This is a genomic window from Streptomyces sp. JN8 (assembly GCF_055808075.1).
The window spans coordinates 2,453,791-2,569,133 of the sequence record NZ_CM147852.1 but is presented as its reverse complement, the minus strand read 5'-3'; the positions used below and the strand labels follow the sequence as shown (position 1 = coordinate 2,569,133).

The following is a 115,343-nucleotide window of genomic DNA, read 5'->3' as shown; positions in this document are numbered from 1 at the left end:
ATCGTCTCGTCGGAGACGAGGAGCACGTCGTACTGGTCGCAGATCTCGCGGACGCGCTGGAAGTAGCCGGGCGGCGGCGGGAAGCAGCCGCCGGCGTTCTGCACCGGCTCCAGGAAGACGGCCGCGACGGTCTCGGGGCCCTCGAAGAGGATCTGCTGCTCGATCTGGTCGGCGGCCCAGCGGCCGAAGGCCTCGGGGTCGTCGCCGTGGATCGGGGCGCGGTAGATGTTGGTGTTCGGCACCTTGTGCGCGCCGGGGACCAGCGGCTCGAAGGGGGCCTTCAGGGCCGGCAGACCCGTGATGGACAGGGCGCCCTGCGGGGTGCCGTGGTAGGCGACCGCACGCGAGATGACCTTGTACTTGGTGTGCTTGCCCTGCAGCTTGAAGTACTGCTTGGCGAGCTTCCAGGCGGTCTCGACGGCCTCGCCGCCACCCGTGGTGAAGAAGACCTTGTTCAGGTCGCCCGGTGCGTAGTCCGCGAGGCGCTCGGCGAGCTCGACGGCCTTGGGGTGCGCGTACGACCACACGGGGAAGAACGCGAGCTCCTGGGCCTGCTTGTACGCGACCTCGGCCAGTTCCTTGCGGCCGTGTCCGGCGTTGACCACGAAGAGACCCGCGAGACCGTCGAGGTAGCGCTTGCCCTTGTCGTCGAAGATGTAGGTGCCCTCACCCCGCACGATGGTGGGAACGGGCGCGTTCTCGTACGACGACATGCGGGTGAAGTGCATCCACAGGTGGTCGTAGGCGGACTTTGACATGTCACTTCGGGACTGGGTCACGATTATCGAGTTCCCCACATATAGGTCTGCTTCTTGAGCTTGAGGTAGACGAAGCTCTCGGTGGAGCGCACGCCGGGGAGGGTGCGGATGCGCTTGTTGATCACATCCAGCAGGTGGTCGTCGTCCTCGCAGACGATCTCCACCATGAGGTCGAACGAGCCGGCGGTCATCACCACGTACTCGCATTCGGCCATGGCCGTCAGGGCTTCCGCAACCGGATCAAGGTCACCCTCGACGTTGATGCCGACCATCGCCTGCCGCCGGAATCCCACGGTGAGCGGGTCGGTGACGGCGACGATCTGCATGACGCCCTGGTCGAGCAGCTTCTGGACGCGCTGCCGCACGGCGGCCTCGGAGAGGCCCACGGCCTTGCCGATCGCCGCGTAGGGGCGGCGGCCGTCCTCCTGGAGCTGTTCGATGATCGCCAGGGAGACGGCGTCGATCGTCGGGGACGAACCGGTTCCGGTTCTGGGTTCTGTGCTTCGACTGGCCACGGCTTCACTGTGCACCGAGAATGTCGGTCTCGCAACCCCAGATCGATGAAATTCGTTGTTGAGGTCCTCGAATCACGCGGAATCCGAAGTTGGAGGAGGGTGGGCCTGTTGAAAGCGTCAGCCGAGCGATTAGGCTGAGGTGTCTCGCCCATCGGGACACCGCACAAGGACGTGCGACGACAGAACGTGACAGGAGGGGTGGCAAGTGACCACCGAGCTGCGCCGGCTGCGTAACTACATCAACGGGGAGTTCCGCGACGCGGCCGACGGCCGCACCATCGAGGTGGTCAACCCGGCCACCGGCGAGGTGTACGCCACCTCCCCGCTCTCGGGCCAGGCCGACGTCGACGCCGCGATGGAGGCCGCCGCGGCCGCCTTCCCCGCCTGGCGTGACAGCACGCCGTCCGAGCGCCAGAAGGCACTCCTCAAGATCGCCGACGCCTTCGAGGAGCGCGCCGAGGACCTGATCGCCGCCGAGGTCCAGAACACCGGAAAGCCCGTCGCCCTCACGGCGAGCGAAGAGATCCCGCCGATGGTGGACCAGATCCGCTTCTTCGCCGGTGCCGCCCGGATGCTCGAGGGCCGCTCGGCCGGCGAGTACATGGAGGGCATGACCTCCATCGTCCGCCGTGAGCCGGTCGGCGTCTGCGCCCAGGTCGCGCCGTGGAACTACCCGATGATGATGGCCGTGTGGAAGTTCGCCCCGGCGCTCGCCGCGGGCAACACCGTCGTCCTCAAGCCCTCGGACACGACCCCCGCGTCGACCGTCCTGATGGCGGAGATCATCGGCCAGATCCTCCCCAAGGGCGTCTTCAACGTCGTCTGCGGCGACCGTGAGACGGGCAAGGCGATGGTCGAGCACCCGACCCCCGCCATGGCCTCCATCACCGGCTCCGTACGCGCCGGCATGCAGGTCGCCGAGTCGGCCGCCAAGGACGTCAAGCGCGTCCACCTGGAGCTGGGCGGCAAGGCCCCGGTCGTGGTCTTCGAGGACACCGACATCGACAAGGCCGTCGAGGACATCTCCGTCGCCGGCTTCTTCAACGCCGGCCAGGACTGTACGGCCGCCACGCGCGTGCTCGTGCACGAGTCCATCCACGACGAGTTCGTCGCCGCGCTCGCCAAGGCCGCCTCCGAGACCAAGACCGGCCAGCCGGACGACGAGGACGTGCTCTTCGGCCCCCTCAACAACGCCAACCAGCTGAAGCAGGTCACCGGCTTCATCGACCGCCTCCCGGCGCACGCCAAGGTCCAGGCCGGCGGCCACCGGGTCGGCGACAAGGGCTACTTCTACGCCCCGACCGTCGTCTCCGGCCTCAAGCAGGACGACGAGATCATCCAGAACGAGGTCTTCGGCCCCGTCATCACCGTCCAGTCCTTCACGGACGAGGCCCAGGCCCTGGAGTACGCGAACGGCGTCGAGTACGCCCTCGCCTCCTCCGTCTGGACCAAGGACCACCAGCGCGCGATGCGCATGTCCAAGGCCCTCGACTTCGGCTGCGTGTGGATCAACACCCACATCCCGCTGGTCGCCGAGATGCCCCACGGCGGCTTCAAGAAGTCCGGCTACGGCAAGGACCTCTCCGGCTACGGCTTCGAGGACTACACGCGCATCAAGCACGTCATGACCTCCCTGGGCTGAACCCCCGCCTGAACGCCACGCGGCCCCGGCACCCCGGTCGACAGGGTGTCGGGGCCGCGCCGCGTCGCTCGACGGAGCGTCCATTGCCCCGGCCCGGGGCCTCCCGGGATGCTGCACGGGTGAGAGCGACAGCCAGGAACAACATCTCCCGCCGGTCCCTGCTGCGCGGCATCGGGGGTGCCGGGGCCGCGAGCCTGCTCGCCGCCGGATGCGGGGTCCCCGCCGCCTACGTCGACGAGGCCGACCGGGCCGGCCGCGACCTCTCCGCCCGGGACAGGACGCTCGACTTCGCCAACTGGCCGCTCTACATCGACACCGACGACGAGGACGCCCGGAAGCGGCCGACCCTCGACGCGTTCCGCGCGCGCACCGGGATCTCCGTCCGCTACACCGAGGAGATCAACGACAACGACGAGTTCTTCGGCAAGATCAGCCCGTCGCTGATGAACCACCAGCAGACCGGCCGCGACCTGATCGTCGTCAGCGACTGGATGGCCGCCCGCTTCGTCCGCCTCGGCTGGGCCCAGGAGATGGACCGCGCCCGCCAGCCGAACGTCGCCGAGCACCTCGACCCGCAGCTCCGCTCGCCCGCCTTCGACCCGGGCCGGCTGCACACCGTCCCCTGGCAGTCCGGGATCACCGGCATCGCGTACAACCGCCGCAAGCTCGGCCGCGAACTCCGCTCCACCAAGGAGCTGTGGGCGGACGACCTGCGCGGCAAGGTCACCCTGCTGTCCGGGCTCGACGAGTCCTTCGCGCTGCTCATGATGGGCCGCGGCGTCGACGTCACCCGGTGGACCGGCGACGACTTCCACGCCCTGTGCGAGCAGGTCGAGGGCCTCGTGAAGTCCCGGCACATCCGCCGCTTCACCGGCAACGACTACATCAAGGACCTGTCGACCGGCGACGTCCTCGCGTGCCAGGCCTACTCGGGCGACGTCATCCAACTCCAGGCCGACAACCCGGACATCGAGTTCGTCGTCCCCGAGGAGGGCGCCGAACTGTGGGCCGAGTCCCTGCTGGTCCCCAACCTCGCGCAGCACAAGGCCAACGCCGAGAAGCTCGTCGACTACTACTACGAACCCGAGGTCGCCGCCGAACTCGCCGCCTGGGTCAACTACGTCTGCCCGGTGCCGGCCGCCCAGCAGGTCCTCGCCGACTCCGGCGACGAGGAGCTCGTGGCCCTCGCGGAGGACCCGCTGATCTTCCCGGACGCGGACATGCGGGGGCGTCTCGCGATCGCCCGGGACATCACCGCCCGGGAGCGGCAGGACTTCACGAAGCGGTGGAACGCGATCGTCGGTCTGTGAGCCGCGCGGGGGCCGCCGCGGGAGTCCCACCCGCGGCGGCCGCCCCCCCATTTCTGAACACGTTCAAGAAGGGCGTACGCTGCCCTCATGAGCGACTCGAACGGGCCGAGAGCCCTTCTCACGCGCATCCGCGTCTGGCTGATCGTCTTCGTCGTCTGCCTGGTCCTGAGCGGGATCACCGCGTTCCCGCTCGTCACCGAACTCCGGCTGCTGGACTCCTCGCTCGACGGCTGGGCGGCCCCCGTGGCCGACCTCCTCCCCGGACTCGCCGAGTGGATCGACCGGGTGCGTGGCGGCCTGGAGACCGCCGACGCGCAGGCCCCGTACCTGCTCTACGGCACCGACTGGCTCGCCTTCGCGCACCTCGTCATCGCGGTCGCCTTCTACGGGGTCCACCGCGACCCCGTCCGCAACGTCTGGGTCGTCGAGTTCGGCATGATCGCCTGCGTCGGCATCATCCCGCTGGCCCTGATCTGCGGACCGATCCGGGGCATCCCCTTCTGGTGGTCGGTGATCGACATGTCCTTCGGCGTCGTCGGGATCCTGCCCCTGCTCCACGTACGCCGGCTGATCAAGCGGCTCGAAGCCGCCACGGCACCGGAGCCCGTGCCGGCCGGCGCCCGCTAGTCCGGCAGGCCGTACGCCGCGACCATGAGGTTCAGGGCGGTCGGGTTCATGTCCTGGCCCTTCGCGTCGGTGGAGTTGACGCTGTAGACGAGGGTGCGCGCGCCGTCGCGGGTGGAGGCGACGGCCGCGTTGTACCCCCAGCGGCCGCCGGTCTTCCCCCAGACCTCGCGGCCGCCGAGCCTCTTCATCGACAGGCCCGCGGAGTACGCCGCCGGATCGCCGGACCTCAGGTCCGCGACCCTCGGCAGCGTGAACATCTCCTCCAGGAGCGGCCCGCGCACCACCCGGCCCGCGAACAGCGCCCGGATGAACCGCTCCAGATCGGCCGTGGTCGAGACGAGGTCGCCGGCCGCCCATGCGTCCGTCACCCCCCACACCGAGACGTCCCGCAGCCCGGTCGTCCCGTCGTCGAGCCGCATCGTCTGGTAGCCGTGGTTGTACGGCCCCGCGAGCTCGGCCGCCTCGCCCGGCAGACAGGTGTCCCGGAGGCCCAGCGGGCGCAGGATCCGCCGTTCCACCTGGTGCTCGTACGTGTCGCCCGTGACCCGCTCCACGATCAGACCGGCGATCGTGTACCCGATGTTGAGGTAGTGCTGCTTCGTGCCGGGCCGGAACTCGCGCGGCTTCGCCGTCGCCGAGCGCACCATGTCCTCCGGGTCGTGGACGTCGAAGCGATGCGCGTACCACTCCTCCACCGTGTCGCCGACGCCCAGGTCGGGGGCCGGGATGCCGTGCGTGTGGTTCAGGAGCTGGCGCACCGTCACCGTGGCGTACCGGCCGGGGATCAGCTCCGGCAGGTACGACCGGGCCGTGCGGTCCAGGTCGATCCGGCCCTCGGAGGCCAGCTGGAGGACGGTCGCCGCCGTGAAGACCTTCGTCACCGAGCCGGCCCGGAAGCGGGCCCCCGGGTCTGCCGGGGCGCCGCTCACCAGGTCGTGGACTCCGGCACTGCCCCGCCAGGCCCCCTCGGAGCCGCCGACCCGGACGAGCGCGGCCGTGGCGTCGGCCCGCGGGAGCCCGGCGATCACCGCGCTCAGGTCCGGGCTCGCCGGGCGGGCCGCCGGGGCCGGAGCCGTCACCGGAGCGGTCGGAGCCGCGAAGGCCGGTGCGAGGGCCGGCCCCGCGGCCACCCCCAGGACGAGGGCGGCGGCGAGCAGCGAGCGGGTGGACGTCCTCATGGTCAACTCCGTGGGTGTGAGCCGTTGTTCCCGACGACTCCATCCTGTTGACCCGCGACGATCACCGGATCGCCCGCACCGGCGGTCTTCCCGCGGTCAACTCCTCGCCGACCAGGGGGAGGAGAGTGGACCGCCGCCTCCCCCGGGCGGGGGAGAGCCCGCCGCGACCAGGCCCGTCTCGTACGCGCAGATCACCGCCTGGATCCGGTCCCGCAGACCGAGCTTGGCGAGCACGTTCCCCACGTGCGTCTTCACCGTGTGGTCGCTCACCACCAGCTCCGCCGCGATCTCCGCGTTGGACAGGCCGCGCGCCAGGAGCAGCAGGGTCTCCCGCTCCCGGCCGGTCAGCACGTCGAGCCGGGGGTCCGGGGCGGTCCTGCGCGGACCGCCCGCCGTGTACTGCTCCACCAGCCGACGGGCCACGGACGGTGCCAGCAGCGAGTCGCCGGCCGCCACCACCCGTACCGCGTGCACCAGATCGTCCCGCCGGACGTCCTTGAGGAGGAAGCCGCTCGCACCCGCGTGCAGCGCCTCGTAGACGTACGCGTCGGTGTCGAAGGTCGTCAGGATCACCGTCCGGCAGCCGCCGCCCGCGCTGATCTCCCGACAGGCCTCGATGCCGTCGGTGCCGGGCATCCGGATGTCGAGCAGCGCCACGTCCGGGGCGTGGCGGCGCACCGCCTCGACCGCCTCGGCGCCGTCCCCGGCCTCCGCCACCACCTCGATGTCCGGCTGCGCTTCCAGGATCATCGCGAAACCGCTGCGGACCAGTTCCTGGTCGTCCGCGACCACCACCCGGATCGTCGTCATCTCCCCGCCTCCGCCGTGGACGGTACGGGCAGCAGGACCCGCACCTCGAAGCCCCGGCCGTCCGGACCGGGGCCGGTCGTCGCCGTCCCGCCGTGCGCGGCGGCCCGCTCCCGGATGCCGGTGAGGCCGTGGCCGCCGGACCCCCGCGTCCCCGCCGCCGGCGCGGGGCCGCGGCCGTCGTCCGTGACGGTGACGTGCAGGACGCCGTCGGCGTGCGCGAGCAGGACCTCGGCCCGGCGCGCGTCCGCGTGTCTGACGACGTTCGTCAGGGCCTCCTGCACGATCCGGTAGGCGCTCGCGCCGGTCGCCGCCGGCAGCGCCCGGACCCCGCCCCGCGTCGTGTACACGACCGGCAGGCCGCCGGACCGCACCCGCTCCACCAGCGCGGGGATCCCGGAGACGTCCGGCTGCGGCTCCCGGGGCGGCGCCCCCTCGGACCCCTCCCGCAGCAGCCCCAGCATCTGCCGCAGCTGGGTCATCGCCTCCCGGCCCGTCTCGGAGATCGCCTCGAACGCGGCCTCCGCGCGCTCCGGCGCCGCCCGGACCGCCACCGGGCCCGCCTCCGCCTGGACGACCATGAGGCTCACCGCGTGCGACAGGATGTCGTGCATCTCCCGTGCGATCCGGGCCCGTTCGCGCGCCGCGGCCCGCTCGGCCTCGACCAGGTGCGCGCGCTGCCGCGCGTCCTGGAGCCGGCCGAACACATAGGCCGCGCCGAACACGAAGAGCGAGAAGGTCAGTTCGCGGGCCGACCGGGTGTTGAGCCAGACGGAGACGGGCACCGCGACCAGCATGAGCCCCGCCGTCGCCAGCCGCTTGCGCGCCGGGGAGTGCAGCGCCACGGTGTAGACGATGACGAGTCCGGTGTACGGCAGCGGCTGCCCCGGTCCGTCCACCGCCAGGATGTACAGCGTGCTCGCCGCCAGGATCGCGAGGAGCACGGCGACCGGTGCCCGCCGCCGCCAGACGAGCGGGACCACCGTGAGCGTCGTCAGCCCGTACGCGGTCCAGGTCGCCGGTTCGAGTCCGGGCGGGCGCGGCACCACGAACGGCATCGTCATCGCCGCCTGGACGAGCAGCGCGATCCCGGCGTCCACCGCCCAGGGATTGGCCCCGCCCCAGGTCCGCGTCCGCTCCCACCGGGCGCGGACGTCCCCGCGTCCTCCCATTACGGTTTGCGGCCCACCGCGCCGAACTGCGCGACCACGGGGGTGCCTTCGGCGGTGGCGCGCCAGCGCGAGCAGGACAGGACGCCCGGCTCCAGGATGTCGAGCCCGTCGAGGAAGGAGACGAACTCGGTGCGGCTGCGGGCGGTGATCGGCGGGGTCGCGTTCTCGTTCCAGAAGGCCATCGCGGCTTTGTTGCCCTCCCCGCCGAGCTCCGGCTCCAGCGTCGGGTGGGTGAGGACCAGGTGGCTGCCGGAGGGGACGGCGTCCATCAGGGTGCGGACGATCGACCGGGCCTTCGCGGTGTCCAGGACGAAGTTGAGGATGCCGAGCATCATCACGGCGACCGGCCGGGAGAGGTCCAGGGTCGCGCCGGCGGCCGCCAGGATCTTCTCCGGCTCGTGCGCGTCGGCGTCCACGTAGTCCGTGACGCCCTCGGGGGCGCTGGTCAGCAGCGCGCGGGCGTGGGTGAGGACGATCGGGTCGTTGTCGACGTAGACGATCCGGGAGTCCGGCGCGACCCGCTGGGCGACCTCGTGCGTGTTGTCGGCGGTCGGCAGACCGGTGCCGATGTCGAGGAACTGGCGGACCCCGGCGTCCGCGGCGAGGAAGGTGACGGCGCGGCCGAGGAACGCCCGGTCCGCGCGGGCGACTTCGCCGATGCTCGGGTAGAAGCCGGTGACCTGGTCGCCCACCGCGCGGTCGACCGGGTAGTTGTCCTTGCCGCCCAGCCAGTAGTTCCACACCCGCGCGTTGTGGGCGACGTCGGTCCGGATCCGGTCGTTCATGCCTGGGCCTTTCGCAGGACGGCGGCGAGGGCGTCGACCCGGTTGGTGGTGATCGAGTCGACCCCGTTCGTGATCAGCTTACGCATGCTCCGCGAGGTGTCGGCCGTCCAGGCCGAGACGAGCAGGCCGTCCCGGTGCACCTGGTCGGTGAGGGCCCGACTCACCAGGCCGAAGCGGTAGTTGAGCCAGCGGGGCCGCACCACGTCGAGCAGGACCGGGCGGGGCGGGGCGAGCGAGGTCCAGGTGAGGGCGATCTCGGCGGCCGGGTCGGCCGCGCGCACCTGGAGCATGGCGACGGCCCCGGCGCAGTAGTAGGCCCGCTCCCCGGCGCCGCACTCGCGGACCGTGCGGACGATCGTCCGGACCGAGTCCTCGTCGCCGCCGGGCAGGTCCAGCATCAGCCGCCTGTCGCCGGCCGCGAGCAGGGCCTCGCGCAGGGTGGGGACGCCGTCGTACGTCAGCTCGCGGAGCTGCTCGTGGGAGAGGACGCGGAGCGGCCGGTCGTGGCCCCACAGCCGCTTGAGGGTCTCGTCGTGGAGGAGGACGGGCACGCCGTCCCTGGTCAGCCGGACGTCGACCTCGACCGCGTCCGCCCCCCGCTCGATCGCCGAGGCGATCGAGCCGAGGGTGTTCTCGCGGACGCGGTACGGGTCGCCGCGATGGCCCACGACGGTCACGGAGGCCGGGGCCCCGGCGGGTGTCACGACGGCGGTCGGGTCCATGGGGGTGTCGGAGTCCATGGGCCCATTCTCGCCGTCGCGGGCGGGCGGGCCAGTCGTCAGCGCGCGAGCCAGGTGTCGGTGTACGCGTCGATCTCCGCGGCGATCCGGTCCTTGCCGGGCCGGTCGAGGAACGAGGCCTCCACCGCGTTCTTCGCGAGGGCGGCGACACCGCGCTCGTCGAGGCCGAGGAGGCGGGCCGCGACCGCGTACTCGTTGTTGAGGTCGGTGCCGAACATCGGCGGGTCGTCGCTGTTGATCGTGACGAGGACGCCCGCGTCGACCATCTGCCGGATCGGGTGCTCGTCCAGGGTGGCGACGGCCCGGGTGGCGATGTTCGAGGTCGGGCAGACCTCCAGGGCGATGCGGTGCTCCGCCAGGTGGGCGAGGAGCGCCGGGTCCCGGACGGAGCTGGTGCCGTGGCCGATGCGCTCGGCGCCCAGGTCGTTGATCGCGTCCCACACGGTCTGCGGACCGGTCGTCTCGCCCGCGTGCGGCACGGAGTGCAGGCCGGCCGCCCGTGCCCGGTCGAAGTACGGCTTGAACTGGGGGCGCGGCACGCCGATCTCCGGGCCGCCGAGGCCGAAGGAGACCAGGCCCTCGGGGCGCAGCCCGTCCGTGGTGGCGAGGCGGGCCGTCTCCTCGGCGGAGGCCAGGCCGGCCTCGCCGGGGATGTCGAAGCACCAGCGCAGGACGGTGCCGAACTCGGCCTCGGCCGCCTTGCGGGCGTCCTCGATGGCGGCCATGAAGGCGCGCTCGTCGATGCCCCGGCGGGTGGACGAGTAGGGGGTGATGGTCAGCTCGGCGTACCGGATGTTCTGCCGGGCCATGTCACGGGCGACCTCGAAGGTCAGCAGCCGGACGTCCTCGGGGGTGCGGACCAGGTCGACGACCGAGAGGTAGACGTCGATGAAGTGGGCGAAGTCGGTGAAGGTGAAGTAGTCGGTCAGCGCCTCCGGGTCGGTGGGGACCTTGGAGTCGGGGTGCCGGGCGGCGAGCTCGGCGACGATCCGGGGCGAGGCGGAGCCGACGTGGTGGACGTGCAGCTCGGCCTTGGGCAGGCCCGCGATGAAGGGATGGAGATCGGTCATCCGTTCATCGTAGGCCGGACGGTTCCCCCTCACGGGTGAGGCCGTAGCATGGCGGGACCATGATGGGGGAGGCCCATGTCTGACAACCAAGACCAGTCGCGGGGCGGGTACGACCCGACGGACCCGTGGGCTCCGCCGAACCGTGACGGGGTGGAGCTGAGCAAGGGGGCGACCCCGTCGCCGCCGCCGGTGCACGACCAGCAGACCGTCACGTCGTTTCCGCTCGCTTCGCCCGGCCCCGCCGAGGTGCCGCCGCCGCCGGTCGCCCCCGGCGGCCCGGCGGCCACGCCCGGGGCGTACGGCTACCCGGCGGCGGACACGTCCGGCGGGTACGGCTACCCGGCGGCGACCCCGCCGGCTCCGACGGGCTCCGGGTACGGCTACCCGGGTTACCCGTCGCCCGGCGGCTACCCCGGCCAGACGGGCTGGCAGCAGTCCCCGTCCAATGGCATGGGGATCGCCTCGATGGTGCTGGGCATCATCGCGGTGGCCGGATTCTGCCTGTGGGGCCTGGGCGCCATCCTCGGCATCCTGGCGCTGATCTTCGGCATCATCGGGGTCAAGAAGTGCGGCCGGGGCGAGGCGACCAACCGGGGCATGGCCGTCACCGGCATCGTGCTCGGCGCGATCGGCACCGTGGTGAGCGCCGTCTTCCTGGGGTTCATCATCTGGGCGGCCAGCCAGGACTCCGGCTCGTTCGACTCCGGCTACGACGACGACCCGTTCGCGTCGAGCCTGGTGGTCGAGAGCGACCGCTGAGCCGCTCCGGACGCTGAGCGGCTCCGGCCGTCGCCGGACGCGGAAGGGCCCCGCACCCCCTGGGTGCGGGGCCCTTCCGCGTACCGGTCGCGCGATCCCGCCGGTGCCGTGCCGCTCAGGCTCCCTGGCGCAGCCGCTCGCGCGCCTCCATCAGGGCGAAGCCCAGCAGGTTCTCGCCGCGCCAGCGGGCCGGGTCGTGGGCGGCGGGGTCGTCGGCCGCCAGCCCGATGCCCCAGATCCGGTCCACCGGGCTGGCCTCCACGAGGACCCGGGTGCCGGTGCCGAGGAGGTAGGAGCGCAGGGCCTCGTCCGAGGCGAACTTGTGCACGCTGCCCTCGACGACGATCCCGAAGCGCTCCCGCGCCCACACCGCCTCGTCGAAGCCCCGGACGAGCCGGCCCGCCTTCTTGGCCTCCGCCGGGGTACGGGCGGACAGCGCGGCCCGCTCCGCGTCGGCGTCCTCGAAGAGACGGGCCTTGGCGGCCATCATCCAGTGCTCGGCCGTCGCGTACGACACGCCCGAGACCACGAAGGGTGCCGGCCACCACTGGCTGAGACAGCTCGCCGTGAGCCGCCCGTCCGGGTGCGGACGGTGGCCCCAGAAGTGCAGCCACTTCACCCGTTCACCCCGGTTGACCTGCTGTGTCAGTGCCTCGATCGCGCTCATGCATGGGAGTGTGGCATCCGCCACGGACACTCCGTACGGAGATTTTCCGGCCGCCTCGACACATGGTCGACCGATTCCGTCGCGTAACCAAAAGGCAACAACGGAATCACTTGTTGGGCCATCATCCCTCTGTCAGGATCGGCACTCAATTCGAGCTGGGACAACGGAGAGCGTCATGGGCAACCGCTTCCAGGTGACGGACCGCTTCGCGGACGGCGCACAGTACATCGGCGGGCGGCTCCGGGCCGGGACCTCCGGCCGGGAACACAGCGTGATCGACCCGGCGACCGGGGAGAGCGTGTACACCTACACGCTCGCCTCCACCGCCGACGTCGACGAGGCGGTCGCCGCCGCCAAGGCCGCCTTCCCCGGCTGGGCCGGCGCGACCCCCGGGGAGCGCTCCGACGCGCTCCACCGCTTCGCCGCCGTCCTCGCCGAGTGGGCCGAGGACTTCGCCCGCGTCGAGTCCCTCCAGTGCGGCAAGCCGCTGAAGCTCACCACCGAGTTCGACGTGCCCGGCACCGTCGACAACGCCGCGTTCTTCGCGGGGGCGGCCCGCCACCTCCAGGGCCAGTCGGCCGCCGAGTACAGCGGCGACCACACCTCGTACATCCGCCGCGAGCCCATCGGCGTCGTCGGCTCCATCGCCCCCTGGAACTACCCGCTCCAGATGGCCGCCTGGAAGATCCTCCCGGCCGTCGCCGCCGGCAACACGATCGTCCTCAAGCCGGCCGAGCTGACCCCGCTGACCTCCCTGATGTTCGCGCAGGCGGCGAAGGAGGCCGGCATCCCCGACGGCGTGGTCAACATCGTCAACGGCGCCGGGAAGACCGTCGGCGAGCACCTCGTCGGCCACCCCGACGTCGTCATGACCTCCTTCACCGGCTCCACTCCCGTCGGCAAGCGCGTCGCCGAGATCGCCACCGCCACCGTCAAGCGCCTCCACCTCGAACTCGGCGGCAAGGCCCCCTTCGTGGTCTTCGACGACGCCGACCTGGAGGCCGCCGCCCACGGCGCCGTCGCCGCCTCCCTGATCAACAGCGGCCAGGACTGCACCGCCGCCACGCGCGCGTACGTCCAGCGCCCGCTCTTCGACGCCTTCGTCGCCCGCGTCGCCGAACTGATGGAGACCGTCCGGCTCGGCGACCCCTTCGACCCGGCCACCGACCTCGGCCCGCTCGTCAGCCACCGCCACCGCGACGCCGTCGCCGGCTTCGTGGAGCGGGCCCGCGGCTACGCCACCGTGGTCACCGGCGGGGAAGCCCCCGGCGGCGACCTCAAGGACGGTGCGTACTATCGTCCGACCCTGATCACCGGCGCCGCGCAGGACAGCGAGGTCGTGCAGTCCGAGATCTTCGGGCCGGTCCTGGTCGCCCTCCCCTTCGACGGCGACGACGAGGGCATCCGGCTCGCCAACGACACCCCCTACGGCCTGGCCGCCTCCGCCTGGAGCCGGGACGTCTACCGCGCCAACCGGGCCACCCGCGAGATCAAGGCCGGCTGCGTGTGGGTCAACGACCACATCCCCATCATCAGCGAGATGCCCCACGGCGGTACCAAGGCGTCCGGCTACGGAAAGGACATGTCGGCGTACTCCTTCGAGGAGTACACGCAGGTCAAGCACGTGATGTTCGACAACACCGCGGTGGCGGCCAAGGACTGGCACCGCACGATCTTCGGGGACCGATAGCAGCCTGCCGCCAGACCAGCGGCCACACCATCCCGAAAGGGCACAGCGCATGGAGCAGTACGAGCCCGACAGCCTCTCCGCCGCGCAGGTGGCGGCGATACGTCGCAGCCTGACGAGCGGCCGGGGCGCCCTCACCCGCCGTTCGATGCTGCGCGCGGGCGGTGTGGGCGCGCTCACCGTGGGAGGCCTCGCCTCCCTGAGCGCCTGCGGCATCCCGCCGGCCAAGCGGGAGGGCCAGGGGTCCGCGTCCATCGACGACTCGGCCAAGGAGAAGACCCTCGCCTTCTCCAACTGGACCGAGTACATGGACGTCAGCGAGGACGAGAAGTCCCGGCCGACCCTGGAGGCGTTCGCGAAACGCACCGGGATCAAGGTCAAGTACACCGAGGACATCAACGACAACGTCGAGTTCTTCGGCAAGATCAAGCCGCAGCTCGCGGCCGGCCAGGACACCGGCCGCGACCTGATATGCGTCACCGACTGGCTGGCCTCCCGGATGATCCGCCTCGGCTGGGCCCAGAAGCTCGACGCCTCGAACCTCCCCCACGCGTACGCGAACCTCTCCGCCCAGTTCCGCACCCCCGACTGGGACCCCGGCCGCGCCTACTCGTACCCCTGGACCGGCATCTCCACGGTCATCGCGTACAACGTCAAGGCCACCGGCGGGAAGAAGGTCGACTCGGTCACCCAGCTCCTCGACGACCCCTCGCTCAAGGGCCGGGTCGGCTTCCTCACCGAGATGCGCGACTCCGTCGGCATGACGCTGCTCGACCTCGGCAAGGACCCGGGGAACTTCACGGACGCCGACTACGACGCGGCGATCGGACGCCTCCAGAAGGGCGTCGACAAGAAGCAGATCCGCCGCTTCACCGGCAACGACTACACCTCCGACCTGGACAAGGGCGACATCGCCGCCTGCCTCGCCTGGGCCGGCGACGTCATCCAGCTCCAGGCGGACAACCCGGACATCAGGTTCTCCATCCCGTCCGCCGGCTACATCACCTCCAGCGACAACCTGCTCGTCCCCGCGCAGTCCCGGCACAAGACGAACGCCGAGAAGCTCATCGACTACTACTACGAGCTCCCCGTCGCCGCCCAGCTCGCCGCGTACATCAACTACGTGTGCCCCGTCGACGGGGTGAAGGACGAGCTCTCCAAGATCGACCCCGAGCTCGCGAACAACACGCTGATCCTCCCGGACAAGGCCATGGCCAAGAAGTCCCACGCCTTCCGCTCGCTCACCAGCGCGGAGGAGACGGCGTACGAGGAGAAGTTCGCCAAGCTCATCGGAGCCTGAGGCCCCCGCCGTCCACCTCTCTCTCACTCCCCGGGACCACAACCCATGACTGACAAGACTCCTCACACCGGAAAGACCACGGGCGGCGGCGACGTCCGTCTCACCGGGATCAGCAAGTCCTACGGCTCCTTCACCGCCGTCCACCCGCTGGACCTGACCGTCCCGCAGGGCTCCTTCTTCGCCCTTCTCGGCGCCTCCGGCTGCGGCAAGACCACCACCCTGCGGATGATCGCCGGCCTGGAGGACCCCAGCACCGGCACCGTCTTCCTCGGCGACAAGGACGTCACCGACCTCCCGCCGTACAAGCGGCCGGTCAACACCGTCTTCCAGTCCTACGCCCTCTTCCCGCACATGGACATCACCGAGAACATCGCCTTCGGCCTGCGCCGCCGCGGCATCAAGTCGGTGAAGAAGCAGGTCGACGACATGCTGGAGCTCGTCCAGCTCGGCGACAAGGCCCGCCACAAGCCGCACCAGCTCTCCGGCGGCCAGCAGCAGCGCGTCGCCGTCGCCCGCGCCCTCATCAACCACCCGCAGGTGCTCCTCCTCGACGAGCCGCTCGGCGCCCTCGACCTCAAGCTGCGCCGCCAGATGCAGCTGGAGCTCAAGCGCATCCAGACCGAGGTCGGCATCACCTTCGTGCACGTCACCCACGACCAGGAGGAGGCCATGACGATGGCCGACCAGGTCGCGGTGATGAACGGCGGCCGCGTCGAGCAGCTCGGCGCCCCCGCCGACCTGTACGAGAACCCGAAGACCACCTTCGTCGCCAACTTCCTCGGCACCTCCAACCTCATCGAGGCCGAGGTCCTGGAGACGGGCTCCGCCACCGCGGACGTCCTCGTCACGGCCGGCGGCGGCAAGCTCCGCGTCCCCGCCGACCGCTGTACCTCCGCCGTCCGCCAGGGCGGCAAGGTGCTCGTGGGCGTCCGCCCCGAGAAGATCTCGCTGACGCACAAGGACGACGCCGGCTCGATACCCGACGGCCGCAACCGCGTGACCGGCCGGATCGCCGACTCCTCCTTCATCGGCGTCTCCACCCAGTACGTGGTGAACAGCCCGGCGGGCGCCGAGCTCCAGGTCTACGAGCAGAACGTCGAGAGGGACACCCGGCTCGTCCCCGGCGCCGAGGTCGTCCTGCACTGGAACCCGGCGCACACCTTCGGGCTCGACGCCGACCAGGACATCGACGCCGGTGTGGAGACGGTGGAGGACGCCGGATGACCGCGACCCTCGTGAAGGACGCGCCGCCCACCGAGGAACCGGTTCTGCGCAAGCCTTCGACCCGCAAGCGGCTCGTCCCGTACCTGCTGCTGCTCCCCGGCATCATCTGGCTGCTCGTCTTCTTCGCGCTGCCGATGGTCTACCAGGCCTCCACCTCCGTCCAGGAGGGCAGCCTGGAAGCGGGATTCCAGGTCACCTGGCACTTCCAGACCTACTGGAACGCCTTCCAGGAGTACTGGCCGCAGTTCGTCCGCTCCCTGCTCTACGCCGGGACCGCGACCATCCTCTGCCTGCTGCTCGGCTACCCGCTCGCGTACCTCATCGCGTTCAAGGCGGGCCGCTGGCGCAACCTGCTCCTGGTCCTCGTCATCGCCCCCTTCTTCACCAGCTTCCTCATCCGGACGCTGGCCTGGAAGACGATCCTCGCCGACGACAGCCTCGTCGTCGACGCGCTGAACGCGCTGCACGTCCTCGACGTGACGAGCTGGCTCGGCTGGACCGAGGGCGACCGCGTCCTGGCCACCCCGATGGCGGTCGTCTGCGGTCTCACGTACAACTTCCTGCCCTTCATGATCCTGCCCCTCTACACCTCCCTGGAGCGGATCGACGGCCGGCTGCACGAGGCCGCGCAGGACCTCTACGCCTCCCCGGCCACCACCTTCCGCAAGGTGACCTTCCCGCTGTCGATGCCCGGCGTCGTCTCCGGCACCCTGCTCACCTTCATCCCGGCGAGCGGCGACTACGTCAACGCCGAACTGCTCGGCTCGACCGACACCAAGATGGTCGGCAACGTCATCCAGTCGCAGTTCCTCCGCGTCCTCGACTACCCGACGGCGGCCGCGCTCTCCTTCATCCTCATGGCGATCGTGCTGGTCATGGTCACCGTCTACATCCGCCGAGCGGGAACGGAGGACTTGGTCTGATGCGTTGGATCCGCCGGAACCTCGTCGTCATCGCGGGCCTGCTCACGCTCGCGTACATGATCCTGCCCAACCTCGTCGTGATGGCGTTCTCCTTCAACAGGCCGAAGGGACGCTTCAACTACTCCTGGCAGGAGTTCTCGCTCGACGCCTGGAAGGACCCCTGCGGCGTCGCCGACATGTGCGAGTCGCTCTCCCTCTCGCTCCAGCTGGCCGCCTGGGCGACGGTCGGCGCGGTCGTCCTCGGCACGATGATCGCCTTCGCGCTGGTCCGCTACCGCTTCCGGGCGCGCGGCGCGATCAACTCGCTGATCTTCCTGCCGATGGCGATGCCCGAGGTCGTCATGGCCGCCTCGCTGCTCACCCTGTTCCTCAACATGGGCATCGAGCTCGGCTTCTGGACGGTCCTGATCGCCCACATCATGTTCTGCCTGTCGTTCGTCGTCACGGCCGTCAAGGCGCGGGTCATGTCCATGGACCCCCGCCTGGAGGAGGCCGCACGCGACCTCTACGCCGGGCCGGTGCAGACCTTCCTGCGCGTCACCCTGCCGATCGCCGCCCCCGGCATCGCCGCCGGCGCGCTGCTCGCCTTCGCGCTCTCGTTCGACGACTTCATCATCACCAACTTCAACGCGGGCTCCACCGTCACCTTCCCCATGTTCGTCTGGGGCTCGGCGCAGCGCGGAACCCCCGTTCAGATCAACGTCATCGGCACCGCGATGTTCGTCCTCGCGGTACTGGTGGTCGTGGCCGGGCAAATCATTACGAACCGGCGCAAGAAAACAGCAACAGCCTGACCGAGCCCCGGTCGGGCACCGAAGGAGTTGGAAACCATGGCCCCAGTCGCCATGCGTCTCGCTGCACAATCTCTCTCCGACGCCCAGCCCGTCCCCTTCTGGCTGGAAGACCCCGGCAAGCCCGGCGCCCTGCCCGCCCTCACCGGCACCGAGACGTGCGACCTGCTCGTCGTCGGCGGCGGCTACAGCGGACTGTGGACCGCGCTCCTCGCCAAGGAGCGCGACCCCGCCCGGGACGTCGTGCTGATCGAGGGCCGTGAGGTGGGCTGGGCCGCCTCGGGCCGCAACGGAGGATTCTGCGCCGCCTCCCTCACCCACGGCTTCGGCAACGGGCTCGCCCGCTGGCCGGGCGAGCTGCCGAAGCTGGAGGAGCTCGGAGAGCGCAACCTCGACGGCATCGAGGAGGCGGTCGCCCGCTACGGGCTGGACTGCGACTTCGAGCGCACCGGCGAGATCGACGTCGCCACCGAGCCGTACCAGGTCGACGAGCTCCACGAGGTGTACGAGGAGATCGAGCGGCTCGGACTCGCGGACGGCATCGAACTCCTCGACCGGGACGCCGTCCGGGCCGAGGTCGACTCGCCGACCTTCCTCGGCGGCCTCTGGGACCGCCGCGGGGTCGCCATGCTGAACCCCGCCAAGCTGGCCTGGGGCCTGAAGCGGGCCTGCCTGGACCTGGGCGTCCGCGTCTTCGAGAACACCCCGGGCCTGGAACTCGTCCAGGCCGGCGCCGGCATGGGCGTGCGGACCCCGTACGGCAAGGTCCTCGCCCGCCGGGTCGCCCTCGGCACCAACGTCTTCCCGTCGCTGGTCAAGCGCGTCCGTGCGTACACCGTCCCGGTCTACGACTACGCCCTGATGACCGAGCCGCTCAGCGCCGAGCAGCTCGCCTCCGTCGGCTGGAAGAACCGGCAGGGACTCGGAGACTCCGCCAACCAGTTCCACTACTTCCGGATCACCGCCGACCACCGCATCCTCTGGGGCGGCTACGACGCGATCTACCCCTTCGGCGGCAAGGTCAGCGCCGAGATGGACCACCGCCCGGAGACGTACCTCAAGCTCGCCGAGCACTTCTTCCGCTGCTTCCCGCAGCTGGAGGGGCTCCGCTTCAGCCACGCGTGGGGCGGGGCGATCGACACCTGCTCCCGCTTCTCGGCCTTCTTCGGCACGGCGTACCAGGGCAGGGTGGCGTACGCGGCCGGGTTCACCGGACTCGGCGTCGGCGCCACCCGCTTCGGCGGCGACGTGATGCTCGACCTGCTCGCGGGGGAGCGCACCGAGCGCACCGAGCTGGAGATGGTCCGCCGCAAGCCGCTGCCCTTCCCGCCCGAACCGATCGCCTGGGCCGGTATCGGCATCACCAAGTGGGCGATGGCGAAGGCCGACGAGAACGGCGGCCGCCGCAACCTCTGGCTCAAGGCGATGGACCGGGTGGGGCTGGGCTTCGACAGCTGAGGCAGCACGGCCTTCCGGCCGGCCCCTGTGACCCACATCACAACCGATGGGTAGCTGAAACCGCGTAAGAGCAGCCGCCCGAATCGCTCTCTCCGTACGGACACCGTGTCCACACGGAAGGAGACCGTTGCGATGACTGGTACGGGGGCCTCGGGCGCCAAGAGCGCGGTGGAGTGGCTGGCCTCGGTCGCACCCGATCCCGAGGCCTGCCGGTGGGAGTGGGAGCGCAACCCGCACGGGGTCGCGCTGCTGCCCGCCGGCAGGCGCTGGGACGTCCTGATCCTCCCCGCCGAGCTGGGCTATCCCACGCTCGACGTGCTGACCCGCCTGGTGGGCCGGCCGGGCCCGGTCCTCGCCGACTTCGGCGACGCCCGGATGGGCTTCTTCGTGCCGCCCGGCACCGTGACCCGCTGGCTCGGCACCGGGGTGCGCGGTGCGGGCGCCGGGACCTGGATCGTCGTCCCGTACCCCGGCCGGTCGACCGGGGCGGTCCGCTGGCTGGTGGCGCCGGACGGCGCGGGCACCCTCACCGACGCCGCGCTCCTGGAGCTCGCCATGCACGAGGCGGCGGGTCGTCTCGGGCGGTCGCGGGAGGCGCCCTAGGGGGCGTCCCGCCGGGCGGATCGGAGGGACGCGTTCCGTCCGGAGGGCGGATCGCTCCGTCCGCCGTGCGGACGTCGGGGCCAGAGGTCTTGACCACTCGATTGGTCTGGACCATGCTGTGGCGCGCTCCCACCTCGATTCCCCCATCCCCGGAGGCAGTTGTGGACCGCGCCAGACCCCTCACCCTGCTCCTCGCAGGCGTCCTCGCCGCCGGAGGACTCGCCGCCCTCGGCCCCGCCGCCCAGGCCGCCGACGCCGAACTCGCCCGCAACGGCGGCTTCGAGGCCGGCCTCGACGGCTGGACCTGCACCGCCGGCAGCGGCGCCGCCGTCTCCACCCCCACCCGCAGCGGCACGAAGGCCCTCCAGGCCACCCCGGCCGGCAGCGACAACGCCCGCTGCTCCCAGACCGTCACCGTCAAGCCCAACTCCTCGTACACCCTCAGCGGCTGGGTGCGCGGCAGCTACGTCTACCTCGGCGCCTCCGGCACGGGCACCACCGACGTCTCCACCTGGACGGGCTCCGCGCCCGACTGGCAGCGGCTCGCGACCACCTTCACGACGGGCGCCTCGACGACCTCGGTCACCATCTACACCCACGGCTGGTACGGCACCCCCGCCTACCAGGCCGACGACCTCTCCCTCTACGGCCCCGGCGGCGACCCCGTCCAGCTCCCGGCCGTGCCCGGCGGCCTCGCCGCCGGCTCCCCGACCTCCACCAGTGTGCCCCTGACCTGGTCCGCGGTCTCCGGGGCCACCTCGTACAACGTCTACCGCGGGACCACCAAGGTCCAGACGGTCAGCGGCACCTCGGCCACCGTCACCGGGCTCACCGCCTCCACCGCGTACACCTTCCAGGTCAGCGCCGTGAACGGCGCGGGCGAGTCGGCCAAGTCGGCCGCCGTGAGCGCGACCACGACCAGCGGAGGCGGAGGCGGCAACCCCGGCCTGCCCGCGCACGCCCTCGTCGGCTACCTGCACGCCAGCTTCGCCAACGGCTCCGGATACACCCGGATGGCCGACGTCCCCGACTCCTGGGACGTCATCAACCTCGCCTTCGGCGAGCCGACCTCGGTGACCTCGGGCGACATCCGCTTCAGCCTGTGCCCGGCGACCGAGTGCCCGAACGTCGAGTCGGTCGCCGACTTCAAGGCCGCCATCAAGGCCAAGCAGGCCGCGGGCAAGAAGGTCCTCATCTCGATCGGCGGCCAGAACGGCCAGGTGCAGCTCTCCACCACCGCCGCCCGCGACACCTTCGTCTCCTCCGTCTCGAAGATCATCGACGAGTACGGCCTCGACGGCCTCGACATCGACTTCGAGGGCCACTCGCTGTCCCTGCAGACCGGTGACACCGACTTCCGGAACCCGACCAGCCCGGTCATCGTCAACCTGATCCAGGCGGTCAAGACCCTCAAGGCGAAGTACGGCCAGAACTTCGTCCTGACCATGGCCCCGGAGACCTTCTTCGTCCAGCTCGGCTACCAGTACTACGGCTCCGGCCCCTGGGGCGGCCAGGACCCGCGCGCCGGCGCCTACCTGCCGGTCATCCACGCCCTCCGCGACGACCTCACCCTGCTGCACGTCCAGGACTACAACTCGGGCTCCATCATGGGCCTGGACAACCAGTACCACTCGATGGGCGGCGCCGACTTCCACATCGCGATGACCGACATGCTGCTCACCGGCTTCCCGGTCGCGGGCAACACGGACCGCTTCTTCCCCGCGCTCCGCGCCGACCAGGTCGCGATCGGCCTCCCGGCCTCCACCCAGGCGGGCAACGGCCACACGAGCCCGGCCGAGGTCAACAAGGCCCTGGACTGCCTCACCAGGAAGACCAACTGCGGCACCTACCAGACCCACGGCACCTGGCCCGCCCTGCGCGGCCTGATGACCTGGTCGATCAACTGGGACCGCTTCAACCAGTGGCAGTTCTCGCAGAACTTCGACGCGTACAACTGGAGCTGACCGCCCACCACCGGTCGTCTAGGCCATGACCTCGGCGAACAGCCGGGCCGTAACCCCCCGGGGAGCCGGCCCGGCCAGTCCGTCGAGGACCGCGCGCAGATCCACCGGCACGGCCCGGACCACCGCCGACACCGCACCGCCCGCACGCCGGACCGACACCACGGCCCCGGAGCTGCCGGCGTCTCCCGGATGCACCAGGGAGCAGCGCCCGGGGCCGTCGCCGGACAGCGCGTGGGCGTACAGGAACGCCTGGTAGAGATCCTGCGTGGAGAGCTTCCGCTGGTCGTAGAGCTTGTACTTCACGTCGACGGGGCGCCGGACGGGTGCGCCGTCCAAGGTGCCGGAGACCAGCAGGTCCGGACGCACCTCGGAGTACGGTCCCCCCGTGGCCTCGTCGAAGAGCACCCGCCGCTGCCGCGACTGGGCCTCCGCGTGCAGACCCGCAGCGGCTGCGCCCTCCCGCAGCAGCCGGGTCATGAACGCCTCGAACAGCTGGTTCATGTCGACGAGGAACGCTCGGGAGGCCAGCGGGCCGCCCGTGAACAGGTCCCGGATTCCCCCGCCCGTAAGCAGCAGACGCGACCAGAGATGGGCGGGCCGGTAGTGCTCGTTGTGCCGGTGGTACTCCGGCAGCGCCACCGCGGCACGGAGATCTCCCAGCTCACCGGGGGCGTAGGCGGCGAACCGCGCCGCCGCGCGTCGGGCCCGGCCGCGCACCTCGGGGGAGCGCGCCGAGCGGGCCGCGAGGGCGACCGCCCCGGCGCAGATCCGGTTGTCGAGGATGTCGGCGTCGTGCTCGTCGAACCGGCAGGCCAGCCGGTCCAGCCGGCCGTGGTGGCGGACGAGCTGCCGGTCCGCCAGCAGGCGGCCGCGCACCACGGGGAGGTCGTCCTCCCGGGTGAGGTAGTCGCTGCGGAGCCCGTGGCGCAGCAGCCGCTCGGCGTGCTCGGTCACCATGAGGGCGACCAGGTCCCGCAGCTGGGGCGGGCCTTCGCCGAAGTCCTGCCCGAGCGGCAGGAGCGCTCCCGACCCGCCCCAGGCGTAGTCGAGCATCCGCAGCACGTCGAGCTCGCCGCCCAGGTACTTGGGGAGGACGCGCAGCTCGCAGGAGTCGAGCCGGACGACGCCGACGTACGGCCCGGCGGTCGCCTCCAGCCGGTCGCCCCGCAGCTCCCGCAGGCGGAGTCGCCCGTCGAGCGCTCCGCTCTCCACCAGCCGCCGGTCGGCCTCCGTCAGCCGGACGCCGGGGAGGATCTCCCGGCCGTACTCGCGCAGGGCGAGCCGCGGGTGCTCAGACGGGTTCGGCATCGGTGTCGGCCCTGAGCTCGGAGTGCAGCGCGTACACGAACGATTCGTCGTCCAGCTCGCGCAGGCAGTGGTTCACCGGGTCGACGACGGCCTCGCCGAGGAAGGCGGTCAGCAGCCCGTAGTCGTCGTACGCGTACTCCTGGAGGAGCGGCACGATCTCGTCCCGGACGATCGCGGCGAACTCCGCCGCCGTGGACACGGGTTCGCCGCCGGGCATCAGGAAGGCGTGGCCGAGCTGCTTCTCCCGGTCGAGCAGCCTCCTGATCCGGGCGTTGAGAGCCTCCAGGAACACCCCGAGGTCGAGCAGGTCGACGTTGAAGCCGTGCAGCGGCTTCGGGTCCGGCAGCAGTTCCACGAAGGCGAAACGACGGCGTACGGCGGAGTCGAGCATCCGGATGGACCGGTCGGCGGTGTTCATCGTGCCGAGCAGCAGGACGTTGCGCGGCACGGCGAACGGCCGCTCGCTCAGCGGGAGCGTGACGGACAGTCCACGCTTGTCCTTCTCCAGGACGGTGATGAGTTCGCCGAGCACCTTGGGCACATTGCCGCGGTTGAACTCGTCGACGACCACGAGATAGGTGTGGTCGGGGTCCTCGGCGGCCCGGTCGCAGACCTGTCGGAACACGCCGGGGCGGACGTCGAGGGCGAGTCCCGCCTGCCCCTTCACCGGCCGCAGCCCCTCGACGAAGTCCTCGTAGCCGTAGCTCGGGTGGAAGGTGACGAGCGTCAGGCGGCCCGCGTCCTGGAGCGCCTTGAGGGTCGCGCGGTACTCGGCGCTCTCCGGCTCGGCCCACGGCGAGAGGCCCGTCAGGTCGTCGGACAGGGCTCCGATCCGCTGTACCGCGTAGCGCAGGGCCTGGTACGTCTTGCCGGTGCCCGGGGGCCCGTAGAGGATCGCCTGGCCGCGCCGGGTCAGCGCGTCATCGAGCCGCTGGAGTTCGGGGTCGAGCGGCTGGGGGTCGGGGTCGATCGGCTGGTCGACGGGGGCGTTCGCGGTGCCCCCGTCGCCGAAGGCCGCTTCGGCGCCCGCGTCCCCCGCCGTCGGGGACCACGGGTCTTCGGCACGCAGCTGCTTGAGCTTCGTCCAGGCCGCGGGCTTGACCTCGGCGATCCGGTCGGGACCCCAGCCGGGGACCGGGTGGTCGAGCGCCACCGTGAAGGAGGAGTCCCACTCCACCGTGACGGTGTGCCTGCGCTCCCGCCGTGCGGGCCGCCAGGCGTAGCCGTCTCCGGTGACCCGGCCGACCGCGACGATCCGGTCCGCGGACAGGTGTCCGACGATCCGGTCACCCGGTCGCATCTCCAGGAGGCGCCAGAGGTCCTGCGCGTTCGCGGGGTTCCCCGTGGTGAGCCGGCTCCGGAGGGCCCGGGTGAACTCCTCCTTGTCGGCGAAGTCGTGCAGATCGCCGAGCTCGTCGAACCCGACGGCGGCGTAGCCCTCGGTGAGGCAGTCCAGTTCCAGGTCCCCGTTCGCGTGGAGGCGCATGGCGAACACCCGGGGCGCCACCCGCGGCGGGGCCCACCACGCGAGGAAGCGGTAGACGAGGTGGGGCGGCCAGTCCCTCAGCCGGGGGTGCTGCCCGACCAGCCAACGCAGGTACTCCTTGCGGGCGAAGGGGCGCATCCGCACCGGCGCGTCCGTCGTGAGCATGGACACGTAGTGCCGGGTGTAGCTGTCGGCGTAGACCGGGACGATCGCGTCCGGCGCGTAGATCCGCAGGGTCTTGGCGATCAGGGTGTTCGCCGCCCGGACGGCGACGATGTCGTCGATGTCCCGCACCCTGCCCTCGCGGGCCGCCGTCACCGCCTCGACGATGCCCGAGCGCACCGCGCTCCACGCCGCCGCGGGGTCGGGGTAGCCGGAATCGTGCCACCACCGACCGCCGTCCCGGCAGTAGATGAGGTGCTTCTTGGCCGAGCCCCCGGTGATGCTGCCCAGCTCGCCGCTGCCGTACTCGAGCGCGTGGCAGTACGGCTGAGGGAGGTCCGGGCGGGTCTTGTGGACACCGAGCGCGTAGCGCTCCAGCGGGAGCGTCGGCCACGACTCCAGGGGGAAGGCCCGGCGGATCTCCTCGGCGCGGCGGTCCGCGGCTTCCAGGGCATCCTGGTGCCGTTCGACGTCGAACGCTTCGAGGGCCTGGTCGAGGGGCCAGTACGGCAGGGCGTCGGCGTGGTCCGCGGCGACGGGCCGCAACGCGCAGGAGCAGACGCCCGTGAGGGGCCTGCCGCGGCGGTTCCGCAGCCCGGCGGAGTCCGCCCAGGAGGCCGGGTCGTCGGCGTCGAGGAGCCGCCGCCAGGTCAGACCGTCCCGGTCGGGGTGCCGGTCGAGGGTCTCCGGGTCCGTGAGGTGGGTGCAGCCGGGATCGTGATGGATCTTGGAACCCTGGGTGGGCAGGATGATCTGTCCGCCCGAGGGATGCAGCTGGTGCGCCCGTCCGTCGAACGTGACCGAGAAACGTGTGCCCGCCATCCGTGTCCCCCCGCGCGTCTCACTCCCGCGCGTCCCCGGCGCGGTCCGGACGACCGTACCGCGCGGCGAGCACGGGCCACCGCAGCAGGGGAAGACACAGGCAGAGACTGGCCAGGACGTCCAGCGGCCAGTGGTAGCCCCGCAGCACCAGCCCGGTCCCCGTCACCGCCGTCAGTACGGCGGCGGCGGGGATCAGGCGGTTCGAGACCAGGAAGGCCGCGCCGAAGTAGGCGACCATCGCCGTGGCCGTGTGGCCCGAGGGGTAGTAGCCGTGGGCCCAGGGCTCCAGCGGGCCGGGGCGGGCCGTCCACTCCTTGAGCGGGATCACGAGGAGGGGGACCGCGGCCATGGCGAGACCCGCGTACAGGGCGGCGAGCCGGCGGCCGCGCCACACCGCGTACGCCGTCGCGCAGGCGAGGACGGGGAGGGCGACGGTCATGTTGCCGAGGTCGGCGGCGAGTTCGGAGAGGGGCCGGGGGACCGTGTCCACCAGGGCCCGGGACACCCGCTCGTCGAGCCTGGCCAGGGGGCCGTGGACGAGCACCTGCCAGGTCACGACGACGAGGGCGACGAGCGCCGAGAAGAGAGCCGGCCGCCCTGGAACAGGGGGGGTGGTTCCAGGGCGGCCGAGAGGATCGGATCGCCGCACGCCCCGGGGGGTGTGGGGCGGGCGGCCGTCCGATCGGTGAGGAGTTCCGGAGCGCGAGGCTCCAGGGGTGTGCGCGGCGGCACGGTGTGGACGGTGCTGGGGAGGCTCCGCCCGGGGTGTTTCTCTCATCTGCAGAAACCGTACGTCAGAGAAGAGGGGACCGACAGCGGGAAACGCGTCCCGCCATCGGCCCCCCACACAGTCTTCACACGGAGTGTCAGATCCGAGGTCCCGCCCCGCGCCAGATCCGGCACCGGATCCGTCACCGGACCGGCCCGGGAGCCGGGCCCCGGCCTGCCGCCGGGCCCGCGCCGGACCGGTCGCCCGGTCCGGCACGGTCGCCCGGTCCGGCACGGTCGCCGGATCAGATCTGGGCGAACGCGTTCTCGATCACGTCGAGGCCCTCGTTGAGCAGGTCCTCGCCGATCACCAGCGGCGGCAGGAAGCGCAGCACGTTGCCGTAGGTGCCACAGGTCAGGACCAGCACGCCCTCGGCGTGGCAGGCCTTGGCCAGCGCGGCGGCGGCCTCCGCGTACGGCTCCTTCGTGTCGCGGTCCTTGACCAGCTCGATGGCGATCATGGCGCCGCGGCCGCGGATGTCGCCGATGGCCGGGAACTTCTCCTGCATGGCGGTGAGGCGGGTCTTCATGACCTCCTCGATGCGCCGGGCCTTGGCGTTGAGGTCGAGCTCCTTCATCGTCTCGATGGAGCCCAGGGCGCCGGCGCAGGCCACCGGGTTGCCGCCGTAGGTGCCGCCCAGGCCGCCGCCGTGGACGGAGTCCATGATCTCGGCGCGGCCGGTGACGGCGGCGAGCGGCAGGCCGCCCGCGATGCCCTTCGCGGTGGTGATGAGGTCGGGGACGATGCCCTCGTCCTCGCACGCGAACCACTGGCCGGTCCGGCAGAAGCCGGACTGGATCTCGTCGGCGACGAAGACGATGCCGTTGTCGTTGGCGAACTTCACGATGGCCGGCAGGAAGCCCTTGGCCGGCTCGATGAAGCCGCCCTCGCCGAGGACCGGCTCGATGATGATCGCGGCGACGTTGTCGGCGCCGATCTGCTTGGTGATGTTGTCGATCGCCTGGGCGGCGGCCTCGGGGCCGCAGTTCTCCGGGCCGGTGGGCCAGCGGTAGCCGTAGGCCACCGGCACGCGGTAGACCTCGGGGGCGAACGGGCCGAAGCCCTGCTTGTACGGCATGTTCTTCGAGGTCAGCGCCATCGTGAGGTTCGTACGGCCGTGGTAGCCGTGGTCGAAGACGACGACGGCCTGGCGCTTGGTGTACGAACGGGCGATCTTGACCGCGTTCTCGACGGCCTCGGCGCCGGAGTTGAACAGCGCGGACTTCTTGGCGTGGTCGCCCGGGGTCAGCTCGGCGAGCGCCTCGCAGACCTCCACGTAGCCCTCGTACGGCGTCACCATGAAACAGGTGTGGGTGAAGTCCTGCAGCTGCGCGGAGGCGCGGCGCACGACGGCCTCGGCGGAGGCGCCGACCGAGGTCACGGCGATGCCGGAACCGAAGTCGATCAGGCGGTTGCCGTCGACGTCCTCGATGATGCCGCCGCCGGCCCGCTGGGTGAAGACGGGGAGCGTGGAGCCCACGCCACCGGCGACCGTGTCGAGACGGCGGGCCTGAAGCTCCTGCGACTTCGGACCGGGGATGGCGGTGACGATGCGCCGCTCCTGCGGGACAGCGTTCATGCGGGGCTCCTGGGGGTGTTCTGGACGCACTTGCGGGTTTCCTCCGCAGGCTAGGCGCGGGGGAGGGGCGGGGGCATGCGCCGATCGGGAGTGGTGGGGGGTGTGTCGTTGTCCGGGATGGACAGGGCGGGGGTGGAGGAGGCGGTGGCGCTGATCGTGGTCGGGACGCGACTGCTCGGGCATGCGTGGGCTGTGCGGGTGGTCGAATCCCCTCCCGTGCGCCTCCCGCGCACTAGATTGACGGTGGCACAGAGGCGGCGACCTGGCTGTTCAGGGGGCAGGGGTTCATGGAGACCGACGGCACGTACGAGTCAGGCGACACCAAGGGGGGCGCGGTGCCGCGACCGGCGGGGCCTCCCCGGGGGGCGGCCGCCCCCGAGGTGCCACCGGCTCGAAGGGTCGGGCCAGGGCTGCCGAGCGTCCCGCCGCTGCCGCCCAGGGCTCCCGCCCAGGCCACCGCGCACCCTTCGTCGCCCGTCGCCGAGTGGCTCGATGCTCCGCGTCCGGAGGCCCCTCTCGGCATCTGGCGGTTCCGGTACCTCCCGCCGCCCGCCGAGGTCACGCGCATCAGGCCCATCACCTTGCTCGGGATGCTGGTCCCCCTGCTGGTCGGACTGTTCATCTGGTTGGCCTATCGCAATGACAACCTGCCGTACGCGGCCACCGTGATGCGTACCTTCACGCCGAACGACTGGTGGACCGGCTTCGGAGCGACGGCGAAGGACTGGCAGGGCGTCGCGGTCCACACGATCTTCGACGGCCTCGTCTTCTTCGGCCTCGTATGGGTGGTCGGTGCCCTGGGCTCCTGGGGCAGGATCATCGGCTACTACCTCGCGCGACGCCGTCCCCCGGTCCGCGCCGCGCTCACCGGACTGGCGGCGCTGGTCGGACTTGCGGCCGTCCTGCCCGAGGCACTTCACCTGGGCTGGTCGGCCGTACCGGTCGTGAACCCGATCCTCTACCTCATCGCCCTGGTGACCGGTGGGTGGCACATCGCCGGGTCGCCGATCGTCGTCTACGCGGTGTACGTCCTGGCCGCGGCGCTGGTCGTCTGGCCGTGCGCGAAGATCGGCGGCTGGGAGAGCCTCTACCGGCAGTGGCGTTCCGGGAAGGCCCCGAACGTCCCGGACCCCGCCACTCCGAGCAGCCCGGGAATCCCCCGCTCGCAATGGCCCGAGCTGCGGGCCGCGGGCGCGCACCGGGCGGCGGACGTACTCACCGGCGAACTCGCCGCAGGGCGCATGAACGATGCCGACTGCGCCCGGCTGCACCGCGTCTGGCAGGCGAGCGAGCGGGATGCCGGACGCCGTGCCGCCTTCGTCGACGCCCTCGTCCGCCAGGGTGCCGCCGCCGACGCGCACCCGTCCGGCGACCGCGACCTGCCGGCCCGCTCGGCCTCCCACGACCTCCTCGAGGGCCAGGTCCGAGTCGGCCGGTGGGTGGCTGCCGAGCGCGGTTCACGCAGCTACCACGACGCGGGACTGGCGCTCGACCCGGAGCTCCTCGGCACCTCCCTTCTGGCCGTGGGCCCCTCCGGATCGGGCAAGACCCGGTCCCTCGTCGCGCCCGTGGTCGAGTCGCTGTGCCTCCAGGCGCTCACCGGCGCCTGCGCCGTCGTCGCGGTCGGCTCGGCCGGCTCGCAGCTCGGTCCCGACGCGGCGTACGACGTCGTGATCCGACTCGGCGACCCCGCCTCCCGGTACGACCTGGACCTGTACGCCGGAGCCACGGACCCGGACGAGGCCGCCGCGTGCCTCGCCGAAGGACTGGTCGGCGACATGGAGGGCATGGAGACGCGCCGAGCCGCCACGGTCCTCGCTCAGCTCCTCGGCCCCTACCGGGTCGCGTACGGACGGTTTCCCACCGTGCCGGTCCTGCGGGAACTGCTCGAAGCCCGCCCCGAGACCCTGCGGGCACTGCTCGACCTCCTCCCGGCCGACGGCGCGCAGGCGATGCGCCGCGAGCTGGAGTCCCGGCTACGGCAGGTCGGCACCACGAACGACCTGGGCCCCGTCCTCGCCGACCGGCTCGCCGCCCTCGACCGGCCGCTCTTCGCCGAGTTCTTCGGCGGGGCGGAGGAGTCGAGGTCCTTCTCCCTGCGGTCCGCCGCCCAGCACCCGATGCGGGTGCGGATCAGCCTGCCCGAGGGCGGCCACGAGGAGGCGGCACGTCTGCTCAATCGGCTGTTGCTCGCCCAGTTCCAGCACATCACGCGCGGCGGTGCGGGGCGGGGGAACTCGGCGTTCCTGGTGCTCGACGACGCGGCGGGCGCCGTGACCCCGGGTGCCCTGCGGGCTCTTCAGCGGCTGCGGACGCAGAACTCGGGTGTCGTGCTGGCCCTCCGCACCCTCGCGGAGGTGCCGGAGACCCTGCACGGACCACTCCTCGCGACCGTCGGCTGCCGGATGGCCTTCTCGGGCCTCCCCACCTGGGACGGTCGTGCCTTCGCCGAAGCGTGGGGCACCGAACGGGTGGAGATGACCGAGGTGGCCCATCACACCGTCTTCGCCGATCAGCCGATGACCAGGGCCATCCACGCCCTGCGCAAGCTGGTGACGGGCAAGGCGGTGACCACCGAGGCGGTCACCGTGCGCGAGGTGGAGCGGCAGCGCTGGTCCGCCTCGGACCTCGCTCACGCCGTCCCCCCGGGCCACGCCGTCCTCTCGCTGAGCCACGTGCGGGGCGAGCAGGTGCCGCCCATGCTCGTCGACCTGCGCGGCTGAGCGGCCACCCCGCCGCCCTGGCACAATCGGGGGCGCCGCTCGGCTGAGCGGCGCCCCCTCGCTCAAAGGTCCGACGGTCCCCAATGCCGCCCACCCTCGCCTCGCTCGTCCAGCACTCCTCCCTGAAGCTCGTCGTCCGGGCGGGGGAGGACCGCCTGGACACCCCCGTCCGCTGGGCGCACGTCAGCGAGCTCGCCGACCCCGTCCCGTACATGGAGGGCGGCGAGCTCCTCCTCACCACCGCGCTCACCCTCGACGCGGAGGACCTGGAGGCGATGCGCCGCTACGTGCGGCGGCTGCTCGGCGCGGGGGTCGTCGGGCTCGGCTTCGCCGTCGGCGTCAACTACGACGAGATCCCGGCCGCCCTGCTCGACGCGGCCCGCGACGAGCACCTGCCCCTCCTCGAAGTGCCCCGCCGGACCCCCTTCCTCGCCATCAGCAAGGCCGTGTCCGCCGCCATCTCCGCCGACCAGTACAGAGCCGTCACCGCCGGCTTCGACGCCCAGCGCGAGCTGACCCGCGCGGCGCTCGCCGAGGGCCCCGAGGCCGTCGTCGCCCGCCTCGCCGCCCACGTCGACGGCTGGGCCGCCCTCTACGACACCTCCGGCACCGTCGTCGCGGTCTCCCCCGAGTGGGCGGCGCGCCGGGCCGCCCGGCTCACCACCGACGTCGAGCGCCTCCGCGACCGGCCCGCGCCCGCCAGCGCCGTCGTCGGCGGCGCGGACGACCGCGTCGAGCTCCAGTCGCTGGGCACCGGCCGGCGCGTCAGGGGCGCCCTCGCCGTCGGCACCGGCGCGCCCCTCGGGACGGCCGAGCGGTACGCCGTGCACTCGGCGATCGCCCTGCTCACCCTCACGACGGAACGCTCCCGTTCGCTCCAGGCGGCCGAGCAGCGGCTCGGCGCGGCGGTCCTCCAGATGATGCTCGCCGGTCAGTCCGACCACGCGCGCGTGGTGGCCGGGGACGTGTACGGCGGGCTCCTCGACGCCCCCTTCCGGCTGCTCGTCGCCGAGACCGCCGGCGCCGAGCCCGCCGGCGAACCGGCGCTCCAGGTCCTCGCCGAAGCCCTGGAGTCCGCGGCCGCGCGGGCGGGGGAGGCGGTGCTGACCGTGCCCGAGAGCGAGCAGCGGCTCGTCGTCCTCGCCGGCGACGCCGGGGCGGTCGTCGCCGCCTGCGAGGGCTACGCGGAACGGGACGCCGAGGACGCCGGCCTCACCATCGGGCTCTCCGCCCCCGCCGGACCGGTCACCGCCGCCGCCGCGTACAAGCAGGCGGAACAGGCCCTCTCGGTCGCGCGGCGGCGCGGCAAGGCCCTCGTCGAGCACGAGGACCTCGCGACCGGCTCGGTCCTGCCGCTCCTCGCCGACGACGCGGTCCGCGCCTTCGCCGACGGCATGCTGCGCGCCCTCCGCGACCACGACGCCACGGGCCGCGGCGACCTCGTCGCCTCCCTGCGCGCCTGGCTGTCCCGGCACGGCCAGTGGGACGCGGCCGCCGCCGACCTGGGCGTGCACCGGCACACGCTGCGCTACCGGATGCGGCGGGTGGAGGAGATCCTCGGCCGCTCGCTCGACGACCCGGACGTGCGGATGGAACTCTGGCTGGCCCTGAAGGCCACCGGGGAGGGCGGGGCGGAGTAGCGGCGGCAGCCGCCAGGGGCGCCCGGGACGCGGCGGGCGGCAGCGCCCCGAACCCGCCGCAGCGGGACCCCCGTGTCGCACTCCCGCCTGCCCCGCCCCCAGGGCGGCGACGGGAGGCCGACGACCGGACCTAAGCCGTCTCTTCCGGATCTTGCCTGACCCGCGCCGCCCGGCACCGCACCTCGCCGCGTTGTCGAGGCACCCGGGTACGTCCAGTACGCGGGTACCTCTCCGCCTTGCGAGGCACGGCACCGGACGACGCGGGCTTAACCGACAAGATCCGAAAGAGACGACCTAGCTGTCCCCGCCCCCGTCGTCCCCGCCGCTCCTCACGCCCGGCCGGCGGTTGCCGCTGCGCACCGCGCTCCCGAGGGCCAGGGTCACGGCGGCGACCCCGCGCACCCAGCGCGGGCCGCCCCGCGCGGCCCACACCACGCACACGCAGCCTCCGACGACCAGTACCAGGACGCCGGTCAACGCGACCATGATCATGCGAGTCCCCCTGTCCTCCGTGTCCCCGCACCGCCTCCGCGGTGGGGTCCCGACATCCTGCCACCTCCCGCCCGCACCCTCCCGGCGCGCCGAGACCCGGCCCCGCCTGCCCGATCGCGGGCAGTTCTCCTGGTCATCCGGCCGGTGACTCCTTACTCTCCTGCTCATGACAAGCCCCGCCGCCGATCCGGCCCCCGAGGCACCGGCACCCCAGGCCGCCGCCGCACCCGGGCCCCGCACGCCCGCGCCCGCCACCCCGCCCGCCGCGCCGGTCCGCCGGATCACCGGGGCCGTCTGGGCCGCGCTCGGCATCGTCTACGTCGTCTGGGGCTCCACGTACCTCGGGATCCGGATCGCCGTCGAGACGATGCCGCCGTTCCTCTCCGCAGGCGTCCGCTTCGTCACCGCCGGCCTGCTCCTCGCCGGGATCATCGCCTGGCGCCAGGGCCCCGCCGCCCTCCGGGTCGACCGGCGGCAGCTCGGCTCCGCCGTCCTCGTCGGCCTGCTCCTGATCCTCGGCGGCAACGCCCTCGTCGTCCTCGCCGAGACCTCCATACCCTCCGGCCTGGCCGCCCTGCTGATCTCCGTCGTCCCGGCCTGGGTCGTCATCCTGAAGGCCGCCACCGGCCTGCGGCCGAGCGCCGGGGGACTCGCCGGAGTGCTCCTGGGGCTCGTGGGCCTCGCCGTCCTCACCCTGCCGGGGATCAGCGGCGAGGTGAAGGTCGGCGGCGTCGTCCTCGTCGTGGTCGCCACCCTGCTGTGGTCCATGGGCTCGTTCTCCTCCGCCCGCCTCCCGATGCCCCCGAACCCCTTCACCGCCAGCGCGTACGAGATGGTCGCGGGCGGTCTCGCCGGCATCGCGCTCGGCCTCTTCCGCGGCGAGCAGCACGGCCTCGACCTCGCGGAGGTCTCCACCCGCTCCTGGGCCGCCCTCGCCTACCTGATCGTCTTCGGCTCGCTGATCGCCTTCACCGCGTACGCCTGGCTCCTCCAGGCCGCGCCGCTGTCGCTCGTCGCCACCTACGCCTACGTCAACCCGGTCGTCGCGGTCGCCCTCGGCGCCCTCGTCCTGAACGAGGCCCTGTCGTGGCCCATCGTCCTGGGCGGCGCGATCGTCGTCGGCGGCGTCTGCCTCATCGTCTCCACGGAGCGGCGCGGCTGACCGCCCGGGGCCCCGCCTCGGTCCGCCCCGGCCCCTCCGGCCCGCGGCCGCCCGCCGCGCCCCGCGCTTCGGCCAATTCGGACAGCCCTTCCGGCCCATCACTCCACACCGGACAAGCCCACGGACGCCGCCCCGGCCCTAACGTGTCACGAGAGCAATCGCTCGCACCCCGATACGGAAAGGGCCGGGACGCAATGACGACCACCCACGCCTTCTGGCTCGCCGGCCGCGAGGCCACCGGCGAGGCCACCTTCGACGTCACGAACTCCTTCGACGGACGTCTGGTCGGCAAGGTCAGCGTGCCCACCGAGGCCCAGGTCGAGGAGGCCGTCGCCGCCGCGCACGCCGTCGTCGACGAGTTCGCCGCGACCCCGGCGCACGTCCGCGCCGCCGCCCTCGACCACGTGTCGAAGCGGCTCGCCGAGCGCACCGAGGAGATCGCCCTGGTGATCTCCGCCGAGAACGGCAAGCCCATCAAGTGGGCCCGCGGTGAGGTCGGCCGCGCCGTCTCCGTCTTCCGTTTCGCCGCCGAGGAGGCCCGCCGCTGGAACGCCGGCGAGGCCCAGCGCCTGGACACCGAGGCCGGCGGCGCGGGCCGCCTCGCGCTGACCCGCCGCATCCCCAAGGGTGTCGTCCTCGGCATCGCGCCGTTCAACTTCCCGCTGAACCTCAGCGCCCACAAGGTCGCCCCGGCCATCGCCGTCGGCGCCCCGATCATCCTCAAGCCGGCCCCGTCGACCCCGATCTCGTCGCTGATCCTGGGCGAGATCCTGGCCGAGACCGACCTGCCGGCCGGCTCCTGGTCGATCCTGACCGTGCCGAACGACCGCATGCCCGCCCTCGTCAAGGACGAGCGCCTCCCGGTCATTTCCTTCACCGGCTCGGACACGGTCGGCTACGCCATCCAGCAGTCGGTGCCCCACAAGCACTGCACCCTGGAGCTCGGCGGCAACGCCGCGGCGGTCGTCCTCCCCGACTGGTCCTCCGAGGAGGACCTGGACTGGGCGGCGAGCCGCATCGCCACCTTCTCCAACTACCAGGGCGGCCAGTCCTGCATCTCCGTCCAGCGCGTGGTCGTCGACTCCTCCGTCCACGACCGCCTGCTGCCGAAGATCGTCGCCGCCGTCGAGGCGCAGGTCACCGGTGACCCGTCCGACGCCGCCACCGACGTCGGCCCGCTGGTCGACGAGGCCGCCGCGAAGCGCGTCGAGTCCTGGGTCGACGAGGCCGTCGCCGCCGGCGCGAAGCTCCTCGCGGGCGGCAAGCGCGAGGGCGCGACCTACGCCCCGACCGTGCTCACCGAGCTCCCGGCGGACGTCACCCTGGCCCGCGCCGAGGTCTTCGGCCCGGTCCTGACCATCACCGAGGTGGACGGCGAGGCCGAGGCCTTCGCCGCGGTCAACGACTCCGACTTCGGCCTCCAGGCCGGCGTCTTCACCCACGACCTCCAGGCCGCCTTCCGCGCCCACCGCGCCCTCGAGGTCGGCGGCGTGATCGTCGGCGACGTCCCCTCGTACCGCGCCGACCAGATGCCGTACGGCGGCGCCAAGCGCTCCGGCGTCGGCCGCGAGGGCGTCAAGTACGCCATGGACGACTACACCTACGAGCGCGTCCTCGTCCTGACGGGCCTCGCGCTCTAGGAGCACGGCGCGGGGCGCGCGGGGTACGGCACGACCGGTACCCCGTACGGCCCAAGACCACGAGACCAGGCGGTCCGAACCCACTGTGCGGGGGTTCGGGCCGCCTTTCGTCGTACGGCCGGGCCTCCGTCCGCCCCCACCGGCGCGTCCGGACGCCGGAGAGACCGTTCTCCCGCCTGTCCGGACCCCGGGAAATCGGGTACGACGGACAGTGAGACCGAGGAGGTGTCCATGTCCGCCCCCACCCAGCGGCCCAGGGTCACCGCGCACGAGGCCCGGCAGACCGCCGAGGCCGCACGTGAGCGGGACTGGCACAAGCCCAGCTTCGCCAAGGAGCTCTTCCTCGGTCGGTTCCGGCTCGACCTCGTCCACCCCCACCCGCTCCCCGCCGACGAGGACGCCCGGCGGGGCGAGGCCTTCCTCGCCGCCCTCCGCACGTTCTGCGAGACCCGGATCGACGGCGGCCGCATCGAGCGCGAGGCCCGCATCCCGGACGAGACGATCGCCGGACTCAAGGAGCTCGGCGCGCTCGGCATGAAGATCGACCGGAAGTACGGCGGCCTCGGCCTCACCCAGCTGTACTACAACCGGGCCCTCGCGCTCGTCGGCTCCGCGAGCCCCGCCGTCGGCGCCCTGCTCTCGGCGCACCAGTCGATCGGCGTACCGCAGCCGCTGAAGCTGTTCGGCACCCCGGAGCAGAAGGACGCCTTCCTGCCCCGGCTGGCCCGTACGGACATCTCCGCGTTCCTGCTGACCGAGCCGGACGTCGGCTCCGACCCGGCGCGGCTGGCCACCACCGCCGTGCCCGACGGGGACGCGTACGTCCTCGACGGCGTGAAGCTGTGGACCACCAACGGCGTCATCGCCGACCTGCTCGTCGTCATGGCCCGGGTCCCCGCCTCGGACGGCGGCCCCGGCGGCATCACGGCCTTCGTCGTCGAGGCCGACTCGCCCGGCATCACCGTCGAGCACCGCAACGCCTTCATGGGCCTGCGCGGCCTGGAGAACGGCGTCACCCGCTTCCACGGCGTACGGGTCCCCGCGGGGAACCGCATCGGGCCCGAGGGGGCCGGCCTCAAGATCGCCCTCACCACCCTCAACACCGGCCGGCTGTCGCTGCCCGCCGCCTGCGCCGGCGCCGGGAAGTGGTGCCTGAAGGTCGCCCGCGAGTGGGCGGGCGTGCGCGAGCAGTGGGGCGGACCGGTCGGCCGGCACGAGGCCGTCGGCACCAAGATCTCCTTCATCGCGGCCACCACCTTCGCGCTGGAGGCGGTCGTCGACCTCGCCTCCCAGATGGCCGACGAGGACCGCAACGACATCCGCATCGAGGCCGCCCTCGCCAAGCTGTACGGCTCGGAGATGGCCTGGCTCATCGCGGACGAACTCGTCCAGATCCGCGGCGGCCGCGGCTACGAGACCGCCGACTCGCTGGCCGCCCGCGGCGAGCGCGCCGTCCCCGCCGAGCAGGTCCTGCGCGACCTGCGGATCAACCGGATCTTCGAGGGGTCGACCGAGATCATGCACCTGCTGATCGCCCGCGAGGCGGTCGACGCCCACCTCTCCGTCGCCGGGGACCTCATCGACCCCGGGAAGTCGCTCACCGACAAGGCGAGGGCCGGCGCGCGGGCGGGCGGCTTCTACGCCCGCTGGCTGCCGGGACTCGTCACCGGACCGGGACAGCTGCCCGGCGCGTACGGGGAGTTCGGCGAACTGGCGCGGCACCTGCGGTACGTCGAGCGGACCTCCCGCAAGCTCGCCCGCTCCACGTTCTACGCGATGTCCCGCTGGCAGGGCCGGATGGAGCTCAAGCAGGCCTTCCTCGGCCGGATCGTCGACATCGGCGCGGAGCTCTTCGCGATGAGCGCGGCCTGTGTACGGGCCGAACTCCTGCGCACCACGGGCGACCACGGGCGGGAGGCCCACCAGCTCGCGGACGCCTTCTGCGACCAGGCCCGGCTGCGGATCGAGGAGCTGTTCGGACGGCTCTGGTCCAACACCGACGACGTCGACCGGCGGGTCGCCGACGGCGTCCTGGCCGGCCGGTACACCTGGCTGGAGGAGGGCATCGTGGACCCGGGCGACGAGGGTCCGTGGATCGCGGACGCGAGCCCGGGGCCGTCGACGGAAGCGGACGTCCACCGCCGCATCCCCTGACGCCCCCGCGGGGACGGCACGGGGTCCGGCCCGCAGGCGGGTCCCGTCCGGCCCCGAAGCGGTCTCGTACGGCCGGTGGCGGGTCTCGTCCGGCCCCGTGGCGGGTCCTGCCCGGTCCCGGGGTGGTCTCGTCCCGCCCCCCCCGTCCACGCTCCGGACCGCGGCGCGGGCGGGGGACGGGGCACGGCAGGATGGGGCGGGTGACCGTCATCGACATCCCCGGCTCCAAGTCCGTCACCGCCCGCGCGCTCTTCCTCGCCGCCGCGGCCGAGGGCACCACCACCCTCCTGCGGCCCCTCGTCTCCGACGACACCGAGGGCTTCGCCGAGGGCCTGACCGCCCTCGGCTACGCCGTCCGCCGCGAGGCCGACGCCTGGCACGTCGAGGGCCGTCCCGCCGGCCCCGGCGCGGACTCCGCCGACGTGTACTGCCGCGACGGCGCCACCACCGCCCGCTTCCTGCCCACCCTCGCCGCCGCCGGCCACGGCACGTACCGCTTCGACGCCTCCGCCCAGATGCGGCGACGGCCCCTGGGCCCGCTCAGCACCGCCCTGCGCGACCTCGGCGTCGACCTCCGGCACGGCGGCGCGGAGGGCCATCACCCCCTCGACGTCCACGCCCGCGGGGTGAAGGGCGGCGCGCTCACCCTCGACGCCGGCCAGTCCTCCCAGTACCTGACGGCGCTCCTGATGCTCGGCCCGCTCACCGCCGAGGGTCTCGACATCACCGTCACCGACCTGGTCTCGGAGCCGTACGTCGAGATCACCCTCGCGATGATGCGCGACTTCGGCGCCGAGATCACCGAGGAGCGGGGCCGGGACGGCGGCCGCACCTACCGCGTGGCGCCCACCGGCTACCGCGCCCGGACCTACGGCGTCGAGCCCGACGCCTCCACCGCCAGCTACTTCTTCGCGGCGGCCGCCCTGGAGCCCGGCCGCTCCGTGACCGTCCCCGGGCTGGGCACCGGCGCCCTCCAGGGCGACCTCGGCTTCGTCGAGGTGCTGCGCCGCATGGGCGCCGACGTCGACATCTCCGCCACCGGCACCACCGTCCGCTCCACCGGCAGGCTGCACGGCCTCACCGTCACCATGCGCGACATCTCCGACACCATGCCGACCCTCGCCGCCCTCGCGCCCTTCGCCGACGGCCCGGTCCGCATCGAGGACGTCGCCAACACCCGCGTCAAGGAGTGCGACCGCCTCGACGCCTGCGCCGAGAACCTGCGCCGGCTCGGCATCACGGTCCGCACCGGCCCCGACTGGATCGAGATCCAGCCGGGCACGCCCTCCGGCCCCGTCGAGATCGCCACCCACGGCGACCACCGGATCGTCATGTCGTTCGCGGTCACCGCCCTGCGCACGCCCGGCATCACCTTCGACGACCCCGGCTGCGTGAAGAAGACCTTCCCGGACTTCCACCGGGTCTTCGGGGGCTTCGCCGGCACCCCGTGAGGGGCGCCGCCGCGTGACGGCCGGCGGTCCGGCGGGGCGGCCATCCCCGTGAAGACCGCCACCCCGTGAAGACCGCACGGCGTTTGCGGCAAGAATGGGGGCATGAGCGACCGCCCCTCTCCTCTCGCCGACCCGCACATCGCCTTCGACGTCTCCGAAGGACGCCGGGACATCGTCGTCCTCGGCTCGACCGGGTCCATCGGCACGCAGGCCATCGACCTGGTGCTGCGCAACCCCGACCGCTTCCGGGTCACCGCCCTGGCCGCCTCGGGCGGCCGGGTCGCCCTGCTCGCCGAGCAGGCGCACCGGCTGAAGGTCGCCGCGGTCGCCGTGGCCCGCGAGGACGTCGTGGAGGAGCTCCGTACGGCCCTGAAGGCGCTGTACGGCTCCGAGCCGCTGCCCGAGCTCCTCGCCGGCCCCGACGCGGCCACCCGGCTCGCCGCCTCGCCGTGCCACACCGTCCTCAACGGCATCACCGGCTCCATCGGCCTGGCGCCGACCCTCGCCGCCCTGGAGGCGGGCCGCACCCTCGCCCTCGCCAACAAGGAGTCGCTGATCGTCGGCGGCCCGCTGGTGAAGGCGCTGGCGAAGCCCGGCCAGATCATCCCGGTCGACTCCGAGCACGCCGCCCTCTTCCAGGCCCTCGCCGCGGGCACCCGCGCCGACGTCCGCAAGCTGGTGGTCACCGCGTCCGGCGGCCCGTTCCGCGGGCGCACGCGCGCGCAGCTCGCCGACGTCACCCGCGAGGACGCGCTGGCCCACCCGACCTGGGCCATGGGCCCGGTGATCACGGTGAACAGCGCCACCCTGGTCAACAAGGGCCTGGAGGTCATCGAGGCGCACCTCCTCTACGACATCCCCTTCGACCGCATCGAGGTCGTCGTCCACCCGCAGTCCTACGTGCACTCGATGGTCGAGTTCACGGACGGCTCCACGCTCGCCCAGGCCACCCCGCCCGACATGCGCGGCCCGATCGCCATCGGCATCGGCTGGCCCGAGCGGGTCCCCGACGCGGCCCCCGCCTTCGACTGGAGCAAGGCCTCCACCTGGGAGTTCTTCCCGCTCGACACCGAGGCGTTCCCGTCGGTCGCGCTGGCCCGGCACGTCGGCGAGCTGGGCGGCACCGCCCCCGCCGTCTTCAACGCCGCCAACGAGGAGTGCGTGGAGGCGTTTCTCGCGGGACGGCTGCCGTTCAACGGAATCATGGATACGGTCACAGCGGTCGTCGCGGAGCACGGCGTTCCCGCCTCGGGAACCTCCCTCACCGTGCCGGACGTCCTCGAAGCGGAGACCTGGGCGCGCGCCCGGGCCCGAGAGCTCGCAGCGAAGGCAACAGCGGAGGCCCGCGCATGACCGAAATGCTCCTGTACATCCTGGGCCTCGTGCTGTTCGCCTTCGGCCTGCTCGTCTCCATCGCCTGGCACGAGCTGGGCCACCTCTCCACGGCCAAGCTCTTCGGCATCCGCGTGCCGCAGTACATGGTCGGCTTCGGCCCCACGATCTGGTCGAGGAAGCGCGGCGAGACCGAGTACGGCATCAAGGCCATCCCCGCCGGCGGCTACATCCGGATGATCGGGATGTTCCCGCCGGGCGAGGACGGCAAGATCGAGGCCCGCTCGACCTCGCCCTGGCGCTCGATGATCGAGGACGCCCGGGAGGCCTCGTACGAGGAGCTCCAGCCCGGCGACGAGACGCGGCTCTTCTACACGCGCAAGCCGTGGAAGCGCGTGATCGTGATGTTCGCGGGACCGTTCATGAACCTGGTCCTGGCCGTGGCGCTGTTCTTCGGCTCGATGATGACGCTGGGGATCGAGGGCCAGACGACGCAGGTCGCCGGCGTCCAGAAGTGCGTGATCGAGCAGGACGAGAAGCGCGACAAGTGCGCCGCCGGCGACCCGGTCTCCCCGGCCTTCAAGGCCGGCCTGAAGGACGGCGACAAGATCGTCGCGTTCAACGGGGCCCCCGTGGGCGACTGGGACACCCTCTCCGACCGCATCCGCGACACCATCGGCCCGGCGACCATCACCGTCGAGCGGGCCGGTCAGCGCCTGGAGCTGCGCCCCGACCTCGTCGCCAACAAGGTGCTCGCGAAGGACGAGGACGGCCGGGTCGTCCAGCCGGTCCGGTACGTCGACGCCGGCTACCTCGGCTTCGCCTCCAAGACCGAGGTCGCGCCGCTCAGCTTCGGCGAGACCACCGACCGCATGGGCGACCTCCTGGAGAACGGCGTCCACTCGGTCATCGCCCTCCCGGGCAAGATCCCCGGCCTGTGGGACGCCACCTTCGGCGACGGCGAGCGGGCGGACGACTCGCCCGTCGGCGTCGTCGGCGCCGCCCGCATCACCGGTGAGCTGATGACCGTCGAGGCTCCGCCGACGACGATCCTCGTGATGTTCATGAACCTGCTCGTCGGGTTCAACGTGTCGCTGTTCCTGTTCAACATGCTCCCGCTGCTGCCGCTGGACGGCGGCCACATCGCGGGTGCCCTGTGGGAGTCCGTACGCCGTCACACGGCCCGGATCTTCAAGCGCCCCGACCCGGGCCCGTTCGACGTGGCGAAGCTCATGCCCGCCGCGTACGTGGTGGCCGGAGTCTTCGTCTGCTTCACGCTGCTCGTCCTCGCCGCCGACCTCGTCAACCCGGTGAAGATCACGTAGCCCGCAGGGGGGCCGGACCCGGTGGTGTCCGGCCCTCCGTCCCCGGGGCGGTAACCTCGGACACCTGAGCCCGCCGACGCACAACCTTGAGGTTGCACAAAAGATGACCGCGATTTCTCTCGGTATCCCGACCGTCCCGACCCGGCTCGCCGAGCGGCGCAAGAGCCGCAAGATCCAGGTCGGCACCGTGGCCGTCGGCGGTGACGCACCCGTCTCCGTGCAGTCGATGACCACGACCCGCACGTCCGACATCGGCGCCACGCTGCAGCAGATCGCCGAGCTGACGGCCTCCGGCTGCCAGATCGTGCGCGTGGCCTGCCCCACCCAGGACGACGCCGACGCCCTCTCGGTCATCGCGCGGAAGTCGCAGATCCCGGTGATCGCCGACATCCACTTCCAGCCGAAGTACGTCTTCGCGGCGATCGACGCCGGCTGCGCGGCCGTCCGCGTCAACCCCGGCAACATCAAGCAGTTCGACGACAAGGTCAAGGAGATCGCCAAGGCGGCCTCCGACGCCGGGACCCCGATCCGCATCGGCGTCAACGCCGGCTCGCTCGACGCCCGCCTGCTCAAGAAGTACGGCAAGGCCACCCCCGAGGCGCTCGTCGAGTCCGCCCTCTGGGAGGCGAGCCTCTTCGAGGAGCACGGCTTCCGCGACATCAAGATCTCGGTCAAGCACAACGACCCGGTCGTCATGGTCGAGGCCTACCGCCAGCTCGCCGCCCAGTGCGACTACCCGCTGCACCTCGGCGTCACCGAGGCCGGCCCCGCCTTCCAGGGCACCATCAAGTCGGCCGTCGCCTTCGGCGCGCTGCTGTCCCAGGGCATCGGCGACACCATCCGCGTCTCCCTCTCCGCGCCGCCGGCCGAGGAGATCAAGGTCGGCATCCAGATCCTGGAGTCGCTGAACCTGCGCCAGCGCCGCCTGGAGATCGTCTCCTGCCCGTCCTGCGGCCGCGCCCAGGTGGACGTCTACAAGCTCGCGGAGGAGGTCACCGCCGGCCTCGACGGCATGACCGTCCCGCTGCGCGTCGCCGTCATGGGCTGCGTCGTCAACGGCCCGGGCGAGGCCCGCGAGGCCGACCTCGGCGTCGCCTCCGGCAACGGCAAGGGCCAGATCTTCGTCAAGGGCGAGGTCATCAAGACCGTCCCCGAGTCGAAGATCGTCGAGACCCTCATCGAGGAGGCGCTCAAGATCGCCGAGCAGATGGAGAAGGACGGCGTCGCCAGCGGCGAGCCGTCGGTCGCCGTCGCCGGCTGAGCGGTCCCGGCTCCCCCGAAGCCCCCCGTCCCGCCCGGGACGGGGGGCTTCGTCCGCGCGCAGGGCCCCGCCCCAGGCGAGAGGGGTACAGTGCGGAGACCACGTAGAACCGTACGGTGAGGCCCCCTCGTGCTGACACAACCCGCCACCCGGGTCCTCGAACCCGCCGACCTCGGCGCCGCACTCGCCGTTCTGGAGAGCGCCCCCGTCGAGAACGCCTTCGTGACCGCCCGCGTCCAGGTCGCCGGGCTCGACCCCTGGCGCCTCGGCGGCGAGATGTGGGGCTGGTACAGCGAGGGACGGCTGCGCTCGCTCTGCTACTCCGGCGCCAACCTCGTCCCCCTCTGCGCGACGCCCGAGGCCGTGCGCGCCTTCGCCGACCGGGCGCGCAGGACCGGACGCCGCTGCTCCTCGATCGTCGGGCCCGCCGAGCCCACCACCGAACTGTGGCGCCTCCTGGAGCCCAGCTGGGGCCCCGCGCGCGACGTCCGCGCCCGGCAGCCGCTCATGGTCGCCGAGGAGCCCTCCGCGACCGTCGCGCCCGACCCGCTGGTGCGCCGCGTCCGCAAGGACGAGATGGACGTGATCATGCCCGCGTGCGTGGCCATGTTCACCGAGGAGGTCGGCGTCTCCCCGCTCGCCAACGACGGCGGACTGCTCTACCAGGCCCGGGTCGCCGAGCTCGTCGGCTCCGGCCGCTCCTTCGCCCGCATCGAGGACGGCAAGGTGGTCTTCAAGGCGGAGATCGGCGCCGCCACCCGCCAGGCCTGCCAGATCCAGGGCGTCTGGGTCGCCCCCGAGCACCGCGGCAAGGGCCTCTCGGAATCGGGCATGGCCGCCGTCCTCCAGTACGCCCTGGCCGACGTCGCACCCGTCGTCAGCCTGTACGTGAACGACTACAACACCCCCGCGAGGGCCTCGTACCGCCGCGTCGGCTTCCAGGAGACCGGCGCCTTCATGAGCGTGCTGTTCTGAGCACCCGGCCGCTTGTAGGGTGCGCCGCATGGATGACGCAGAGGTCATGATCGGACCGGTCAATCTCGCCGCCCGGGTGGACGAGGCCCTCGCCGTGCAGGCGGTCGCCTTCGGCCTGGACCAGGACGAGGTCGCCGTGCGCCGCCACATCGTGCTGCGCCACCTGCTGAACCCCGGCGCCCGCGCCCACGGGGCCACCACCCCCGACGGGAGGCTCGTCGGGTTCGTGTACGGGATGCCCAACGACCGCGGCCACTGGTGGTCCACCGTCGTCGAGTCGTACCTGCGCTCCACCGGCACCGTCGAGTGGCTCGACGACTCGTTCGTGATCACCGAACTCCACGTCCACCCCGACCACCAGGGGCGCGGGGTGGGCCGCGAGCTGATCACCGCCATCACCGACGAGGCCGCCGAACCCCGCTCGATCCTCTCCGCCATCGACACCGACAGCCCGGCCCGCGGTCTCTACCGCTCCCTCGGCTACCACGACCTCGCCCGCCAGGTGCACTTCCCGAGCGCGGTCCGCCCGTACGCCGTCATGGGCGCGTCGCTGCCGCTCAAGCGCCGGAACTGATTTCTCCGACCCGGGGAGGCCCGGCTAATCTCGGGGCCATCATCCTTACCCGGCAGGAGTACGAGAACCATGGCCAACGCACCGGTCCAGCGCATGTCCCAGTTGATGGCGAAGACGCTGCGCGACGACCCGGCCGACGCCGAGGTCCTCAGCCACAAGCTCCTCGTCCGCGCCGGCTACGTGCGCCGCACCGCCGCCGGCATCTGGAGCTGGCTGCCCCTCGGCAAGAAGGTCCTCTCCAACGTCGAGCGCATCGTCCGCGAGGAGATGGACGCCATCGGCGCGCAGGAGGTCACCCTCCCCGCGCTGCTGCCGCGTGAGCCCTACGAGGCGACGGGCCGCTGGGACGAGTACGGCGCCGAGCTCTTCCGCCTCCAGGACCGCAAGGGCGGCGACTACCTGCTCGGCCCGACGCACGAGGAGATCTTCACCCTCCTCGTCAAGGACCAGTGCTCCTCGTACAAGGACCTGCCGGTCATCCTCTACCAGATCCAGAACAAGTTCCGCGACGAGGCCCGCCCCCGCGCCGGCATCCTGCGCGGCCGCGAGTTCCTCATGAAGGACTCGTACTCCTTCGACACCGAGGACGAGGGCCTCGCCCGGTCCTACGCCCTGCACCGCGAGGCCTACCGGCGGGTCTTCGAGCGCCTCGGCCTCGACTACCGCATCGTCGCGGCCACCGCCGGCGCCATGGGCGGCTCGAAGTCCGAGGAGTTCCTGGCCCCCGCCCAGGCCGGCGAGGACACCTTCGCCGACTGCCCGAACTGCGACTTCGCCGCGAACACCGAGGCCGTCTCGTACCCGCTCGCGCCGGTCGACGGCTCGGGCGTCGCGGCCGCCGAGGAGATCCCCACCCCGGACACCCCGACGATCGAGACCCTCGCCGCCTCCCTCGGCGTCCCGGCCTCCGCCACCCTGAAGAACCTCCTCGTGAAGGTCGACGGCGAGATCGTCGCCGTCGGCGTCCCCGGCGACCGCGAGGTCGACATGGGCAAGGTCGAGGACCACTTCGCGCCGGCCGCCGTCGAGATGGTCACCGAGACCGACTTCGCCGAGCGCGCCGACCTCGTCCGGGGCTACGTCGGCCCGCAGGGCCTGGAGAAGGTCCGGTACGTCGCCGACCCGCGCGTGGCGCCCGGCACCGCGTGGATCACGGGTGCCAACAAGGAGGGCATGCACGCGAAGAACGTCGTCGCGGGCCGCGACTTCGAGGTCGAGGAGTACGTCGACGTCGTCGTGGTCGAGGAGGGCGACCCGTGCCCCCGGTGCGGCACCGGCCTCACGCTGGACCGCGCCATCGAGATCGGCCACATCTTCCAGCTGGGCCGCAAGTACGCCGACGCCCTCAAGCTCGACGTCCTGGGCCAGAACGGCAAGCCGGTCCGCGTGACCATGGGCTCGTACGGCATCGGCGTCTCGCGCGCCGTCGCCGCGCTGGCGGAGCAGACGGCCGACGAGAAGGGCCTGTGCTGGCCGGCCGAGGTCGCCCCGGCCGACGTCCACGTCGTCGCCGCCGGCAAGGCCCTCCAGACGGAGCTGGCCCTGGAGGTCTCCGACAAGCTGGCCGCCGCGGGCCTGCGCGTGCTGGTCGACGACCGCGCGGGCGTCTCGCCGGGCGTGAAGTTCACCGACGCGGAGCTCATGGGCGTCCCGAAGATCCTGGTCGCCGGCCGCCGCTCGGGCGAGGGCGTCGTGGAGCTGAAGGACCGCCGCACCGGTGAGCGCGAGGAGCTCACCGTCGACGAGGCGCTGGCCCGCCTCGCCGCGTGACGCGAACGGGGTGCGGGGCCGTCCGATGGCCCCGCACCCCGTCGTCGTACCCGGCCGCTCACTTCTCCGGGCGGTCCGGCACCCTGTCGTGGTGCCCGGGGGCGTCGTAAAGGGCGCTCACTTCTCCGGGCGGTCCGGCATCCGGTCGTGGTGCCCGGGGTCGTCGTGTCGGGGTGGCGCTCACTTCTCCGGGCGGTCCGGCATCCTGTCGTGGTGCCCGGGGGCGTCGTACAGGCCCGTCGTCACACCCCGGGTCGTCGTACCCGGCCGCTCACTCCTCCGGCGGCGCCGGCTCCACCGAGGCGCCCGTCAGGTCCTCCACCGGCTCCACCCCGGCCCCGTCCACCAGACCTCGCGGGTAGACCGGCGGGGCGGGCGGCGGTGTCGCCGCGCCGTCCGTCTCCTCCGCCCCGGCCCCCGGCGTCGCCCGCTCCAGGAACCGCAGCAGCTCCACCGGAATCGGCAGCACCAGCGTCGAGTTCTTCTCGGCCGACACGGCCATCACCGTCTGCAGCAGCCGGAGCTGGAGCGCCGCGGGCTGCGCCGACATCACCCCGGCCGCCTCCGCCAGCTTCTTCGAGGCCTGCAGCTCCGCGTCCGCGTTGATCACCCGCGCCCGGCGTTCCCGGTCCGCCTCCGCCTGCCGCGCCATCGAGCGCTTCATCGTCTCCGGCAGCGAGACGTCCTTGATCTCGACCCGGTCGATCTGCACGCCCCAGCCGATCGCGGGGGAGTCCAGCATCAGTTCCAGGCCCTGGTTGAGCTTCTCCCGGTTCGACAGCAGGTCGTCGAGATCGCTCTTGCCGATGATCGACCGCAGCGAGGTCTGCGCCATCTGCGAGACCGCGAACTTGTAGTCCTCGACCCGGATCAGCGCCTCCGCCGCGTCCACGACCTTGAAGTAGACGACCGCGTCGACCCGCACCGTCACGTTGTCCCGGGTGATGCCCTCCTGCGCGGGCACGGGCATCGTGACGATCTGCATGTTCACCTTGTGGAGGCGGTCCACGACGGGAACGATCATCGTGAAGCCGGGCGTCCGCACGTCCTCGCGCAGCCGGCCGAAGCGGAAGACGACCCCGCGCTCGTACTGCTTCACGATCCGCGCCGCCGCGCCCGTGTAGACGGCCATCGCCGCGGCCGCGCCGGCCGCCGCCATCAGCAGCTCTTCGATCATCACGGCCCCCTGAGTCGAGCCGAACGGTACAAAAAGGGTATTCCCCTACAGCCAGCCGGCGAACTCCAGGAGCAGCTCGGCGTCCTGCCGCCGTCCCGCGGCGAGCGCCCGCGTGCCCGACTCGACCGCGCGGAACAGGGTCCAGCCGCGCAGCCGCTCCCGGTCCAGGTCCAGGGAGTCCGCGAGCCGGTTGACCCGCCGCCGGGCCGCGGAGGCCCCCGAGGAGGCGGCCACCAGGTCCTCGACCCGGTCCCGTACGAGCCGGGCGAGGTCGTACGCCCGCTCGCCGACCAGCGGCTCGGGGCCGACGGCCAGCCAGGGCGCGCGGTCCCCGCCGAGCACCTTGCCCTGACGGAAGTTCCCGTGCAGCAGCAGCGTCTCCGAGGAGCCGGCCAGCAGCTCCTCGCGCGCCGCCAGGGCCGCGGCCGTCAGCTCGGCGGTCGTCTCCCCGGCCAGGTGCGGGGCCATCGCAGCGGCCTGGCGGGCGGTCCGCTCGGCCACCGTCTCGAAGCCGTGGCCGGCGGCCGGCTCGACCCACAGCTTCCGCACGGTCCCGGCCGCCTCCAGGAGCGCCTTGGCCTCGGGGAGCGAGCGCAGCGCGACCTCGGGGTGCAGCCGTTCGAGGAGGAGCGCGCCCTCCGCGGCCTCGTCGAGGAGCTGGACCGCGCCCCAGCCGTTCCAGTGCGCGAGGGCGTCCCGCTCCAGGTCGGGCCGGGCGAACGCGGGCGCGAGCTTGAGGGCGGCGGGGGAGCCGTCGGACCGCCTGACGAGGACGACCAGGCTGCTGCGTCCGCCGGGCGCCATCACCCGCTCGCCGGCCAGCGAGGCGCCGTCGAGCACTCGGTCGGCGAGCCCGGGCAGCTCCCCGAGCCACTCGGCCGCCGCGGCGTCCCCGTACGTCTCACCGAGCGTCCTGATCAGTCGCTGCGGCGGTTCGAAAGCCATGCGTACGTTGTTCCTTCGGTCGGGGCGGGGCTCACACCCGCTCGGCGAGCCCAGGAAAGGTTACGTCGCTGCCGCGCCAGCGCACCGCCCGTACCGCCGCCTCCCGCAGCGCGGCGGCCGCCTCGCGCCGCCGGGGGCCCTCGGCGGCGCGGACCAGATCGGAGTAGACCCCGGCCACCCGGTCCTCCAGGACGGCCGCGAGCCGGGCCGCGCCGGCCGGGTCGGCGACCCGGAACGGGAGCTCGTACGCGGCCTCGGCCGCGACCGGCGCACCGCCCAGGTCGCGGACGCTCCGGCGGAGCGCGTCCCGGCGGGCCCGGTGCGCCTCGTAGGCGGCGGTGGCCTCGGCCCGGCGGTCCGGACCGATCCGGCCGCCGACGACCCCGTACCCGTAGACCGCCGCGTGTTCGGCGGCCAGCGCGGCCTGGGTCGCGTCGAGGGCGCTCATGCCCGTGCTCCTTCGGTCAGCAGATAGGCGTGGGCGGCGCCGGCGGCGGCCACCGAGGCCAGCAGCCGGGCGTACTCGGGCGGGGCGGTGAGCAGGGCGGCGGTGTGGGCGTCGGCGGCCGTGCGCTCGGCCGCCGCGAGCTCCTTCAGCGCGGCCCGGGGGTCGGCGGCGACGGCGGGGGACGGGCGGGCCGAGGCGGATGCGGAGGCGCGGGCGCCGGCGGTCGCGCCGGTGGTCGGCGGGGCCGTCGCGGGCTTCACGGTGGTACCGCCCTCGCCGAGCGCCGCGGCGTGCGCGGCTACGGAGCGTCGCAGTGGGGACAGTCGGGGGGCGAGGGCCGGATGGGCGGCGAGAGCGGCGTCGTAACGTTCCAGCAGGGTCCTGGAGGCGGTCACGGAGCGCAGTCGGAGCGCCGCCTCGGCGCGTGCCACCCGTTCGGCCTCCCGTGCGGCCGGGTCGGGCTTCCGGGGACCCTGGTCCCCGGCGGAGGTGCAGCCCGCGAGCGCGGCCGCGGCGGCCGAGGCCCCCGCCGTCAGGAGTGCGCGCCTGCCCGTCGTCGTCACGCTCTCTCCCTCAGCCGTGGTACGTCGTCGAAGATCGTCGGGATCACCGCAGGCGAGCGTACCCGCGGGCCCCGGGCCGGTGGACGGCAACACCCTCCCGGACCGGATACCCTTTGGTCTGACACGCGACGAACCCACAACAGCACACGCGGCCGAGGAGTCACCCGGATGAGCACCACCCAGAGCGACAGGCTGCGCGGACTCGTGGAGCCGCTCGTCGCCGCGAAGGACCTGGATCTGGAAGAGATCGAGGTGTCCCGGGCCGGCCGCCGCGGGCTGCTGCGGATCGTCGTCGACTCGGACGAGGGCGTCGAGCTGGACGTCTGTGCCGAGCTGAGCCGCGCGATCTCCGAGAAGCTCGACGAGAGCGACGCGATGGGCGAGGGCGAGTACGTCCTCGAAGTCAGCTCCCCCGGTGCCGACCGGCCCCTGACCGAGCACCGCCACTACGTGCGCGCCACCGGCCGCCTGGTGAAGTTCCAGCTCGCCGAGGACGGCGAGCTCGTCGCCCGGATCCTCGCCGTGGACGAGGACGGCCTCGACCTCGAAGTGCCGGGCGTGAAGGGGCGCAAGCCCACCGCCCGCCGGGTCGTCTTCGCCGACATCGCCAAGGCGCGTGTCGAGATCGAGTTCAACCGCAAGGACAAGAAGGAAGAGGAGGCGTAGCCGTGGACATCGACGTGAAGCTTCTCAAGGGCTTGGCGCATGAGAAGGAGATCTCCTTCGACCTGCTGGTCGAGGCGATCGAGTCGGCCCTCCTCATCGCCTACCACCGCACCCCCGACGCCCGCCGCCACGCGCGCGTGGAGCTGGACCGGGCCACCGGCCACGTGACGGTGTGGGCCAAGGAAGACCCCTCCGAGCTGGAGGAGGGCCAGGAGCCCAAGGACTTCGACGACACCCCGTCGGACTTCGGCCGGATCGCGGCGAGCACCGCCCGCCAGGTGATCCAGCAGCGCCTGCGGGACGCCGAGAACGACGTGACGTTCGGCGAGTACGCGCGCCGCGAGGGCGACGTCGTCGCCGGCGTCGTGCAGCAGGGCAAGGACCCGAAGAACGTCCTGGTCCGGCTGGACGACAAGCTGGAGGCCATCCTCCCGGTGCAGGAGCAGGTGCCGGGCGAGGAGTACACGCACGGCCTGCGCCTGCGGACGTACGTCGTGCGGGTGGCGAAGGGTGTCCGCGGCCCCTCGGTCACGCTGTCGCGCACCCACCCCAATCTGGTGAAGAAGCTGTTCGCCCTGGAGGTGCCGGAGATCGCCGACGGTTCCGTCGAGATCGCCGCCATCGCCCGCGAGGCCGGCCACCGCACCAAGATCGCCGTCCGTTCCACCCGTTCGGGCCTGAACCCCAAGGGCGCCTGCATCGGCCCGATGGGCAGCCGCGTCCGCAACGTGATGGCGGAGCTGCTCGGCGAGAAGATCGACATCGTCGACTGGTCGGACGACCCGGCCGAGATGGTGGCGAACGCGCTCTCCCCGGCGCAGGTGTCCAAGGTCGAGGTCGTGGACCTTGCGGCCCGCTCCGCCCGGGTGACGGTCCCCGACTACCAGCTGTCGCTGGCCATCGGCAAGGAGGGGCAGAACGCCCGCCTGGCCGCGCGCCTCACCGGGTGGCGGATCGACATCCGCCCGGACACCGAGCCGAGCGGTTCCGAGGCCTGAGACCGTTTTTGGCCAACAAGTGTTCGATTCTTGCCCCAAACAGGTGAGGTCGGTACGGGGAGGTAGACTTAATCGTGTCTGGCCGGACGCATGCCCGCGCGTGCCCTGAGCGAACCTGTGTGGGATGCCGGGAGCGAGCGGCCAAGAGCGATCTGCTGCGGATCGTGGTGAATAAGGACGAGTGCGTCCCCGATCATCGCGGTACGCTGCCCGGCCGGGGTGCGTACGTGCACCCCGCCGTGGCTTGTCTCGACCTGGCGGTCCGCCGCCGAGCGTTCCCGAGGGCCTTCAAGGTCCAGGGCCCGCTCGACACGGCGGACGTACGCCTCACCGTCGAACGGCCGGCACCGCAGTGAAGAAGTACGGCACGGAACACCGTGCGGTCAGGTACCTCGCGAGTTGGAAGTAGGTCGAGATTGCGATGAGCACTCGATGAGTACGCGATGAGTACGCCCATGAAGTAGCGACGGTCCGGCGGTAACCCGGACCTCAAAGGAGCGAAGTGGCTAAGGTCCGGGTATACGAACTCGCCAAGGAGTTCGGTGTGGAGAGCAAGGTCGTCATGGCCAAGCTCCAAGAACTCGGTGAATTCGTCCGTTCGGCGTCCTCGACGATCGAGGCGCCGGTCGTGCGCAAGTTGACTGATGCTTTGCAGGGTCCCGGTGGCAACGCCGGCAAGACCGCTGCCAAGCCCGGCGCGCCTCGCAAGGCCGCCCCCTCGAAGCCCGCGGCGCCGTCTCCGGCCGCCGCGGCCCGTCCCGCTGCCCCCAAGCCCGGCGCCCCGGCCCCCAAGCCGGCCCCCGCCGCGCCTGCGGCCCCGGCCACCCCGGCCGCGCCCGCGAGCAGCACCCCCTCTCCGGCTCCGGCCGCCTCGGGCCCCCGCCCGGGCCCGAAGCCCGCGCCCAAGCCGGTCACCCCGGCTCCGGCCGCCCCCGAGTTCACCGCGCCTCCGTCGGCTCCCGCCGCCGGTCAGCGCCCCGGTGGCGCCGCTCCGGGCCCCCGCCCCACCGGCGAGCGTCCCGCCCGTCCGGGTCAGGGCGCACCGCGTCCGCAGGGCCAGGGTGCCCCGCGTCCGCAGGGCCAGGGCGCTCCCCGTCCGGGCGGTGCCCGTCCGGCCGGCCCGCGTCCGGGCAACAACCCCTTCACCTCGGGTGGCTCCACCGGCATGGCGCGTCCGCAGACGCCCCGTCCCGGCGGCGGTGCCCCCCGTCCCGGCGGCCCCGGCGCGACGCCGGGCGCCCCGCGCCCGCAGGGCGGTCCCGGTGGCGCCCCGCGCCCGCAGGGTCAGGGCGGCGCTCGCCCCACCCCCGGCGGCATGCCCCGTCCGCAGGCTCCGCGTCCGGGCGGCGCGCCCGGCGGTAACCGTCCCAACCCGGGCATGATGCCGCAGCGTCCCGCTGCCGGCCCGCGTCCCGGTCCGGGCGGCGGCGGCCGTGGTCCCGGTGGCCCCGGCGGTCGTCCGGGCGGTCCCGGCGGCGGCGGTCGTCCCGGCTTCGCCGGTCGTCCGGCCGGTCCCGGCGGTGGCGGCGGCGGCTTCGCCGGTCGTCCCGGCGGTCCCGGTGGCGGCGGCGGTCGTCCGGGTGGTCCCGGCGGTGGCGGCGGCTTCGGCGGTCGTCCCGGCGGCTTCGGCGGTCGTCCCGGCGGTCCCGGTGGCCGTGGTGGCACGCAGGGCGCCTTCGGCCGTCCCGGCGGTCCCGCGCGTCGCGGTCGCAAGTCGAAGCGTCAGAGGCGCCAGGAGTACGAGGCCATGCAGGCCCCGTCCGTGGGCGGCGTGATGCTCCCGCGCGGTGCCGGCGAGGTCATCCGCCTGTCGCGCGGTGCCTCCCTCACCGACTTCGCCGAGAAGATCGGCGCCAACCCGGCGTCGCTCGTCGCGGTGATGATGAACCTCGGTGAGATGGTCACGGCCACGCAGTCCGTCTCCGACGACACGCTGCAGATGCTCGGCGACGAGATGAACTACCAGGTTCAGATCGTCTCCCCGGAGGAGGAGGACCGCGAGCTCCTCGAGTCCTTCGACATCGAGTTCGGCGAGGACGAGGGCGGCGAAGAGGCTCTGGTCTCCCGTCCGCCGGTCGTCACCGTCATGGGTCACGTCGACCACGGTAAGACCCGACTGCTCGACGCGATCCGCAAGACGAACGTCGTCGCGGGCGAGGCCGGTGGCATCACGCAGGGCATCGGCGCCTACCAGGTGGGCACCGAGGTCAACGGCGAGGACCGCAAGATCACCTTCATCGACACCCCGGGTCACGAGGCGTTCACCGCCATGCGTGCCCGTGGTGCGAAGTCGACCGACATCGCGATCCTCGTGGTCGCGGCCAACGACGGCGTCATGCCGCAGACGATCGAGGCGCTCAACCACGCCAAGGCCGCCGGCGTCCCGATCGTCGTCGCGGTCAACAAGATCGACGTCGAGGGTGCGGACCCGACCAAGGTCCGCGGTCAGCTGACCGAGTTCGGCCTGGTGGCCGAGGAGTACGGCGGCGACACGATGTTCGTCGACATCTCCGCCAAGCAGGGTCTGCACATCGACTCCCTGCTGGAGGCCGTCGTCCTCACCGCCGACGCCTCGCTCGACCTGCGGGCCAACCCGAACCAGGACGCGCAGGGCATCGCGATCGAGTCCCACCTCGACCGCGGCCGCGGTGCCGTCTCGACCGTCCTGGTCCAGCGCGGAACGCTGCGCATCGGCGACACCGTGGTGGTCGGCGACGCGTACGGCCGCGTCCGGGCGATGCTCGACGACAAGGGCAACAACGTCGAGGAGGCGGCCCCGTCGACTCCCGTCCTGGTCCTGGGTCTCACCAACGTCCCGGGTGCCGGCGACAACCTCCTGGTCGTCGACGAGGACCGTACGGCCCGTCAGATCGCCGAGAAGCGCGCTGCGCGTGAGCGCAACGCCGCCTTCGCCAAGCGCGTCCGCCGGGTGTCCCTCGAGGACCTCGACAAGGTGCTCAAGGCCGGTCTCGTCCAGGAACTCAACCTCATCATCAAGGGCGACGCGTCCGGTGCGGTGGAAGCCCTCGAGGCCTCGCTGCTCCAGCTCGACGTCGGCGAGGAGGTCGACATCCGCGTCCTGCACCGCGGTGTGGGTGCGGTCACGGAGTCGGACATCGACCTGGCCATGGGCTCCGACGCCATCGTCATCGGCTACAACGTCCGTGCGGCCGGCCGTGCCGCGCAGATGGCGGAGCGCGAGGGCGTCGACGTCCGGTACTACTCGGTCATCTACCAGGCGATCGAGGAGATCGAGGCGGCGCTCAAGGGCCTCCTCAAGCCCGAGTACGAAGAGGTCGAGCTCGGTACGGCGGAGATCCGCGAGGTCTTCCGCTCGTCCAAGCTGGGCAACATCGCCGGTGTCCTCATCCGCTCCGGCGAGGTCAAGCGCAACACCAAGGCGCGCCTCGTCCGCGACGGCAAGGTCATCGCCGAGGACCTCACGATCCACGGTCTGCGCCGCTTCAAGGACGACGTCACCGAGATCCGCGAAGGCTTCGAGGGCGGTATCAACCTCGGAAACTTCAACGACATCAAGATCGACGACGTCATCGCGACGTACGAGATGCGCGAGAAGCCGCGCGCCTGATCGCGTCCGATCGCAGCAGTGAGCCGGGGCCGGTCGGCGGAAACTATTCCGTCGATCGGCCCCGGCCGTTGCGTGTACGGTTTCGGATGTCCCCGCCGAGCGGTCGGCGGGCACACCGAACCCGAACCGGCGGGACATCCGGACACACATGTACGTGGGGACACTGTCCTTCGATCTGCTCCTCGGCGACGTTCGTTCGTTGAAGGAGAAACGCTCCGTCGTCAAACCGATCGTCGCCGAGCTCCAGCGGAAGTTCGCGGTGAGCGTGGCGGAGGTCGGCGGCCAGGACCTCCATCGACGGGCTGAGATCGGCGTCGCGATGGTGTCGGGGGACACGGGGCACCTCAGCGACGTACTGGACCGGTGCGAGCGGCTCGTCGCCGCCCGCCCCGAGGTGGAGCTGCTGTCGGTGCGCCGCAGGCTCCACACTGATGAAGACTGAAGTCGAGCAAGGCAAAGAAGGAGAAGGACCAGTGGCCGACAACGCGCGGGCGAAGAAGCTGGCAGACCTCATCCGGGAGGTGGTCGCCGAGAAGCTGCAGCGCGGCATCAAGGACCCCCGCCTGGGCACGCACGTGACCATCACGGACACCCGCGTCACCGGCGACCTGCGGGAGGCCACGGTCTTCTACACGGTCTACGGCGACGAGGAGGAGCGGGCGAGCGCCGCCGCCGGCCTGGAGAGCGCCAAGGGCATCCTCCGGTCGGCCGTGGGCCGCGCGGCCGGGACCAAGTTCACCCCGACCCTGGCCTTCGTGGCCGACGCCCTCCCGGAGAACGCCCGGACCATCGAGGACCTCCTCGACCGGGCGCGCGCCTCGGACGAGCAGGTGCGCGAGGCGTCCTCGGGCGCCACCTTCGCCGGAGACGCCGACCCCTACAAGAAGCCGGGCGAGGACGAAGCCGCCGAATGAGCAACGCAGCGAAGACCCCCCCGGCCCAGGCCGGGCGGGGTCCCCAGGACGGCCTCGTCATCGTCGACAAGCCGTCGGGCTTCACCTCGCACGACGTCGTGGCCAAGATGCGGGGGATCGCCAGGACCCGCCGGGTCGGCCACGCGGGCACCCTCGACCCCATGGCCACCGGTGTCCTCGTCCTCGGTGTGGAGCGGGCGACCAAGCTCCTCGGTCACCTCGCGCTGACCGAGAAGGAGTACCTGGGCACCATCCGCCTGGGCCAGACGACGATCACCGACGACGCCGAGGGCGAGATCACGGCCTCGGTCGACGCCTCCCGGGTGACCCGCGAGGGGATCGACGCGGGCGTCGCCGAGCTGACCGGCGCCATCATGCAGGTGCCGTCGAAGGTCTCCGCGATCAAGATCGACGGCAAGCGCTCGTACGCCCGCGTGCGGGGCGGCGAGGAGTTCGAGATCCCGGCCCGTCCGGTCACGGTCTCCTCCTTCCAGGTGTACGACGTCCGCGAGGCGACCGCCGAGGACGGCACCCCCGTCGTCGACCTGGTCGTCTCCGTCGTCTGCTCCTCCGGCACGTACATCCGGGCCCTCGCCCGGGACCTCGGCGCCGGCCTCGGCGTGGGCGGACACCTGACCGCGCTGCGCCGCACCCGGGTCGGCCCGTACAAGCTGGACTCGGCGCGGACGCTCGACCAGCTCCAGGAGGAGCTCACGGTCATGCCGGTCGCCGACGCCGCCTCGGCGGCCTTCCCCCGGTGGGACGTCGACGCGAAGCGGGCCAAGCTGCTCCTCAACGGCGTCCGTCTGGAGATGCCCGCGTACCCGGCGGGTCCCGTCGCCGTCTTCGGGCCCGAGGGCACGCTGCTGGCCCTGGTGGAGGACCAGAAGGGCAAGGCCAAGAGCCTGGCCGTGTTCGGCTGATCCGAGCGGTTCGGAGCCCTCGGGGGCTCGCGGTGGGGCGGGCACGCGTGCGTGCCCGCCCCACTCGTCTCCCCCCGGAGTTCCCCCGCGTGATCCTGTCCCGCGGAACACCGGAGAACCACCCGATCAGGGAGGCGCTCGGAGTGAAAGGGGGAGCGCCAGGGGGCGCTTTCCCTCCCGATGGTCTCCCGTGTGATCAACGGCGACCTACCGTCGACACCATGGGACGCGGGGACCTGGCGACGCTGGTGCGGATCTGCGATCCGGCGGGACGGCCGCGCGGCACCGGATTCCTCGCCGACCACCACGGAACGGTCGTCACCAGCCACGAGGCCGTCGACGGGCTCAGCCGCGTCCTCCTGCGCACCCCCGACGACCGGACCTGGCTCGCCGAGGCCGAGGCCGTCACCCCGCTGCCGGAGAGCGGCCTCGCGCTCGTCCGGACCGAGGGCCTCGGCGTCCGGCCGCTGCCGCTCGCGACCCGGCCCGAGATCGAGCCCGGCACCTACGTGCGGATCCCCGCCCACGGCTGGCGCGAGGCGCGGGTCCTCGGCCCCGCCGCCGTCACCTACACCGCCGCCGACCGCTTCCACCGCCTCTCCGACGCCCTGGAACTCGCCGTCGGCACCGAGGGGGCCGACGCCCTCCGGCTCGGCGGCCAGGCCGCCGGCGGCCCCGTCCTCGACACCGCCACCGGGACCGTCCTCGCCGTCCTCGGCACCGCCCTGCACGGCGACCGCCGGGCCGCCGGATACGCCGTGCGGCTGCGGACCGAGGACCGGCTCGCCACCCTCCTCCGGCGCAACGCGGCCACCGTCCCCGCCTACGGCCCCGACCTCAACCTCGCCGGCATCCTCGAACTCGCCGCCACCTCCACCGGCCCCGCACGGGAAGCCGACCCCTGGCCCGAACCCGTCGAACGCCCCGACTGTGTCCGCGAGTTCGCCCGCTTCGCCGCGGGCGGGGCACCGGTGCTCGCCCTCGTCGGCGCACCCGGCACCGGACGGACGACCGCCCTCGCCGCCCTCTGCGCCCGCCGCGCGCGGGGCGTCGCCCCGGCCCCCACCGTCCGGCTCCGCGGAGCCGACCTGCGCGCCGAGGACCGCTCGCTCGCCGACGCCGTCGGCCGGGCCCTGGGCCAGGCAGGCCGGATCGTCGCCGCCTCCGGAGCGCCCGGCGACACCGGCACCGCCACCCCCGAACGGGCCGCCGCCCTCGCCCACGAGGCGGGCCGCCCCCTCCTCGTCGTCCTCGACGGCCCCGAGGAGATGCCGCCCCGGCTCGCCCACCGCCTCGCCGACTGGACCGCCGCCACCGAGACCTGGCTCCGCGCCCACCACGTCCGCCTCGTCACCGCCTGCCGCCCCGAGCACTGGGAGCGCGCGGGCGCCCTCTACCGCCCCGGCGCCCTCCACCGGCCCGCCCCGGGCCGCCGCGACCCGGCCTCCCGAGGGCTGCCGGCCGCCCTCGTCCTCGGGCCGTACTCGGCGGCCGAGGCCCGGGCCGTACGCGAGGGGTACGGGCTGGGGGAGGAGGACCTCGCGGAGGCCGACGCCCGCCACCCGCTGGCCCTGCGGCTGCTCGCCGAGGTGCGGGCCGCGCTGCCGGCCGACGTCCCCGGCCGCCCGGACCGCGAGGAGATCTTCACCGCCCACCTCGACCTGATGTGCCTGCGGATCGCCGTCCGGATCGCCGCCGGATCCCGGCCGCTGCCCTCCGGGACCGCCGTGCGCCGCCTCGCCGCACGCGTCACCGGCCAGGTCCACGAGGCGGCCCGCAGGTGCCTGGGCCCGGGCCACGGCGTCCTCGACCGCGCCTCCTTCGAGGAGCTCTTCCCCTGGCGGGAGGGCTGGGCCTCGGCGGTCCTCACCGAAGGACTGCTGGTCCCGGCCGGAGCGGGCTACCGCTTCGCCCACGAGGAGCTCGCGGACTGGGTGCAGGCCGCGCACCTGGACCTGGACGCCGCCCTGGCGGCCCTCCTCCCGTCGGGACCCGCCGCCCCGCCGGAGCCCGGCACCCCCTCGGCGCTCCCCTCCGCCGGTCCGCACGGCCCGGCGCCCGCCGTGCCGTGCCCGCGCACCCCGGACGAGCCGCCGCCACCGGTGCCCCGGCACCGCATCGGACCCGTCCTCCAGGCCCTCCTGCTGCTCCACCGGGAGCGGGGCCCGGCCGCCCTCGCGCCCCGGCTCGCGGTGCTCGCCGAGGCCCTCGGACGCTACGCCGCGATCCCGGGCGCGGCCCCGGGCGACGGGCCCTGGTGGGCCGCCCGGCTGCTCGGCGAGACCCTGCGGCGGCTGCCCGACCCCCGGCCCTGCCTGCCCGTCCTCCGGCTGCTCGCCGACCGGATCGGCGCGGGCACCCGACCGGACGCGCCGCACGCGGGGCGGCACGCCGTCTTCGCCGCGTTCGGGCCGGAGTTCTGGCTGGCGCTCCCGCTCGGAGAGGACGAACGGATCGACCTGCTGCGCCGCCTCGTCCCCGCGGACCCGGCCCCCGTCACGGACCCCGGCGGACCGGTCGGCGAGGACATCGGCGAGACCATCGGCGAGGAGCGGTCCCTCGGCGTCGTCGCCGCGCTGCTCGCCGCCGACCCGCGCGGCGTGCAGCCCCTGCTCTGCCGCTGGTTCGGCGACGACCGCGCCCTCTCCGCGGACCCCGGCACGACCGTCGCCACCGCCGCCCGGGATCTGCTGCACACCCACCGGGGACGTGCCGTCGACGACCTGTGCGAGGCGCTCGTGGCCACCGCCCACCCGCTCGCCGACGGCCTCCTCGCCACCCTCGCCGAGGACGAGCCCTCCGCCGTCTGCCGGGCCGTGGACCGCTGGGCCCACGACGACGGGCGCCCGGAGCGGCGGGTCGCCGCCGCCGCGTACGGCCACCTGGCCGCCGACCACGCCCATCGCCCCGCCGACCGCGAACTCCTCCGCTTCGCCGCCCTCGCCCTGCTCTCCCGGCCCGGCGACCGGCCCCTCCACGGCGCGGCCCTCGGCCTCCTGATCCGCGACCCGCACACCCGGGACCGGCACCTGCTCCGCGCCCTCGCCGAACCCCGGGTGCCGCCCGCGGCCCTCGTGGCGGCCCTCCCCGCCGACCCCGGGCCGGTCCTCGCCGCCCTCGGGGCCCGCCTGGACGGCACCGGCGAGGCCCCGGCCGCCGCCCTGCGGGCCCTCGCCGACGTCGACACGCCCGCGCTCGCCCGCCGGACGGCCTCCCTCGTCCGCGGCTACGTCGTCCGCCACCCCGAGGGCGCCGTCCACGCGGCCGCCTTCGTCGACCGCCGCCTGGAGTACGGCCCCGCCGCCAGGGCCGTCCTCTTCCCGCTGGTCACGGGCCTGATCCGGGGCGGCCCCGCACCGGTCCGCCGCGCCCTCGCCCCCGTCCTCGCCGCGCCCGGCACCGGAGCCTCCCGGTACCTGCGGACCGAACTCCTCGACGTCCTCCTGGAGCACGAGCGGTCGACGGGCGGGACGGGGGAGTCCACCGTCCTGGACGCCCTCCTGGCGGCCGCGGCCGAGGACGCCGAGCGGCGCAGCGAGCCCCGCACCCGAGCGCTCACCCACCGGGTCGGCATCCTCTGGTCCCGTACGCCCGACGGCGCGCTCCTGCTCGACCGGGCCCTGGCGGGACGGGTCCGCGGCCGGCCCGCGTTCGCCGGGCTGCTCGCCGGCTGGGCGTCCGCCGACCCCGGTGCGTGGGTGCCGCTGCTCGGGGCGGAGACCCTCCGGGCGCTGCGGACCCACGGCACTTCCATGCCGATGCGAACCGACGGCCCCGGGCATGGCAGTCTTAGACCTGCGTAATCGGCGAACAGGCGGACGAGGAGCGGTCACAGTGCAGCGCTGGCGTGGCTTGGAGGACATCCCCCAGGACTGGGGGCGCAGCGTCGTCACCATCGGCTCCTACGACGGGGTGCACCGCGGGCACCAGCTGATCATCGGGCGGGCCGTCGAGCGCGCCCGGGAACTCGGCGTCCCCTCCGTGGTGGTCACCTTCGACCCGCACCCCTCCGAGGTCGTGCGGCCCGGCAGCCACCCGCCCCTGCTCGCCCCGCACCACCGGCGCGCCGAGCTGATCGCCGGCCTCGGCGTGGACGCGGTGCTCGTCCTGCCGTTCACCGCCGAGTTCTCCCAGCTGTCCCCGGCCGACTTCATCGTCAAGGTGCTCGTCGACAAGCTGCACGCGAAGGCCGTCATCGAGGGCCCGAACTTCCGCTTCGGCCACCGGGCCGCCGGGAACGTCGCCTTCCTGTCCGAGCTCGGCGCCACCTACGACTACGAGGTCGAGGTCATCGACCTGTACGTCAGCGGTACGGCGGGCGGTGGCGACCCCTTCTCCTCGACCCTCACCCGCCGCCTGGTCGCCGAGGGCGACATGGCCGGGGCCGGCGAGATCCTCGGCCGTCCGCACCGCGTCGAGGGCGTCGTGGTCCGCGGCGCGCAGCGCGGCCGCGAGCTCGGCTTCCCGACGGCCAACGTCGAGACCCTCCCGCACACCGCCGTCCCCGCCGACGGCGTCTACGCCGGCTGGCTGACGGCCGCCGGGGAGCGGATGCCGGCCGCCATCTCCGTGGGCACCAACCCGCAGTTCGACGGCACCGAGCGGACGGTGGAGGCGTACGCGATCGACCGCGAGGGCCTCGACCTGTACGGCCTGCACGTGGCCGTGGACTTCCTCGCGTACGTCCGCGGGATGCTGAAGTTCGACACCCTGGACGACCTCCTGGAGGCGATGGCCGGCGACGTGAAGCGCTGCCGGGAGCTGACCGAGGTCTACGACCGGGAGAACCCCGAGGCCGGCTAGGCCGGGTCCGGCGCGGCGCCCCGGAGGCACCGCGCCGGTTCGCCCCCGGGGTCCGCGCCGGCCGTTTCAGAGCGCCGGTTCCCGCGCCGCCCAGTGGCAGGCCGCCTCCTGTTCGCCCCCGCCGCCCAGCACCGGCAGGCCCTCGCCGCGACAGCGGTCCGCGACCGCCGCCGCCGCTCCCGAGGCCAGGACCTGGCAGCGGGCGTGGAAACGGCAGCCGGACGGGATCCGCGACGGGTCCGGCGGCTCGCCGGTGAGCACCACCGGCGCGCCCCCGGACTCCGGGAGCACCGACAGCAGGGCCTGGGTGTACGGGTGTCGGGGCCGGGTCAGGACGGACTCCACCGTGCCGGTCTCCACGACCCGCCCGAGGTACATCACCGCCACCCGGTCCGCGATGTTCCACGCGAGTCCCAGGTCGTGCGTCACCACCAGCGCGGACAGGCCGAGTTCGTCCCGCAGGCGCAGCAGCAGGGCCAGGATCTCGCCCCGTACGGAGGCGTCCAGGGAGGCCACCGGCTCGTCGGCGACGATGAGTTCGGGCTCCAGGACCAGCGCGCCGGCGATGACGACGCGCTGCCGCTGTCCGCCGGACAGCTCGTGCGGGTAGCGCAGGAAGAAGCGCTCCGGAGGGCGCAGCCCGGCCCGTGCGAGGGCCCCCGCGACCGCCGCCCGCTCGTCGCCCGGGTGGCCGTGGATCCGCAGCCCCTCCGCCACCGCGTCGTACACGGTGTGCCGGGGGTTCAGCGAGCCGCTCGGGTCCTGGAGGACCAGCTGGGCCCGCCTCCGGTAGGCCTTGAGCGCCGCGGAGCCGTACCCGAGCGGCTTCCCGTCGAAGGAGACCGTCCCGGAGGTGGGCCGGACCAGGCCGAGGAGCGAGCGGGCCAGGGTCGTCTTGCCGCAGCCGGACTCCCCGACGAGGGCCACGATCTCGCCCGCCCCGATGTCCAGGTCCACCCCGTCGACCGCCCGGGCGGGCGGCGCTCCCCGCCGCCCGGGGAAGGTGACGTGCAGTCCCCGCGCCGACAGCAGCGCCGCCGCCTTCTCCGTGCGCTCGGCCGTCTCCGTACTCATGACGCGCTCCCCACGTGGACGCAGGCGGCGCGGTGGTCCGCGGCCGCCTCCCGTAGCTCCAGGTCGATCTCCCCGCACGCGTCGACCGCCACCGGGCAGCGCGGACGGAAGGAGCAGCCGCCCGGCAGGTCCGCCGGGTCCGGCGGGTCGCCCGGCAGTCCGCGCGGCGCACGCCGGGACGCCGGGTCGCCGATCCGCGGGAAGGCCGAGGACAGGGCCCGGCCGTAGGGGTGCCGGGCGGCCTCGTACACGTCCCGCGCCGGCCCCTCCTCGACGACCCGGCCCGCGTACATCACGGCCAGCCGGTCGCAGGTGTCGGCGAGGACCGCGAGGTCGTGGCTGATCATCAGGAGGCTGATGGACTGCTCGGCGACCAGCCGCTCGATCAGCCGCAGGATCTGGGCCTGGATCATCACGTCCAGCGCGGTCGTCGGCTCGTCCGCGACGATCAGCTGCGGATCGCAGGCCAGCGCCATCGCGATCATCACGCGCTGCCGCTGGCCGCCGGACAGCTCGTGCGGATGGGCGGCGGCCCGCGCGGCGGGCAGCCCGACGTGTTCGAGCAGCTCGCCGACCTTCCGGCGGGCGGCCGCCGGGGTCGCCCGGCCGTGCACCAGCAGCGGTTCGGCGATCTGGTCCCCGATCCGGTGCACGGCGTTCAGCGAGTGCATCGCGCCCTGGAAGACGATGGACGCGCCCGCCCAGCGCACGGCCCGGAGACGGCCCCACTTCATGGCGAGGACGTCCTCGCCGTCGAGCAGGACCTCGCCCTCGATCCGCGCCGAGGCCGGCAGCAGCCGCAGCAGCGCCAGCGCCAGGGTGGACTTGCCGCAGCCGGACTCGCCGGCCACCCCCAGCTTCCGGCCGGCCTCCAGGGTCAGGTCGACCCCGCGGACCGCGGGGACGGCGTCCGCCCCCGTCCCGTACGTCACCCGCAGCCCGCGGACCTCCAGGAGGCTCGGCGTGTTCATCGACCCACCCCCAGCTTCGGGTTGAGCACGGACTCGACGGCCCGGCCGCACAGCGTGAACGCCAGCGCGACCAGGGCGATGGCGAGGCCGGGCGGTGCCAGGTACCACCAGTGCCCGGAGGAGACGGCGCCGGCCTCGCGGGCGTCCTGGAGCATGCCGCCCCAGGAGACGACGGTCGGGTCGCCGAGTCCGAGGAAGGCGAGGGTCGCCTCGGTGAGGATGGCGGTCGAGATGCCCAGCGTGGTCTGCGCGAGCACCAGCGGCATCACGTTCGGCAGCACGTGCCGGCTCATGACGTGCCCGTGCCCGCCGCCGAGGGCGGTGGCCCGCTCGATGTAGGGCCGGGACTCGACGGCGATCGTCTGGGCGCGCACGAGACGGGCCGTGGTCGGCCAGGAGGTCACCCCGATGGCGAGGACGACCGTCCACATGGACCGGGACATGACGGTGGCGAGCACGATCGCGAGGACCAGGGTCGGCATCACCAGGAACCAGTCGGTGACGCGCATGACCACGGTCGAGAACCAGCCGCCGTAGTGCCCGGCGATGATCCCGACCAGGGTGCCGATGGCGACCGAGAGCACCGCCGCGAGCAGCCCGACGAGCAGCGAGATCCGCGCCCCCCAGATCAGCAGCCCGAGCAGGGAGCGGCCGAACTGGTCGGTGCCCAGCGGGAACCGGGCGCTCGGCGACTCCAGGGCGGTGCCCGGGGCCTGGGTCACGGACTGCACGTCGGCGCCGACGGTCAGCGGGGCGGTCAGTGCGAGCAGGGCGATGAGGGCGAGGCCGGCGAGGCCGTACAGCCCGGCGCGGTGGCCGCGGTAGGACTTCCAGAAGCGGGCGGCCGAGCTCCGGCGGCGCTGGCGTCGCAGCGAGGCCGCCGACGGCGGTACCGACTCGGTCGAGGTCATCGGCCCACCCTGGGGTCGAGCAGCGGATACAGCAGGTCGGCGATCAGGTTCATGAGGATCATCGCTCCGGCGAAGACCACGAACAGTCCTTGGACGAGGGGGAGGTCGGGCACGCTCAGCGCCTGGTAGAACAGCCCGCCGAGCCCCGGCCAGGAGAACACCGTCTCCACCAGGATCGAACCGGCCGCCACGTGACCCAGGTTGATGAAGACCATGGTCACGGTCGGCAGGAGCGCGTTCGGCACGGCGTGCCGGCGCCGCACGTCGTCGTCGCGCAGCCCCTTCGCCCGCGCCGTCGTCAGGTAGTCCCCGCCCATCTCGTCGAGGAGCGAGGAGCGCATCACGAGGAGCGTCTGCGCGTAGCCGACGGCCACCAGGGTGACGACGGGAAGCACGAGGTGGTGGGCGACGTCGAGGACGTACGCGAAGCCGGTCTCGCCGGTGCCCGACTCCATGCCCCCGGTCGGGAAGAGGCCCGGGACCGGTCCGATGCCGACCGAGAAGACGATGATGAGCAGCAGCCCGAGCCAGAAGGAGGGCACCGACCAGAGGGTCAGCGCGATGCCGGTGTTCAGCCGGTCGCCGAGCCCGCCGTGGCGCCAGGCCGAGCGGGTGCCCAGCCAGAGCCCGAGCGCCGAGTAGATCACCACGGCGACACCGGTGAGCAGCAGTGTCGCGGGCAGCTTCTCGGCGATGAGGTCGCCGACCGGGGCGCGGAATTGGAAGGAGGTGCCGAGGTCGCCGCTCAGCGCCTTGGTGCAGTAGTCGGCGAACTGCTGCCACAGCGGCAGATCGAGACCGAACTGGCGGCGCAGCGTCGCGAGTTGCTCGGCCGAGGTGGGCACGCCGTGCGTCATCGCCTTCACCGGGTCGCCGGGGATGATCCGGAACAGGAAGAAGCTGGTGACGAGGACGGCGAAGAGGGAGACGAGCGCGCCGCCCAGCTTCCCCGCCGCGTGGCGGAGATAGCCGAGGGAGGCACCGGTGCGGGGTGCGCCGTCCGTGGCGCGGGCCTCTTCGGCCCGCACCACGTCGGCGGGGGTGCTCGCGGTCGTCACGGACTACTCGCGGTCGTCGGCGGTGGTGCGACGGCGGCGGGCGGTCCAGACGCCCACGGCGACGAGGACGAGTGCGACGGGCCCGAGGACCAGCCAGAGGGTCGTCGAGGATCCGGAGCCCTCGCCGTCGGACGCGGAGGCCGCGGGGACGGCCGACCACCAGCTCCAGTAGCCGTCCTGGCCCCAGAGGTTCCCGGCGGCCTCGGGCATGGTCGTGATGGACGCGATCTGGTCCGTGCGGTACGCCTCCAGGGCGTTCGGGTAGGCCATGATGTTCATGTACCCCGTGTCGTACAGCCGGGACTGCATCCGCTTCACCAGATCCGCCCGCTTGGCGGTGTCGTACTCGACCGCCTGCTGCGCGTAGAGGCCGTCGAACTCCTTGTCGCAGATGAAGTTGTCGGTGGCCCCGGAGTCCTTCGGCGTCGCGGGGAGCGTGCCGCAGGTGTGGATCGACAGGACGTAGTCCGGGTCGGGGTTGACCGACCAGCCGTCGAAGGCGAGGTCGTAGTCCCCCTTGACCCACGGGTCCGAGACGCTGTCCAGGCACTCGACCTTCAGGCCGATGCCGAGCTCGCCCCACCACTCCTGGAGGTACTTGCCGACGGCCTTGTCGTTCGGGTCGGTGGCGTGGCAGAGGATCCGGAAGTCGAGGGGCTTGCCGTCCTTGCCGACCCGCTTGCCGTCGGCGTTCTTCCGGTATCCGGCCGCGACCAGGACCTTGTCCGCCTCGGCGGGGTCGTAGGCGCGCCTCTGGCCGTCGCCCGGCTGCCAGAAGTACGAGCCGAAGCGCGGCGGGATGTAGCCCTGGCCCTCGACGGCGTGCCCCTGGAAGACCTTGTCGACGAGCGTGGCGCGGTCGACCGCGAGGAAGAGGGCCTTGCGGACCGCCGGGTCGAGCAGCGCCTTGTGGCCGTTGCCGAACGTGCCGCCGTCGCGGGCGCGTGCTCCGGGGTTGGTGGCGATGGCGTAGAAGCGGCGGCCGGGGGCGTCGTTGACCTTGACGTCCTGCTGGGTCTTCAGGGCCGCGGCCTGGGCGGGGGTCAGGTTCGGGACGAAGGACACCTCGCCCTTCTGGAGGGCGGCGACGGCGGCGTCCCCGTCCTTGTAGTACTTGAAGACCAGCTCGTCGAACTTGGGGGCGCCCCGCCAGAAGTCCTTGTTCGGCTTGAGCTTGATGTACTGGTCGACCTTGTAGTCCGTGATGACGAACGGCCCGTTGCCCACGATGGGGAACTGCTTGTCGTTGTTGAACTTGGAGAAGTCGCCGACCTTCTCCCAGACGTGCTTGGGCACGATCGGCACGTCGAGCGCGGTCATCGTGGCCTGCGGCTTCTTGAGCCGGATGACGAGGGTCTTCGGGTCGGGCGCGGTGACCTGCGCGAAGTTGGCCGTGAAGCTCCCGTTGGCGGTGGCCGCGTTCGGGTCGGTCATCATCTTGTTGAAGGTCCAGGCGGCGTCCTCGGCGGTGGCCGGCTTCCCGTCGGACCACTTCGAGTTCTCGCGGATCGTGTACGTCCACGTCAGCTTGTCCGCCGAGGGGGTCCACGCGGTCGCCAGGCCCGGGACCGTACGGGCGTCCTTGGCGTCGTAGTTGGTGAGGTACTCGTAGGCCAGCCGGTGGATGCTGGTCGAGGTGAGCTTCTGGGCGAGGAACGGGCTCAGCGAGTCGATGCTCTGCGAGACCGCCACGGTGAGCGTGTTCCCCGCGGCCTTGTCGTCCTCGGCGGATGCGGTACCGGGAACGGCCACGAGGGAGACGGCGGTGACACCTGAGGCGAGCAGCACGCGGAGTGCTCTGTGCGTGGGGGAGTGACGGGGCGGAACCTTCGTGACCATGACCATGGGACGTGACCTCGCGTCGGGGGATCTGTCGTGGATCTTGGGCTGACGGTGAGTGAAGCGAAGGTTTATCAGCGGTGGTCTGCCGTCGTCAACGATCCCTCAAACCCCTTGTGGGCTGCGGGAATGCCAAGAGGCCCCGTACCGGGGGACCGGTACGGGGCCTCATTGGTCTACTCCTGTGACGCCTTACTGCTGAGGGGCTGGCGGAGCCTGCGGAGGCTGCTCCTGCGACCAGTGCGGCGGCGGGACCTGCCCCTGTCCCTGGTCATCGGGCCGGCCCTGACCGTGCGGCTGCCCGTGCCCCTGATCCTGCGGATCGGCCTGCGGAGGCAGCGGCGCGCCCGGCTGCGGCTGCTGCCAGCCCTGCGGCATGCCCGGGGCGCCGCCCGGCGCGCCGTAGGGCTGTCCGGGGGCGGGCGGTGCTCCGTACGGCTGACCCGGCGCGGGCTGTCCGGGCATCGGCTGCCCGGGGACGTACGGGCCCGGCATCGGCTGGGCGCCGTAGGGCTGTCCGGGCGCGGGAGGCGCTCCGTACGGCTGTCCGGGAGCCGGCTGCTGGCCGTACGGCTGCTGCGGCGGGTACGGCTGTCCGGGCGGCTGCTGTCCGGGCATCGGCTGCCCCGGCGCCGGCTGTCCGGGCATCGGCTGGGCGCCGTACGGCTGCCCCGGAGCGGGCTGTCCGGGCTGTCCGGGCGCGAACTGCCCCGGCATCGGCTGGCCCGGCATCGGCTGTCCGGGCATCGGCGGGGCCATGTGGGGCGGCACCGCGCCCTGGGCGTCGCCGGTCCAGAGTCCCTGCGCCTGCTGCGCCCGCGCGAAGTCCTCCGCCACCATCGCCGAGAGGTGGAAGTACGCCTCGCGGGTCTTCGGCCGCATCATGTCGAGGTCCACCTCGGCGCCGGCCGACAGGTGCTCGTCGAAGGGCACGACCACGACACCGCGGCAGCGGGTCTGGAAGTGCTGCACGATGTCCTCGACCTTGATCATCTTGCCGGTCTCGCGGACCCCGGAGATGACCGTGATCGAGCGCTGCACCAGGTCCGCGTAGCCGTGCGCGGAGAGCCAGTCCAGCGTCGTCGACGCGCTGGACGCGCCGTCCACGGAGGGCGTGGAGATGATGATGAGCTGGTCGGCGAGGTCGAGCACCCCGCGCATCGCGCTGTACAGCAGGCCCGTGCCCGAGTCGGTGAGGATGATCGGGTACTGCTTGCCCAGGACGTCGATGGCCCGCCGGTAGTCCTCGTCGTTGAACGTCGTCGAGACGGCCGGGTCCACGTCGTTGGCGAGGATCTCCAGACCGGACGGCGCCTGCGAGGTGAACCGGCGGATGTCCATGTACGAGTGCAGGTACGGGATCGCCTGCACCAGGTCGCGGATGGTCGCCCCGGTCTCGCGCCGCACCCGGCGGCCCAGGGTGCCGGCGTCCGGGTTGGCGTCGATCGCCAGGATCTTGTCCTGCCGCTCCGTCGCCAGCGTGGCGCCCAGCGCGGTGGTCGTCGTGGTCTTGCCGACGCCGCCCTTGAGCGAGATGACCGCGATCCGGTAGCAGGAGAGGACGGGGGTCCGGATCAGCTCCAGCTTGCGCTGCCGCTCCGCCTCCTCCTTCTTGCCGCCGAGCTTGAAGCGGGCGGCGGCGCCCCCGGGCGTCCGGCTGGACTTCGGCTTCTGCTTGTTGTTCCGCAGGAGGCGGTCGGAGGAGAGCTCGACGGCCGCGTTGTAGCCGAGCGGGGCGCCCGGCACGGACCGCTCCCGCTGGTCGTGCGTCACGGGCGAGGGCCACGCGGCCCCGGTCCGCGGGTCGACCGGCTGCCCGCCCTGCGGCGGCTGCGGAGCCGCGGCCTGCGGGGGCACGGCGGCGGGGTGCGGGTAGCCGTAGCCGCCCTGGGCCTGCGGCGGCACGCCACCGGGGACGCCCGGCTGCCCCCCGGGGCCCTGCGGGTAGCCGTAGCCGGCCTGCTCCGGCGGCGTCCCGGGGTGCGGGAAGCCGTAGCCGCCCGCGGGCGCCGGGGGCTGGGGCTGCGGGGCCGCGGCACCCTGCGGGTAGCCGTACCCGCCCGGAGCCGGCGGCTGCTCCTGCGGTGCGGCCTGCGGGGCGTGCGGCGGCTGCGGTGCCTGCGGGTAGCCGTAGGCGCCGGGAGCCTGGGGCTGCGGCTGGGCCTGCGGAGGTACGGCACCGGGGGCGCCGGGTGCGGGCGGCGGCCAGGCGGCCGCGGGGGGCAGCGGTGCGGCCTGGGGCTGCGGCTGCGCACCCGGGGCCGGCTGAGCGGGCCACTGCTGGGCGGGGCTGGGCGCGGCCGGCTGGAACGACGGCGGCAGCGGCGGCAGTCCGGCGCCGGCCTGCGGCCCCGCCGGCGGCAGCGGCTGCCCGGGCGCGGGCGCCGGGACGGCTCCGACGCCGGGGAGGGGGCCGGGAGCCGCGTCGGGCGCATAGCCCGGCGGGACGGCGTCGGCCGGCGGGTACGGGACGGGGGCGATCGGCTCCGTCAGGGCCTCGGGAGCGGCCGTCTCGGGAGCGCTCGCGACGGCCTCGGGCAGGGCCGCCTCCGGCTCCGGAAGGGCCGTGTCGGCGGCGGATTCCGCGGGGGCGGCGTCGGCCACCGGCGCGGAGTCCCGAGTGGAGTCCTCCGTGGAGGGCGCGGCGGATTCCGCGGCGGGCTCCGGCTCGGTGTCGGTCGACGCGGAGGCGGAGGAGGGAGCGGAGGCGGGGGTGGAAGCGTCGGCGCCTCCGTCGTCCACGGCCGCGTCGTGGGTCTCCGGTGCCTCAGGGGTCTCCGGGGCCTCGGTCGTTCCGGCGGTCTCGGGAGCCGCGGGGGCTTCCGTCGCCCCGTGGTGCTCCGCTGCCTGCGGGGCCTCGGCGGAGAGGGCGTCCTCCCGGCGGGGCCCGGCGTCGGTGGTCGCCGCGTCGGCGGTCCCCGTCGGGGGGCCGCCGTCGGCCGGGGTGTCGCTCCCGGTGGTCCGGGCCGCCGCCGGCTCCTCAGCGCCGCCGCCGTGCGTCGCCGCCGCGGGCGTGGGATCGGGCGTCGCCGAACCGGCCCCGGCGGTCCGCTCGGCGATCTCGCGCTGGAGCGCCGCGGGGGAGAAGCGCATGGTCGAGCCGCTCTCGATGTCCCCGCCTCCGTAGGGCGCCGCGGGCGCGGGCGCCGGAGTGCCGGGCAGCGGCGCGGGCGGCGGGAAGCCCCCGGGCGCCGAGGCGTCGGCGGTCGGGGCGGCCGGGGGCGTCGCGACCGGCGGAGCACTGAAGGCAGGCGGGGCCACCGGGGGCGGGGCCACCGGAGGGGTCACCACGGGGGGAACGACGGCCGGGGGCACGGCCGCGGGAGGCGTCGCGGCCTGCGGAGCCCCGAAGGGAGGCTGGTGGCCGGGGGTCGGCTGGTGACCGGCCGGAGTCTGGTGCCCGGCGGGAGGCTGGTGGCCGGGAGGAGTCTGGTGTCCGGCGGCCGGGGGCATGCCCCCCGCGGGGGCACCCGCCACGGGCGTACCCGTCGCGGGAGTGCCGGGCACGGGCGTGCCACCGGCGGGCGTGCCCGCCGCGGGAGCCCCCGCGTTCCAGCTCGGCTCGAAGCCGCTGCCCGCCGGGAGGCCGGGCACCGGGACCGGGACGCCGCTCGGCGGCGGGGGAGTGGCACCGCCGGCCCCCGCACCGCCCGACGCGTTCTGCGTGTACCAGGCCGGCGGGGTGTAGTCGATGGTGAACTCACCCGTCATCTCGGCGGGATCCGCGTCGGACTGATCGTCGGCGGGCGGACTCCAACCCCCGCGGATCTCGTCGCGATCGCCGTTCACTTTGCCTCCTGGTGTGGTCGAGCACCCTTGTGCCGTGGTGGGCGGGGCTCTTCCACCCTAATCGGCGCGGGCAACCCCCGGGCAGGCCCGACGACCCCACCGCGCACGTCCCCATGACCCGTTCCGGTCACCAAGTGACCCGGCCGCGTCGAAGAGTGAGAACCCCGACCGTTCAAATCGATGCAAAAACGGACGTACTTGAACGTCTTCAGGCCGTTCGGTCCCGCTCAGTCCATTCTGCGCGCGGCGCCCAACAATCCGGTCTCGGCGTCGGTCCCCTGCGTCATGACGAACTGGCGGTCGCCCGGCGTGCACCAGAGCGTCACCCCGTCCGCGAGCGTGGAGAGCGCCTCGTACTCGTGGCGTGGCAGGCCCATGATGCGGCCGATCTGCGTGGCCTCGTCGGGCGAGACCCGCTGGACGCCGACCAGCGAGGACTTCTCCAGGAGCCGCGGCGCGACCGGGCTCAGATAGGGCAGCAGCGTGACCACCGACTGCCAGGGCGCCGACACCACGCGGCCGCGCGGCGGCCGCATGCCGCAGTCGCGGACGACGACCACGGGACTGCCCGCGGACGCACCCTGCGGCGGCACGCGCCCCACGTCGTGCAGCGCGATGCACGGCTGACCGCCGCCGGCGGCCTGGGCGAGCGCCGTCCAGGCCTGCGCACGGCCGGTCTCGACCGCCACCCGGGCCCCCGTCGCGGCCGCCCGGAGGGCCAGCACCTGCGCGGTCCACAGACCGCCGATCAGCGTGATGTCGTACGGGACGGGCCGGTTGATGCCGAGCACGGCGGGCCGGTTCTCGGCGTCGACGCCGATCACCATGCCGTCGTCGCCGACCGGCAGGGCCAGCGCCTCCAGTTGGTCGAGGGGGACGGAGTGCCGGTCGCGGCGCGGTCCGACCAGACCGAAGCCGAAGCGGGGCTTGGCGCCCCGGCCGGCCCGCGCGGACCCGCGGGACGCCGCCCGGCCCGAGCCCTGGCGCGCCGGGCCGCCGTAGGAAGAGGAGGAGGAAGCAGCGGTGTGGGACATCAGCGCGCACCCCCCAGCGGAAGCGTCGCGAGGATGCCCGGCACCTGTTCGCGGTCGAGCCGCACGAGCCCCGTCCTCACCCCGCGCGCCGCGCGCTCCAGTTCGTGGCGCGCCGCCACCAGTTCCTCGTCGCTGCGCCCGGTGATGCGGACGTGTCCGGTCACCGACACCTCCTGCCGGTCCCCGCCGCTCAGCGTCAGACTGAACGTCGTCGCGAGGGCGGGCAGCGAGGTCAGTAGGGCCACCAGCTGGGGCATCGAGGCCCCCGAGCCGCCCTGGCCGCCGAGCTGCGGCCAGCGCCCCACCCAGTACGTCGTGTGCCGCCGGTCGTCCACCCGCCAGGTCCGCGCGGTCTCCTGGGTCCGGCGGCCCTGCGTCTGCCCGCGGCCCGCCTGCGCTATCGCCATCGGGCTGGCGCAGGTCGAGGTGGCCAGCGCCGAGACCAGCTCCTGCTCCGTCAGCACGCTCGCCGCGAACCCGGCGCCCGCGAGCCTGCTCGCCAGCTGGTCCGCGGCCCGCACCACGCACTTCTGCGCCCCCTTGAGGCCGCCGCCGCGCGCGGCGACCGCCTCCGGGCAGAGCTCGGGGTCGAGCTTGAGCGCGATCCAGGTGATCCGTACGGCGGGCGAACCCGTCTGCGCCTGGAGCGGGCCGTAGTTGCGGGCCGCCATCGACTGGGCCGGCAGGTGCGGCGCGGGGGCGGGCTGCGTGTGCTGCACGATCTGCGCCGACTCCAGGCGGATGCCGTCCACGCTCAGTACGTCCCGGACCAGCCCGACCGGCAGCGGCGCGGCCGCCCGGTCCGGGCGCAGCGCCGTTCCCTCCGACTCCACCCGCAGGACCGCGGTCAGGAAGGTGCCGTCGCCGACCATGCCGACCGGGCGCCGGTCGCGGTCGCTGTACCCGTAGGTCCGCAGCGCCGGGTCGCACTCGACGACCGGGGCGATCCCCGGCTCGGTGCCCTCGGGCACGGTGAAGGACGAGGCCCGACGGGTCCGCGTCCGCAGCGCGAGGAACGTTCCGAGCCACTCGGGCAGCGAGCGGCGGTGCCGGCGGACGACCGCCATCACCACGAGCACGACGGCGACGACGCCCGCGGGCACCATCAGCATCGGCTCGACGACCCAGGCGACGAGCATCAGCGCCGCCGCCACCTCGATCAGTACGAGCTGTTGCAATTGGAACGAACCGAAGTGTCCCGGGCGTGCCTGGAGCTTCGGCGAGACCGAGGACACCGGCCCCGTGGACGGGGGTTCGGAGGCGGTGGCCGCGGCGGGCCGCGTCCGCGTCGCGGAAACCATGATGGAGAATCCCCCTCAATTCATCCCGATCACCCTGGCCCGCCAGGGCTTTGGCGGCCGGATCACCCTACCCGCCCCACGAACCCCACGGGACAGCAGGCATAGTAGGGGGCCGGTCCGACGGCCGGGGCCCGGGTGTCACCTCCCCGGCTCCCGCGCGAAGATCGCGCCTGACGAGAATGGGGACTCATGGCATCGCGGCGGGACGAGCTCAACGCGTACACCTTTGCGAAGAAGCGCACGGTGGCGGCATTCCTCCAACCCTCGCCCTCGGGCACGGAGGAGGGGGCGCCCAAGCCGCTGCGCGCGATCCTTCCGGGGCTGATCGTCGCCGCGCTCGTGGTGGCCGGGTTCGGCGCCTGGGGCATGTTCAAGCCGAACGCCCCCAAGGGCTGGGACACCCCCAAGACCCGGGTCATCGTCGGCAAGCAGTCGACGACCCGGTACGTGGTCCTGGAGACGGGCACCGGCAAGGACAAGAAGACCCTGCTCCACCCGGTCCTCAACCTGGCCTCCGCACGCCTCCTCCTCGACCCCGACCAGTTCCAGGTCGTCCAGGTCGCCGACGAGTTCCTCGACCGGGGCAAGCTGCCGCGCGGCCCCATCATCGGCATCCCGTACGCCCCCGACCGGCTGCCCAGCGCGGACGAGGCGGGCAAGGCGAAGCGCTGGGCCGTCTGCGAACAGCCCGGCGGCGGCGCCGGCGCCAGCGTCCAGAAGGCGACGTTCCTCTTCGCCGAGCGGGAGGCGAAGCTCACCGAGGGCGCCAACCGGCTCGGCGACGGCGAGGTCCTGTACGTCAAGGGACAGACGGGCGCCGCCCAGTTCCTCGTCGACCACACCGGCACCAAGTACCCGGTGAAGGCCGAGTCCACCGGACTGCTCACCGCGCTCGTCGGCCTCGGCAAGGAGCCGCAGCCGGTCACCGACGACTGGCTCGCCACCCTCAAGACCGGCGACGAGATCGACTTCCCGCGCATCGACAGCGGCGAGGTCGGCCGCCCCACCGAGATCCCCGGGGCCACCCTGACCGAGACCGAGAGCCGGATCGGCAACGTCCTCCTGGCCCCCACCGGCTCCGGACCCCAGCACTACGTCGTCCTCCCCAGCAAGGTGCAGCCGGTCACGCCGTTCACGGCCTGGCTGCTCATCAACGCCCCGCAGACCCGGTCCCTCGACATGGACGGCAAGGCCACCCCCGCCGACGCCTCCTCCTTCGTCCCCGACCCCACCGTCTTCCACGGCGAGGCGAACTGGCCCAAGCTGAAGTCCAAGCAGGTCAACGCCGTCTCCGGCCCCGGCGCCCGGGACACCGTGTGCAGCGTCCTCACCGGCGTCGACGACAAGGGCCGGACGACCCTCAGCACCTGGGCCGGCCCCCAGTACCCCGCGGACATCACCGCGGGCGGCAGCAGCACGTACGTCACCCCCGGCACCGGCCTGCTGTACACCCAGATCCAGGGCCGGCAGAAGGCGCCGGACGGCTCGCTGTTCCTGGTCACCGACACGGGACTGCGCTACGCGGTGCAGGCCAACGGAGACAGCGACTCCGCCCGTTCCGAGATCGGGGCCGGGGACAAGGAGAAGCCGACCGACGGCCGCCCGGAACCGAGCGACGCCCAGAAGCATCTCGGCTACGAGAAGGTCGTGCCGGCCCTGGTCCCGATCGAATGGTCCGAGTTCCTGTCCAAGGGCCCCCGGCTCGACTCCAACAGCGCGGCCCAGCCGCAGGGTTCCTAGGGGGTGGCACCGGTGACGACCTCCCGTACGCCCTCCCGCGCCCGGTCCCGCACGGCCCCCCGCACGGCCGTGCTCCTCGCGGCCGGCACCCTGACCGCGCTCCTCGCGGCCCCGGGCGCCGCCTCGGCCGCCCCGGACCACCGCGAAGGGCCGGCGGCCGGCCCCGTCCTCGACGGCAGCGGCGAGTGCACCTTCCCCATGAAGAAGCAGATCGCCGACACCCCCTGGCCGCTCCAGCGGGTCCTCCTCGACGAGCTGTGGCAGGACACCAAGGGCAAGGGCGTCAGGGTCGCGGTCATCGACACCGGCGTCGACGACGTCAACCCGCAGCTGCGGACCGCGGTCGACGCCAAGGCGGGCAAGGACTACCTCAAGCCCGACAAGAAGAACCCCGGCCTCGGCGACGAGCAGCGCGGCAAGACCGACGGCACCGTCGACCAGGTCGGACACGGCACCAAGGTGGCCGGCATCATCGCCGCCCGCCCCCGGGCGGGCACCGGATTCGTCGGGCTCGCCCCCGAGGCGACGATCATCCCCATCCGGCAGAACGACGAGAAGAACAGCGGCAAGGCCGACAGCATGGCGCAGGCCGTCACCTGGGCCGTCGCCAAGGGCGCCGACGTCATCAACATCTCGCAGGACACCACCTCGCGCCTGGGCCCCGAGACGGACCTGGCCAAGGCGGTCGCCGAGGCCGTCAGGAAGGACGTCGTCGTCGTCGCCTCCGCCGGCAACGACGGCATGGACGGCAAAGCCAAGCTGACCTACCCGGCCGCCTTCCCCGGCGTCCTCGCCGTCGCCTCCTCCGACCGGAACAACGAGCGCGCCGCGTTCTCCCAGGCGGGCCCCATGGTGGGCATCGCCGCCCCCGGCGTCGACATCGTCTCCACGGTCCCCGGCGGCGGCCAGTGCGTCGACAACGGCACCAGCTTCTCCGCTCCGTACGTGGCCGGCGTCGCCGCCCTGCTCCGCGCCGAGCACCAGGACTGGAGCGCGGCCCAGATCATCGCCCGGATCCAGCAGACCGCCGTGCGCTCGGTCAACGGGCGCGACAACTACGTGGGGTGGGGTGTGATCGACCCGGTGCGCGCCCTCGCGGACGCCCCCACGGCGCCGCCGACCGCGCCCACGCCCGACCCGCGCCCGCCCAAGCCGCCGGCCCCCGAGCCGGCGCGTCTGGCGCTGTCGGAGACGCCCCAGGAGCGCTCCGAACGGCTCGCCACCTACACGTTGGGGATCGGTGTCGTCCTGGTGGCCGTGGTCGCCGGGACCGCCATCGTGATCCGCGACAGCCGCCGCGGAAGGGGGGTCCGTTGACCGGCGTATCGGTCAAGTATCCCGACCCTCCTTTGCAGTTGGAACTGCCGCCGTCAATGGCTAAAGTGACCGCGGGGCGCACGGCAGTGCGATCCCAGCACGGGGGCGGCATCAGAAGATTCCCGTCCGCATCACGACCGGATGGCCCGACGGCCCCGCCGTCGACGCCACCGAAGGAAGAAGGGGCAAGATGTCGAAAGACCTGAACGTAACCAGTGCCGAACAAGTCAAGCTCGCCGGCCGGATCCAGGACTTCTCCGACGAGCTCCAGTCCCGCATCACCTCCCTCAACAGTGTGGTGGACCGCGTCCAGGCGGGCTGGCAGGGTGCTGCGAGCAAGGAGTACGACCGGGTCCAGAACGACCTGAACCAGCGCCTGCGCAGCATGCGCCAGGAGCTCGCGAACCTCGAAGAGATGATGCGCATGAGCGCCGACGGGTTCTCGCGCGAGGAGGAGGACCGCCTGCGGTCCTTCCGCTCGATGGACACCGGCGGCGGTTCCGGCGGCAACTCGAGCGCCATTCTCGGCGTCTGAGTCACTCGACCAGTCCACCGGGCCACTTCTCACTCCAGGAGTCAACACCATGACCACTGCGGTCAATTACGACACCGTGACGCAGGCGGCGGCCGACACCCGGCTGACCTCCACCACCCTCACCCAGAAGCTCGACGACCTCATGGCCGAGGTCAACCGCGTCGCCGGCAACTGGGAGGGTGAGGCGAAGATCGCGTACCGCGAGACCCAGGACCGCCTGACCCGCGACATGGCCGGCATGAACCAGGACCTGGCGCGCATCGCCCAGCTCCTCGACGAGTCGGTCGTCGGCTACCAGGACACCGACCGCGGCAACGCCGCCCGGTTCCGCATGATGTGAGACCAGGCACGCACGCGTGAGGGGGTGGCCCGTCGTACGGGCCACCCCCTCACGCGTGTCCGCGGCTCAGCGCAGGTCGAACTCGCCGTCCCTGGCCCCGAGGACGAACGCGTCCCACTCGGCCTTCGTGTACCGCAGCACCGTGCCCTTGTCGAGGGACGAACGCATCGCCACCGCCCCCTCGGGCAGCCGCGCGATCTCCACCCGCTCCTCGTCCGGGCTCGTCCCGGGAGCGCCCTCCCACGCGACGCCCGAGATGTCGAGCGCGTACAGCTCGTCCTTCTGGCGCTGCTTCTCGGCGGCCGCGGCGGCGCCGTCGGCGCCGGTCGTGCTCGTGTCTGCGTCGGTCATCGGCGCGTTCCCTTCGCGGTGGTACGGCGGTCCCACCCACAGTAGTGGGACCGCCCCACCCGGACGGCGGGAATCCACCCGCCGGTCCGGCCCGCTCCGTCAGTGCTGCTCGGGCAGCCAGCCGAGCTGCACCAGCGGCGCACCCCGCTTGCGCGACACGAACGTGCCCCGGCCCGGAGGCATCGGCCGCGCGCGGACACCGCCCAGGATGTCGCCCTCCTGCGGATCGCCGGAGAGGACGACGCCCTGCGCGCCCAGCTCCTTCACGCGCTGCATGAACGGCTCGTACATCGCCCGGGAGGCACCGCCGGCGCTGCGCGCCACGATGAACCGGATGCCGACGTCCCGCGCGAACGGCAGGTTCTCCACCAGGACCGCCAGCGGGTTCCCCGAGTTGGTGGCCACCAGCTCGAAGTCGTCCACCAGGACGAACAGCTGCGGACCCGTCCACCAGCTGCGGTCCCGCAGCTGCTGCGGGGTGATGTCGGGCTTGGGCGCCCGCTTCGTCATCACCGTGTTGATCGCGTCCATGTGCATCTGCATGGCCGAGGCCATCGGCGCGTACTCGAGGAGGTGCGAGGGCGCGACCGCCTCCAGCATCGTCCGCCGGTAGTCGCCGACCACGATCCGCGCCTGCTCCGGCGTGTACCGCTCGCACAGCTGCTTGGCGATGAGCCGGAGCAGAGCCGTCTTGCCGGACTCGCTCTCGCCGAACACCAGGAAGAACGGGTCCGACTCGAAGTCGACGAACACCGGCTCCAGGTTCGTCTCGTCGATGCCGATCGCGATGCCGTGCTGCGGGTACTCGAAGCCCTTCGGCAGTCGCTCCGCCGGCAGCTTGCGCGGCAGCAGCCGCACCTCCGGCGCCGGGGCCCCGCCCCACGAGGCCTGCACGGACCGGACGAACGCCGCCGTGCCGTCCGACAGGTCGGCCGCCGAGCTCGATCCGTCGATCCGCGGCAGCGCGCCCATGAAGTGCAGCTTCTCCGGCACCTGGCCCCGGCCCGGCACACCGGCCGGCACGTTCGCCGCGACCTTGCGGTCGAACTCGGAGTCCATCACGTCACCGAGCCGCAGTTCGAGCCGGCCCAGCATCTGGTCCTTGAGCGCCGCCCGCACCTCCATGTAACGGGAGGCGGTGATCACCACGTGGATGCCGTAGCCGAGACCCCGCGCCGCGATGTCGGAGACGATCGGCTCCAGCGTGTCGTAGTCGTTGCGGAAGCCGCCCCAGCCGTCCACGACCAGGAAGACGTCGCCCCAGGCCTCGCCGGGCAGTTCGCCCGCGGCCCGCTTGCGCCGGTAGGTCGCGATCGAGTCGATCGCGTGCGAGCGGAAGAACTCCTCGCGCCGGTTCAGCACGCCCATGACCTCGGCGACCGTGCGCCGCACCCGCTCCGGGTCCAGCCGGGACGCCACCCCGCCGACGTGCGGCAGGTCGGCGAGCGACACCAGGCCGCCGCCACCGAAGTCCAGGCAGTAGAACTGCACCTCCGCCGGCGTGTGGGTCAGCGCGAACGACGAGACGAGCGTCCGCATCATCGTCGACTTGCCGGACTGCGGACCGCCGACCACCATCATGTGGCCCGCCGCACCCGAGAAGTCCCGGTACAGCACCTCGCGCCGCTGCTCGAAGGGCTTGTCGATGAGGCCGAGCGGCACCGTGAGCCCGCCCTGGCGCGTGTACTCGGTCGCCGTCAGCCCCCGGTCCGCGGTCTGCGCGAGACCCGGCAGCAGCTGGTCCAGCGACGGCGCCTGGTCGAGCGGCGGCAGCCACACCTGGTGCGCGGGCACCCCCTGGCCCTCCAGCCGGCGGACGATCACGTCGAGGACCGTGTCCGCGAGCGCGTCGTCCTCCTCCGCCCGCCGCTCCGTGAGGTACGCCGGGTCCGGCGCCGCGTACACCACCGGCACGGGCGCGGCCGTGAACAGCGCGGGACGCCGCTCCACCGGCATGTGCCCGACCTCCAGGCGCGGCCCGCCCGTCCGGTACGTGCCCGAGACGTACGCCGCCTTGAAGCGGGTCATCTCGTCCGTGCCGAACTTCAGATAGCCCGAGCCCGGCACCGACGGCAGGTGGTAGGCGTCCGGCACGCCGATCGCCGTCCGCGACTCCGCCGCGGAGAAGGTCCGCAGACCGATCCGGTACGAGAGGTACGTGTCCAGGCCGCGCAGCTTGCCCTCCTCCAGGCGCTGCGAGGCGAGCAGCAGGTGCACACCCAGGGAGCGGCCGATCCGGCCGATCTGGATGAACATGTCGATGAAGTCCGGCTTGGCGGTGAGGAGTTCGGAGAACTCGTCGATCACGAGGACCAGCGAGGCCAGCGGCTCCAGCGGGGCGCCCGCCGCGCGCGCCTTCTCGTAGTCGTGGATGTTCGCGTAGTTGCCCGCGGACCGCAGGAGTTCCTGGCGCCGCTGCAGCTCGCCGCGGATCGCGTCGCCCATGCGGTCGACGAGCGTCAGGTCGTCGGACAGGTTGGTGATGACCGCCGCCACGTGCGGCATCTGCGACATGCCCGCGAAGGTCGCGCCGCCCTTGAAGTCCGCGAGGACGAAGTTCAGCGTCTCAGAGGAGTGCGTCACCGCGAGACCCAGCACCAGCGTCCGCAGCAGCTCCGACTTGCCGGAACCCGTGGCGCCGACGCACAGGCCGTGCGGGCCCATGCCCTCCTGCGCGGCCTCCTTCAGGTCGAGCATGACCGGCTGGCCGTCCTCGCCCACACCGATCGGGACGCGCAGGCGCTCGGCCACCGACCGCGGCCGCCAGGTCCGTGCCACGTCCACCGAGGCCGCGTCGCCCAGGTTCAGCAGATCCGTGAAGTCCAGGTTGGCGAGCAGCGGCTCGTCGTCGTCCCCGCCGCCCATCCGCAGCGGCGCGAGCTGACGGGCCAGCGCTTCCGCCGCGGGCAGCGAGATGCCGTCCGGCAGCCCCTCGTACGCGAAGCCGCCCCCCGACTCCAGCCGCAGCCGGCCCGGTCGCACGACCACCGAGAGCCCACCGCGCGGCTCGTCGAGGTCACCGGAGACGACCTCGACGATCGTCACGCCCTGCAGGCCCTCGGCCGCCGCGAGCAGCGAGTCCGGCGGCACCATCCCGCCCCGGGTGGAATGGGAGTCCAGCACCACGACCACGTGCGGCTGGTCGAGCACCGGCTGGTTCTCCCGGGAGAACCGCGGACGCCCGTCCAGCTTCGAGCGCATCAACTGCTCGACCTCGGTGAGGTCGTCGCCGAACAGCCGCTTCGTACCGGCCCCGTCGTAGCCGTTGGGCTGACCCGACACCTGCGTGTGCGGCAGCCACTTCGTCCAGTCCCAGCGGTCCTGCGCCGAACGGGCCGCGACCACCGCCAGCATCAGGTCGTCGGGGGAGTGCAGCGTCACCAGCTGTGCCACCAGGGCACGCGCCGCCGCCTGCGCCGACTCCGGCTCACCCGAGACCGTGACGTGGTAGAACGCCCGCATCGACACCGCCATCGGCAGCCCGTCCAGGGTCCCGTGCACCGCGAGGAACTGCTGCATCGCCCCCGCGCACAGCGGCTCCAGCTCGTCCACCGGCGCGGTGTCCGGAGCCACCAGCGGCGTCGCCAGCTGCTGCGCCCCGAGCCCTATCCGCGCCTGCCCGAAGTCGTGATCGCCGACCCGGCGCTCCCACACCCGCGAGCCCTCGGCCACCACCGACCACAACTGCTCGGGAGCCGGGTGCAGATACAGCTGAGCGTCCCGCTGCCTGTGCGCCGTGCGCCGGACCGTACGCCGCGTCTGCGCGAGGTATTTGAGGTAGTCGCGGCGGACATCTGACATTTGCCCCTGCGTACCGCGACGGAATCTCACGAACTGGGCGACGGCCATCGCGACCGTCGAGGCGAGCATCAGCGTGCCCATGATCCGCATGATCGGCGACGGCGTCATGAAGAAGAACACCACCGAGGAACCCATGCCGAGCATCGGCAGGAGCTGCATCAACGCCGACTCCTGCTGTCCCCGCGGGAGTTCCGGCGGAGACTCCAGGACCAGTTCCCCACCGGGCACTTCCGGCGGAAGAGACCTCGGCGGGCGTTTGACGACGATCTGGCTCACCGGCGCATCAATCCCTCGTTGGAGGCGGGCTCGTGGCGGGAGCAGCCGCCCGGCACCCCTGTCGGCAGCCGGGCACACGGACTTCCCCCATGGGACGGCGATCCTACTTGCAGCCCTCACCCTCCGTCCCCGGTAGGGTGGCGCGCGCATCGTGCGCAACCGCGAATCAGGGGGTCCAGACACGTGAGTACGACCGCAGCGACCGGTTTCTGCCGCGTCACCGTCGTGGCGCCGGACAGCCGCATCGACGTCGCACTCCCCGAGGACATCGCCGTCGCCGACGTCTACCCGGAGATCCTGCGGCTCACCGGACAGACGCAGGCGGCCGGCACGCCCACGGGCTACCACCTGGTCCGCCGGGACGGATCCGTCCTCGACGGGGCCCGCACCCTCGCCGCCCAGCAGGTCCTCGACGGCGAGGTGCTCTCCCTGCGCCCGTTCGCCCAGTCGCTGCCGCCGGCCGTCTACGACGACGTCTCCGACGCCGTCGCCTCCGCCGTCACCCGCGACCGGCACCTGTGGAGCGACGAGCTCCTCCGCGGCGCCGGACTCCTCGGCGGCGTGCTGCTCCTCGTCCTCATGGGCTTCGTGCTCTGGTTCGCGGACCCGATCCGGCACGACATGCACAGCCTGCCCGGGATCATCGCGGGCGCCGCCGGACTCCTCCTCACCGCCTTCGCCGGCGTACGCGCCCGCGTGTACGCCGATCGGGCCACCGCCGTCGCCCTCGGCCTCGGCGCGCTCCCGCTCCTGCTCATCGCCGGCTCCGGCATCGTCGGCCCCGACCCCGGCCAGGGACCCGGCCGCCTCCAGTTCCTGCTCGGCTGCGTCACCGTCCTCGTCGCCTCCGTGGCGCTCGTCGCGCTCACCCCCAGCGGAGACGCCCCCTTCGTCGCCGCCACCTTCCTGGCCACCGTCGGCACCCTCGCGACCTTCACGGCGATCCTCACCGAGTCCACCGCCACCGAGACCGCCGCCGTCTGCGCCCCCGTCGCCATCGGCCTCGTCGCCTTCCTGCCCGGCCTCTCCGCCCGCTTCGCCCGGCTCCCCATCGGCTACGCCGCCCCCCGCAGCGCCGCCGACGAGGAGTTCCACGCCGACCCGCAGCAGCCCGCCGGCGACGACCCGCAGCCCGTCGACGGCGAGCGCATCGCGCTCCAGGCCCGCCGCGGCCACGAGATGCTCCTCGGCCTGGTCGGCGGCTGCGCCGCGGTCGTCGTCGGCTCCGCCGCCGTCCTCGGCTTCGCCGGAAACGTCTGGGGCCAGCTCCTCGCCCTCGCCGCGGGCCTGGCGATGCTGCTGCGCGCCCGCCTCTTCCGCTACACGTCGCAGGTCGTCTGCGTCCTGGTCGCCGGCATCGCGGCCATCGCGCTCCTCGTCCTCGGACTCTCCCTGAACCCGCCGGCCGACCTGGTCAAGGACCTCCTCATGTACGGCGACCGGGGCGGCCTGGACATCCGCACCATCTGGCTCACCGCCTCCGTCGCCGCCGGAGCCGCGCTGATCACCGCGATCGGCCTGATCATCCCGAGGAAGGGACTCTCCCCCTTCTGGGGCCGGCTCCTCGACCTGGCGGAGGGCTTCGTCCTCCTCTCCCTCGTCCCGCTCTGCCTCGCCGTCCTCGACGTCTTCTCCACGGTCCGCTCCCTCACCAGCAAGTAGCGGCCCCATCCGGAGGCGCTCCGGCGAGCTGGTACGCTGTGTGACGGCCGTTTGTGTACGCGCTCCCGGAGATCTCTGGAAGCTGCGCCCATCGGACCTTCGCCCGCCGAGTCACGGAAGCTTCCCCTGAGACCTAGACCAGGGGCACTCGCGGGCGCACGAACACCTCAAGAGGAGATCCGCGTGGCTCTCGACGCCGCTGTCAAGAAGCAGATCATGACCGAGTTCGGCACCAAGGAGGGCGACACCGGCTCCCCCGAGGTCCAGGTCGCCATGCTGTCCCGTCGCATCTCGGACCTGACCGAGCACCTCAAGCAGCACAAGCACGACCACCACTCCCGCCGTGGTCTGCTGATCCTGGTCGGCCAGCGCCGCCGCCTCCTGCAGTACCTGGCCAAGAAGGACATCCAGCGCTTCCGTACGCTGGTCGACCGCCTCGGCATCCGCCGCGGTGCGGCCGGCGGCGCCAAGTAAGCAGGTGACGAGGGAGCGGTTCCCCCTTTCAGGGGGCCGCTCCCTTTGCCGTACGTGCACAAAGTGCGCATCGGCCCGTAGGCTGGTCGCACAACCCCCATAACGACGAGCGAGAAGCCGCCGGCTCGCCGCCGGTCCTCGGTAGTGGCCCCCGGGAACGACACCCCGGGTGCTTCGATCGAAGACCGGCCAGCACCCGAGGCGCGCTTCTCCGCCCCCGTCGCACACCGTCCCCGGCCACACGGGCCCCGGACGCAAAGACGAACACGTAGGAGAAACCGCTAGTGGAGAACGAGACCCACTACGCCGAGGCCGTCATCGACAACGGCACCTTCGGCACCCGCACCATCCGCTTCGAGACCGGCCGTCTGGCCAAGCAGGCCGCCGGCTCCGCCGTCGCCTACCTGGACGACGACACCATGGTCCTCTCGGCGACCACCGCCTCGAAGCGCCCCAAGGACCAGCTCGACTTCTTCCCCCTCACGGTGGACGTCGAGGAGCGGCAGTACGCGGCCGGCAAGATCCCCGGCTCCTTCTTCCGCCGGGAGGGCCGCCCCTCCGAGGACGCGATCCTCACCTGCCGCCTGATCGACCGCCCGCTGCGCCCCTCCTTCAAGAAGGGCCTGCGCAACGAGATCCAGATCGTCGAGACGATCATGGCGCTCAACCCCGACCACCTGTACGACGTGGTCGCGATCAACGCCGCCTCCGCCTCCACGATCCTGGCGGGCCTGCCCTTCTCCGGCCCGATCGGCGCCACCCGCGTCGCCCTGATCAAGGGCCAGTGGGTCGCGTTCCCGACGCACACCGAGCTCGAGGACGCCGTCTTCGACATGGTCGTCGCCGGTCGCGTCCTGGAGGACGGCGACGTCGCGATCATGATGGTCGAGGCCGAGGCCACCGAGAAGACCATCGAGCTCGTCAAGGGCGGCGCCGAGGCGCCGACCGAGGAGGTCGTCGCCGCCGGTCTCGAGGCCGCGAAGCCCTTCATCAAGGTCCTCTGCAAGGCCCAGTCGGACCTCGCCGCCAAGGCCGCCAAGCCCACCGGCGAGTTCCCGGTCTTCCTGGACTACCAGGACGACGTCCTGGAGGCCCTCACCGCCGCCGTCAAGGGTGAGCTCACCAAGGCGCTCACCATCGCCGGCAAGCAGGAGCGCGAGGCCGAGCTCGACCGCATCAAGGAGATCGCCGCCGAGAAGCTCCTCCCGGCCTTCGAGGGCCGCGAGAAGGAGATCGGCGGGGCCTACCGCGCGCTGACCAAGAAGCTGGTCCGCGAGCGCGTCATCAAGGACAAGGTCCGCATCGACGGCCGTGGCCTCACGGACATCCGTACGCTCGCGGCCGAGGTCGAGGCCATCCCGCGCGTGCACGGCTCGGCGCTGTTCGAGCGTGGCGAGACCCAGATCCTGGGCGTCACCACCCTCAACATGCTCCGCATGGAGCAGCAGCTGGACACCCTCTCCCCGGTGACCCGCAAGCGCTACATGCACAACTACAACTTCCCGCCGTACTCCGTCGGCGAGACCGGCCGCGTGGGCTCGCCCAAGCGCCGCGAGATCGGCCACGGCGCCCTCGCCGAGCGCGCCATCGTGCCGGTCCTCCCGACCCGCGAGGAGTTCCCCTACGCGATCCGCCAGGTGTCCGAGGCCCTCGGCTCCAACGGCTCGACGTCGATGGGCTCGGTCTGCGCCTCCACCATGTCGCTGCTGAACGCCGGTGTGCCGCTCAAGGCCGCCGTCGCCGGCATCGCCATGGGCCTGATCTCCGAGGAGATCGACGGCCAGACGCACTACGTCGCCCTCACCGACATCCTCGGTGCGGAGGACGCCTTCGGCGACATGGACTTCAAGGTCGCCGGCACGAAGCAGTTCGTGACCGCGCTCCAGCTCGACACCAAGCTCGACGGCATCCCCGCCTCGGTCCTGGCCGCCGCGCTGAAGCAGGCCCGTGACGCGCGTCTGCACATCCTCGACGTGATGAACGAGGCGATCGACGTTCCGGACGAGATGTCCCCGAACGCGCCGCGCATCATCACGGTCAAGATCCCGGTGGACAAGATCGGCGAGGTCATCGGCCCCAAGGGCAAGATGATCAACCAGATCCAGGAGGACACCGGCGCCGAGATCACGATCGAGGACGACGGCACCATCTACATCGGTGCCGCCGACGGCCCGGCCGCCGAGGCCGCCCGCGCCACGATCAACGGCATCGCCAACCCGACCATGCCGGAGGTCGGCGAGCGCTACCTGGGCACGGTCGTCAAGACCACCACCTTCGGTGCCTTCGTCTCCCTGCTCCCGGGCAAGGACGGCCTCCTGCACATCTCGCAGATCCGCAAGCTCGCCGGCGGCAAGCGCGTGGAGAACGTCGAGGACGTGCTCGCGATCGGCTCCAAGGTCCAGGTCGAGATCGCCGAGATCGACCAGCGCGGCAAGCTGTCCCTGATCCCCGTGATCGCGGACGAGGACGCTGCCGAGGGTGACAAGGACGACGCTGCCAAGTGACGTCCCGTAGTTCCCGCGCGACGGCCCGCCCCTCCTCGGAGGGGCGGGCCGTCGCCCGTACCCAAACGCTTCTCCCGGGCAGGGACGGCATCGGCACGGTCCGGCGCACCACCCTCCCCGGCGGCCTCCGCGTCGTCACCGAGACGCTGCCCTCCGTGCGCTCCGCCACCTTCGGCATCTGGGCCCACGTCGGATCCCGCGACGAGACCCCGGCGCTCAACGGCGCCACCCACTACCTGGAGCACCTCCTCTTCAAGGGCACCCGGCGACGGTCCGCCCTCGACATCTCCGCCGCGATCGACGCGGTCGGCGGCGAGATGAACGCCTTCACGGCGAAGGAGTACACCTGCTACTACGCCCGGGTCCTCGACACCGACCTGCCGCTGGCGATCGACGTCGTCTGCGACATGCTGACGGGGTCCCTCATCCTCGAGGAGGACGTCGACGCCGAGCGCGGCGTGATCCTCGAAGAGATCGCGATGACCGAGGACGACCCCGGCGACGTCGTGCACGAGCTGTTCGCGCAGACCATGTTCGGCGACACCCCGCTGGGCCGCCCGGTCCTCGGCACCGTCGACACGGTCAACGGCCTCGGCCGCGACCAGATCGCCCGCTTCTACAAGAAGCACTACGACCCGACCCACCTGGTCGTGGCCGCCGCGGGCAACGTCGACCACGCCACGGTGGTACGCCAGGTCCGCCGCGCCTTCGAGAAGGCCGGCGCCCTCACCCGTACCGACGCCGTCCCCGTCGCCCCCCGCGACGGCCGGCGCACCCTGCGCGCGGCGGGCCGCGTCGAGCTGCTGAACCGCAGGACCGAGCAGGCCCACGTGGTCCTCGGCATGCCGGGCCTGGCCCGCACCGACGAGCGCCGCTGGGCCCTCGGGGTGCTGAACACCGCCCTCGGCGGCGGCATGTCCTCCCGCCTCTTCCAGGAGGTCCGCGAGAAGCGCGGCCTGGCCTACAGCGTGTACTCGTACACCTCGGGCTTCGCCGACTGCGGCCTCTTCGGGGTCTACGCGGGCTGCCGCCCGGCCCAGGTCCACGACGTCCTGAAGATCTGCCGCGACGAGCTCCACAAGGTCGCCTCCGACGGCCTCACGGACGATGAGATCGCCCGCGCCGTCGGCCAGCTCTCCGGGTCGACCGTCCTCGGCCTGGAGGACACCGGCGCCCTGATGAACCGCATCGGCAAGAGCGAGCTCTGCTGGGGCACCCAGATGTCGGTCGACGACATGCTGGACCGGATCGCGGCCGTCACCCCGGACGAGGTCCGCGAGGTCGCCCGCGATGTACTGGACCAGCGGCCCTCGCTCTCGGTGATCGGCCCGCTGAAGGACAAGCAGGCGGACCGCCTCCAGCAAGCGGTCTCCTGACCCACGAGTCCCCCTAAGGAAGACAATGAGCAAGCTGCGCGTGGCCGTCCTCGGTGCACGGGGCCGCATCGGCTCCGAGGCGGTCAAGGCCGTCGAGGCCGCCGAGGACATGGAACTGGTCGCGGCCCTCGGCCGCGGCGACAAGCTGGAGCGCCTCGTCGAGGCGGACGCCCAGGTCGTCGTCGAGCTGACCACCCCGGCCTCGGTCATGGAGAACCTCGACTTCTGCGTGCGCCACGGGATGCACGCCGTCGTCGGCACCACCGGCTGGACCGAGGAGCGCCTCGCGCAGCTGCGGACCTGGCTCGCCGCCTCCCCGGAGACCGGCGTCCTCATCGCTCCGAACTTCTCCATCGGCGCGGTCCTCACCATGAAGTTCGCCCAGATCGCGGCCCCCTACTTCGAGTCCGTCGAGGTCGTCGAGCTGCACCACCCGCACAAGGTGGACGCCCCCTCGGGCACCGCGACCCGGACGGCCCAGCTGATCGCGGCCGCCCGGGCCGAGGCGGGTCTCGGCGCCCAGCCCGACGCCACCGCGACCGCCCTGGACGGGGCGCGCGGCGCCGACGTCGACGGCGTCCGCGTGCACGCCGTGCGCCTCGCGGGCCTGCTGGCCCACCAGGAGGTGCTGCTCGGCGGCGAGGGGGAGACCCTGACGGTCCGCCACGACTCGCTCCACCACTCCAGCTTCATGCCGGGCATCCTGCTGGGCGCCCGCCGTGTCACCACCGCTCCGGGCCTGACCTTCGGCCTGGAGAACTTCCTGGACCTGGGCTGACGGTCATGGGTGGAAAGATCACGTACGTCTTCCTGGCCACCGTGCTCGTCCTCGTCTTCGGCGTGGTGGCGATGGAGGGCGTCCTGCTCCTCCTCACGGGCGAGCCGGCCGCCATGGGGATGGGCGCCGTGGCGTTCCTGCTGCCCGGCGTCGGCGGCTGGTTCCTCTGGAAGAACACCCGGTTCGCCCGCCAGGCGGGCCGCCTCGCCACCGAACTGGAGGCGGAGGGCGGCCTGCCCGTCGACGAGCTGAAGCGCACCCAGGGCGGCCGGATCGACCGCGACTCGGCCGACGAGGTCTTCGCCCGGCGCAAGGCCGAGACGGAGGACGCCCCGGACGACTGGCGCTGCTGGTTCCGGCTCGCGGTCGCCTACCACGACGCCCGCGACACCCCCCGGGCCCGCAAGGCGATGCAGCGGGCCATCGCCCTCCACGAGGGCCGTCCGGTCAGCGCGTAGCGACCGGGGCCACGCCGTACTCGGCGTTCCAGGCCTCGACCGTGTCGGCGGCCCGGTCGAAGGCCTCGACGCGGGAGAGGAAGTCGGCGTTGTGGTCGGTGAGCAGCATCAGCTGCTCGCCGTCCCGCCGGTCGAGGACCAGGGCCTGGCCCTGCACGGTGCGGGGGAGCCCCAGCCAGCGCACCGGCTGCTGCACGGTGCGGACGGAGGTCACCTTCGCCCAGGGCACGGTGGTGGTGGAGAAGAAGGCCGCGCGCCGGATCCCGGCGCGGCTCACCCAGGTCCCCATGCGCAGCATCCGCAGGGCGGCCAGGATGACGAGCACGGCGGTGGCCAGGGTGGCGGCCCCGCCGCTGAATCCTCCGGCCGCGGTGATGATCACCGCGGCGAGGAGGACGAACGAGGCGAACAGCAGCGCGAGCGCCGCCGCCCCGACCCGCCAGGAGCCCGGCCGGTACGGACGGCGCCACTGGTCGTGGTCGTCGAACGGCAGGGCGACGTGGTCGGTCGTGTCAAAAGCACGGTCGGCCGTCAGAAAGGGCAGGGGCACGACAGGTCCTCACTCACAAGCACGCTCGAAGGGGCAGTGCCCGGTGAGGCTACCTCAGCGGTTGTCGGAGGCCTCGGACTGCTGCCGATGAGTGGCGGAGTCCCCCGCCTGAAGGGACGGCATCCCGAAGACCAACGAGCCCACGAGGCCGGCGACGACCGTCAGGCCCAGCAGGGTGCGGCCCACGATCTGCGAGGCACCGAGGCGCTCCCGGGGTGGTGGAGTGACGTTACTGCGGAAGTGGTCCGCCTCCGCGACGAACGCGAACGGTACGGGCTCTTTCCGGCTGAACATCAGGGCCACTCTCCTCGGGTCGTTGTCATGCGTCACAGGTACAGACGACGGATCCGGGGTTCTGGTGCCCTGAATTCACCGAAGTAGCCGAATCTCATCCTCCGGTAGGACGTCGTTAGAGTGGGCGACTGCATTAGCCGATGGGAAGGACCGCTGGTGACCGACAGCCCCACCGAGAACGTGAAGATCGACTTGCGGAGCGACATCACCGTCGACCTGGTCAAGAGCGCGGCGGCCGACTCCGACGTCCTCTGGGCCGCGCGGGTCTCCACTGCGGGCGAGCAGTCCCTCGAAGAGCTCCAGAAGGACCCGGAGCGCTCCAAGGGCCTGATCAACTACCTGATGCGGGACCGCCACGGCAGCCCCTTCGAGCACAACTCGATGACCTTCTTCATCAGCGCCCCGATCTTCGTGTTCCGCGAGTTCATGCGGCACCGCGTGGGCTGGTCGTACAACGAGGAGTCGGGCCGCTACAGGGAGCTCCAGCCGGTCTTCTACGTCCCCGACGCCTCCCGCAAGCTCGTCCAGGAGGGCCGCCCCGGCAAGTACGTCTTCGTCGACGGCACCCAGGAGCAGCACGACCTGGTCAGCCGCACGATGGAGGACTCGTACCGCCAGGCGTACGCCTCCTACCAGGAGATGCTGGCCGCCGGTGTCGCCCGCGAGGTCGCCCGCGCGGTCCTGCCCGTCGGCCTCTTCTCCTCGATGTACGCCACGTGCAACGCCCGCTCGCTGATGCACTTCCTCGGTCTGCGCACCCAGCACGAGCTCGCCGCGGTCCCGTCCTTCCCACAGCGTGAGATCGAGATGGTCGGCGAGAAGATGGAGGAGCACTGGGCCCGGCTGATGCCGCTGACCCACGGCGCCTTCAACAAGAACGGCCGTGTGGCCCCGTAGGGCACAGATGTCCGAACCACCCGTGCGAAGTGTCCGTATTGCGACGTTTCACGAAGTTCATCTAGGCTGATCAAACGGACCCGGCGCTGCCTGAACCCCCGAGCAGGCAGCGCCGGGCTCCCTTTCTCCTGTCCCCCTAGGGGACACCCGGCGCTGAGCAGCGAGTAGCGTGTTACCCATGGCTCCGATCTCCACTCCGCAGACCCCCTTCGGGCGGGTCCTCACCGCCATGGTCACGCCCTTCACGGCGGACGGCGCACTCGACCTCGACGGTGCCCAGCGACTGGCCACCCACCTGGTGGACGCAGGCAACGACGGCCTCGTCATCAACGGGACCACCGGCGAGTCCCCCACCACCAGCGACGCGGAGAAATCGGAGCTGGTACGAGCGGTACTGGAGGCGGTCGGCGACCGCGCCCACGTGGTGGCCGGCGTCGGCACCAACGACACCCACCACTCCCTCGACCTGGCCCGCACCGCCGAGCGCGACGGCGCGCACGGCCTCCTCGCCGTCACGCCCTACTACAACAAGCCCTCACAGGAGGGCCTGTACCGGCACTTCTCGGCCATCGCCGACGCCACCGAGCTCCCGGTGATGCTCTACGACATCCCCGGCCGCAGCGGCGTCCCGATCGACACCGAGACGCTCGTCCGGCTCGCCGAGCACCCGCGCGTCGTCGCCAACAAGGACGCCAAGGGCGACCTCGGCCGCGCCAGCTGGGCCATCGCCCGCTCCGGCCTCGCCTGGTACTCCGGCGACGACATGCTCAACCTGCCCCTGCTCTCGGTCGGCGCCTGCGGCTTCGTCTCCGTCGTGGGCCACGTCGTCACCCCGGAGCTCCGCGCCCTCCTCGAAGCCCACCTGGGCGGCGAGATCCAGAAGGCCACCGAGATCCACCAGAAGCTGCTCCCGGTCTACACCGGGATGTTCCGCACCCAGGGCGTCATGACCACCAAGGCCGCGCTCGCCCTCCAGGGCCTCCCGGCCGGCCCCCTGCGGCTGCCCCTCGTGGAGCTGTCCGCCCCCGAGACCGAGCAGCTCAAGGTCGACCTGGCCGCCGGCGGGGTAGAGCTCTGACAACGGACTTCACAACTGAACACTGACAACAGCAAGTGCACGAATGTCATGCGCGCCACGTGCCGAGGGGTACGTGGCGTGCGTGGTGAGGAGAGTCTTTTGAGTCATCCGCATCCCGAACTCGGTGCCCCGCCGAAGCTGCCGAAGGGCGCCCTGCGCGTCATCCCGCTCGGCGGGCTCGGCGAGATCGGCCGAAACATGACGGTCTTCGAGTTCGACGGCCGTCTGCTCATCGTCGACTGCGGCGTCCTCTTCCCCGAAGAGGAGCAGCCGGGCGTCGACCTGATCCTCCCGGACTTCAGCATCATCCGGGACCGCCTCGACGACATCGAGGGCATCGTGCTCACGCACGGCCACGAGGACCACATCGGTGCCGTCCCCTACCTGCTCCGGCTCAAGCCGGACATCCCGCTGATCGGCTCCAAGCTGACCCTCGCCCTGATCGAGGCCAAGCTCCAGGAGCACCGCATCCGCCCCTACACCCTCGAGGTGAAGGAGGGCGACCGCGAGGTCCTGGGCTCGTTCGACTGCGAGTTCATCGCGGTCAACCACTCCATCCCGGACGCGCTCGCGGTCGCGATCCGCACCCCCGCGGGCATGGCCGTCGCCACCGGCGACTTCAAGATGGACCAGCTCCCGCTGGACGGCCGCCTCACGGACCTGCACGCGTTCGCCCGGCTGAGCGAGGAGGGCATCGACCTCCTCCTCTCGGACTCCACGAACGCCGAGGTCCCGGGCTTCGTCCCGCCGGAGAAGGACATCTCCAACGTCCTGCGCACGGTCTTCGCGAACGCCCAGAAGCGCATCATCGTGGCCAGCTTCGCCAGCCACGTGCACCGCATCCAGCAGATCCTCGACGCCGCCCACGAGTACGGCCGCCGGGTCGCCTTCGTCGGCCGCTCGATGGTCCGCAACATGGGCATCGCCCGCGACCTCGGCTACCTGCGGGTCCCGGCCGGCCTCGTCGTGGACGTGAAGACCCTCGACGACCTCCCGGACGACGAGGTCGTGCTCGTCTGCACGGGCTCCCAGGGCGAGCCGATGGCCGCGCTGTCCCGCATGGCCAACCGCGACCACCAGATCCGGATCGTCCCCGGCGACACGGTGATCCTCGCGTCGTCGCTGATCCCCGGCAACGAGAACGCGGTCTACCGCGTGATCAACGGCCTGACCCGCTGGGGCGCGAACGTCGTCCACAAGGGCAACGCCAAGGTCCACGTCTCGGGCCACGCCTCGGCCGGCGAGCTGCTGTACTTCTACAACATCTGCCGTCCGAAGAACCTCATGCCGGTCCACGGCGAATGGCGCCACCTGCGTGCCAACGCCGAGCTCGGCGCGATGACCGGCATCCCGAAGGACCACATCGTCATCGCCGAGGACGGCGTCGTCGTCGACCTGGTCGACGGCCGCGCCCGCATCACCGGCAAGGTCCAGGCCGGGTACGTGTACGTGGACGGCCTCTCGGTCGGCGACGTCACCGAGACCTCCCTCAAGGACCGCCGGATCCTCGGCGAGGAGGGCATCATCTCGGTCTTCGTGGTGGTCGACTCCTCGACGGGCAAGATCGTGGGCGGCCCGCACGTCCACGCCCGGGGTTCGGGCATCGACGACGCCGCGTTCGACGCGGTGCTGCCGAAGATCGACCAGGCCCTGAACAAGTCCTTCCAGGACGGCGTCGTGGAGCCCCACCAGCTCCAGCAGCTGATCCGCCGCAGCGTCGGCAAGTGGGTGTCCGACACCTACCGCAGGCGTCCGATGATCCTCCCGGTCGTCGTCGAGGTCTGACCTCCGACCTGCGGCACTCCGGGGCGGGGCCCCTCGATTTGCATCGGGGCGCCCCGCTCCAGTACGTTTACGGCTCCGCCAGAACGGGAAGCCCCGGCGCCGACGTGCGCCCGATCGCTTCACCGGGAGGCGGGAAATCCGACTCAGATCTTCTGATAAAGTCGGAATCGCCGAAAGGCCCCCGGAGTGAAAACAAAAGGGACCGGAAAGCACCGAGGAAATCGGATCGGAAAGATCTGATAGAGTCGGAAACGCAAGACCGAAGGGAAAGCCCGGAGGAAAGCCCGAGAGGGTGAGTACGAAGGAAGCGTCCGTTCCTTGAGAACTCAACAGCGTGCCAAAAATCAACGCCAGATTAGTTGATACCCCGTCCATCTTCGGATGGCGAGGTTCCTTTGAAAGTCCTGCCGGCCCTTGTGGTTGGTAGGCGACATACACAGCGAGGACGCTGTGGACGGTCGGCCACATTCCGGCTTGACCGTCCCGCTCAACGCGAGTGTCACCCGATTACGGGTAAACATTCACGGAGAGTTTGATCCTGGCTCAGGACGAACGCTGGCGGCGTGCTTAACACATGCAAGTCGAACGATGAAGCCCTTCGGGGTGGATTAGTGGCGAACGGGTGAGTAACACGTGGGCAATCTGCCCTTCACTCTGGGACAAGCCCTGGAAACGGGGTCTAATACCGGATAACACCGGCTTCCGCATGGGGGCTGGTTGAAAGCTCCGGCGGTGAAGGATGAGCCCGCGGCCTATCAGCTTGTTGGTGGGGTAATGGCCTACCAAGGCGACGACGGGTAGCCGGCCTGAGAGGGCGACCGGCCACACTGGGACTGAGACACGGCCCAGACTCCTACGGGAGGCAGCAGTGGGGAATATTGCACAATGGGCGAAAGCCTGATGCAGCGACGCCGCGTGAGGGATGACGGCCTTCGGGTTGTAAACCTCTTTCAGCAGGGAAGAAGCGAAAGTGACGGTACCTGCAGAAGAAGCGCCGGCTAACTACGTGCCAGCAGCCGCGGTAATACGTAGGGCGCAAGCGTTGTCCGGAATTATTGGGCGTAAAGAGCTCGTAGGCGGCTTGTCACGTCGGGTGTGAAAGCCCGGGGCTTAACCCCGGGTCTGCATCCGATACGGGCAGGCTAGAGTGTGGTAGGGGAGATCGGAATTCCTGGTGTAGCGGTGAAATGCGCAGATATCAGGAGGAACACCGGTGGCGAAGGCGGATCTCTGGGCCATTACTGACGCTGAGGAGCGAAAGCGTGGGGAGCGAACAGGATTAGATACCCTGGTAGTCCACGCCGTAAACGTTGGGAACTAGGTGTTGGCGACATTCCACGTCGTCGGTGCCGCAGCTAACGCATTAAGTTCCCCGCCTGGGGAGTACGGCCGCAAGGCTAAAACTCAAAGGAATTGACGGGGGCCCGCACAAGCAGCGGAGCATGTGGCTTAATTCGACGCAACGCGAAGAACCTTACCAAGGCTTGACATATACCGGAAAGCATTAGAGATAGTGCCCCCCTTGTGGTCGGTATACAGGTGGTGCATGGCTGTCGTCAGCTCGTGTCGTGAGATGTTGGGTTAAGTCCCGCAACGAGCGCAACCCTTGTCCTGTGTTGCCAGCATGCCCTTCGGGGTGATGGGGACTCACAGGAGACCGCCGGGGTCAACTCGGAGGAAGGTGGGGACGACGTCAAGTCATCATGCCCCTTATGTCTTGGGCTGCACACGTGCTACAATGGCCGGTACAAAGAGCTGCGATGCCGCGAGGCGGAGCGAATCTCAAAAAGCCGGTCTCAGTTCGGATTGGGGTCTGCAACTCGACCCCATGAAGTCGGAGTTGCTAGTAATCGCAGATCAGCATTGCTGCGGTGAATACGTTCCCGGGCCTTGTACACACCGCCCGTCACGTCACGAAAGTCGGTAACACCCGAAGCCGGTGGCCCAACCCCTTGTGGGAGGGAGCTGTCGAAGGTGGGACTGGCGATTGGGACGAAGTCGTAACAAGGTAGCCGTACCGGAAGGTGCGGCTGGATCACCTCCTTTCTAAGGAGCACAGTACCGATTGCAGGCAAACGTTCTGCACGGTCAGCTCATGGGTGGAACGTTGATTAGTTGGCACACTCGGATGTCTCCTTCACCAGTACTGCTTCGGCGTGGAACGTGATGAGAGTTCAGAAGAGTGTGCTTGGCACGTTGTTGGGTGTCTGAGGGTACGGCCGGCTGGTCGTCCTTCAAGATTCCGGCCCCAGTGAACTTGGCTTGTTAAGTCAGGGTGATGGGTGGCTGGTCGTTGTTTGAGAACTACACAGTGGACGCGAGCATCTGTGGCCAAGTTTTTAAGGGCGCACGGTGGATGCCTTGGCACCAGGAACCGATGAAGGACGTGGGAGGCCACGATAGTCCCCGGGGAGCCGTCAACCAGGCTTTGATCCGGGGGTTTCCGAATGGGGAAACCCGGCAGTCGTCATGGGCTGTCACCCATGCCTGAACACATAGGGCATGTGGAGGGAACGAGGGGAAGTGAAACATCTCAGTACCCTCAGGAAGAGAAAACAACCGTGATTCCGGGAGTAGTGGCGAGCGAAACCGGATGAGGCCAAACCGTATGCGTGTGATACCCGGCAGGGGTTGCGCATGCGGGGTTGTGGGATCTCTCTTCTGTCGTCTGCCGGCGACAGGACGAGTCAGAAACCGTTGATGTAGGCGAAGGACATGCGAAAGGTCCGGCGTAGAGGGTAAGACCCCCGTAGCTGAAACATTGACGGCTCGTTTGAGAGACACCCAAGTAGCACGGGGCCCGAGAAATCCCGTGTGAATCTGGCGGGACCACCCGCTAAGCCTAAATATTCCCTGGTGACCGATAGCGGATAGTACCGTGAGGGAATGGTGAAAAGTACCGCGGGAGCGGAGTGAAATAGTACCTGAAACCGTGTGCCTACAAGCCGTGGGAGCGTCGCATACAGCTTGCTGTATGTCGTGACTGCGTGCCTTTTGAAGAATGAGCCTGCGAGTTTGCGGTGCGTTGCGAGGTTAACCCGTGTGGGGAAGCCGTAGCGAAAGCGAGTCCGAATAGGGCGATTCAGTAGCGCGCTCAAGACCCGAAGCGGAGTGATCTAGCCATGGGCAGGTTGAAGCGGAGGTAAGACTTCGTGGAGGACCGAACCCACCAGGGTTGAAAACCTGGGGGATGACCTGTGGTTAGGGGTGAAAGGCCAATCAAACTCCGTGATAGCTGGTTCTCCCCGAAATGCATTTAGGTGCAGCGTCGTGTGTTTCTTGCCGGAGGTAGAGCACTGGATAGGCGATGGGCCCTACCGGGTTACTGACCTTAGCCAAACTCCGAATGCCGGTAAGTGAGAGCACGGCAGTGAGACTGTGGGGGATAAGCTCCATGGTCGAGAGGGAAACAGCCCAGAGCATCGACTAAGGCCCCTAAGCGTACGCTAAGTGGGAAAGGATGTGGAGTCGCAGAGACAACCAGGAGGTTGGCTTAGAAGCAGCCACCCTTGAAAGAGTGCGTAATAGCTCACTGGTCAAGTGATTCCGCGCCGACAATGTAGCGGGGCTCAAGCGTACCGCCGAAGTCGTGTCATTGCAGCGTTAAGCCCCAACGGGTGTTGTGATGGGTAGGGGAGCGTCGTGTGCCGGGTGAAGCAGCCGCGGAAGCGAGTTGTGGACGGTTCACGAGTGAGAATGCAGGCATGAGTAGCGATACACACGTGAGAAACGTGTGCGCCGATTGACTAAGGGTTCCTGGGTCAAGCTGATCTGCCCAGGGTAAGTCGGGACCTAAGGCGAGGCCGACAGGCGTAGTCGATGGACAACCGGTTGATATTCCGGTACCCGCTTTGAAACGCCCAATATCGAGCCCATTAATGCTAAGGCCGTGAAGCCGTTCCGGACCCTTCGGGGAATGGAAAGTGGTGGAGCCGTCGACCCAAGGTGGTAGTAGGTAAGCGATGGGGTGACGCAGGAAGGTAGTCCAGCCCGGGCGGTGGTTGTCCCGGGGTAAGGGTGTAGGCCGTGTGATAGGCAAATCCGTCACACATTAAGGCTGAGACCTGATGCCGAGCCGATTGTGGTGAAGTGGATGATCCTATGCTGTCGAGAAAAGCCTCTAGCGAGTTTCATGGCGGCCCGTACCCTAAACCGACTCAGGTGGTCAGGTAGAGAATACCGAGGCGTTCGGGTGAACTATGGTTAAGGAACTCGGCAAAATGCCCCCGTAACTTCGGGAGAAGGGGGGCCATCACTGGTGATCGGATTTACTCCGTGAGCTGGGGGTGGCCGCAGAGACCAGCGAGAAGCGACTGTTTACTAAAAACACAGGTCCGTGCGAAGCCGTAAGGCGATGTATACGGACTGACGCCTGCCCGGTGCTGGAACGTTAAGGGGACCGGTTAGCTCTGTTTCGACAGGGCGAAGCTGAGAACTTAAGCGCCAGTAAACGGCGGTGGTAACTATAACCATCCTAAGGTAGCGAAATTCCTTGTCGGGTAAGTTCCGACCTGCACGAATGGCGTAACGACTTCTCGACTGTCTCAACCATAGGCCCGGTGAAATTGCACTACGAGTAAAGATGCTCGTTTCGCGCAGCAGGACGGAAAGACCCCGGGACCTTTACTACAGTTTGATATTGGTGTTCGGTTCGGCTTGTGTAGGATAGGTGGGAGACTTTGAAGCCGTGACGCCAGTCATGGTGGAGTCGCCGTTGAAATACCACTCTGGTCGTGCTGGATGTCTAACCTCGGTCCGTGATCCGGATCAGGGACAGTGTCTGATGGGTAGTTTAACTGGGGCGGTTGCCTCCCAAAGGGTAACGGAGGCGCCCAAAGGTTCCCTCAGCCTGGTTGGCAATCAGGTGTTGAGTGTAAGTGCACAAGGGAGCTTGACTGTGAGACCGACGGGTCGAGCAGGGACGAAAGTCGGGACTAGTGATCCGGCGGTGGCTTGTGGAAGCGCCGTCGCTCAACGGATAAAAGGTACCCCGGGGATAACAGGCTGATCTTCCCCAAGAGTCCATATCGACGGGATGGTTTGGCACCTCGATGTCGGCTCGTCGCATCCTGGGGCTGGAGTCGGTCCCAAGGGTTGGGCTGTTCGCCCATTAAAGCGGTACGCGAGCTGGGTTTAGAACGTCGTGAGACAGTTCGGTCCCTATCCGCTGTGCGCGTAGGAATATTGAGAAGGGCTGTCCCTAGTACGAGAGGACCGGGACGGACGAACCTCTGGTGTGCCAGTTGTCCTGCCAAGGGCATGGCTGGTTGGCTACGTTCGGGAGGGATAACCGCTGAAAGCATCTAAGCGGGAAGCCTGCTTCGAGATGAGTATTCCCACCTCCTTGAGAGGGTAAGGCTCCCAGTAGACGACTGGGTTGATAGGCCGGATGTGGAAGCCCAGTAATGGGTGGAGCTGACCGGTACTAATAGGCCGAGGGCTTGTCCTCAGTTGCTCGCGTCCACTGTGTTAGTTCTGAAGCAATGAACTCCCTTTGCCGGTCGAGTTCAACTTCATAGTGTTTCGGTGGTCATAGCGTTAGGGAAACGCCCGGTTACATTCCGAACCCGGAAGCTAAGCCTTTCAGCGCCGATGGTACTGCAGGGGGGACCCTGTGGGAGAGTAGGACGCCGCCGAACAACCCGCCCTTTTAGCTCAGTCGGTAGAGCGTCTCCATGGTAAGGAGAAGGTCAACGGTTCGATTCCGTTAAAGGGCTCCAAAGAGAAAGGCCCCCGCCTCGTGGCGGGGGCCTTTCTGCGTTCCCGGGAGAAGCGCATCGGCCGGCGATCCCCCGGGAAGGGGGGATCGCCCGTGCCGTCAGCGGTCGTCCGGCTCGCGCAGGCGCATGGCCAGGATCGCCATGTCGTCGGAGGCCGGAGCCTGCGCGAAGCGCTCCACCGCGCGGAGCACCCGCGCGGCGACCGCGCCGGCCGTCAGGCCCGTACAGGTCTTGAGGACCTCGGCGAGGCCGTCGTCGCCCAGCATGCGGGTGCCCTCACGGCGTTCCGTCACGCCGTCCGTGACACACAGGAGGACGTCGCCCGGGTCGAGCGTGACGGTCTCCTCGTACAGTTCGAGGTCCTCCATCACCCCCAGGAGCGGCTGGGGCTCAGCCGCGGGGCTCACCGAGCCGTCGGGACGCAGGCGCAGCGGCAGCGGATGGCCGGCGCACACGACCTTGAGGATCGCGGAGCCGTCCTCCTGCGGGCGCATCTCGCCGTACAGCAGCGTGAGGAAGCGGCTGCGGGCGCCCTCGTCGAGGATCGCCGCGTTCAGGCGCTCCAGGACGGCCGGGCCGCCGAAGCCTTCGCGGGCCAGCAGCCGCAGCGCGTGCCGGGCCAGGCCGGTGACCGCGGCCGCCTCCGGGCCCGTACCGCAGACGTCGCCGATGGCGAACCCGTAGGCGCCGTCGCGGATCGGGAAGAGGTCGTAGAAGTCGCCGCCCACCTCGTTGCCCTCGCCGGCCGCTCGGTAGATCACGTCCACCTCGACCCCCGGGATGTCCGGCAGGCCGGGCGGCAGGAGGCTGCGCTGGAGGGACTGGCTGATCGCCACGCGCTCCGAGTACAGGCGGGCGTTGTCCAGGGCCAGGGCGGCCCGGCGCGAGAGGTCCTCGGCGAGCTCCAGGATCTCCTGGCGGAAGTGGTCCTCCGAAGGCCTGCCGAGGGTCAGCATGCCGATGACCCGGTTGCGGGCGACCAGCGGCAGGACGACCGTCTCGCCGGCGACCGTGCTCGCTGTGGCGAGGGTGGCGTCGATGCCGGAGGAGAGCGGGCTCGCCGGGTGGTCCAGGGCGCGGACCGAGGCGGTCACCGCCGCGCGCTGCGCGGCCTCGCCCGGGGCGGTCCAGACGCGGGCGCCGGGCGTCGGCACCGGGTCGGGCGGCGAGATCGAGGACAGCAGGTCCTTGAGGCCGTCGATGCGGTCCTCGTCCTCGTGCAGCACGTACGAGAGGTACGGGTCGGAGGCCTGGTCGGCGATCGTGTAGACCGCGCACCAGGTCGCGAGGGTCGGGACCGTCATCTGGGCCATCAGCGCCAGCGTCTGGTCGCGGTCGAGGGTGCCGGCCAGCAGGTCCGAGGCCTCGACGAGGAAGCTGAGGGAGCCGCGGCGCAGGCGCTCCAGCTCGCCCAGGCGGGCGGACTCCACAGCCAGGGCGATGCGGTCGGCGGCGAACTGGAGGCGCAGCGCCTCCTCGTTCGAGTAGCGGTTCGCGGTCTCGGCTGCCACGCCGAGGGAGCCGGTGAGCCGGCCCTCCACCTTCAGGGGCACGGTGACGACCGAGCGCATGCCGGTGCCTTCGAGGAGGGGGACGGCGCCGGGTACGGCGGCCAGGTCCTCGTGCACGGCGGGCATGCGGGCGGAGCCGTAGCGGCTGGCGCCGGTCTCGACGGGGACGCGGGCGAAGCGCTGGCGGGCGGCCGGGAGACCGGTGGTCGCCCGTACCTCCAGTTCCGTCTCGTCGTCGGTGGCCAGGAGCAGGAAGGCCGCGTCGCCGTCGAGCATGTCGCGGGCGCGCTCGACCGTGCGCTGGAGGAGTCCGTCCAGGTCGTCGGGGGCGGGGGAGCCGATGAAGACCTCGAAGGGGTCGGTCGTGCGACTCTCCGAGCCCGGCTCCGCGGCGGGGCGCTGCGGGGTCTGGAGGATCGCCCGCTCGTGCTCGCGGACCAGGAGGCAGACGGTCGAGGGCTCTCCCTGGGCGTCGCGGACGCGGAGGTGGGCGGCGTAGACCGGGATCACGCGGCCGTCGGAGCAGCGGATGCCGTAGCTGCCCTCCCAGCGGGAGAGGCGGAGGGCCTCGGCGAGGCCGGTGCCGATGCCGGGGGTGTGGGGCCAGGCGGCGAGATCGCCGAGGGGCTTGCCCGTGACCTGTTCGGAGGCGTACCCGAAGAGTTCCTCGGCGTCCTCGTTCCAGGCGCTGATGGCGCCGCCGCGGTCGATCTGGACGACGGCGACCCGGACGCGGCTGTCGGTGACGGGGAGGAGGGACTCGGGGAGGACCGGGCCCGCGGAGCGGGTGCCGACCGGGCGCTGGGCGAGGTCGAGGTGGAACCAGACGTGCTTTCGCGTCGGGGTGTAGTCGACGCCCCAGCGGTGGGCGAGGGCGGCGCAGAGCAGCAGGCCGCGGCCGTTCTCGCGGTCGGGGTTGGCGAGGGCGCGGCCGCCGGCCTGGACGGGGATCTCGCGCTCCGGGTAGCGGTCGGCGACCTCGACGCGGATGCTGTCGTCCGAGCGGAGGCAGAGGACCTCCGCGGAGGTGCCGGCGTGGATGACGGCGTTGGTGACGAGCTCGCTGGTCAGCACGACGGCGTCGTCGACGAGCTCCGGGTGGCCCCAGCCCTGGAGGGTGTCCCGGACGAAGGCGCGGGCGGCCGCGACGGACCGCCCGACGGGCTCGAAGCTGGCAGTCGCCCGCGCGGTGATCACAGAACTCCTCGTACGCGTCTCGACGCCCGGCTCTGCCATGCTCGGTCTGTCCCTCCCGCTGCCCGGTGGTCGTCTGTGCACCACACCGCCCCCGCCGGGCGGACCGGGGCGGTTGGACAGTCGGAAGCCAGGTTACTTACCTTCACCGTCCGAGCGGATGCCGGTCATCGCTGAATCCGCCCCCAGAGGGTAGGGACGGATGTGCGAAGCTGCCGAACTGTTATCGCCTGGTTCGGTGGCGGTGAAACACTGGGCAGGCTACCGGCGGAAGCCGGAGCGGTACGGTCGACCCCTTTCGGGAGGGACACGGTGGAACCTGGCACGGCGGCGCGGCGCGGCGGAGGCAGCGGTACGCGCACGAGGGGCGGGCGTTCCCGTGGGGGGACGGTGCAGGTCGACGCGGCTGCGCTGGAGCGGCTGCTGGCCGCACTGGTGTCCATGCGGGACGGCAACCTCCGCAGGCGGCTCACGGTGTCCGGCGACGGGGTCATGGCGGAGATCTCCGCCGTGTTCAACGAGGTCGCGGACCGGCAGATGCACGTGACGGGTGAGCTGTCCCGGGTCCGCCGGGTGGTGGGGCGCGAGGGCAAGCTGTCCGAGCGTCTGGAGGCCGGGGCCGGGGAGGGCGCGTGGGCGGCGGCGATCGAGGCCGCGAACGCGCTCGTCGACGATCTGGCCCGGCCGGTGTCCGAGGTGGGCCGGGTGCTCTCGGCGGTGGCCGAGGGCGACCTGGACCAGCGGATGGACCTGCGTTCGGAGGGTGCCGACGGGACGGTGCGGCCGCTGCGCGGCGAGTTCCTCAAGGTGGCCCGTACCGCGAACAACCTCGTCGACCAGCTGTCGGTGTTCGCCTCCGAGGTGACCAGGGTCGCCGTCGAGGTGGGTACGGACGGCAAGCTGGGCGGGCAGGCGCAGGTGCGCGGGGTGTCCGGTTCGTGGAAGGACCTCACGGACTCGGTCAACACCATGGCGAACCGGCTGACGGCCCAGGTGCGGGACATCGCGCTGGTGACGACGGCGGTCGCGGACGGTGACCTGTCGCAGAAGGTCACGGCGAACGTGGCCGGCGAGATGCTGGAGCTGAAGAACACCGTCAACCGGATGGTCGACCAGCTGTCCTCGTTCTCGTCCGAGGTGACCCGGGTCGCCCGCGAGGTGGGCACGGAGGGCGAGCTCGGCGGTCAGGCCGAGGTGGCCGGGGTCGCCGGTGTGTGGAAGGACCTCACGGACTCCGTGAACACGATGGCGGGCAACCTGACTAGCCAGGTGCGCGGTATCGCCGAGGTCACGACGGCGGTCGCCAACGGCGACCTGTCGCAGAAGGTGCGGGTGTCGGCGCGCGGTGAGATCGCGCAGCTGGCGGACACCATCAACCAGATGACGAAGACGCTGCGGATCTTCGCCGACGAGGTGACCCGGGTGTCGGGCGAGGTGGGGGCCGAGGGCCTGCTCGGCGGCCAGGCGCAGGTGCCGGGCGCGGCGGGGACGTGGAAGGACCTCACGGACTCGGTCAACACCGTCTTCCGGAACATCACCACGCAGGTGCGTGACATCGCGCAGGTGACGACGGCGGTGGCCAACGGCGACCTTTCGCAGAAGGTCACCGTGGACGTGGCCGGCGAGATGCTGGAGCTCAAGAACACCGTCAACACCATGGTGGACCAGCTGTCCGCCTTCGGTTCCGAGGTGACCCGGGTGGCCCGGGAGGTCGGCGTCGAGGGTCTGCTGGGCGGCCAGGCCGAGGTGAAGGGTGCGGCCGGAACGTGGAAGGACCTCACCGATTCGGTGAACACGGCCTTCCGGAACCTGACCGGCCAGGTGCGTGACATCGCGCAGGTGACGACGGCGGTGGCCAACGGCGACCTGTCGCAGAAGGTCACGGTCGACGTGGCCGGCGAGATGCTGGAGCTGAAGAACACCGTCAACACGATGGTGTCGCAGCTGTCGTCGTTCGCGGACCAGGTGACCCGGATGGCGCGGGACGTGGGCACCGAGGGCCGACTGGGCGGTCAGGCGCGGGTGGACGGCGTGTCGGGGCGCTGGCGGGAGCTCACCGACTCGGTGAACTTCATGGCCGGCAACCTGACCTCGCAGGTGCGGCAGATCGCGCAGGTGACGACGGCGGTGGCGCGGGGCGACCTGTCGCAGAAGATCGACGTGGACGCCCGCGGCGAGATCCTGGAGCTGAAGAACACCATCAACACGATGGTCGACCAGCTCTCCGCGTTCGCCGACCAGGTGACGCGGGTGGCCCGCGAGGTGGGCACCGACGGGCGGCTCGGCGGGCAGGCGCAGGTGCCGGGTGTGGCCGGTGTGTGGCGGGATCTGACGGACTCGGTGAACGGCATGGCCGGGAACCTGACCACCCAGGTCCGCAACATCGCGCAGGTCGCGACCGCGGTGGCGCGGGGCGACCTGTCGCAGAAGATCGACGTGGACGCCCGCGGCGAGATCCTGGAGCTGAAGAACACGCTCAACACGATGGTCGACCAGCTGTCGAACTTCGCCGAGCAGGTGACGCGGGTGGCCCGCGAGGTGGGCACCGAGGGCATCCTGGGCGGTCAGGCCGAGGTGCAGGGGGTCTCCGGCACCTGGAAGGACCTCACCCAGTCCGTGAACTTCATGGCGAACAACCTCACCATCCAGGTGCGGAACATCGCCGAGGTCACGACGGCGGTCGCCAAGGGCGACCTGTCGAAGAAGATCACCGTCGACGCCCGGGGCGAGATCCTGGAGCTGGTGACGACCGTCAACACCATGGTCGACCAGCTGTCGAACTTCGCCGACGAGGTCACGCGCGTGGCCCGCGAGGTGGGCACGGAGGGCATCCTCGGCGGTCAGGCGCGGGTCCGGGGCGTCACGGGCACCTGGAAGGACCTGAGCGACAACGTCAACCTGATGGCCAACAACCTGACGAGTCAGGTGCGGAACATCTCCCGGGTCTCCGCGGCCGTCGCCAACGGCGACCTGACCAAGAAGGTGACGGTCGAGGCGCGCGGCGAGGTCGCCGAGCTCGCCGACACCGTGAACACGATGGTGACGACCCTGTCGTCGTTCGCCGACGAGGTCACCCGGGTGGCCCGTGAGGTGGGCACGGAGGGCGAGCTGGGCGGTCAGGCCCGGGTGCCGGGTGTCTCCGGCACCTGGAAGGACCTGACCGAGTCGGTGAACTCGATGGCCTCGAACCTCACCGGTCAGGTGCGCCAGATCGCCGCGGTCACCACGGCCATCGCCAAGGGCGACCTCACCAAGAAGATCGACATCGACGCGCGCGGTGAGATCCAGGAGCTGAAGAGCACCATCAACACGATGGTCGACCAGCTGTCGAACTTCGCCGAGGAGGTCACCCGCGTGGCCCGCGAGGTGGGCACCGACGGCCAGCTCGGCGGTCAGGCCCGGGTGCGCGACGTGGACGGCACCTGGCGGGACCTGACGGAGTCCGTGAACGAGATGGCCGGGAACCTGACCCGGCAGGTGCGGGCGATCGCCGCCGTCGCCACGGCGGTGACGCGGGGAGACCTCAACCTCAAGATCGACGGTGTCGACGCGGCGGGCGAGATCCAGGCCCTCCAGGAGAACATCAACACCATGATCGCCAACCTGCGCGACACCACCCTCGCCAACGAGGAGCAGGACTGGCTGAAGGGCAACCTGGCCCGGATCTCCGGCCTCATGCAGGGCCGGCGGGACCTGGACGACGTCGCCTCGCTCATCATGAGCGAGCTGACCCCGGTGGTCTCGGCGCAGCACGGCGCCTTCTTCGTGGCGATGCCGACCGGCTCCGCGCACGGCGACGCCGAACTCGTCGGTGAGGGGGAGGGCTCGTACGAGCTGCGGATGCGGGGGAGTTACGGATACTCCGCAGGGTCCATGCCGACCTCGTTCCGGCCCGGCGAGACGCTCATCGGGACGGCGGCCGAGGAGAAGCGGACCATCCAGGTCAACGTGCCGCCCGGCTATCTGAAGATCTCCTCCGGGCTGGGGGAGGCCTCCCCGGCGCACGTGATCGTGCTCCCGGTGCTCTTCGAGGGCAAGGTCCTCGGCGTGATCGAGCTGGCGTCGTTCCAGCCGTTCACGCAGATCCAGCGCGACTTCCTCAACCAGCTCGCCGAGCTGATCGCCACGACCGTGAACACGATCAGCGTCAACACCAAGACCGAGGTGCTGCTCCAGCAGTCGCAGGAGCTCACCGAGCAGCTCAAGGAGCGGTCGGCGGAGCTGGAGCACCGGCAGAAGGAGCTGCAGGGCTCCAACCTGGAGCTGGAGGAGAAGGCCGAGCTCCTCGCCCGGCAGAACCGGGACATCGAGGTGAAGAACACCGAGATCGAGGAGGCGCGGCAGGTCCTGGAGGAGCGGGCCGAACAGCTCGCCGTCTCCATGCGGTACAAGTCCGAGTTCCTGGCGAACATGTCGCACGAGCTGCGCACCCCGCTCAACTCGCTGCTGATCCTGGCCAAGTTGCTCGCGGACAACGCCGAGACGAATCTGACGCCGAAGCAGGTCGAGTTCGCGGAGACCATCCACGGCGCCGGTTCGGACCTGCTCCAGCTGATCAACGACATCCTCGACCTGTCCAAGGTCGAGGCGGGCAAGATGGACGTCTCGCCGACCCGGATCGCGCTCGTCCAGCTCGTCGACTACGTGGAGGCGACCTTCCGGCCGCTGACGGCGGAGAAGGGGCTGGACTTCTCGGTGCGGGTCTCGCCCGAGCTGCCGGCCACCCTGCACACCGACGAGCAGCGGCTGCTCCAGGTGCTCCGCAACCTCCTGTCCAACGCGGTGAAGTTCACCGACACGGGGGCGGTGGAGCTGGTGATCAGGCCGGCCGGGATCGACGTGCCGCAGTCGATCCGCGAGCAGCTCCTGGAGGCCGGTTCGCTGCGGGACCCGGAGGCCGATCTGATCGCCTTCTCGGTCACGGACACCGGCATCGGGATCGCCGCGAGCAAGATGCGGGTCATCTTCGAGGCGTTCAAGCAGGCCGACGGCACGACCAGCCGGAAGTACGGCGGTACGGGCCTGGGGCTCTCGATCAGCCGGGAGATCGCGCGGCTGCTCGGGGGCGAGATCTTCGCGGCGAGCGAGCCGGGCCGCGGCTCGACGTTCACCCTGTACCTGCCGCTGAGCCCGACGGAGCTGCCGCCCGGGTACGGGCATGGGGCGGCGGACGATCCGCAGCAGGGCGCCGAGGAGACGGCCGCCGGCGCCGTCCACCCGTTCCCGCACTTCTCGCCGCCGCCCGTACGGACGGAGGCGCGGTCCGGGGCCGGGGCGCTCTTCCGGCACCGGCGGAAGGCGGCCGCGGAGGCGACCGGGGCGCGGACGGAGGCGCCGGGTCAGGCCGGGCAGCAGATCGCCGTGGAGCGGCCCGAGCAGGAGGCTGAGGCCGAGCCGCGCCGCACCTTCGGCTTCTCGGGGGAGAAGGTGCTCATCGTCGACGACGACATCCGCAACGTGTTCGCGCTCACCAGCGTCCTGGAGCAGCACGGACTCGCGGTGCTCTACGCGGAGAACGGGCGGGAGGGCATCGAGGTCCTGGAGCAGCACGACGACGTCACGATCGTCCTGATGGACATCATGATGCCGGAGATGGACGGGTACGCGACGACGACCGCGATCCGGCGCATGCCGCAGTTCGCGGGGCTGCCGATCATCGCGCTGACGGCGAAGGCGATGAAGGGCGACCGGGAGAAGGCGATCGAGTCCGGTGCCTCGGACTACGTGACCAAGCCGGTCGACCCCGATCACCTGCTGTCCGTCATGGAGCAGTGGATGCGCGGGGAGTGAGGCCGGTCGCGTCCCGTGGTGCGGGCGGGCTGCTCCGCACCACGGGACCGCCGGCGGGGGAGTGCCCTCCGTGCCGCGGGGAGCGCCGGGGCGGGGAGATGCGCCTCGCGCCGGGACCGTCGGTGCGGGCGAGGGCCTGCGCGCCGTGGGACCGCCGGGTCGCGCCCGGCTCGGCGTCCTCGCTGACGGACTGTCGCCAGGGGGGTGTGAGGGGCCGGGATACGGGGAACCTTCTGGTCTCCCACCGCGTTTCCGGTACGTGCACAGTGACATCGCGGTGACAGGGTGTGGCGACGGGCGGGGTGCGGCTACGATGACCGGCACAAGGACGGACGGCGTCAGGGAGTCGTCTTCTGGGGCGGCGCCCGGTGCTTCCCCCGGTTCCGGGAGCCGGGGAGAGACGTTGCCGGGGCGAGGAGGACGGGGCATGGTGCAGAAGGCCAAGATCCTCCTGGTCGATGACCGGCCGGAGAATCTGCTGGCGCTGGAGGCCATTCTCTCCGCGCTCGATCAGACGCTGGTGCGGGCATCGTCCGGGGAGGAAGCGCTCAAGGCGCTGTTGACGGACGACTTCGCGGTCATCCTGCTCGACGTCCAGATGCCGGGTATGGACGGTTTCGAGACCGCCGCCCACATCAAGCGGCGGGAGCGGACCCGGGACATCCCGATCATCTTCCTCACCGCGATCAACCACGGCCCCCACCACACCTTCCGCGGGTACGCGGCCGGGGCGGTGGACTACATCTCGAAGCCGTTCGACCCGTGGGTGCTGCGCGCCAAGGTGTCGGTCTTCGTCGAGCTGTACATGAAGAACTGCAAGCTGCGCGAGCAGGCGGCGCTGCTCCGGCTCCAGTTGGAGGGCGGCGGCGAGGGCGGCCACGGCAAGGAGACCGCCGGTCTGCTCGCCGAGCTGTCCGCGCGCCTCGCGGCCGTCGAGGAGCAGGCGGAGGCCCTGTCCAAGCAGCTCGACGACGACTCCGCCGACGCGGCGGCCGTCGCCACCGCCGCGCACCTGGAGCGCAAGCTCACCGGACTGCGCCGGGCGCTGGACGCCCTGGAGCCCGGCACCGGCGCCGCGCCGACGCTCCCGACCCAGAGCTGACGTCCCGTCACCGTGGTTCCGGGCGGGCGCCGTCCCGCATGAGGCGGCGTCACCTTCGGGCCACGGTGGGAACGACACGAACGGGTGAGGCGGACAGCCGGTCGTCACACCGGTAACCTCACCATCATGGCTTCACGTACGTCCGGCAAGGGTTCCCAGGGCACGGCGGCCGCGAAGCCGCGCGCCGGTCGTACGACGGGCGCCACGAAGAAGGCGGCACCGGCGAAGTCCCCCGCCAAGCCGCCCGCGAAGAAGACGGCGGCCAGGAAGGCGGCGCCCGCCAAGCGCGCCCCCGCGCGGAAGCCCGCGGCGAAGCGCCCCGCGCCCCGGCCCGCACCGTCCCCCACCGGGGGCGTCTACCGGATCGCCCGCGGCGCCTGGCTGGGCCTCGCGCACGCGGTCGGGGCGATGTTCCGGGGGATAGGGCGGGGCGCCAAGGGCCTCGACCCGGCACACCGCAAGGACGGCCTCGCCCTCCTGCTGCTCGGCCTCGCCCTGATCGTCGCCGCGGGCACCTGGTCCAACCTCCGGGGCCCCGTCGGCGACCTCGTCGAGATGCTCGTCACCGGCTCCTTCGGCCGGCTCGACCTGCTCGTCCCGCTGCTCGTCGGCACGATCGGCGTACGCCTCATCCTCTTCCCGGAGAGGCCCGAGGCCAACGGCCGCATCAGCATCGGGCTCTCCGCCCTCGTCATCGGCGTCCTCGGCCAGGTCCACATCGCGTGCGGCTCACCCGGCCGCGGCGACGGCAGCGAGGCCATGCAGAACGCCGGCGGGCTCATCGGCTGGGCCGCGTCCCAGCCGCTCGTCTTCATGATGGGCGAGGTCCTCGCCGTACCGATGCTGGTGCTGCTCACCCTCTTCGGGCTGCTCGTCGTCACCGCCACCCCGGTCAACGCGATCCCGCAGCGGCTGCGCGCCCTCGGTGCCAGGCTGGGCATCGTCGAGCCCGCCTACGACCCCGCGCAGGACGACACCGAGGGGCGCGGCATCCCCGTCGGCGAGTACGACGGCCGCGACGACGAGTGGCGGGAGGCCCGGCCGCAGCCCCGCACCGGCCGGCCCGCGCGGCGCCGCGGCCCCGCCGACCCCTACGACGTGGACCGGGCCGAGGCGGAGCTCCTCGAACGGCGCAGCCGGCTGGCCCGCCGCCCCTCGGAGCGCGACGCCGAGGACGGCCTGGACCCGGTGGACGTGGCCGCGGCGGCGGCCGCCGCGCTCGACGGCGCGGTGCTCAACGGCATGCCTCCGTCCCCGGTCGTCGCCGACCTCACCCGGGACGTCACCGCGGACCGCAAGGCCGCCGTGGACGCCGCGGCGAAGGCGGCGGCCGAGGCGGCGGAGACGGACGCTCCGGCCGCGCCCGTACCGCCCGCCCGCGGCGGCGGACGGCGGCCCGGCGGAGGCGTACCGGATCTGACCAAGCCCGCGCCCGAGCCGACCGACCTGCCGCCCCGCGCCGAGCAGCTCCAGCTGGCCGGCGACGTCACGTACGCCCTGCCCTCGCTGGACCTCCTGGAGCGGGGTGGGCCCGGCAAGACGCGCAGTGCCGCCAACGACGCCGTGGTGGACTCGCTCTCGAACGTCTTCACCGAGTTCAAGGTCGACGCGGCCGTCACCGGCTTCACCCGGGGGCCGACGGTCACGCGGTACGAGGTCGAGCTCGGGCCCGCGGTGAAGGTCGAGAAGATCACGGCCCTGACCAAGAACATCGCGTACGCCGTGGCCTCCCCGGACGTGCGGATCATCTCGCCGATCCCCGGCAAGTCCGCGGTCGGCATCGAGATCCCCAACAGCGACCGGGAGATGGTCAACCTCGGCGACGTGCTGCGGCTCGCCGCCGCGGCCGAGGACGACCACCCGATGCTGGTGGCGCTCGGCAAGAACGTCGAGGGCGGCTACGAGATGGCCAACCTGGCGAAGATGCCGCACGTCCTGGTCGCCGGTGCGACCGGCTCCGGAAAGTCCTCCTGCATCAACTGCCTGATCACTTCGATCATGATAAGGGCGACCCCCGAGGACGTCCGGATGGTCCTCGTCGACCCGAAGCGGGTGGAGCTCACCGCGTACGAGGGCATCCCGCACCTGATCACGCCGATCATCACCAACCCCAAGCGGGCCGCCGAGGCCCTCCAGTGGGTGGTGAAGGAGATGGACCTCCGCTACGACGACCTGGCGGCCTTCGGGTACCGGCACATCGACGACTTCAACCAGGCGATCCGGGACGGCAAGATCACGCTGCCCGAGGGCAGCGAGCGGGAGCTCAACCCGTACCCGTACCTGCTGGTCATCGTCGACGAGCTCGCCGATCTGATGATGGTGGCGCCCCGGGACGTCGAGGACTCGATCGTCCGCATCACCCAGCTCGCGCGCGCCGCCGGCATCCACCTGGTGCTCGCCACCCAGCGGCCGTCCGTGGACGTCGTCACCGGCCTCATCAAGGCGAACGTGCCGTCCCGGCTCGCCTTCGCGACCTCCTCGCTGGCCGACAGCCGGGTCATCCTCGACCAGCCGGGCGCCGAGAAGCTCATCGGCAAGGGCGACGGGCTGTTCCTGCCGATGGGCGCCAACAAGCCCGTCCGCATGCAGGGCGCCTTCGTCACCGAGGACGAGGTCGCGGCCGTCGTGCAGCACTGCAAGGACCAGATGACCCCGGTCTTCCGGGACGACGTCACGGTCGCGACCCGGCAGAAGAAGGAGATCGACGAGGACATCGGCGACGACCTCGACCTGCTGTGCCAGGCGGCCGAACTGGTCGTCTCCACGCAGTTCGGCTCCACGTCGATGCTCCAGCGCAAGCTGCGGGTCGGCTTCGCCAAGGCCGGGCGGCTGATGGACCTCATGGAGTCCCGGAACATCGTCGGTCCGAGCGAGGGCTCCAAGGCCCGCGACGTCCTGGTCAAGCCCGACGAGCTGGACGGCGTGCTGGCCGTGATCCGGGGCGAGTCGGCCGAATAGCGCGCGGCCGGACGGGTCCCCCGGGAGAGCGCGGGGGACCCGTCCGGAGCAACGCGGCGCCCGGCCGGAGTGGACGTCCGGGGAGCGGGTACGCGATCGAGACCGGGCCGAGACTCACTCGTAAGGGAATGGAGGGCAACCGTTTCCCCTGGCCGTACGTCAAGTTGAGCGGAGGGACAGAAGGATGTCCCAGCCTCATGGCGTACAAACAGCACCCGCCCGGTTGCCCCACCCTTTCGTACCACCCATAGACTGAACGTCCAGCAGGTGGCTACACGCTCGAAAGGCGCTCTCGTGTCCATCGGCAACTCCCCCGAAGACGACCGGACCTTCCCGGCAGACGACCGGGACTCGATCGGTCGTGCTCTCCAGCAGGCCCGCATCGCCGCCGGTCTCACCGTCGAAGAGGTCAGTGCCTCCACCCGTGTCCGGATTCCGATCGTGCACGCGATCGAGGAGGACGACTTCTCCCGCTGTGGCGGCGACGTCTACGCCCGCGGCCACATCCGCACGCTCGCGCGTGCCGTCGGTCTCGATCCGGCCGCGCTGATCGAGCAGTACGACGCCGAGCACGGCGGCCGTCCCGCGCCCACCCCCGCAGCCCCGCTGTTCGAGGCGGAACGCATCCGCCCCGAGCCGCGCCGGCCCAACTGGACCGCCGCGATGGTCGCGGCCATCGTCGCCGTCGTCGGGTTCGTCGGCTTCACGATGTTCAACGGCAACGAGGCGCCCAAGGGCACCTCCGCCGCGGACGGAGGCCCGGCGCCCGCGCCGGAGAAGGCCACCTCCGCGGGCAAGCCGAAGCCGGTCAAGCCCACGCCGCCGAAGCCCACCGAGAGCGCGATCGCCGCGGTCCCGCAGGACAAGGTGACGGTGAAGATGACCGCCGCCGAGGGCAAGAGCTGGATCTCGGCCAAGGACGCCAACGGCAAGCTGCTCTTCGACGGGCTGCTCCTGGACGGCGAGTCCAAGACCTTCCAGGACGACGAGCGCATCGACCTCGTCCTCGGCAACGCCGGGGCGATCGAGCTCTACGTCAACGGCAAGAAGATCGACGACAAGTTCGAATCCGGCCAGGTCGAGCGGCTGACCTACACCAAGGGCGACCCCGAGGCCGGCTGAGCCGCCCCGCCGGGCCCGTGATGTGGCCCCTGTCGCGCAGGTGAACCCTGCGCGACGGGGGAACGGCCGGGACGAAGTAGTCTTGAGTCCATGCCCGAACGCCGTACCGTCGCCCTTGTCACTCTTGGCTGCGCCCGTAACGAGGTGGACTCGGAGGAGCTCGCAGGCCGCTTGGCAGCGGACGGCTGGGAGCTCGTCGAGAACGCCGAGGACGCGGACGTCGCCGTCGTCAACACCTGTGGATTCGTCGAGGCCGCCAAGAAGGACTCCGTCGACGCCCTCCTCGAAGCCAACGATCTGAAGGACCACGGCCGCACCCAGGCCGTCGTCGCCGTCGGCTGCATGGCCGAGCGCTACGGCAAGGAGCTCGCCGAGGCCCTTCCGGAGGCCGACGGCGTCCTGGGCTTCGACGACTACTCCGACATCTCCAACCGCCTCCAGACCATCCTCAGCGGTGGCAGTGTCGAGGCGCACACCCCGCGTGACCGGCGCAAGCTGCTGCCGCTCTCGCCGGTGGAGCGCCAGGCGGCCGCCGCCGCGGTCGCCCTCCCCGGCCACGGCGCCGTGGACGCCCCCGCGCCCGCCGCCCCGGCCACCGCGCCCGAGGACGTCCCCAGCGACCTGCCCGACGGCCTGGCGCCCGCCTCCGGGCCGCGCGCCCCGCTCCGCCGGCGCCTGGACACCAGCCCCGTCGCCTCCGTGAAGCTCGCCTCCGGCTGCGACCGCCGCTGCTCCTTCTGCGCCATCCCCTCCTTCCGCGGCTCCTTCGTCTCGCGCCGTCCCTCGGACGTGCTGAACGAGACGCGCTGGCTCGCCGAGCAGGGGGTCAAGGAGGTCATGCTGGTCTCCGAGAACAACACCTCGTACGGCAAGGACCTCGGCGACATCCGGCTCCTGGAGAGCCTGCTGCCCGAGCTCGCCGCCGTCGACGGCATCGAGCGCGTCCGCGTCAGCTACCTCCAGCCCGCCGAGATGCGCCCCGGCCTGATCGACGTCCTCACCTCGACGGACAAGGTCGTGCCGTACTTCGACCTGTCCTTCCAGCACAGCGCCCCCGACGTGCTGCGGGCGATGCGCCGCTTCGGCGACACCGACCGCTTCCTGGAGCTCCTGGAGACCATCCGGTCGAAGGCCCCCACCGCGGGTGCCCGCTCCAACTTCATCGTCGGCTTCCCCGGCGAGACCGAGGCCGACTTCGCCGAGCTGGAACGCTTCGTCACCCACGCCCGGCTCGACGCGATCGGTGTCTTCGGCTACTCCGACGAGGACGGCACCGAGGCCGCCTCGTACGAGCACAAGCTCGACCAGGACGTCGTCGACGCGCGCCTCGCCCACCTCTCCCGGCTCGCCGAAGAGCTCACCGCGCAGCGCGCGGAGGAGCGGATCGGAGAGACCCTGGAGGTACTGGTCGAGTCCGTGGACGACGAGGACGGCGTGATCGGCCGCGCCGCGCACCAGGCGCCCGAGACCGACGGTCAGGTGGTCCTCACCACGGCCGGCGGCACGAGCCCGGACGTGGCTCCGGGCCGTATGGTCGTGGCGAAGGTCGTCGGCACGGAGGGCGTCGACCTGGTGGCCGAGTGTCTTTTCGAGGAGGCAGGCAGATGACCGGAGTCCCGGCATCCGCGACGGGCGGGACCGGTAGGCCGGCGCCCCGCGGCAAGCTGGGCACGGCGGCCGTCAACCAGGCCAGTCTGTGGAACATCGCCAACATCCTGACCATGATCCGGCTCGTGCTCGTCCCGGCCTTCGTGCTGCTGCTCTTCCAGGACGGCGGTCACGACCCCGCCTGGCGTGCCTGGGCCTGGGCGGCCTTCGCCGTCGCCATGATCACGGACGTCTTCGACGGGCACCTCGCCCGCGCGTACAACCTGGTCACGGACTTCGGGAAGATCGCCGACCCGATCGCCGACAAGGCGATCATGGCGGCGGGCCTCGTCTCGCTGTCCCTGCTCGGGGACCTGCCCTGGTGGGTGACGGGCGTGATCCTCGCCCGCGAGCTGGGGATCACCCTCATGCGGTTCTGGGTGATCCGCCACGGGGTCATCCCCGCCAGCCGCGGCGGCAAGATGAAGACGCTCGCCCAGGGCACGGCGGTCGGCATGTACGTGCTGATGCTCAC

At 71.7% G+C, this 115,343-nt stretch carries 83 protein-coding genes, 1 tRNA gene and 3 rRNA genes (2 of these 87 only partly in view); 56 read left to right on the top strand and 31 right to left on the bottom strand.

What is annotated here, in order from left to right; genetic code table 11:
• Both ACY0MR_RS10890 and ACY0MR_RS10885 read right to left on the bottom strand, forming a co-directional pair.
• Nucleotides 1–779, bottom strand: the 5' portion of a protein-coding gene (locus ACY0MR_RS10890; protein WP_388793864.1) for an aspartate aminotransferase family protein. 592 nt of this gene lie to the left of the window's left edge; the window shows 779 of its 1,371 coding nt (coding positions 1–779); its start codon is at nucleotides 777–779; the stop codon falls past the left edge of the window.
• Between the two features lie 2 nt (nucleotides 780–781).
• Nucleotides 782–1,273, bottom strand: coding sequence for an Lrp/AsnC family transcriptional regulator (locus ACY0MR_RS10885; protein WP_187284121.1), 492 nt, complete (start codon nucleotides 1,271–1,273; stop codon nucleotides 782–784).
• A 205-nt stretch (nucleotides 1,274–1,478) separates the two neighbouring features.
• Here ACY0MR_RS10885 and ACY0MR_RS10880 point away from each other — a divergent pair, with 205 nt between their 5' ends.
• From ACY0MR_RS10880 to ACY0MR_RS10870, 3 genes are all read left to right on the top strand, one after another.
• Entirely contained in the window at nucleotides 1,479–2,915 is a 1,437-nt protein-coding gene (locus ACY0MR_RS10880) for a gamma-aminobutyraldehyde dehydrogenase (RefSeq protein WP_361850008.1), read from the top strand.
• A 143-nt stretch (nucleotides 2,916–3,058) separates the two neighbouring features.
• Nucleotides 3,059–4,225 carry a polyamine ABC transporter substrate-binding protein gene (locus ACY0MR_RS10875; protein WP_392862796.1) on the top strand — a complete coding sequence of 389 codons (1,167 nt, stop codon included), beginning with the start codon at nucleotides 3,059–3,061 and terminating at the stop codon, nucleotides 4,223–4,225.
• Nucleotides 4,226–4,312: 87 nt separating this feature from the next.
• Complete coding sequence (locus ACY0MR_RS10870; RefSeq protein ID WP_404085755.1) at nucleotides 4,313–4,852, top strand: hypothetical protein; 540 nt, start codon at nucleotides 4,313–4,315, stop codon at nucleotides 4,850–4,852.
• Here the strand turns inward: ACY0MR_RS10870 and ACY0MR_RS10865 are convergent.
• The 6 genes from ACY0MR_RS10865 to ACY0MR_RS10840 all read right to left on the bottom strand — a co-directional run bounded on the left by ACY0MR_RS10865 (nucleotide 4,849) and on the right by ACY0MR_RS10840 (nucleotide 10,604).
• On the bottom strand, nucleotides 4,849–6,030 hold the full coding sequence (locus ACY0MR_RS10865; RefSeq protein WP_473560510.1) for a serine hydrolase domain-containing protein: 1,182 nt from the start codon (nucleotides 6,028–6,030) through the stop codon (nucleotides 4,849–4,851). The two genes, ACY0MR_RS10870 and ACY0MR_RS10865, sit on opposite strands and share 4 nt — an antisense overlap.
• A gap of 96 nt (nucleotides 6,031–6,126) precedes the next feature.
• The gene (locus ACY0MR_RS10860) at nucleotides 6,127–6,840 is read right to left on the bottom strand and encodes a response regulator transcription factor (RefSeq protein ID WP_473560509.1); all 714 of its coding nucleotides are present in this window, start codon (nucleotides 6,838–6,840) and stop codon (nucleotides 6,127–6,129) included.
• Complete coding sequence (locus ACY0MR_RS10855; protein WP_473560507.1) at nucleotides 6,837–8,009, bottom strand: sensor histidine kinase; 1,173 nt, start codon at nucleotides 8,007–8,009, stop codon at nucleotides 6,837–6,839. Before ACY0MR_RS10855 ends, ACY0MR_RS10860 begins: the two co-directional genes overlap by 4 nt.
• Complete coding sequence (locus ACY0MR_RS10850; protein WP_404085764.1) at nucleotides 8,009–8,794, bottom strand: SAM-dependent methyltransferase; 786 nt, start codon at nucleotides 8,792–8,794, stop codon at nucleotides 8,009–8,011. The genes ACY0MR_RS10855 and ACY0MR_RS10850 overlap by 1 nt, the downstream gene beginning before the upstream one ends.
• Nucleotides 8,791–9,516, bottom strand: a complete 726-nt coding sequence (locus ACY0MR_RS10845; RefSeq protein WP_473561763.1) for a glycerophosphodiester phosphodiesterase — start codon at nucleotides 9,514–9,516, stop codon at nucleotides 8,791–8,793. Before ACY0MR_RS10845 ends, ACY0MR_RS10850 begins: the two co-directional genes overlap by 4 nt.
• Before the next feature lie 56 nt (nucleotides 9,517–9,572).
• Entirely contained in the window at nucleotides 9,573–10,604 is a 1,032-nt protein-coding gene (locus tag ACY0MR_RS10840; protein WP_388793877.1) for an adenosine deaminase, read from the bottom strand.
• A 75-nt stretch (nucleotides 10,605–10,679) separates the two neighbouring features.
• On the opposite strand from ACY0MR_RS10840, the gene ACY0MR_RS10835 reads away from it, so the two are divergent.
• Nucleotides 10,680–11,363: a DUF4190 domain-containing protein gene (locus tag ACY0MR_RS10835; RefSeq protein WP_361850020.1), complete on the top strand. Its 684-nt coding sequence runs from the start codon at nucleotides 10,680–10,682 to the stop codon at nucleotides 11,361–11,363.
• 115 nt (nucleotides 11,364–11,478) lie between these two features.
• On the opposite strand, the gene ACY0MR_RS10830 is transcribed toward ACY0MR_RS10835, so the two are convergent.
• Complete coding sequence (locus ACY0MR_RS10830; protein ID WP_403317512.1) at nucleotides 11,479–12,030, bottom strand: NADAR family protein; 552 nt, start codon at nucleotides 12,028–12,030, stop codon at nucleotides 11,479–11,481.
• Between the two features lie 175 nt (nucleotides 12,031–12,205).
• Here ACY0MR_RS10830 and ACY0MR_RS10825 point away from each other — a divergent pair, with 175 nt between their 5' ends.
• From ACY0MR_RS10825 to ACY0MR_RS10790, 8 genes are all read left to right on the top strand, one after another.
• A complete protein-coding gene (locus tag ACY0MR_RS10825) occupies nucleotides 12,206–13,720 on the top strand; it encodes a gamma-aminobutyraldehyde dehydrogenase (protein WP_388793885.1) in 1,515 nt (504 codons plus the stop codon).
• 49 nt (nucleotides 13,721–13,769) lie between these two features.
• On the top strand, nucleotides 13,770–15,017 hold the full coding sequence (locus ACY0MR_RS10820) for an ABC transporter substrate-binding protein (protein ID WP_388793888.1): 1,248 nt from the start codon (nucleotides 13,770–13,772) through the stop codon (nucleotides 15,015–15,017).
• Nucleotides 15,018–15,062: 45 nt separating this feature from the next.
• Nucleotides 15,063–16,241, top strand: coding sequence for an ABC transporter ATP-binding protein (locus ACY0MR_RS10815; RefSeq protein ID WP_388793891.1), 1,179 nt, complete (start codon nucleotides 15,063–15,065; stop codon nucleotides 16,239–16,241).
• Nucleotides 16,238–17,164 (top strand): ABC transporter permease, encoded by a 927-nt coding sequence (locus tag ACY0MR_RS10810; RefSeq protein ID WP_388793894.1) that lies wholly within the window; start codon nucleotides 16,238–16,240, stop codon nucleotides 17,162–17,164. Before ACY0MR_RS10815 ends, ACY0MR_RS10810 begins: the two co-directional genes overlap by 4 nt.
• Nucleotides 17,164–17,958: an ABC transporter permease gene (locus ACY0MR_RS10805; protein WP_073818954.1), complete on the top strand. Its 795-nt coding sequence runs from the start codon at nucleotides 17,164–17,166 to the stop codon at nucleotides 17,956–17,958. The genes ACY0MR_RS10810 and ACY0MR_RS10805 overlap by 1 nt, the downstream gene beginning before the upstream one ends.
• A gap of 36 nt (nucleotides 17,959–17,994) precedes the next feature.
• The gene (locus ACY0MR_RS10800) at nucleotides 17,995–19,413 is read left to right on the top strand and encodes an NAD(P)/FAD-dependent oxidoreductase (RefSeq protein WP_361850123.1); all 1,419 of its coding nucleotides are present in this window, start codon (nucleotides 17,995–17,997) and stop codon (nucleotides 19,411–19,413) included.
• Between the two features lie 132 nt (nucleotides 19,414–19,545).
• Complete coding sequence (locus ACY0MR_RS10795) at nucleotides 19,546–20,016, top strand: bifunctional DNA primase/polymerase (RefSeq protein WP_392862483.1); 471 nt, start codon at nucleotides 19,546–19,548, stop codon at nucleotides 20,014–20,016.
• A gap of 161 nt (nucleotides 20,017–20,177) precedes the next feature.
• On the top strand, nucleotides 20,178–21,980 hold the full coding sequence (locus tag ACY0MR_RS10790; protein ID WP_473560500.1) for a chitinase: 1,803 nt from the start codon (nucleotides 20,178–20,180) through the stop codon (nucleotides 21,978–21,980).
• Between the two features lie 18 nt (nucleotides 21,981–21,998).
• Here the strand turns inward: ACY0MR_RS10790 and ACY0MR_RS10785 are convergent, their stop codons facing one another.
• From ACY0MR_RS10785 to gabT, 4 genes are all read right to left on the bottom strand, one after another.
• Nucleotides 21,999–23,288 carry an McrC family protein gene (locus ACY0MR_RS10785; protein ID WP_451059731.1) on the bottom strand — a complete coding sequence of 430 codons (1,290 nt, stop codon included), beginning with the start codon at nucleotides 23,286–23,288 and terminating at the stop codon, nucleotides 21,999–22,001.
• A complete protein-coding gene (locus tag ACY0MR_RS10780) occupies nucleotides 23,272–25,758 on the bottom strand; it encodes an AAA family ATPase (protein ID WP_473560498.1) in 2,487 nt (828 codons plus the stop codon). The genes ACY0MR_RS10785 and ACY0MR_RS10780 overlap by 17 nt, the downstream gene beginning before the upstream one ends.
• A gap of 19 nt (nucleotides 25,759–25,777) precedes the next feature.
• Nucleotides 25,778–26,536 carry a phosphatase PAP2 family protein gene (locus tag ACY0MR_RS10775; RefSeq protein WP_473560497.1) on the bottom strand — a complete coding sequence of 253 codons (759 nt, stop codon included), beginning with the start codon at nucleotides 26,534–26,536 and terminating at the stop codon, nucleotides 25,778–25,780.
• A gap of 235 nt (nucleotides 26,537–26,771) precedes the next feature.
• Entirely contained in the window at nucleotides 26,772–28,106 is a 1,335-nt protein-coding gene (gene gabT, locus ACY0MR_RS10770) for a 4-aminobutyrate--2-oxoglutarate transaminase (protein WP_388793905.1), read from the bottom strand.
• Nucleotides 28,107–28,696: 590 nt separating this feature from the next.
• Between gabT and ACY0MR_RS10765 the strand changes: the two genes are divergently transcribed.
• Together ACY0MR_RS10765 and ACY0MR_RS10760 are read left to right on the top strand one after the other, a co-directional pair.
• The gene (locus tag ACY0MR_RS10765) at nucleotides 28,697–30,829 is read left to right on the top strand and encodes an ATP/GTP-binding protein (protein WP_403317505.1); all 2,133 of its coding nucleotides are present in this window, start codon (nucleotides 28,697–28,699) and stop codon (nucleotides 30,827–30,829) included.
• Between the two features lie 83 nt (nucleotides 30,830–30,912).
• Entirely contained in the window at nucleotides 30,913–32,469 is a 1,557-nt protein-coding gene (locus ACY0MR_RS10760; protein ID WP_473560495.1) for a PucR family transcriptional regulator, read from the top strand.
• Nucleotides 32,470–32,763: 294 nt separating this feature from the next.
• On the opposite strand, the gene ACY0MR_RS10755 is transcribed toward ACY0MR_RS10760, so the two are convergent.
• Nucleotides 32,764–32,961, bottom strand: a complete 198-nt coding sequence (locus ACY0MR_RS10755) for a hypothetical protein (RefSeq protein ID WP_388793914.1) — start codon at nucleotides 32,959–32,961, stop codon at nucleotides 32,764–32,766.
• Between the two features lie 166 nt (nucleotides 32,962–33,127).
• Here ACY0MR_RS10755 and ACY0MR_RS10750 point away from each other — a divergent pair, with 166 nt between their 5' ends.
• From ACY0MR_RS10750 to ACY0MR_RS10705, 10 genes are all read left to right on the top strand, one after another.
• The gene (locus ACY0MR_RS10750) at nucleotides 33,128–34,123 is read left to right on the top strand and encodes an EamA family transporter (RefSeq protein ID WP_473560493.1); all 996 of its coding nucleotides are present in this window, start codon (nucleotides 33,128–33,130) and stop codon (nucleotides 34,121–34,123) included.
• Between the two features lie 194 nt (nucleotides 34,124–34,317).
• Nucleotides 34,318–35,763: an aldehyde dehydrogenase family protein gene (locus tag ACY0MR_RS10745; protein ID WP_473560491.1), complete on the top strand. Its 1,446-nt coding sequence runs from the start codon at nucleotides 34,318–34,320 to the stop codon at nucleotides 35,761–35,763.
• Between the two features lie 231 nt (nucleotides 35,764–35,994).
• A complete protein-coding gene (locus tag ACY0MR_RS10740; protein ID WP_388793920.1) occupies nucleotides 35,995–37,917 on the top strand; it encodes an acyl-CoA dehydrogenase family protein in 1,923 nt (640 codons plus the stop codon).
• Nucleotides 37,918–38,117: 200 nt separating this feature from the next.
• A complete protein-coding gene (aroA, locus tag ACY0MR_RS10735; RefSeq protein ID WP_392862494.1) occupies nucleotides 38,118–39,368 on the top strand; it encodes a 3-phosphoshikimate 1-carboxyvinyltransferase in 1,251 nt (416 codons plus the stop codon).
• 102 nt (nucleotides 39,369–39,470) lie between these two features.
• A complete protein-coding gene (gene dxr / locus ACY0MR_RS10730; RefSeq protein ID WP_361850146.1) occupies nucleotides 39,471–40,721 on the top strand; it encodes a 1-deoxy-D-xylulose-5-phosphate reductoisomerase in 1,251 nt (416 codons plus the stop codon).
• A complete protein-coding gene (locus ACY0MR_RS10725) occupies nucleotides 40,718–42,025 on the top strand; it encodes a M50 family metallopeptidase (RefSeq protein ID WP_388793927.1) in 1,308 nt (435 codons plus the stop codon). The genes dxr and ACY0MR_RS10725 overlap by 4 nt, the downstream gene beginning before the upstream one ends.
• Before the next feature lie 103 nt (nucleotides 42,026–42,128).
• A complete protein-coding gene (gene ispG / locus ACY0MR_RS10720) occupies nucleotides 42,129–43,286 on the top strand; it encodes a flavodoxin-dependent (E)-4-hydroxy-3-methylbut-2-enyl-diphosphate synthase (protein WP_361850150.1) in 1,158 nt (385 codons plus the stop codon).
• Between the two features lie 129 nt (nucleotides 43,287–43,415).
• A complete protein-coding gene (locus ACY0MR_RS10715) occupies nucleotides 43,416–44,261 on the top strand; it encodes a GNAT family N-acetyltransferase (RefSeq protein WP_388793930.1) in 846 nt (281 codons plus the stop codon).
• A gap of 28 nt (nucleotides 44,262–44,289) precedes the next feature.
• Entirely contained in the window at nucleotides 44,290–44,835 is a 546-nt protein-coding gene (locus tag ACY0MR_RS10710) for a GNAT family N-acetyltransferase (protein WP_361850154.1), read from the top strand.
• Between the two features lie 69 nt (nucleotides 44,836–44,904).
• Nucleotides 44,905–46,605: a proline--tRNA ligase gene (locus tag ACY0MR_RS10705; protein WP_473560486.1), complete on the top strand. Its 1,701-nt coding sequence runs from the start codon at nucleotides 44,905–44,907 to the stop codon at nucleotides 46,603–46,605.
• 271 nt (nucleotides 46,606–46,876) lie between these two features.
• Here ACY0MR_RS10705 and ACY0MR_RS10700 read toward each other — a convergent pair whose 3' ends face one another.
• Genes ACY0MR_RS10700 through ACY0MR_RS10685 form a run of 4 tightly spaced genes read right to left on the bottom strand, consistent with a single transcriptional unit; the run spans nucleotide 46,877 to nucleotide 49,738 of the window.
• Nucleotides 46,877–47,782, bottom strand: coding sequence for a slipin family protein (locus ACY0MR_RS10700; RefSeq protein WP_388793936.1), 906 nt, complete (start codon nucleotides 47,780–47,782; stop codon nucleotides 46,877–46,879).
• Between the two features lie 45 nt (nucleotides 47,783–47,827).
• A complete protein-coding gene (locus tag ACY0MR_RS10695; RefSeq protein WP_403317462.1) occupies nucleotides 47,828–48,727 on the bottom strand; it encodes an aminoglycoside phosphotransferase family protein in 900 nt (299 codons plus the stop codon).
• Nucleotides 48,728–48,758: 31 nt separating this feature from the next.
• Entirely contained in the window at nucleotides 48,759–49,175 is a 417-nt protein-coding gene (locus ACY0MR_RS10690) for a ferritin-like domain-containing protein (RefSeq protein ID WP_388793942.1), read from the bottom strand.
• Complete coding sequence (locus tag ACY0MR_RS10685; protein WP_473560483.1) at nucleotides 49,172–49,738, bottom strand: hypothetical protein; 567 nt, start codon at nucleotides 49,736–49,738, stop codon at nucleotides 49,172–49,174. Before ACY0MR_RS10685 ends, ACY0MR_RS10690 begins: the two co-directional genes overlap by 4 nt.
• Before the next feature lie 168 nt (nucleotides 49,739–49,906).
• Here ACY0MR_RS10685 and rimP point away from each other — a divergent pair, with 168 nt between their 5' ends.
• The 9 genes from rimP (at nucleotide 49,907) to ACY0MR_RS10640 (ending at nucleotide 61,631) form a co-directional block, all read left to right on the top strand.
• A complete protein-coding gene (rimP, locus tag ACY0MR_RS10680; RefSeq protein WP_361862894.1) occupies nucleotides 49,907–50,404 on the top strand; it encodes a ribosome maturation factor RimP in 498 nt (165 codons plus the stop codon).
• Nucleotides 50,405–50,406: 2 nt separating this feature from the next.
• Complete coding sequence (gene nusA, locus ACY0MR_RS10675) at nucleotides 50,407–51,402, top strand: transcription termination factor NusA (protein WP_361862891.1); 996 nt, start codon at nucleotides 50,407–50,409, stop codon at nucleotides 51,400–51,402.
• A 74-nt stretch (nucleotides 51,403–51,476) separates the two neighbouring features.
• Nucleotides 51,477–51,758, top strand: a complete 282-nt coding sequence (locus ACY0MR_RS10670) for a YlxR family protein (RefSeq protein WP_404085796.1) — start codon at nucleotides 51,477–51,479, stop codon at nucleotides 51,756–51,758.
• A gap of 146 nt (nucleotides 51,759–51,904) precedes the next feature.
• Nucleotides 51,905–54,991 carry a translation initiation factor IF-2 gene (gene infB / locus ACY0MR_RS10665; protein ID WP_388793950.1) on the top strand — a complete coding sequence of 1,029 codons (3,087 nt, stop codon included), beginning with the start codon at nucleotides 51,905–51,907 and terminating at the stop codon, nucleotides 54,989–54,991.
• Nucleotides 54,992–55,139: 148 nt separating this feature from the next.
• The gene (locus tag ACY0MR_RS10660) at nucleotides 55,140–55,433 is read left to right on the top strand and encodes a DUF503 domain-containing protein (RefSeq protein WP_361862066.1); all 294 of its coding nucleotides are present in this window, start codon (nucleotides 55,140–55,142) and stop codon (nucleotides 55,431–55,433) included.
• Between the two features lie 31 nt (nucleotides 55,434–55,464).
• Entirely contained in the window at nucleotides 55,465–55,905 is a 441-nt protein-coding gene (gene rbfA, locus ACY0MR_RS10655; protein WP_361862069.1) for a 30S ribosome-binding factor RbfA, read from the top strand.
• Nucleotides 55,902–56,828, top strand: a complete 927-nt coding sequence (gene truB / locus ACY0MR_RS10650) for a tRNA pseudouridine(55) synthase TruB (RefSeq protein ID WP_361862071.1) — start codon at nucleotides 55,902–55,904, stop codon at nucleotides 56,826–56,828. Before rbfA ends, truB begins: the two co-directional genes overlap by 4 nt.
• 221 nt (nucleotides 56,829–57,049) lie before the next feature.
• Nucleotides 57,050–60,631, top strand: coding sequence for a trypsin-like peptidase domain-containing protein (locus ACY0MR_RS10645; RefSeq protein WP_473560479.1), 3,582 nt, complete (start codon nucleotides 57,050–57,052; stop codon nucleotides 60,629–60,631).
• A gap of 31 nt (nucleotides 60,632–60,662) precedes the next feature.
• The gene (locus tag ACY0MR_RS10640) at nucleotides 60,663–61,631 is read left to right on the top strand and encodes a bifunctional riboflavin kinase/FAD synthetase (RefSeq protein WP_361859568.1); all 969 of its coding nucleotides are present in this window, start codon (nucleotides 60,663–60,665) and stop codon (nucleotides 61,629–61,631) included.
• 66 nt (nucleotides 61,632–61,697) lie between these two features.
• On the opposite strand, the gene ACY0MR_RS10635 is transcribed toward ACY0MR_RS10640, so the two are convergent.
• The 8 genes from ACY0MR_RS10635 to eccE all read right to left on the bottom strand — a co-directional run bounded on the left by ACY0MR_RS10635 (nucleotide 61,698) and on the right by eccE (nucleotide 73,608).
• Complete coding sequence (locus tag ACY0MR_RS10635) at nucleotides 61,698–62,705, bottom strand: ABC transporter ATP-binding protein (protein WP_404085802.1); 1,008 nt, start codon at nucleotides 62,703–62,705, stop codon at nucleotides 61,698–61,700.
• Nucleotides 62,702–63,676, bottom strand: coding sequence for an ABC transporter ATP-binding protein (locus ACY0MR_RS10630; RefSeq protein ID WP_392868216.1), 975 nt, complete (start codon nucleotides 63,674–63,676; stop codon nucleotides 62,702–62,704). Before ACY0MR_RS10630 ends, ACY0MR_RS10635 begins: the two co-directional genes overlap by 4 nt.
• The gene (locus ACY0MR_RS10625) at nucleotides 63,673–64,587 is read right to left on the bottom strand and encodes an ABC transporter permease (RefSeq protein WP_392868213.1); all 915 of its coding nucleotides are present in this window, start codon (nucleotides 64,585–64,587) and stop codon (nucleotides 63,673–63,675) included. The genes ACY0MR_RS10630 and ACY0MR_RS10625 overlap by 4 nt, the downstream gene beginning before the upstream one ends.
• Nucleotides 64,584–65,645: an ABC transporter permease gene (locus ACY0MR_RS10620; protein ID WP_388793969.1), complete on the bottom strand. Its 1,062-nt coding sequence runs from the start codon at nucleotides 65,643–65,645 to the stop codon at nucleotides 64,584–64,586. The genes ACY0MR_RS10625 and ACY0MR_RS10620 overlap by 4 nt, the downstream gene beginning before the upstream one ends.
• Before the next feature lie 3 nt (nucleotides 65,646–65,648).
• Nucleotides 65,649–67,484, bottom strand: a complete 1,836-nt coding sequence (locus tag ACY0MR_RS10615; protein ID WP_388794131.1) for an ABC transporter substrate-binding protein — start codon at nucleotides 67,482–67,484, stop codon at nucleotides 65,649–65,651.
• Between the two features lie 192 nt (nucleotides 67,485–67,676).
• Nucleotides 67,677–71,273, bottom strand: coding sequence for an SCO5717 family growth-regulating ATPase (locus ACY0MR_RS10610; protein ID WP_473560476.1), 3,597 nt, complete (start codon nucleotides 71,271–71,273; stop codon nucleotides 67,677–67,679).
• A gap of 227 nt (nucleotides 71,274–71,500) precedes the next feature.
• Nucleotides 71,501–72,307 (bottom strand): hypothetical protein, encoded by an 807-nt coding sequence (locus ACY0MR_RS10605; RefSeq protein WP_388793975.1) that lies wholly within the window; start codon nucleotides 72,305–72,307, stop codon nucleotides 71,501–71,503.
• Entirely contained in the window at nucleotides 72,307–73,608 is a 1,302-nt protein-coding gene (eccE, locus tag ACY0MR_RS10600) for a type VII secretion protein EccE (protein ID WP_388793978.1), read from the bottom strand. Before eccE ends, ACY0MR_RS10605 begins: the two co-directional genes overlap by 1 nt.
• Nucleotides 73,609–73,797: 189 nt before the next feature.
• Here eccE and eccB point away from each other — a divergent pair, with 189 nt between their 5' ends.
• The 4 genes from eccB (at nucleotide 73,798) to ACY0MR_RS10580 (ending at nucleotide 77,540) form a co-directional block, all read left to right on the top strand.
• Nucleotides 73,798–75,348, top strand: coding sequence for a type VII secretion protein EccB (eccB, locus tag ACY0MR_RS10595; protein WP_473560473.1), 1,551 nt, complete (start codon nucleotides 73,798–73,800; stop codon nucleotides 75,346–75,348).
• Nucleotides 75,349–75,360: 12 nt separating this feature from the next.
• A complete protein-coding gene (gene mycP, locus ACY0MR_RS10590; RefSeq protein WP_473560471.1) occupies nucleotides 75,361–76,665 on the top strand; it encodes a type VII secretion-associated serine protease mycosin in 1,305 nt (434 codons plus the stop codon).
• A gap of 190 nt (nucleotides 76,666–76,855) precedes the next feature.
• Nucleotides 76,856–77,200, top strand: coding sequence for a WXG100 family type VII secretion target (locus tag ACY0MR_RS10585; RefSeq protein WP_361852659.1), 345 nt, complete (start codon nucleotides 76,856–76,858; stop codon nucleotides 77,198–77,200).
• Nucleotides 77,201–77,249: 49 nt separating this feature from the next.
• Nucleotides 77,250–77,540 (top strand): WXG100 family type VII secretion target, encoded by a 291-nt coding sequence (locus tag ACY0MR_RS10580; protein ID WP_388793984.1) that lies wholly within the window; start codon nucleotides 77,250–77,252, stop codon nucleotides 77,538–77,540.
• Between the two features lie 66 nt (nucleotides 77,541–77,606).
• Here the strand turns inward: ACY0MR_RS10580 and ACY0MR_RS10575 are convergent, their stop codons facing one another.
• Both ACY0MR_RS10575 and eccCa read right to left on the bottom strand, forming a co-directional pair.
• Complete coding sequence (locus ACY0MR_RS10575) at nucleotides 77,607–77,891, bottom strand: DUF397 domain-containing protein (protein WP_361852665.1); 285 nt, start codon at nucleotides 77,889–77,891, stop codon at nucleotides 77,607–77,609.
• Between the two features lie 99 nt (nucleotides 77,892–77,990).
• Nucleotides 77,991–81,968: a type VII secretion protein EccCa gene (eccCa, locus tag ACY0MR_RS10570; RefSeq protein ID WP_388793987.1), complete on the bottom strand. Its 3,978-nt coding sequence runs from the start codon at nucleotides 81,966–81,968 to the stop codon at nucleotides 77,991–77,993.
• Between the two features lie 183 nt (nucleotides 81,969–82,151).
• On the opposite strand from eccCa, the gene eccD reads away from it, so the two are divergent.
• The 6 genes from eccD to ACY0MR_RS10540 all read left to right on the top strand — a co-directional run bounded on the left by eccD (nucleotide 82,152) and on the right by ACY0MR_RS10540 (nucleotide 89,220).
• Nucleotides 82,152–83,630: a type VII secretion integral membrane protein EccD gene (gene eccD, locus ACY0MR_RS10565; protein WP_473560468.1), complete on the top strand. Its 1,479-nt coding sequence runs from the start codon at nucleotides 82,152–82,154 to the stop codon at nucleotides 83,628–83,630.
• Between the two features lie 183 nt (nucleotides 83,631–83,813).
• Nucleotides 83,814–84,104, top strand: a complete 291-nt coding sequence (gene rpsO, locus ACY0MR_RS10560; RefSeq protein WP_030206644.1) for a 30S ribosomal protein S15 — start codon at nucleotides 83,814–83,816, stop codon at nucleotides 84,102–84,104.
• Between the two features lie 284 nt (nucleotides 84,105–84,388).
• Complete coding sequence (locus tag ACY0MR_RS10555) at nucleotides 84,389–86,608, top strand: polyribonucleotide nucleotidyltransferase (protein ID WP_361852675.1); 2,220 nt, start codon at nucleotides 84,389–84,391, stop codon at nucleotides 86,606–86,608.
• The gene (locus ACY0MR_RS10550) at nucleotides 86,605–87,984 is read left to right on the top strand and encodes a M16 family metallopeptidase (protein WP_361852678.1); all 1,380 of its coding nucleotides are present in this window, start codon (nucleotides 86,605–86,607) and stop codon (nucleotides 87,982–87,984) included. Before ACY0MR_RS10555 ends, ACY0MR_RS10550 begins: the two co-directional genes overlap by 4 nt.
• A gap of 25 nt (nucleotides 87,985–88,009) precedes the next feature.
• Nucleotides 88,010–88,762 (top strand): 4-hydroxy-tetrahydrodipicolinate reductase, encoded by a 753-nt coding sequence (gene dapB / locus ACY0MR_RS10545; RefSeq protein ID WP_392040277.1) that lies wholly within the window; start codon nucleotides 88,010–88,012, stop codon nucleotides 88,760–88,762.
• Nucleotides 88,763–88,767: 5 nt separating this feature from the next.
• Nucleotides 88,768–89,220, top strand: a complete 453-nt coding sequence (locus ACY0MR_RS10540) for a hypothetical protein (protein ID WP_361852684.1) — start codon at nucleotides 88,768–88,770, stop codon at nucleotides 89,218–89,220.
• Here ACY0MR_RS10540 and ACY0MR_RS10535 read toward each other — a convergent pair.
• Entirely contained in the window at nucleotides 89,210–89,770 is a 561-nt protein-coding gene (locus ACY0MR_RS10535) for a hypothetical protein (RefSeq protein WP_361852687.1), read from the bottom strand. The two genes, ACY0MR_RS10540 and ACY0MR_RS10535, sit on opposite strands and share 11 nt — an antisense overlap.
• A gap of 54 nt (nucleotides 89,771–89,824) precedes the next feature.
• On the bottom strand, nucleotides 89,825–90,064 hold the full coding sequence (locus ACY0MR_RS10530; RefSeq protein WP_361852690.1) for a hypothetical protein: 240 nt from the start codon (nucleotides 90,062–90,064) through the stop codon (nucleotides 89,825–89,827).
• 156 nt (nucleotides 90,065–90,220) lie between these two features.
• Here ACY0MR_RS10530 and thyX point away from each other — a divergent pair, with 156 nt between their 5' ends.
• From thyX to ACY0MR_RS10495, 7 genes are all read left to right on the top strand, one after another.
• Nucleotides 90,221–90,961 carry an FAD-dependent thymidylate synthase gene (gene thyX, locus ACY0MR_RS10525; RefSeq protein ID WP_361852692.1) on the top strand — a complete coding sequence of 247 codons (741 nt, stop codon included), beginning with the start codon at nucleotides 90,221–90,223 and terminating at the stop codon, nucleotides 90,959–90,961.
• Nucleotides 90,962–91,139: 178 nt separating this feature from the next.
• Nucleotides 91,140–92,039: a 4-hydroxy-tetrahydrodipicolinate synthase gene (dapA, locus tag ACY0MR_RS10520; protein WP_388793997.1), complete on the top strand. Its 900-nt coding sequence runs from the start codon at nucleotides 91,140–91,142 to the stop codon at nucleotides 92,037–92,039.
• A 99-nt stretch (nucleotides 92,040–92,138) separates the two neighbouring features.
• Nucleotides 92,139–93,824 (top strand): ribonuclease J, encoded by a 1,686-nt coding sequence (locus ACY0MR_RS10515; protein WP_361852697.1) that lies wholly within the window; start codon nucleotides 92,139–92,141, stop codon nucleotides 93,822–93,824.
• Between the two features lie 520 nt (nucleotides 93,825–94,344).
• Nucleotides 94,345–95,870 (top strand): 16S ribosomal RNA (locus ACY0MR_RS10510).
• A 283-nt stretch (nucleotides 95,871–96,153) separates the two neighbouring features.
• A 23S ribosomal RNA gene (locus ACY0MR_RS10505) occupies nucleotides 96,154–99,273 on the top strand.
• Between the two features lie 73 nt (nucleotides 99,274–99,346).
• Nucleotides 99,347–99,463, top strand: a 5S ribosomal RNA gene (gene rrf / locus ACY0MR_RS10500).
• The 16S, 23S and 5S rRNA genes sit together here with 1 tRNA gene alongside, the layout of an rRNA operon.
• 5 nt (nucleotides 99,464–99,468) lie before the next feature.
• A tRNA-Thr gene (locus ACY0MR_RS10495) sits at nucleotides 99,469–99,544 on the top strand.
• 98 nt (nucleotides 99,545–99,642) lie between these two features.
• Here the strand turns inward: ACY0MR_RS10495 and ACY0MR_RS10490 are convergent.
• On the bottom strand, nucleotides 99,643–102,291 hold the full coding sequence (locus ACY0MR_RS10490) for a SpoIIE family protein phosphatase (protein ID WP_473560462.1): 2,649 nt from the start codon (nucleotides 102,289–102,291) through the stop codon (nucleotides 99,643–99,645).
• Nucleotides 102,292–102,561: 270 nt separating this feature from the next.
• Between ACY0MR_RS10490 and ACY0MR_RS10485 the strand changes: the two genes are divergently transcribed.
• The 6 genes from ACY0MR_RS10485 to pgsA form a co-directional block, all read left to right on the top strand.
• The gene (locus ACY0MR_RS10485; RefSeq protein ID WP_473560460.1) at nucleotides 102,562–108,039 is read left to right on the top strand and encodes a HAMP domain-containing protein; all 5,478 of its coding nucleotides are present in this window, start codon (nucleotides 102,562–102,564) and stop codon (nucleotides 108,037–108,039) included.
• A gap of 427 nt (nucleotides 108,040–108,466) precedes the next feature.
• Nucleotides 108,467–109,141 (top strand): response regulator, encoded by a 675-nt coding sequence (locus ACY0MR_RS10480; RefSeq protein WP_148006438.1) that lies wholly within the window; start codon nucleotides 108,467–108,469, stop codon nucleotides 109,139–109,141.
• A gap of 126 nt (nucleotides 109,142–109,267) precedes the next feature.
• Entirely contained in the window at nucleotides 109,268–112,099 is a 2,832-nt protein-coding gene (locus tag ACY0MR_RS10475; RefSeq protein ID WP_473560458.1) for a DNA translocase FtsK, read from the top strand.
• A gap of 294 nt (nucleotides 112,100–112,393) precedes the next feature.
• Nucleotides 112,394–113,221 (top strand): helix-turn-helix domain-containing protein, encoded by an 828-nt coding sequence (locus ACY0MR_RS10470; protein ID WP_388806954.1) that lies wholly within the window; start codon nucleotides 112,394–112,396, stop codon nucleotides 113,219–113,221.
• A gap of 90 nt (nucleotides 113,222–113,311) precedes the next feature.
• Complete coding sequence (gene rimO / locus ACY0MR_RS10465) at nucleotides 113,312–114,829, top strand: 30S ribosomal protein S12 methylthiotransferase RimO (RefSeq protein ID WP_388806952.1); 1,518 nt, start codon at nucleotides 113,312–113,314, stop codon at nucleotides 114,827–114,829.
• Nucleotides 114,826–115,343: the 5' portion of a CDP-diacylglycerol--glycerol-3-phosphate 3-phosphatidyltransferase gene (gene pgsA / locus ACY0MR_RS10460; RefSeq protein WP_388806950.1), read on the top strand. 157 nt of this gene lie beyond the right edge of the window; the window shows 518 of its 675 coding nt (coding positions 1–518); the start codon lies at nucleotides 114,826–114,828; its stop codon lies off the right edge, out of view. The genes rimO and pgsA overlap by 4 nt, the downstream gene beginning before the upstream one ends.

What these genes read in the sequence shown, in the direction of transcription:
- rimO (WP_388806952.1), top strand. Translation starts at nt 113,312, where the DNA reads ATGCCCGAACGCCGTACCGTCGCCCTTGTCACTCTTGGCTGCGCCCGT.
- ACY0MR_RS10540 (WP_361852684.1), top strand. Translation starts at nt 88,768, where the DNA reads ATGGGTGGAAAGATCACGTACGTCTTCCTGGCCACCGTGCTCGTCCTC.
- ACY0MR_RS10785 (WP_451059731.1), bottom strand. Translation starts at nt 23,288, where the DNA reads ATGCCGAACCCGTCTGAGCACCCGCGGCTCGCCCTGCGCGAGTACGGC.
- ACY0MR_RS10795 (WP_392862483.1), top strand. Translation starts at nt 19,546, where the DNA reads ATGACTGGTACGGGGGCCTCGGGCGCCAAGAGCGCGGTGGAGTGGCTG.
- ACY0MR_RS10705 (WP_473560486.1), top strand. Translation starts at nt 44,905, where the DNA reads ATGGCCAACGCACCGGTCCAGCGCATGTCCCAGTTGATGGCGAAGACG.
- ACY0MR_RS10755 (WP_388793914.1), bottom strand. Translation starts at nt 32,961, where the DNA reads ATGATCATGGTCGCGTTGACCGGCGTCCTGGTACTGGTCGTCGGAGGC.
- ACY0MR_RS10695 (WP_403317462.1), bottom strand. Translation starts at nt 48,727, where the DNA reads ATGGCTTTCGAACCGCCGCAGCGACTGATCAGGACGCTCGGTGAGACG.
- ACY0MR_RS10635 (WP_404085802.1), bottom strand. Translation starts at nt 62,705, where the DNA reads ATGAGTACGGAGACGGCCGAGCGCACGGAGAAGGCGGCGGCGCTGCTG.
- ACY0MR_RS10830 (WP_403317512.1), bottom strand. Translation starts at nt 12,030, where the DNA reads ATGAGCGCGATCGAGGCACTGACACAGCAGGTCAACCGGGGTGAACGG.
- ACY0MR_RS10580 (WP_388793984.1), top strand. Translation starts at nt 77,250, where the DNA reads ATGACCACTGCGGTCAATTACGACACCGTGACGCAGGCGGCGGCCGAC.
- ACY0MR_RS10480 (WP_148006438.1), top strand. Translation starts at nt 108,467, where the DNA reads ATGGTGCAGAAGGCCAAGATCCTCCTGGTCGATGACCGGCCGGAGAAT.
- dapB (WP_392040277.1), top strand. Translation starts at nt 88,010, where the DNA reads ATGAGCAAGCTGCGCGTGGCCGTCCTCGGTGCACGGGGCCGCATCGGC.
- ACY0MR_RS10575 (WP_361852665.1), bottom strand. Translation starts at nt 77,891, where the DNA reads ATGACCGACGCAGACACGAGCACGACCGGCGCCGACGGCGCCGCCGCG.
- gabT (WP_388793905.1), bottom strand. Translation starts at nt 28,106, where the DNA reads ATGAACGCTGTCCCGCAGGAGCGGCGCATCGTCACCGCCATCCCCGGT.
- ACY0MR_RS10490 (WP_473560462.1), bottom strand. Translation starts at nt 102,291, where the DNA reads ATGGCAGAGCCGGGCGTCGAGACGCGTACGAGGAGTTCTGTGATCACC.
- ACY0MR_RS10840 (WP_388793877.1), bottom strand. Translation starts at nt 10,604, where the DNA reads ATGACCGATCTCCATCCCTTCATCGCGGGCCTGCCCAAGGCCGAGCTG.
- ACY0MR_RS10805 (WP_073818954.1), top strand. Translation starts at nt 17,164, where the DNA reads ATGCGTTGGATCCGCCGGAACCTCGTCGTCATCGCGGGCCTGCTCACG.
- ACY0MR_RS10865 (WP_473560510.1), bottom strand. Translation starts at nt 6,030, where the DNA reads ATGAGGACGTCCACCCGCTCGCTGCTCGCCGCCGCCCTCGTCCTGGGG.
- ispG (WP_361850150.1), top strand. Translation starts at nt 42,129, where the DNA reads ATGACCGCGATTTCTCTCGGTATCCCGACCGTCCCGACCCGGCTCGCC.
- ACY0MR_RS10585 (WP_361852659.1), top strand. Translation starts at nt 76,856, where the DNA reads ATGTCGAAAGACCTGAACGTAACCAGTGCCGAACAAGTCAAGCTCGCC.
- ACY0MR_RS10530 (WP_361852690.1), bottom strand. Translation starts at nt 90,064, where the DNA reads ATGTTCAGCCGGAAAGAGCCCGTACCGTTCGCGTTCGTCGCGGAGGCG.
- ACY0MR_RS10815 (WP_388793891.1), top strand. Translation starts at nt 15,063, where the DNA reads ATGACTGACAAGACTCCTCACACCGGAAAGACCACGGGCGGCGGCGAC.
- ACY0MR_RS10870 (WP_404085755.1), top strand. Translation starts at nt 4,313, where the DNA reads ATGAGCGACTCGAACGGGCCGAGAGCCCTTCTCACGCGCATCCGCGTC.
- ACY0MR_RS10475 (WP_473560458.1), top strand. Translation starts at nt 109,268, where the DNA reads ATGGCTTCACGTACGTCCGGCAAGGGTTCCCAGGGCACGGCGGCCGCG.
- ACY0MR_RS10850 (WP_404085764.1), bottom strand. Translation starts at nt 8,794, where the DNA reads ATGAACGACCGGATCCGGACCGACGTCGCCCACAACGCGCGGGTGTGG.
- ACY0MR_RS10625 (WP_392868213.1), bottom strand. Translation starts at nt 64,587, where the DNA reads ATGACCTCGACCGAGTCGGTACCGCCGTCGGCGGCCTCGCTGCGACGC.
- ACY0MR_RS10710 (WP_361850154.1), top strand. Translation starts at nt 44,290, where the DNA reads ATGGATGACGCAGAGGTCATGATCGGACCGGTCAATCTCGCCGCCCGG.
- ACY0MR_RS10725 (WP_388793927.1), top strand. Translation starts at nt 40,718, where the DNA reads ATGACCGAAATGCTCCTGTACATCCTGGGCCTCGTGCTGTTCGCCTTC.
- rimP (WP_361862894.1), top strand. Translation starts at nt 49,907, where the DNA reads ATGAGCACCACCCAGAGCGACAGGCTGCGCGGACTCGTGGAGCCGCTC.
- ACY0MR_RS10750 (WP_473560493.1), top strand. Translation starts at nt 33,128, where the DNA reads ATGACAAGCCCCGCCGCCGATCCGGCCCCCGAGGCACCGGCACCCCAG.
- ACY0MR_RS10860 (WP_473560509.1), bottom strand. Translation starts at nt 6,840, where the DNA reads ATGACGACGATCCGGGTGGTGGTCGCGGACGACCAGGAACTGGTCCGC.
- ACY0MR_RS10845 (WP_473561763.1), bottom strand. Translation starts at nt 9,516, where the DNA reads ATGGACCCGACCGCCGTCGTGACACCCGCCGGGGCCCCGGCCTCCGTG.
- dapA (WP_388793997.1), top strand. Translation starts at nt 91,140, where the DNA reads ATGGCTCCGATCTCCACTCCGCAGACCCCCTTCGGGCGGGTCCTCACC.
- ACY0MR_RS10690 (WP_388793942.1), bottom strand. Translation starts at nt 49,175, where the DNA reads ATGAGCGCCCTCGACGCGACCCAGGCCGCGCTGGCCGCCGAACACGCG.
- ACY0MR_RS10810 (WP_388793894.1), top strand. Translation starts at nt 16,238, where the DNA reads ATGACCGCGACCCTCGTGAAGGACGCGCCGCCCACCGAGGAACCGGTT.
- ACY0MR_RS10855 (WP_473560507.1), bottom strand. Translation starts at nt 8,009, where the DNA reads ATGGGAGGACGCGGGGACGTCCGCGCCCGGTGGGAGCGGACGCGGACC.
- ACY0MR_RS10780 (WP_473560498.1), bottom strand. Translation starts at nt 25,758, where the DNA reads ATGGCGGGCACACGTTTCTCGGTCACGTTCGACGGACGGGCGCACCAG.
- ACY0MR_RS10825 (WP_388793885.1), top strand. Translation starts at nt 12,206, where the DNA reads ATGGGCAACCGCTTCCAGGTGACGGACCGCTTCGCGGACGGCGCACAG.
- ACY0MR_RS10760 (WP_473560495.1), top strand. Translation starts at nt 30,913, where the DNA reads ATGCCGCCCACCCTCGCCTCGCTCGTCCAGCACTCCTCCCTGAAGCTC.
- ACY0MR_RS10800 (WP_361850123.1), top strand. Translation starts at nt 17,995, where the DNA reads ATGGCCCCAGTCGCCATGCGTCTCGCTGCACAATCTCTCTCCGACGCC.
- ACY0MR_RS10775 (WP_473560497.1), bottom strand. Translation starts at nt 26,536, where the DNA reads ATGAGAGAAACACCCCGGGCGGAGCCTCCCCAGCACCGTCCACACCGT.
- eccB (WP_473560473.1), top strand. Translation starts at nt 73,798, where the DNA reads ATGGCATCGCGGCGGGACGAGCTCAACGCGTACACCTTTGCGAAGAAG.
- ACY0MR_RS10605 (WP_388793975.1), bottom strand. Translation starts at nt 72,307, where the DNA reads ATGTCCCACACCGCTGCTTCCTCCTCCTCTTCCTACGGCGGCCCGGCG.
- eccE (WP_388793978.1), bottom strand. Translation starts at nt 73,608, where the DNA reads ATGGTTTCCGCGACGCGGACGCGGCCCGCCGCGGCCACCGCCTCCGAA.
- ACY0MR_RS10745 (WP_473560491.1), top strand. Translation starts at nt 34,318, where the DNA reads ATGACGACCACCCACGCCTTCTGGCTCGCCGGCCGCGAGGCCACCGGC.
- ACY0MR_RS10630 (WP_392868216.1), bottom strand. Translation starts at nt 63,676, where the DNA reads ATGAACACGCCGAGCCTCCTGGAGGTCCGCGGGCTGCGGGTGACGTAC.
- ACY0MR_RS10700 (WP_388793936.1), bottom strand. Translation starts at nt 47,782, where the DNA reads ATGATCGAAGAGCTGCTGATGGCGGCGGCCGGCGCGGCCGCGGCGATG.
- dxr (WP_361850146.1), top strand. Translation starts at nt 39,471, where the DNA reads ATGAGCGACCGCCCCTCTCCTCTCGCCGACCCGCACATCGCCTTCGAC.
- ACY0MR_RS10645 (WP_473560479.1), top strand. Translation starts at nt 57,050, where the DNA reads ATGGGACGCGGGGACCTGGCGACGCTGGTGCGGATCTGCGATCCGGCG.
- ACY0MR_RS10615 (WP_388794131.1), bottom strand. Translation starts at nt 67,484, where the DNA reads ATGGTCACGAAGGTTCCGCCCCGTCACTCCCCCACGCACAGAGCACTC.
- ACY0MR_RS10835 (WP_361850020.1), top strand. Translation starts at nt 10,680, where the DNA reads ATGTCTGACAACCAAGACCAGTCGCGGGGCGGGTACGACCCGACGGAC.
- ACY0MR_RS10765 (WP_403317505.1), top strand. Translation starts at nt 28,697, where the DNA reads ATGCTGGTCCCCCTGCTGGTCGGACTGTTCATCTGGTTGGCCTATCGC.
- ACY0MR_RS10820 (WP_388793888.1), top strand. Translation starts at nt 13,770, where the DNA reads ATGGAGCAGTACGAGCCCGACAGCCTCTCCGCCGCGCAGGTGGCGGCG.
- truB (WP_361862071.1), top strand. Translation starts at nt 55,902, where the DNA reads ATGAGCAACGCAGCGAAGACCCCCCCGGCCCAGGCCGGGCGGGGTCCC.
- ACY0MR_RS10660 (WP_361862066.1), top strand. Translation starts at nt 55,140, where the DNA reads ATGTACGTGGGGACACTGTCCTTCGATCTGCTCCTCGGCGACGTTCGT.
- ACY0MR_RS10740 (WP_388793920.1), top strand. Translation starts at nt 35,995, where the DNA reads ATGTCCGCCCCCACCCAGCGGCCCAGGGTCACCGCGCACGAGGCCCGG.